This is a genomic window from Oxalicibacterium solurbis (assembly GCF_014635845.1).
GTDB lineage: Bacteria > Pseudomonadota > Gammaproteobacteria > Burkholderiales > Burkholderiaceae_D > Oxalicibacterium > Oxalicibacterium solurbis.
Genome location: NZ_BMDP01000003.1, coordinates 451,766 through 564,738, shown reverse-complemented (window position 1 = coordinate 564,738; position 112,973 = coordinate 451,766). Strand labels below are relative to the sequence as shown.

Genomic DNA, 112,973 nt, shown 5'->3' with positions numbered 1-112,973 from the left:
CACGGGCGATGCACGCCAAATTGCACCTGAATGGTGCCAAATTTTCACTTTTATAGGTGCCCCAGATGGAAAAATCCACTTTTATCAACGATATGCAGAACAAGATCAACCAAGTGCTGGAAAACTCACCGGCAAAGGACATCGAAAAAAACCTGAAAGCCATGATGAGCCAGGGATTCGCCAAACTGGATCTGGTGACGCGCGAAGAATTCGACGTACAGGCGCAGGTACTGGCAAACACGCGCGCCAAACTGGAAATGCTGGAAGCCCAGGTCGCCGAACTGGAAGCGCGGCTGAAAGGTTGACGGACGTTACCGATCGGCGCCGTCCGCCATCGGTCTCGCTGGAAACCGAACGGCGCACATCAGACGTCCCGACGCCGTGAACGGCATTCGCGGCCACACCTGAACGCGCACCGACCAACGAACCGATCGCGGTCTTCGCAATAAACCGAACGAACCGTAGCGAAAGACGCGCCCCGGCCGCAATGCCACAGTAGCTGCAAAACATCCGGCACCCGCTGCCGATGCCTATAACAAGTAAAAGAGATATCCGCAAAACAAGGGAGAGCAATGAGCCTCGCCGTTCTGACCAGCCGTGCCCTGGCCGGCATGCAAGCGCCTGAAGTTCTTGTCGAAGTGCATCTGGCCAACGGCCTGCCCAGCTTCACCATCGTCGGCCTGCCGGAAACCGAGGTCAAGGAATCCAAGGATCGCGTGCGCGCGGCGCTGCAGAACGCCGGCTTCGAATTTCCTGCAAGAAGGATCACCGTCAACCTGGCGCCCGCCGATCTGCCCAAGGAGTCCGGCCGCTTCGACCTGCCGATTGCGCTCGGTATTCTGGCAGCTTCCGGGCAAATGCCGGCCGACTCGCTGGACCAATATGAATTCGCCGGCGAGCTGTCGCTGTCCGGCGAACTGCGGCCGATTCGCGGCGCGCTGGCGATGACCTTCGCCATGCATCGCGACGGCGGCCACAGCGGCAAACATCGCGCGTTCATCCTGCCGCGCGCCAATGCGGATGAAGCCGCACTGGTCAACGATGTGGCCATCCTGCCCGCCGACTCATTGTTACAAGTTTGTACCCACTTCGCCGCAAGCGACAGCACGACAAAATTGGCACGTCATCAAGCCACGCCGGCGGCGACGCCACCCGCCTATCCCGATCTGGCAGATGTAAAAGGTCAGGCGCAAGCCAAGCGCGCACTGGAAGTGGCCGCCGCCGGTTCGCACAGTCTGTTGATGATCGGCCCACCGGGAACCGGAAAATCGATGCTGGCGGCACGTTTCGCCGGCATCCTGCCGCCGATGACCGACGACGAAGCGCTGGAATCGGCCGCCGTGCAATCGCTGACCAGCGGCTTTACGACGGCGCGCTGGAAAATACGACCCTATAGGGCACCTCACCACACAGCATCCGGTGTAGCGCTGGTCGGCGGCGGCAGCGCGCCGCGGCCCGGCGAAATTTCGCTGGCCCATCGCGGCGTACTGTTCCTCGATGAATTGCCTGAATTCAACCGTGCCGTGCTGGAGGTTCTGCGTGAACCGCTGGAATCCGGCCGCATCACGATTTCGCGCGCGGCACGACAGGCGGACTTCCCCGCGCACTTCCAGTTGATTGCCGCAATGAATCCGTGCCCATGCGGTTTCCTGGGCCACGCATCCAACAAATGCCGCTGCACGCCGGACAGCATCGCGCGTTACCAAGGAAGGATTTCCGGGCCGCTACTGGATCGCATCGACATGCAGATCCAGGTCGGCGCACTAGCGCATGGCGATTTGGCCGGACAGGCCGAGGGGGAATCGTCACATGCGGTTGCACAACGCGTATTACACGCCTCTTCGCGGCAACATGCTCGTCAGGGCAAACATAACAATCTGCTGACCGTCAGCGAGATCGACACGCATTGCCGCCCGGATGCCAGCGGCGAACAGCTGTTGCGCACGGCGATGACGCGCTTGAACTGGTCGGCCCGCGCCTACCACCGCGTACTGAAGGTTGCGCGCACCATCGCCGATCTGGCCGACGCACCGTCGATTGCGCAGACTCACGTGGCCGAAGCCATTCAATATCGCCGCGCGATGCGCGAGCAATGATCTAGCGCTTGCGAGTACTTTCCGCTACTTCCGGCGAGCCGTCCGGATATGGATGCAGACAGTAGGCACTGCTGACCTGGCCGTTGCCCTGCGGCTGGATGCCCTTGATCCGATAGACGATCGCGTTGTTGAACACCACCGGCCCATCGACGATGCGTGCATCCTTCAACACGCTTTTTTTCAGACAGGCTTGCGCCGTCTGGTTGTACAAGGCCTGCCAGGCTTCCGGCGAGGAAGCCCAGACGCCGCCGACTGCCATAGCCAGTACACCCGTCAAAAGAATGCGTCGCATGATGTTTTCCTTTCGCGAAGTGGATCGATGCGGTGATGCGGTGATGCGGTGATGCGGTGATGCGGTGATGCGGTGATGCGGTGATGCGGTGATGCGGTGATGCGGTGATGCGGAATGGACCTTCTACGATGGTCGAGGTTCCGCATGGCCTCGATACGGCATGCCGCACGTCAACGCAGATTGTCGATATCGAATGCCAGCATGTTCCAGCTGACGCCGATGCGCACATCGGTTTTCAGCGCCACCAGACGGCGTGAGATCGCGAGATTCTCGCTGCCCTGCCGTAACCGTTCTCCAAGCGCATCTTTCAGGATGCCAGCCCCGGACATGATGCGATCGATGTCGCCGTAGTTCTGCAGCAATTTCGCCGCCGTCTTCACGCCGACCTTCTGCACGCCGGGAATGCCGTCCGCCGCATCGCCGGTCAATGCCAGAAGATCCGGCAACAGCGCAGGCGATACGCCGAATTTTGTCTCCACCCATTTCGCATCGTGCCACTCGCCGCGAAAGTGGTCCCACAGCAACGCACCATCGGCGATCAGCCCGTGCAGATCTTTATCAGTGGAAGCAACGATCGCCTCGCCGCGCGCCTCCTGCAGCCAGCGCAGCACGGCTGTGGCAATGACATCATCTGCCTCCACACCCTGCACCGAAACGGACGTCAAGCCCCATTCGCCGAGTTGCGCGCAAAAGCCGGGCATACCTGCCTGCAAATCAGCCGGAACCGCTTCGCGATGTTCGCGATAGCCGGCATATACATCGTGGCGCCACGTTCGCCCACCGGCATCGAAGACGGGCAGCACATGCGTCGGCGCATGCGTCGCCAGCAGTTTGCGAAACGAAGACAATGCATGCCGCAACGCAAGCTCGGCCTTGGCTGCCGGCTCCGTTTCATCGTTGGCTTCATAGACGCGGCGCACGATATTCATGCCGTCGATCGCAAGCAGTTTTCCCATCAGCGTTCCGTCATTCCTCGTTCGACATTCGTGGCAATGTCAGAGCAGTTATATGGCAATTACCGGATGATTCTACGCGTCTGGCGGCATGGAAGAAACGGCAGCGCACGATGCAGGCGATGTAACATGAGCCATTCCGATGACGGCTACCGTTCCCCATCACATGAAACCTTTTCTTCTTCGCCTTCCCCTGATTGCGGTGCTGGCATTGACAGCCGCCTGCTCGCCGAAGTTCGACTGGCGCGAAATCCGCAGCGACAATGCCGCCTATATCATCGCCATGCCGGCCAAGCCGGCCGTGTTCACCCGACCCATCGATCTGAATGGCATAGCGACGGCAATGACGATGACGGCAACGGAAGTCGACGGCATCACCTTTGCCATCGGTAGCGCCGAACTACCCGAAGCGACGCAAGCGCAAACTTCGCTGGTGGCAATGAAGACGGCAATGGTCAACAACATCCGCGGCACGGTCCGGCACGAAAAAACGGCGACGATGCCGCAATCACAAAATGCTGGCACGGGCATGCTGGCCTACACGGAGATCCTGGCATCCGGTGCAGCCGATGCTGCGACGAACGGTCAACCTCGCGTGCTGTTCGCCCGTTTCTTCGCCAAGGACAGGCACGTTTATCAGCTCGTCGTCACCGGCAGGGAAGACGCCGTGCAACGCGATGCGGTCGACACTTATTTTTCGTCGTTCCGGTTCAACTGATACCTTGGCATTTCGACATACATCATGGCGATGATAGATGCGCCGGATATACGCAGGAAAGACGTTTTACCTTGCTAGAACACGCGCCGAAATCGTGCTATCGTTAGTTCGCATTTACTAGAAGAAGGAGGCTGCTCATGTTAATCAAGTTCAAATCCAAAGCTGCCGCCGACGTACTGATGTACGAGGAACATGCAAGCCGGATTCTCGATCTGCTGCACAAGGATCACAAACTGGGCGTCATCACCGCTGCGGAAACCGGCAACGCGATCAAGCTGCTGGAAGGCGAGATCACGATAAGCAAGGCGCACATTCCTTCCGACACGATCCAGCGCGACGTGCTGGCGCATCACGGCGAAGACGGCGACGATAACGAACATGAGCATCCGGAAGTCGTCAGCTTCTCTTCCCGTGCCTATCCGTTGCTGGAAATGCTGCGTGCGGCACATGCGGAAAACGAGGATGTGTTGTGGGGCGTCTGACCCACGCGCATCGTTTCGCTGATCTCTCCCGTTCCTGACGACACTGCTGCATCCGCTCCGCGCGGATGCGGTTTGCCGACTGACTCGCCTCTCCACCCGTTACAATCACGTTCCCGAACCATTTGCGCGCGGCACTTCCGCTGCGCCGCATAACGTGACACGACTCACCCTCAAACCGGATTCCCTTTCCTTCAGCCTGCATGGCGCTGCCACAGCGGTAGCCGCCGTCGGCCGCGGCACGGCCCTGCCACAGGCGCTGGCCCAGGTATTCGCTAAAACCGATGCCGCGCCGCAGGCACGCGGAGCGATCCAGGATATTGCCTATTGCTGCCTGCGCCATCTGGGCTGCGCTGAAGCGCTGCTCTCCGCGATGACGCCACGGCACGTCGAACCGCCCACCCTGCATGCGCTGCTGTGCTGCGCACTGGCGCTGCTGATCGATGTCGACGATAGCGACAACCCGCGTTACAACGCTTTCACCGTCGTCGATCAGGCCGTGACCGCTGCCGCCTCCGACAACAGCATGGCCCGCGCCAAAGGCATGGCCAATGCCGTCCTGCGCCGCTTCCTGCGCGAACGCGACACACTGTTACAGCAGGTCGCACGCGATCCGGTGGCGCAATGGAATTATCCGGCGTGGTGGATCAGGAATGCACAGTCGGCTTATCCGAACGACTGGCAAACCATCCTGCGCGCAGGCAATGCAGCGCCACCGCTGACGCTGCGCGTGAACCGGCGCAAAACCACCGTCGACGATTACCTGGCCCTGCTGGCCGACGCCGGCATCGCCGCTACACGGATCGGCATCGGCGCCGACGCGATCCGGCTGACGCAGCCGATCCCCGTGCATCGCATTCCCGGTTTCGACGACGGCATGGCTTCGGTACAGGACGCCGCCGCACAACTGGCCACCCCCTTGCTCGACTTGCGTGACGGCATGCGTGTACTGGACGCCTGCGCCGCCCCCGGCGGCAAGAGCGGCCACATACTGGAAGCCGCCGACGTGGATCTATGGGCGCTCGACAGCGACGCGCGCCGCCTGCAGCGCATCACCGAAAACCTGCAGCGCCTGCAATTGCGCGCGACATTGCTGGCCGGCGACGCCAGCCAGCGCGACTGGTGGGATGGCCAGCCGTTCGATCGCATCCTGGCCGACGTGCCCTGCACTGCTTCGGGCATCGTGCGGCGGCATCCGGACATCCGCTGGCTGCGCCGCAAGGAAGATGCAACACAACTGTCATCGATTTCAACCAAAATCCTGGACAACCTTTGGCAGATGTTGAAGCCGGATGGTAAATTGCTGTTTGTGACCTGTTCGCTGTGGCCGCAGGAATCGGAACGACAGGCGGCCGCCTTCGCGCAACGCAACAACGCAACGAGGCTGCCTGCACCGGGCCAGTTGTTGCCGGTGAGCGATGGACAGCAGGATCACGACGGACTGTTCTACGCGCTGTTCCAGAGGACCGCCTGATCCCGTCGATCGAACAACCTACTTTGCCGGCGGCTCTGCCGCGACATGCGTGAAAAGAAAAGCCTTCTTTCCATTCCACTGGCTGTGTGCCATCTTCCTGCTTGCGTTCTCGCTGCAACACGGGACCGCGCATGCCGACGGCATCGACGTCCAGGAAGCGCACCTGGAAAGCAGCGAAGAAGGCTATCGTCTTTCCGCCATTTACAATTTCGATCTGAATCGCGGCCTGGAAGATGCGCTGTCGCGCGGCATTCCGCTTTACTTCACCACCGAGATCGAGATCACCAAACCGCGCTGGTACTGGTTCGATGCGAAGGAAGTCGTCAATTCCCAGACCGTCCGCATTTCGTACAACGTGCTGACGCGGCAGTATTACGCCGCCATCGGCAATCGCCTGCACCAAAGTTTCGATTCGCTGGACGATGCTCTGTCGCTGGTACGGCGCCCCAGCCGCTGGGTAGTTGCCGACAACGGCACGCTCAAACCCGGCACCACCTATGAAGTCGCGGTCCGCATGCAGCTGGACGTCGCGCAGCTTCCCAAACCCTTCCAGATCCACGCACTCAACAGCAGCGACTGGCGATTGTCCTCGGACTGGGAACGCTTCGATTACACGGCAGACTGATCCGTGACGCGTCTGCTCCGGTATCTCCTCATCGTCGGCGGCGCCGTCGTCAGCATCCTGCTGTTCCTGCTGGCTTCGGCCTCCGAGAATTCCAATTCCTTCGAGCGCAACTATCCATGGCTGCTGATCCTCAATGCCGTGGTTGCCGCCGCATTGCTCGGTCTGGTCGTGTTGCTGCTGGTGCGACTGTACAAGCGCTACCGACGCGGCAAGTTCGGCTCGCGCCTGATGGCGCGGCTGGTGCTGCTGTTCGCCGTAATCGGCATCCTGCCAGGTGCAGTCATTTACACGGTATCAGTGCAATTCGTGTCGCGCTCGATCGAATCGTGGTTCGACGTGCGCGTCGAATCGGCACTGGAAGCCGGCCTCAATCTCGGCCGCGCCGCGCTCGATTCCTCGCTCAGCGAATTGCGCGTCAAGGCATCCAACATGGCGCTGGAATTGTCCGACATGTCGGACGCCACGCAAATCACGCAGCTGTCACGCATGCGCGACCAGAACCTGCAGCAGGATGCGCTGATCGTCACCGGCAGCGGCCAGATGGTCGCCAGTGCCGGCACGCAACTCAATGCACTGCTGCCCGATTTTCCGAGCGCCGAAATGCTGCGCCAGGCACGCCAGACGCGGGGCTACGCAGCCATCGAAGGCAATGCCGATTTCCAGGACAGCAGCAGCCCTGCCGCCGAGACGAATACCATCACCTCGCCATCGCCGAATCCGGCCGGCCTGAGATTGCGCGTCGTCGTCGAAATCCCGACCTCCGTCCGCGCCATGGCGCTGCAGAACGAGCCGCGCTATCTGCAGCTGATGCAGCCGGTGTCCACGCAACTGGCAGTGAATGCGGAAGCGCTGCGCGTGGCTTACAGCGAATATCAGGAACGCTATCTGGCACGTACCGGCCTGCGCAAAATTTATATCGTCACGCTGACGCTGACGCTGCTGCTGGCCATCTTCGGCGCCATTGCCGCCGCCTTCCTGATCGCCAGCGATCTTGCCAAGCCATTGCTGCTGCTGGCTGAAGGCACGAAGGCGGTGGCCGAAGGCAACCTGTCGCCGCGCCCCATCATCGCCACCTCGGATGAACTGGGCACGCTGACGAAGTCGTTCAACACGATGACGCGCCAACTGGCCGACGCGCGTGCCTCGGTCGAGAAGAACCGCTCCGAACTGGAAGCGGCCAAAGCCTATCTGGAATCGGTGCTGGCCAACATGTCGGCCGGCGTCATGGTATTGGACCGCAATTTCCGGCTCGTCACCTGCAACGAATCGGTGGAACGCATCCTGCAGCGCGATTTCGCGCAGCACGCCGGCAAGCCGCTGGAAGAGATCGACGGCCTCGGCATGTTTGCGCAGATCATCACGCAATCGTTCTCCGCGCAAAGCGCACAATCAGTCGCCGTCGGACACGATGCGGAAAACCTGCACTGGCAACGCCAGATCGATATCCCGCGCGATGCCGATGTCGAAGGCGAAAACGATATCTCGCTGCTGGCGCGCGGCTCACGCCTGCCAGCGGTGCGCGATGGCGGTTACGTCGTCGTGTTCGACGATATTTCCGACGTGATCTCGGCGCAGCGCTCGATCGCCTGGGGCGAAGTCGCGCGCCGTCTGGCCCATGAAATCAAGAACCCGCTGACACCGATCCAGCTATCAGCCGAACGGCTGCAGATGAAACTGGGCGGCAAGCTCGGCGAGACCGATGCGCAGGTATTGGAACGCAGCACCGCCACCATCGTCAACCAGGTCGCCGCGATGAAACGCATGGTCGACGATTTCCGCGACTACGCGAAGACGCCGCCCGCCGTACTGTCGCCGCTGGACTTGAATGCACTGATCGAGGAAGTGCTGCATCTTTATCTTGCCGGCGACGACCGCGACATCATCCACGCCACGCTGGCCGAAGGATTACCGCAGATCATGGGCGACCAGACGCAATTGCGGCAGGTCATTCACAACCTGCTGCAGAATGCGCAGGATGCCGTCACCGAGAAAGCGGCCGGCGCCGACGAGCCGCCACGGATTGATATCATTACCGAGGAAATCCACTATCGCAGCTCCGACGGCGCCGTCAGCAACGCGGTGCAATTGACGATCAGCGACAACGGCCCCGGCTTCTCGCCCAAGATTCTGGCGAACGCATTCGAACCCTATATCACGTCGAAACCGCGCGGCACCGGACTGGGCCTGCCGATGGTCAAGAAGATCGTCGAAGAGCACGGTGGACGCATCGACATCCGCAATCGCGCAAGTGTCAGCGGTGCCAAGGTAGCGATTTTGCTGTTAAAGTTAGCTCCTTGATCAAGGCTGCTGCGAGACGACAGGGCGGAAAAAGAACAAAAGTGGCAATCAAGTTGAGAGAGGTGAGCACATGGCCAATATTCTAGTTGTCGACGACGAGATGGGAATCCGTGAATTGCTTTCTGAAATTCTCGGAGACGAAGGGCATGTCGTGACGGCTGCAGAAAATGCCCGTCAGGCACGCGAAATGCGCGCCGTCGAAAAGCCGGACCTGGTGCTGCTCGATATCTGGATGCCGGATACCGATGGCGTCACACTGCTGAAAGAATGGCAGCGCGATGGCTTGCTGACGATGCCCGTCATCATGATGTCCGGTCACGCGACGATCGACACCGCCGTCGAAGCCACGCGTATCGGTGCGCTCAATTTCCTCGAGAAGCCGATTTCCCTTCAGAAACTGCTGAAAGCCGTGCAACAAGGACTGACGCGCGGACAGGAAGTTTCGCGTCCTGCCGCAATGCCGGTGCGCGCACCGATCGCGCAGGATGCGCATCATCACGCGGCCACGCTCGACAAACCGCTGACCGCGCAACCGGCTGCCGGCCCGATGTATTCGGCTGCAGCGCCTGCCGCCCTGATGCCGGCCGAAACGCCCTTCTTCACCGCGTCGTTCGAACTGCCGCTGCGTGAAGCGCGTGACGCTTTCGAGCGTGCCTACTTCGAACATCATCTCGGCCAGGAAGGCGGCAGCATGACGCGCGTCGCCGAAAAGACCGGACTGGAACGCACGCACCTGTATCGCAAGCTGAAGCAATTGGGCGTCGAGCCCGGCAAGATCGCCAAACGGGGCGCATAACGGGACGCATGACCGTCACATCGCTGGTCACCGGCACACGCGCCACACAACGCGAAGCTGCCATCGCCGCACTGCTCGATCCGGATCAATCCACGGCCGTCATTCTCGAAGGCCTTTCCGACGGCAACGACATCCTCGCTTCCATTTCTTCTCCGCGCCTGAACGTCATCCGCATTGCACCCGGCTGCATGCATTGCATCGGCAATCTGGTCATGCGCGTCACATTGAATCGCATACTGCGCGAACGGCCGCAACGCCTGTTCATCAGCATCGCCAATGACGAACACATCGAGCAATTACGCGCATTCCTTGTCGCGCCACCGTACGAGGCCTTGCTGGAACTGACCGACAACATCGTACCTGCCTCTTCCTGAAAGTTCGCACCATCGCATGCGATGCGGTTGTGCATTTCACCCGCCGCTCGGTTCAAATCCCCCTGTAGATTGCAATGCAATCGGTTTCGCACAAATTGCCTGCATAAACAACCATACAAATTTGCATAACAGGCATGCCACATTGGCAATGCGCTCCACATTCAACCTTTTTGCCATCCGGCCGTTAATCAAGACAAGGGCTGCGCATTTGCGACGCGCATCTTGAAATCGCCCGGCCTGGCGCCATGTTCCTATCAGTGCAATGCAATTGATTGCGGTTGCCACAGGAGAAACGAATGAACCTGATCTACAACAGCGACCAGTACAGCGTAGTGGAATTCGGTGTGGATGAAGAACTCGACGCCCTGCGTTTCGGCGGCTATGAAATTCTCGACAAACCCGCACAACGCGAAATCTTCATCGCCGGCACGATGGCGGAATCCTTCCGCCAGAACGTGCGCGAACTGATCGCCACCGAGCCGAGCGAAGAGGAAATCGACGATTTCCTCGGCAGCTACGATCTGATGATGAGCCAGCCGATGACTTTTCACTAAGCCTGCGCTCGCATACAATCGACAGGAACCTGCGCCTGTGCCGATCGGCAGCGATCGGGCAGGCGCTTTTCTTTTGCCGGCCACCTGGCCGGATTTTTCGTCGCCGCGATGCACGCCAACTCCTCTTCCATCGTCAGCCGTCAGACCGAAGCGCATGCGCAGTTGCAGGCGGTCGTCGCGCGCCATATCGCACATCCCTTTCGCAAACCCGTCACTGCCTACAATCGCGCCGCCTTCGAACAGGGACTGGCCGCCTGGCAGGCATCGGGCAATAAGCCGTTGATCCTCGACGCAGGCTGCGGCGTGGGACTCTCGACGCTGCATCTGGCGACGCAGTTTCCCGACCATTTCGTCATCGGCGTCGATCAATCCGCCGATCGCATCGCACGCAACACACAGTGGTCCGGTGAAATGCCGGACAACTTCACCTGGGTCCGCGCCGACCTGGTCGATTACTGGCGCCTGCTGCTGCAGGAAAAAATCCATCCGGTGCGCCATTACATTCTTTATCCGAATCCGTGGCCCAAGATCGGCCATCTGGCACGGCGCTGGCATGGTCACGCCGTATTCCCCGCCATCGTCGCGCTCGGCGGCGTGCTGGAATGCCGCAGCAACTGGCAGATCTACATAGATGAATTTGCTGCGGCACTGACGCAGGTCAGCGGCATTCCGACGCATTGCGAATCGTTCGTCGCCGAACAACCGATCACGCCGTTCGAACGCAAGTATCGCGATTCCGGGCACGCACTGTGGCGCTGCCGTATCCGGTTGCCGCAAACGGATGCGGCATTCGCCGCTGCCTTTCGTGCTACCGTGTAGTCCACCGTCTCCCATCATTCTTTACCCGCATCAGATATGTGTCAGCTTCTCGGAATGAATTGCAATGTGCCGACCGATATCGTGTTCAGCTTCACCGGCTTTGCCACGCGCGGCGGCGGCACCGATCATCATGCGGACGGCTGGGGCATTGCCTTCTTCGAAGGTGCGGGCGTGCGGCATTTCGTCGACTATCAGGCCGCCATCGAATCGCCGATCGCCGATCTGATTCGCCGCGTGCCGATCAAGTCGAAGAACGTGATCGCCCATATCCGCAAGGCGACGCAGGGACGCGTGGCGCTGGAAAACTGCCATCCCTTCGTGCGCGAACTGTGGGGCCGCTATTTTGTGTTCGCGCACAACGGCGATCTGAAGAATTTCATGCCGGAGCTGGACAGCCCTTATCAGCCGGTCGGCACCACCGACAGCGAACGCGCGTTCTGCTACATCCTGCAACAGCTGCGTCGCCGCTTCGGCGATGCACCGCCATTGCTGAACGACCTGACGGCGGCCATACAGAAATTGACCAGCGAAATCGCCGGCTACGGCACGTTCAATATGATGCTGTCCGACGGTTCTGCACTGTTTGCGCACTGCTCCACCAGCCTGCATTACATCGTGCGCCAGTATCCGTTCTCCGAAGCCGTGCTGAGCGACCAGGACATGAAGGTGGATTTCTCGGAAGTGACGACGGCCAACGACCGTGTCGCCGTCATCGTGACGGAGCCGCTGACGACAAACGAGACATGGACGCCGTTTACTGTCGGTGAACTGAAGGTATTCATCGACGGCCAACCCGTGACGTGAACACCGTTTGAACATCATTACAAGGCGATAAAAAAAGCCGGGCAATGCCCGGCTTTCTATTTGCGCGATCAGAAAAAGACCAGAAGAGAATCAGGACAGATTCGGCGCCAGCCAGCGCTCGACGTCTTCCTTCGGCACACCGCGCCGCGCCGCCATGTCTGCAACCTGATCGTCGCCGATCTTGCCGACGACGAAATACTTTGCTTCCGGATGTGCGAAGTAGAAACCGGAAACCGACGCGCCGGGGAACATCGCATACGATTCCGTCAGCTGCATGCCGATGTCCTCCGCCTGCAGCACGCGGAACACATCCTTCTTCACCGTATGCTCCGGGCAGGCCGGGTAACCCGGTGCCGGACGGATGCCGCGATACGCTTCCTTGATCAGTTCGGCATTGCTGAGATGCTCGTCCGCCACATAGCCCCACAAGTCGGTGCGGACGCGCTCGTGCAGATACTCGGCAAATGCTTCGGCCAGACGATCGGCCAGCGATTTCAGCATGATCGACGAATAGTCGTCATTCGCATCTTCAAAGCGCTTTTCATGCTTCTCGATGCCCAGCCCTCCCGTTACCGCAAACATGCCGATGTAATCGGCGATGCCGGACGATTTCGGCGCGATGAAATCGGACAAACACTGATTGGGACGCGGCACGCCGTCGATCACCGGCTTCTCGGTCTGCTGGCGCGCACCGTAATAGGTGAGCGCGACCTGCGTGCGCGATTCGTCCGTATAGATTTCGATGTCGTCATCGTTGACCGTGTTCGCCGGCAGCAGCGCGATTACGCCGTTTGCCGTCAGCCAGCGGCCGTCGATGATTTTCTTCAGCAGCGCCTGGCCTTCCTCGAAGACCTTGCTGGCCGCCTCGCCGACCACTTCGTCGGTCAGGATCGCCGGATACGGGCCGGCCAGATCCCAGGTCTGGAAGAACGGCCCCCAGTCGATATAGCGTGCGATCGTCGCCAGATCGACATTCTTGAATTCGCGGCGGCCGATGAACTTCGGCTTGACCGGCGCTTCCTTGCCGACGAAAGAGAGCTTCATCTTGTTGGCGCGCGCCTGCTCCAGCGTCAGCATCGGCACGGCCTTCTTGTTTGCATGCTGTTCGCGAATGCGATCATAGTCGGCGGCAATGTCGGCGACATATTGTTCGCGCTGTTCCGGCGTCAGCAGCGATTGCGCGACCGACACCGAACGCGAGGCATCCGGCACGTAGACGACCGGACCTTCGTAGTTCGGCGCGATCTTCACCGCCGTGTGCGCACGACTGGTCGTCGCACCGCCGATCAGCAGCGGCATCTTCAGTCCACGGAAATATTCATCGCGCTGCATTTCCTTGGCGACGTAGGCCATTTCTTCCAGCGACGGCGTGATCAGGCCGGACAGGCCGACGATATCGGCATTCTCTTCCTTCGCCTTCGCAAGAATCTCCGAACACGGCACCATCACGCCCATGTTGACGACTTCGAAGTTGTTGCATTGCAGGACAACCGACACGATGTTCTTGCCGATGTCGTGCACGTCGCCCTTCACGGTCGCAATGACGATCTTGCCCTTCGGCTTGCTGACGATGCCGGTCTGTTCTTCCAGCAGGCGTTTTTCTTCCTCGATGAACGGAATCAGGTGCGCGACTGCCTGCTTCATCACACGCGCCGATTTCACCACCTGCGGCAGGAACATTTTTCCCTGGCCGAACAGGTCGCCGACCACGTTCATGCCGTCCATCAGCGGACCTTCGATCACGTGGATCGGGCGGCCGCCATCATTCATAACCTGCTGCCGCGCTTCTTCAGTGTCTTCGACGATCCATTGCGTGATGCCGTGCACCAGCGCATGCGACAACCGCTTCTGCACGGTACCGCTGCGCCATTCCAGTGTCGCTTCTTCCTTCTTGTCGCCGGCCTTCAGCGTGGCGGCGAACTCGATCATGCGTTCGGTCGCATCCTCGCGTCGATTCAGCACCACATCCTCGACACGCTCACGCAACTCGGCCGGCAAATCGTCGTAGACGCCGACCATGCCAGCGTTGACGATACCCATCGTCATGCCGGCCTTGATCGCGTGATAGAGGAATACCGTGTGGATTGCTTCGCGTGCCGGATCGTTGCCGCGGAAGGAGAACGACACATTGGACACGCCGCCGCTGATCTTCGCATGCGGCAGGTTTTCCTTGATCCAGCGCACCGAGTTGATGAAATCGACCGCGTAGTTGTTGTGTTCCTCGATGCCGGTCGCGATCGCGAAGATGTTCGGATCGAAGATGATGTCTTCCGGCGGGAAGCCGACCTTGTCGACCAGCAGACGATAGGCGCGTTCGCAGATCTCGATCTTGCGCTCGAAGGTATCGGCCTGGCCTTTCTCGTCGAAGGCCATCACGATGACAGCCGCGCCGTAGCGACGGCACAGCTTCGCTTCGTGCAGAAATTTTTCCTCGCCCTCTTTCATCGAGATCGAGTTGACGATGGACTTGCCCTGCACGCATTTCAAACCGGCTTCGATCACCGACCATTTCGACGAGTCGATCATGATCGGCACACGCGCGATGTCGGGTTCCGATGCGACCAGATTCAGGAAGCGCGTCATCGCCGCCTGCGAATCGAGCATCGCCTCGTCCATGTTGATGTCGATGACCTGCGCACCGTTCTCGACCTGCTGACGCGCAACCGACAAGGCTTCGTCGTACTGCTCGTTGATGATCATGCGCGCGAATGCCTTGGAGCCGGTGACATTGGTACGTTCGCCGACGTTGACGAACAGCGATTGATCGTCAATCACGAAAGGTTCCAGACCGGACAATTTCAACGTCGGCTGGACGGTCGGCACGGTGCGCGGCGGAATGCTGGCAACGATATCGGCAATCGCCCTGATGTGATCCGGTGTCGTGCCGCAGCAACCGCCAGCAACGTTGACGAAACCGCTCTCGGCGAAATCCTTCAGCAGCGACGATGTGACGTCCGGTGTCTCGTCGAAACCGGTGTCGCTCATCGGATTCGGCAAACCCGCATTCGGATAGATGCAGACGTAAGTGTCGGCGATCTTCGACAGTTCTTCCGCATACGGACGCATCAATGCCGCGCCGAGCGCGCAGTTCAGGCCGACCGTCAGTGGTTTCGCATGGCGCACCGAATGCCAGAAGGCCGGCACCGTCTGGCCGGACAGGATGCGGCCGGAGGCATCGGTCACCGTGCCGGAAATCATGATCGGCAGACGCTTGCCGGTCTCTTCGAAGAAGGTGTCGATCGCGAACAGTGCGGCCTTGCAGTTCAGCGTGTCGAAAATCGTTTCGACCAGCAGCACGTCGGAACCGCCTTCGACAAGGCCGCGCGTCTGCTCCAGATACGCCGCGACCAGTTGATCGAACGTGACGTTGCGTGCGGCAGGATCATTGACGTCCGGCGAGATCGACGCGGTCTTCGGCGTCGGGCCGAGCGCGCCGGCGACGAAGCGCGGCTTGTCCGGTGTCGAATATTTATCGCAGGCAGCGCGCGCCAGCTTGGCGGACGCGACGTTCATCTCGTAGGCAAGATGCGCCATGTGATAGTCGTCCTGCGCCACCGTTGTCGCACCGAAGGTGTTGGTTTCGATCAGATCGGCGCCGGCCGCGAGATATTGCTCATGGATTTCGCTGATGACGTCAGGCCGCGTCAGCGACAGCAGTTCGTTGTTGCCTTTGACGAACAGTTCCTTGCCCGGCACCGCGAAGTCCGCAAAACGCTGGCCGCGGTAATCTTCCTCCGTCAACTTGTAGCGCTGGATCATCGTACCCATCGCGCCATCCAGGATCAGGATGCGTTGCGCCATCAGGTCGCGCAACAGGGCTTCGGTATCGGGGAGAGTGTCGCGTTTCATCGTATGTTCTTATGATTTCGTCATGAAGGCGGCGTCATAAATGCAAAAACCCGGTCTGCAACGGGACCGGGTTCTCACCAACGCGCCGCTTTAGCAGTATTTATATGGAGCCATGCTCCGCGCCCGCAAGCTGGTTTGATCTTTCAAAATCAAATCGGCGCAGGGAAATTATACGTGCAATCGACCATCGCGGTCATTCGAGCCTTGGCCGGCAACCCTGCGTCTAGCGGAAACTGCCGCCTTCCAGCGGAAACCCTTTGAGGAATTCGGCCGCCGGCAGCCGCTTGCCGCCCGGCTTCTGCAATTCGCGCACGCGCAACGCGCCTTCGCCGCAGGCAACCAGCACGCCATCCTGCGGATTGGCCGCGATCACCTGCCCCGGCTGCCATGCGCCGCAATCCACCGGCTCGGCGCACCAGAACTTGACGGCCGTGCCGTCGAATTGCGCTGCCGCTCCGGGGAAAGGATTGAATGCGCGAATCTTGCGCGCCAGTTGTGCCGCCGGCTGGTTGAAATCGAGCGCGGCCTCGTCCTTGGCGATCTTGGCCGCGTAGTTGGCGCCGTCCGCCGGTTGCGGTGTTGCCGGCAACGCGCCCTGCTGCTCCATGCGGCGCAGCGTTTCGACGATCATGCGGCCGCCCAGCGTCGCCAACTTGTCGTGCAGCGTGGCAGTCGTGTCATCGGCCGCGATCGGCAGGCGCTCCATTGCCAGCATCGGACCGGTATCGAGGTCGAGTTCCATCTGCATGATGGTGACGCCGGTTTCCGCATCGCCGGCCTCGATCGCGCGATGGATGGGCGCGGCACCCCGCCAGCGCGGCAGCAGCGAGGCATGAATGTTGATACAGCCCAGCGGTGGAATGTCGAGTACCGATTGCGGCAGGATCAGTCCATAGGCTGCGACCACCATCACATCGTGCGGCGTGGCCTGCAGCAGCGCATGCGCTTCGCGCGCGACGTCCGGATGCTTGCCGTCCAGCCGCAGCGAAACCGGTTGCGCAACCGGAATCCCATGCACCTGCGCGAACTGCTTGACGGCCGATGCATGCAGTTGCATCCCGCGTCCGGCCGGACGATCGGGTTGCGTCAGTACGAGCGGGATCTCGAAACCTGCATCGTGGATCGCAGCCAGCGCGACCGCGGCGAATTCCGGCGTGCCGGCGAAGATGATTTTCATGCGGGAATTGTAGTACGTCGTCCGTCGAAAACGAACCTGAATGCCGCACAGCAATCCGCCTGCGGCATGACAGGTACGAGAAATGCGAATTAACGGACGGCGGCGGTACGCGTCTGGCTACGCGCCAGTTCGCGTTCTTCCTTCAGCAGCTTGGTCTTGATGCGGTTGCGCTTCAGCGGCGACAGGTATTCGACGAAGACCTTGCCCTTCAGGTGATCCATCTCGTGCTGGATGCAGACCGCCAGCAGGCCGTCGGCTTCCAGCTCGAATGGCTTGCCGTCGGCATCGAAGGCGCGCACCTTGACGCGTGCCGGCCGCTCGACGCCGTCGTAGATGCCGGGCACCGACAGGCAGCCTTCGTCGTAGACCTGCTTTTCGTCGCTGGCCCAGAGGATTTCCGGATTGATGAAGGCGCGCAGGTCGCTGCGGTTTTCCGACGTATCGATGACGATGACCTGTTCATGCACGTCGACCTGGGTGGCTGCCAGCCCGATGCCCGGCGCGTCGTACATGGTCTCGGCCATGTCGGCGACCAGCTTCTTGAGGCGCTCGTCGAATTGGGTCACCGGCTTGGCAGTTTTGTGCAAGCGCGGGTCGGGATAACGCAGGATGTTCAATATGGACATACGGGCTTTTGTGCAACAGGATGACTACAGATGATGCAGTCTTCTTGCTGTTTCAAGGATTTATGTGCAGAATTTGATTCAATTTGGCAAGTTTTTTCACGAAGCAATTGTTTCGTAGGCAACCTGCTGCTGCACAGTAATGGCGTCACAATTGGTCAAGCTCAACCGGACAAACCATGAAAAATTCTAGCACAGCTGCACTTTTCCTCGCTCTCGCCACGACCGTTTTTCCCGCCCTCGCCTCCGCCCAGACCACGCCGTCCGCCGTCACCCCCAGCGCGCGCTGCGCGTTCCGGGCAAACGCGCCGGATCAGCATGTCGTGGTGAAGGGCGACACCTTGTGGGATATTTCCGGAACCTTCCTGCAGCATCCATGGTGCTGGCCGAAAGTGTGGGACATGAACCGCGAAGACATCCGCAATCCGCACTGGATCTATCCGGGCCAGATCGTCTACTTCGACCGCGTCGCCGGCCGCCTGCGTCTGGGCAAACCGGTAGGCGATGGCAGCGGCACACCAACCGTGCGCCTGTCGCCGCAGGTGCGCAGCAACGAATTGCCGGCCGATGCCATTCCGTCCATTCCGATGGGCGCCATCGAGCCTTTCCTGTCCAAGCCGCTGGTCATCGAGGAAACCGAGCTGAACAATGCACCGCGCATCGTCGCCACGCAGGAAGGCAGCGTGTATATTTCGGTCGGCGCGAAAGCCTATGTACGCGGCAACCTGAAAGGCGCGACCACCTTCGACGTCTTCCATCCGGGCAAACCGCTGAAGGATCCGTCCACCGACCAGATTCTCGGCTATGAAGCCGTCTACCTCGGCACGCTGCGCCTCGTGCGCGCCAGTACCTCGGAAAGCGAGCCGCACACCTTCGTCGTCGTCAACAGCAAGGAAGAAATGGGCGTGGGCGACCGCATGGTGCCGCAGGAACCGACGCCGATCGTCAATTACGTGCCGCATCCGCCGGAGCAGCCGGTCGTCGGCCAGATCATGTCGGTCTACGGCGGCGTCACGCAAGCCGGTCAGAACCAGATCATCACCATCAATCGCGGCGCCAAGGATGGCCTGGACCGTGGCAGCGTGCTGGAACTGTATCGCCTCGGCATGATGATGAAGGACACCACCGATCCGGAAAAAGCCGTCATGAAACTGCCGGACGAACAGTACGGCGACCTCTTCATCTTCCGCGTCTTCAACCATGTTTCCTATGGCCTGATCATGGAAGTGCGCGATACCGCGCAGGTAGGCGACATCGTCCGTTCGCCGGAATAATCATCGTCTTCTTTCAATGACGGCGCGCAATGAGCGCGCCGTCATTTTTTCATTCACTGCTTCTTTCCACATCCATTCCCGTACGGCCATGTCGTCATCCGAGGAACTGTCCCACTGGCTGCGCCTGATGCAGACGTCCGGCGTCGGCCCTGAAACGGCACGCCGCCTGCTGGGCGCGTTCGGCCTGCCGGCAAACATCTTCGCCGCATCGTTGCCGGCCTTGCGCCAGCTCGTGCCGGAACGCATCGCGCAAGCACTGATCGCCGCGCCGTCGGCAGAAGCTGTGGCGCATATCGAACGCACGCTGGACTGGGCGTCGCAATCCGGCAATCGCGTGCTGACGCTGGCGGATGACGACTATCCGGCAAACCTGCTGGAAATCGCCGATCCACCCACCCTGCTTTATGTAAAAGGCCGCGCCGAACTGTTGTCGCGCGCTGCGATCGCCGTCGTCGGCAGCCGCAATGCGACGGCACAAGGCATCGCCAACGCGGAACGCTTTTCCGAAACGCTGGCACAAGCCGGTCTGACCGTGATTTCCGGCATGGCTTCGGGCATTGACGCGGCCGCGCATCAAGGCGGTCTGCTAGCGACGCAAGGCAACGGCGGCTCGACAGTCGCCGTCATCGGCACTGGCGCCGACATCGTCTATCCGGCGCGCAATCGTGCGCTGGCGCATCGCCTTGCCGAAGAAGGCTGCATCGTCAGCGAGTATCCGCTCGGCATGCCGGCAATCGCCGCCAACTTCCCGCGCCGCAATCGCATCATCAGCGGACTCGCGCGCGGCGTGCTGGTGATCGAGGCAGCGCTGCAATCCGGCTCGCTGATCACGGCGCGCATGGCGGCCGAACAGGGGCGCGACGTGTTTGCGATTCCCGGCTCCATCCATTCGCCGCTTTCCAAGGGCTGCCATCAACTGATCAAGCAGGGCGCGAAGCTGGTGGAATCCGCCCAGGATGTGCTGGAAGAATTGCGCCACCTGCCTGCCGCATCGTACGTTTCGGATGCCCCAACCGCGTCGCAAATCGCGACGACAGATAACACCTTCTTATCCACGTTCGACGATGCCTGCACGCAGCTATTGCACACAATGGGCTTCGATCCTGTCGATGCCGATACGCTGGCTGTACGCTGCGGTCTCGACATCGCCGCCATCCAGTCACACCTGCTGTCGCTGGAACTGGCCGGCGCAGCAGAAATGCTGCCGGGAGGCATGTACCGCCGCGTCGCATGAATATTTTTTCTGATTCCGTTCAGAATTTTCGTTTCTCTTTCGCTTCTCTTGCCGCACAGGCATCGTTCGATGCCATGCCGCCATCTTTCCTTGATTGCACGGCAACGACCTTTCCATTCGGACATCGCGCGACTGCAACAAAATATTTCCGTCGCTGTCGACATCCAGGAATTTCAGGTATCCTAGATTCCAGTAAGCGCTGTCTTTGATCTGCCGCTGTCGTACCACCCTCTTTGTATCTGTTCGTTGAAGAGCGTGATTCAAACGCATCCGATCCCGATGGCATCCCAGGGTGCCGTCTCAACCCTAGCGCTACGGTGACGCCATGTTCGACGTTCTAGTCTATCTGTACGAAACCTATTACCGCCCCGACGCCTGCCCTGATTCCGAAGCGCTGACGAAGAAATTGTCCGCCATCGGCTTCGAGGAAGAAGAAATTGCCAAGGCACTCGGCTGGCTGACGGATCTGGCGGAATCAAACCACGAGTTCTTCGATGCCACGCCGCACCAGACGGCCTTTTCGTTCGGCTTCCGCATCTATGCAGACCGCGAAATGGACATCATCGGCACGCCGGCCATCGGCTTCATCCAGTTCCTCGAATCGGCCAAGCTGATCGACGCCGTCCAGCGCGAGATCGTCATCGAACGCGCGCTGGCCGTCGGCGAATCGCCGATTTCGCTGGACAAGCTGAAAGTCATTGTGCTGATGGTGCTGTGGAGCCAGGGCAAGGAGCCCGACAGCCTGATCTTCGACGAACTTTTCATCGACGAAGACGAGGCCGAACCGCGCCTGCTGCACTGAAGCCCTCTTGCATCCCCTTTCCCGCATGTCCGGTCGACCGGCCGGACATGCCTCTTCGGCAACATCTTGCCGGCATCTGCACCGACACCCTTGCTCCCGCTTGCGATTTTCGTCGCAACCCGCTTATCATTGGCTCGCTTGACAGCCGGGCAACTATATATATTAGGCAGTGCTGTGCTTGAAAAAGCGCCGCGCTGCCTGCAAGTTCGCAGGCCGTCCGCCGCCGGGGCGCTAGCCGGCACTTCTTTCGAGACCATTTCAACATGACAAAATCCCTCATCATTGCCGAGAAGCCATCCGTCGCGAACGACATCGCGAAGACGCTCGGCGGCTTCACCAAGCACGATGAGTACTTCGAATCCGACGAATACGTGCTGTCGTCGGCAGTCGGTCATCTGGTCGAAATCGCGGTGCCGGAGGAATACGACGTCAAGCGCGGCAAATGGACCTTCACGCACCTGCCGATGATTCCGCCGCACTTCGCGCTGAATCCGATCGCCAAGACCGAATCGCGCCTGAAGGTGCTGAACAAGCTGATCAAGCGCAAGGATGTGACGACGCTGATCAACGCATGCGACGCGGGCCGCGAAGGTGAACTGATCTTCCGCCTGATCGCGCAATACGCGAAGGCCAAGCAGCCGGTCAAGCGGCTGTGGCTGCAATCGATGACGCCAGGCGCGATCCGCGAAGCCTTCAAGAACCTGCGCGACGACCAGGAAATGCTGCCGCTGGCCGACGCCGCACGCAGCCGCAGCGAAGCCGACTGGCTGATCGGCATCAACGGCACCCGCGCGATGACTGCCTTCAACTCCAAGGAAGGCGGCTTCTACCTGACCACCGTCGGTCGCGTGCAGACGCCGACATTGTCGATCGTGGTCGAGCGCGAAGAGAAGATCAAGAAATTCGTGCCGCGCGACTATTGGGAAGTGCGCGCCGAATTCGTCTGCGCCGCCGGCATCTACCAGGGCCGCTGGCTGGACACCAAGTTCAAGAAGGACGAAACCGATCCGGAAAAACGCGCCGAACGCCTGTGGAGCAAGGCGGCGGCCGAATCCATCGTCGCCGCCTGCCGCGGCAAGATCGGCATCGTCACCGAGGAATCGAAACCGACCACCTCGATGGCGCCGGCGCTGTTCGACCTCACCAGCCTGCAGCGCGAAGCGAATGCACGCTTCGGCTTCTCGGCCAAAAATACGCTCGGCCTGGCGCAGGCGCTGTACGAAAAGCACAAGGTGCTGACCTATCCGCGTACCGATTCGCGCCACCTGCCGGAAGACTATCTGCCGACCGTGCTGGAAACGCTGGACGTACTGGCCGAAAACAACAACTACCACCAGTTCGCCAAACAGATCACGAACAGCAAGTGGGTCAAGCCGAACAAGCGCATCTTCGACAACACGAAGATCAGCGACCACTTTGCCATCATTCCGACCACGCAGGCGCCGAAGAACCTGTCCGAGCCGGAACAGAAACTGTACGACCTCGTCACGCGCCGCTTCATGGCGATCTTCTTCCCAGCTGCGGAATTCCAGGTGACGACGCGTTTCACCGAAGTCTCGGGCCACAAGTTCAAGACCGAAGGCAAGGTGCTGACCAACCCGGGCTGGCTGGCCGTCTACGGCAAGGAAGTCGACGAAGAGAAAGATGGCGAAAACAGCGGCAATCTGGTGCCGGTCGCCAAGGATGAAAAAGTGCAGACCGAATCGGTGGTCGCCAACGGTCTCGTCACGAAACCGCCGGCGCGCTATTCGGAGGCGACACTGCTGTCGGCGATGGAAGGCGCCGGCAAACTGGTCGACGACGAAGAACTGCGCGACGCCATGGCCGGCAAGGGCCTCGGCACACCGGCCACGCGCGCAGCCATCATCGAAGGCCTGCTGACGGAAAAATACTTGCTGCGCGAAGGCCGCGAACTGATTCCGACGGCCAAGGCATTCCAGTTGATGACGCTGCTGCACGGTCTCGGTGTCGACGAACTGACCGAGCCGGAACTGACCGGCGAATGGGAATACAAGCTGGCGCAGATCGAACGCGGCAACATCAGCCGCGAGGAATTCATGCGCGAGATCGCGCAGATGACGCAGATCATCGTCAAGCGCGCGAAGGAATACGACAACGACACCATCCCCGGCGACTATGCAACGCTGACGACGCCATGCCCGAACTGCGGCGGCGTGGTCAAGGAAAACTATCGCCGTTTCGCCTGCACCAAGTGCGAATTCTCGATGAGCAAGACGCCGGGCAGTCGCCAGTTCGAAGTCGCCGAAGTCGAAGAATTGCTGACAAACCGCACCATCGGCCCCTTGCAAGGCTTCCGCTCGAAAATGGGCCGTCCGTTCGCCGCCGTGCTGAAGATCGTGCGCGACGAAGAAATCAAGAACTACAAGCTGGAATTCGATTTCGGCCAGAGCAATGACGACGAAAACGCCGAACCGGTGGATTTCAGCGGACAGACGCCGGTCGGCCCGTGCCCGAAATGCAGCGGCAATGTCTATGAACAGCCGCTGTCCTACATCTGCGAAAACTCGGTCGCCAAACCCAAGACCTGTGACTTCCGCAGCGGGCGCATCATCCTGCAGCAGGAAATCCTGCCGGAACAGATGCGCAAGCTGCTGAACGACGGCCGCACCGATCTGTTGCCGGGCTTCGTCTCGCAGCGCACGCGCCGCGCGTTCAAGGCCTATCTGGTCAAGGGCAAGGACGGCAAGGTCAGCTTCGAGTTCGAACCGCGCAAGGAAAAGGCGCCGGCGAAAGGAAAAGCTGCAGCGGAAACAAACAACGAGGCAGCTGATTCAGCCGATGCCGCACCGGCCAAGAAAGCTGCAGCGAAAAAAGCCGCAAAGAAAGCTGTAAAAAAAGCGCCTGCCAAGAAAGCAGCCGCCAAGAAGACTTCCAAGGCAGCATAGATGACGTAAACGGCGTGCGGCCATGCCGGTCGCGCGCCTTCCATCCACATCGTTCCGGCTGACCGCGCATGCACTTCTTCATGGAAAAACTGTTCCGCACACCGCAAGGCATCGTCCTGCTGCTGGCGATCGTTGTCTATCTGGGCTGTGCGCTGCTGTTCGGCGCATTCGGCATGACGCCGCCATTCGGCTGGCAAACCGGCAAGGCCATCGGCATTTTCATCGCGTGGCCGGTTTTGCTTCTCATCCTGTTCATCCGGCTCAATCGCCCTGCGTTCGCCGCCTCCTGGCCGGCAGCCGGACGACTGGCGTTTTACGCCGTCGGCCCCTTCCTGTTCATGCTGCTCGGCACGCTGGCCGAAGCCTGAACATTCACGGCAGAAGCATGCCTTCCAACGCCAGCAGGAAGCGCTTGCGCTCCAGCCCACCCGCATAACCCGTCACCGCGCCGGAAGAACCGAGCACGCGGTGGCACGGCACGATGATCGATACCGGATTGCGGCCGATTGCAGCGCCTACCGCGCGCAAGGCCTTGGGCTTGCCAAGCTTCTGCGCGTGCTGCGCATAACTGATGCTGCGACCGAAAGGAATGTCGGCCAACGCCTGCCAGACGTCGCGCTGGAATGCCGTGCCAGCCATATCGAGCGGCACATCGAATGTCGTGCGTTTCCCCGCGAAATATTCGCCGAGCTGCATCGCTGCCTGCGCCAGATGGCCGGCCGCAGGCGAACCTGCCTGCGACCGCATCCAGCCGTCCTTGCCCTTGAAGTGCTTGTGCTCTTCGAAATAGATGCCGCAGATGCCGGCATCGGTCGCCGCAATCAGCAAGTTGCCGACCGGGCTCGCCTGTTCGATGTATGAAATCATGATGGCTCCATGCCGTCCGACGACGGCGCAATGAGGTTGATCAACCCGACGCATGCCACAACAGCATTGCCGCATAACTTCTCCAAGGCGACCAGTGCGCGGCGCGCGCCAGCAACTGCTTTTCCGTCAGACGCCGAGCGCCGGCTTCCGCCGCGGTCTTCTGCAAACACAGATCGCCAGCCGGAAAGGCGTCGGAAAAACGCAGGGCACGCATCGCGATGTACTGCGCCGTCCATTCGCCTATGCCCGGCACCGTCTTCAGCTGCGCGATCGCCTCGTTCAACGGCATTCCCGGCTTCAGTTGCAGGCCACCTTGCACGGCAAATTGCGCGAAGTGGCGAATGGCTTGCGCGCGCGCCAGCGGCATGCCGATGGCGGCGATATCCTGTGCTTCCGCATGCGCCAGCCGATGCGACGACGGGAAATGATGCGTCACGCCGTCGAATGGCGTCGCCGCCGGTTCGCCGAAACGCTGCACCAATCGTCCCGACAACGTGGTTGCGCCGCTCACGCTGACCTGCTGTCCCAGCACGGCGCGTATCGCCAGCTCGAAGGCATCGAACGCGCCAGGCACGCGCAAACCCGGCGCGGTCACCAGCCGCTTTGCCAGCAATGGATCCGGCGACAGGTGCGCGGCGATGATTGCGGGATTCGCATCCAGATCGAACTGGGCACGCAGGCGTGCCATCAACGGCATCAGCACATGCGCCAGCGAAACCGCGAGCGACATTTCGAGCTGCCGCTTCGCCGGCACATGACGCACGCTCAGCCAGCCGTCCGCATCGCCCAACCGGATGCTGCGCAGATAACGGCGTTCGCCCGCCACCGTTTCCACCTTCTCGACGCCGGGAACGGCCCTGCCGGCCAGATAGGCCGTCATTTCCTCCCATGCGAACGGCGGACGATAGGCAAGCCGCAAGGTCATCGCATCCTGGCCGTTCACGTGCGGCGTTTCCGCGGCACGCCTGATTTCCGTTGGCGCCATGCCGTAACGCGACAGGAACAAGGCATTGAAGCGACGGATGCTGCCGAATCCTGCCGCATAGGCGACGTCGCTCATCGGCAGATGCGTTTCCTGCAGCAATTTCTTTGCGAACAGCAGCCGCTGCGTCTGTGCCAGTTCGACCGGCGTCACGCCGAAATGCTGCAGCAGCACGCGGCGCAGTTGCCGCGACGACAGGCCGACTTCGTCCGCCAGTCTTTCCGTATCGCCATCGTTCAATGCGCCGGCAGCGATGCGTTGCCACACCGCATGCGCCAGATTCTGCTGCAGCGCATACGGCGCCAGTTCGGGACGGCAGCGCAGGCAGGGGCGAAACCCTGCCGCTTCCGCCGCCGCGGCCGTGCTGAAAAAGGTGCAGGACGATGCGCGCGGCGTCTTCACGCCGCAGACCGGGCGGCAATAGATGCCGGTGGTCTTGACGCCGGTAAAGAACACGCCGTCGAAACGCGCATCCTTGGCCGCCAGCGCACGATAGCAGCTGGCCGGCGTCAGCGCCGTTCCGGTTTCGTGATCGATGATGATGCCCGTGTCCATGCAACCGTTATACGCATGGCGCGGGGAGACGTCTAGCCGTTTTCGGACACGAGTGCATAGCGAGAAACACACCCGATATTCGACAATTCAACGACTCAGAAGGGGAAGAAGAACCAACGGCGACGTGCGGACAGATCCCGGTGCCGCCGCCCGATCGCCTGCCACACGGTGCACCGGCTTGCGTCGTCGAAGACGCCCCATTGCGCAATCTCGTCGCGCGTGCGCAGACAGCCTTCACACAGCGCCGTGCGCGCATCGATGCGGCAGACGCCGATGCATGGCGACGGCAGCGGCGAATCATGCAGATCGACGCGCGCTAGCAGCGCCGCCAGTTCCGCCTTCTGTTCTTTCCGGGACGCCGATTTCTTTCTCATGACGGAAATGCATGTGGGCAAGTTGAATCGAGCGCCCATCTTACATGCGTCGTACGGGAAGCCGCACCGATATTCCGGCGCGATCATCATGCGCAGTACACGTGCACGATGACGCACCGCATGCGATACGCATGACTCGGTACCGCGCCGATCGCGACGACCTGCGCACCGTCGACGAAGAGGCATTCCCGCCTCTCCGCCACGACAATCGAAGTCGATCAGGCCGCCAGCGTGCGTTCTTCCGAACGATGCAGCAACACCGGCACCGATTTCGAGGTCGGCGTGTTGCAGACGTCGCCGGTGCTGTTAAGCGGAATCAGCGGATTGGTTTCCGGATAGTAGGCGCCGATGCAGCCGCGCGGGATATCGTAATCGACCAGCAGAAAGCGGTCGGCGCGGCGTTGGATGCCGTCGTTCCATACCGTCGCCATGTCGACCCATTCGCCGGCCTCGAAGCCCAGCATCGCGCGATCTTCCGGATGGATGAACACCACGCGGCGCTGCCCGAACACGCCGCGATAGCGGTCGTCCAGCGCATAGATGGTCGTGTTGTACTGGTCGTGCGAACGCGTCGTCATCAGCGTCATCAGCTTCTCGCCATACAAGGCCTTGGCGCGGCGGATCGGCGTGTCTTTCTGGATCGCATGCGCGATGAAGTTGGCCTTGCCGGTCGAGGTCTGCCATTCGCGTTCGCGCGAAGCGACGCGCAAGTGGAAGCCGCCCGGTTTGGCGATGCGCTCGTTGTAGTTCTCGAATCCTTCGAGCACCTGCTCCATCGCATCGCGCACCAGCGCGTAATCGCCGGCGTAGGCCAGCCAGTCGACCTTGCCGGAACCCAGCGTGGCGTGCGCGATGTTGGCGACGATCGCCGTTTCGGACATCAGGCTCTTCGACGCCGGGCGATTCATGCCGTAGGAGATGTGCACCATGCTCATCGAATCCTCGACGGTGACGCCTTGCGGCACGCCGTTCTGCACGTCAATTTCGGTGCGGCCCAAGGTCGGCAGGATCAGCGCATCGCGGCCATGCACCAGATGGCTGCGGTTCAGCTTGGTGGTGACGTGCACGGTCAGCGCGCAACTGCGCATCGCGTCGAAGGTGCGCGGCGTATCGGGCGTGGCCATCACGAAGTTGCCACCGAGGCCGATAAAGACTTTTACCTTGCCATGCAGCATTTCCTCGATCGTCTCGACGACGTCGAAACCATGTTCGCGCGGCGGTTCGAAGTTGTAGACCTTGCCGAGACGGTCGAGGAATTCCTGCGACGGCTTTTCCTCGATGCCGACGGTGCGGTTGCCCTGCACGTTCGAATGGCCGCGCACCGGGCACAGGCCGGCACCGTCGCGGCCGATGTTCCCGCGCATCATCATCAGGTTGGACAGCATCTGCACCGTCTGCAGCGAATGCTTGTGCTGCGTGATGCCCATGCCCCAGGTCGCGATCACGCGCTTGCCGGCTACGTAAATGCGCGCCAGCTTTTCGATGTCGTCGCGCGAGACGCCGGATTCGTCGACCAGTTCCTGCCAGTCCTGCATGCGCAGATCTGCGGCAAAGGCAGCGAAACCGGCCGTGTGTTCGTCGATGAATGCGACGTCCAGCACGCGCTCGGTGCCCTGCTCGATGGCGTCGTCGTCCAGTTCCAGCGTGCGCTTGGCGACACCCTTGATCAGCGCAAAATCGCCGCCCAGCTTCGGCTGGATGAAGGTGGATGCGATCTTCGTGCTGCCCATCGTCACCATCTCGATCACGCTCTGCGGATCGGTGAAGCGCTCCAGGCCGCGCTCGCGCAGCGGATTGATCGAGACGATGGTGGCACCGCGCTTCGACGCTTCGCGCAGTTCGCCCATCATGCGCGGATGGTTGGTGGCCGGGTTCTGGCCGAAGATCAGCAGCGTATCGGCATGTTCGAAATCGTCGAGCAAGACAGTGCCCTTGCCGATGCCGACCGTTGCCGGCAGGCCGCGGCTGGTCGCTTCGTGGCACATGTTCGAGCAGTCCGGGAAGTTGTTGGTACCGAACATGCGCACGAACAATTGGTAGACGAAGGCAGCTTCGTTGCCGGCGCGGCCGGACGTGTAGAACGCCGCCTGGTGCGGATTGTCGAGACGATGCAGATGCTGCGCGATCAGCGCATAGGCATCGCTCCATGCGATCGGCACGTATTTGTCGCTGGTCGCGTCGTACACCATCGGATCGGTCAGGCGGCCGTGCTGTTCCAGTTCGTAATCAGATTGCTGCAGCAGTTCCGCCACCGTGTGCTGTGCGAAGAAATCCGGCGTCACGCGCTTGGTGGTCGCTTCGGCAGCCACCGCCTTCACGCCGTTCTCGCAGAATTCGAAGGTGGACGCATGCTGGCGGTCCGGCCATGCGCAGCCGGGGCAATCGAAGCCTTCCGGCTGGTTCTGCTTGAACAGCGTGCGGTAATTGCCGCCGGCAACCTTTTCCTTGATCAGGTTGATCGCCACGTACTTGACCGCCCCCCAGCCGCCCGCCGGATGATCGTAGGGTTCGATGGAGCCTTGCTGTTTCGTCTTTTGCATGTCCGTTCCTTGGTTCGGCGGCATCGCTTCGCAGAAACCACCGCAATCGATGGGAATGCAATGCCGCCGACGCAAAGATAAGACCTCCATCCGCTTTTCTGAACGCACACCTTGCACGAATAAAAAAGAGTACAGTTCGACTGTAAAAACAATCTGTATTTTTAATGATGATAAAAAAGACAGAAGTAAGAAGAAGTTGGCAGCAAATTGCCTGCATCATTTATCTGTTGAATATGAGTCATAAGCCCGTCTGTAAACTGGAGCAACGATGAAACGCTACGAAAAGCTGGCTCAGGACATCGAATCGACGATCCGCCGCGGTGTTTTTCGTCCCGGCGAACGCATTCCGTCGATCCGCCAGACGGCGCAAAACCACCACCTGAGCATCACCACCGTGGTACGCGCCTACGTGCTGCTGGAAAGCCGCGGCCTGATCGAAAGCCGGCCGCAATCCGGCTATTTCGTCCGCGTCCACCCGATCGAGACGACCAGCAAAGAGATCCCGGAACTGGTGCCGTCGAAGCCGATCGCCACCTCGGCGCATGTGGACGTCAGCCGGCTGGTGCTGTCGACGCTGCGTTCGATCGGCGTCGACGAGGCGATTCCGCTCGGTTCGCCCTATCCCGATCCCAAGCTGTTTCCCTTCGAACGCATCAACCGCTACGCCTACGCGATCGCGCGCCGCAAGACGCAATGGGGCGTGACCGATGAACTGCCGCCCGGCAATCCGGAACTGATCCGGCAGATCGCGCGCCGCTACTTGGAAAACGGCATTCCCATCGATCCGAACGAAGTCGTCGTCACCGTCGGCGCCACCGAAGCGATCAACCTGTGCCTGCAGGCAGTCGGCAAACCCGGCGATACGGTCGCGGTGGAATCGCCGACCTTCTACGCGATGCTGCACGCGATCGAACGCATGGGCATGAAGGCGATCGAGATCGCCACGCATCCGCGCGACGGCATCGACATCGATGCGCTGGCGCTGGTGCTGAACCGCCGCCGCGTTGCTGCCTGCATGGTGATGCCCAACTTCCAGAATCCGCTTGGCTTCCAGATGTCCGACGACAACAAGCGCGCACTGGTGCGGCTGGCCGAGCGGCACGACCTGCCCATCATCGAGAACGACGTCTACAACGAACTGTATTTCGGCGATGCACATCCGACTGCGCTGAAGTCTTACGACACCAAGGGACTGGTGCTGCACTGCGCGTCGTTTTCCAAGAGCCTCACCTCCGCCTATCACATCGGCTGGGCGCTGCCGGGCCGCTATCGCGACCAGGTCGAGAAACTCAAATTTCTGAACACGCTGACCACGCCGTCCATCCCGCAACTGGCGATCGCCGAATACCTGGAACACGACGGCTACGAACATCACCTGCGCCATGTGCGCAAGCTGTATGCGCAGCAGGCAAACCTGATGCGCGCCACCGTGATGCGCTTCTTTCCGGAGGGCACGCGTACCTCGCAGCCGACCGGCGGCTACGTACTGTGGGTGGAACTGCCGCCGCAGATCGATTCGATGCAGCTTTATCAGCTGGCATTGCAAAAGCGCATCACGATCGGCCCCGGCACGATGTTTTCGGCGGCCAACAGCTACCGCAACTTCATCCGCCTCAACTACAGCTATGCATGGACGCCGGAAATCGAAAAGGCGCTGATCACGATCGGCAAACTGGCTTCCTCGCTGATGTAATCAGGGCAATGCCGATACGCGCAATTCCGCACGGCATTGCGCGCCGGACAGACGTACCCTGAAAACCGGCGACGCATCGTTTGCCGCAGCCGCCGGCGATACCTATAATGACAAAAGGGATTTACGGCCTCGATGCCGCAACCTGGATGCTTCATAGAGAGCACGTAGTGGAGATGCAATCATCGGCAGGACACGCCGAAGATTGCCGATGCAAAGGAACGACGATGATGCATGCGAACCATGCAATGAACAGCGCGGCGCATTACGAGGAGCACGACGTGGACCCGACCAAGGCGACCATTCTGCGACACCTGTGGGAAGCATCCCGGGAAACCGGCCCGTGGTCGCTCGCCAAGCTGAGCAAGCGCACCAATGTGCCGATGAGCACGCTGCTGCGCACGCTGGCCGAATTCGAAGCGGCCGGTATCGTCGACATGTCGACCGAAGCGGACGGCCGCAGCTTCGCGTCGCTGAACGCGATCGGCGTCGAAATCTATCCGTCGCTGTTCAATACCCAGTAAGCCATCCGGCAGCGATCAGGCGTGACGCGGCGCGAACGCAATGATCGCCATGCCGGCCAGCGTAACCGCCACGCCAAGCACATCCCACACCGACGGCCGCACGCCATCCACCAGCCATAGCCAGACCAGCGCGACGCTGACGTAGATGCCGCCGTAGGCTGCATACACCCGCCCGCTTGCATCCGGATGCAAGGTCAGCAGCCACGAGAACAACGCAAGGCTGCATGCCGCCGGCACCAGCAGCCAGACAGAAGCACCGTGGCGCAACCACAGATACGGCAGATAGCAGCCGACGATTTCCGCGATTGCTGTGATGATGAACAGTCCGATGGTTTTTATTTCAGGCATGGCGGCGATCGTCCAAAGAGTTTGTGCGTTATGCACGCGATACGTCACATGCGGCGGTCAGGCAGCAGGTCAGGCGGCGGGCTTGCATTCCCACAGCCAGACGACACCGTCCTCCTCGATCCGCTCGCCGATGAACTGGAAGCCGAACTTGCGCAGAATGGCATTCGACGCATTTTCTTCATTCGCCGTCTGCGCGATGACGGTCAGGTTCGCATTGGTGCTCTGCACGATATGCAGAAGTTCGCGCACCATCTCGGTGGCGATGCCGCGATTCTCGAAATTCGGAAAGGTCAGATAGCCGATCTCCACGCGCTCGACACCGTCCTCGCCCTTGCCCGGCGGCGACTTGAACGCGCAGGCGCCAACCAGTTGGCGATCGTGCGTAGCGAGATAACCGATCCACGGCTCGACGAAACCCGCGCTGCGATACAGCTCGGCCGTCGCCTTGCAGACCTGCTTGGTTACGACATCGAGACGGCCGGCCACTTCCTGCGGCTTGCCCTGCCGGTCGATGGCGATCAGATGGACGTGCATGCGGAATCTGCCTTTTTTGCCGCCAGCGCATTGCCGGCGCGTCCCGCCGACTTGCGACCGAGATGATGAGAAATGAATTGTCCGGCATCCACCACCGCATCCAGTTCGATGCCGGTTTCGATGCCCAGCCCCTTCATCATGTACAGCACGTCTTCGGTGGCGACATTGCCGGTCGCGCCCTTCGCGTACGGGCAGCCGCCGAGGCCGGCAACCGATGCGTGATAAATCGTGATGCCGACTTCGAGACTAGCGTAGATATTGGCCAATGCCTGGCCGTAGGTATCGTGAAAATGTCCCGACAATTGCGCGATCGGGAATTCCTGCGCGGCACGTTGCATGACGGCCTGCACATGGCGCGGCGTGGCGACGCCGATGGTATCGGCTATATCGATTTCGTCGCAGCCCAGATCGCGCAAGCGTTGCACCACATCGGCCACGCTGTCCGCGCTCACAGCGCCCTGATACGGACAGCCGAAAGCACAGCTCAACGCGCCGCGCAGACGCAAGTTGTTGCGCTTCGCCTCGGCAGCAACATCGCGAAAACGTGCGATCGATTCGGCGATCGAGCAATTGATGTTTTTCTGCGAGAAAGCTTCGGAAGCGGCAGCGAAGATGACGATCTCGTCGACGCCGGCCGCCAACGCAGCTTCGAAACCCTTCATATTGGGAACCAGCGCCGAGTAAATCGTGCCGGGGCGGCGCGCAATGCCGGCCATCACGTCTGCCGATGTCGCCATCTGCGGCACCCATTTCGGCGAGACGAAGGAAGCGGCTTCGACGTTCGGGAAACCGGCTGCGGACAGCCGGTTCACCAGTTCGATTTTCACGTCAGCCGAAATCGTCTGCGCTTCGTTCTGGAGTCCGTCGCGCGGACCGACCTCGACGATCTTGACCGATTTCGGCAACGATGCGGAAGACAGCATGAAATCAGAATCTGACAGCAAAATTCAAGGGCAAGCCGACGTCGATTACGACGACGTCACTTCGCAACGCGCATCGATCGCATTGTTGCGCGAATGCATGCCAAGCTTTTTCAGCAGAACCTGATCGGCATCGGCTTCCGGATTACCGGTCGTCAGCAGCTTGTCGCCGTAGAAGATCGAGTTCGCGCCGGCCAGGAAGCACAGCGCCTGAATTGCCTCGCCCATTTCGCGGCGGCCGGCCGACAGACGCACGCGCGCCTTCGGCATCGTGATGCGCGCGACCGCGACGGTACGCACGAATTCCAGCGGATCGATCGGTTCGGTGCCGTGCAGCGGCGTACCTTCGACCTGCACCAGATTGTTGACCGGCACCGATTCCGGATACGGATCCATATTGCACAGCTGCGCCATCAGGCCGGCGCGCTGCAGGCGCGACTCACCCATGCCGACGATGCCGCCGCAGCAGACCTTGATGCCGACGCCACGCACGCGCTCCAGCGTATCCAGACGGTTCTGGTAATCGCGCGTCGAGATGATGTTCGAATAGAACTCGGGAGCGGTATCGAGATTGTGGTTGTAGTAATCGAGGCCGGCGTCCTTCAGTTTTTCCGCCTGGCCTTCGCCCAGCATGCCGAGCGTGGCGCAGGTCTCAAGACCGAGCGCCTTCACTTCGCGCACCATTTCTTCGACTTTTTCCAGATCGCGATCCTTCGGTTCGCGCCACGCCGCGCCCATGCAGAAACGCGTCGCGCCGTGCGACTTCGCTTCGCGTGCGGCGGCCAGCACTTCGTCCAGCGGCAGAATCTTCTGCGCGGTCACGCCGGTGTCGTAGCGCGCAGCCTGCGGACAGTAGCCGCAGTCTTCCGGGCAGCCGCCGGTCTTGATCGACAGCAGCGTCGCCAGTTCGACTTCGTTCGCATCGAAGTTTTCGCGATGCACGAGTTGCGCGCGATAAAGCAGGTCGTTGAACGGCAGATTGAACAGCGCGAGCACGTCCTCGACCGGCCACTTGGTCGGAACGATGGGTGCGACCGGCGCGGCAGGCGCCTGGAACGTGATGGGTTGCGACGACATAAAAACTCCTGACTAAAAATTCCACTCAACGCTTGCCGGGCCATCCCGGCAGGCTTGAAAAATCCAGATAATCGGCGGCGGCCGACGGCAACGGCGCCGCCAGTCGCGGCACACAGCCGAGCAACGGTGCCGGCAAACGTCGCACCAATGCCTCGACATTGTCTTCCGCATACGTCATGCCGGCATCGACGGTATTGGCGACCCAGCCGGCCAGCGTCAAGCCACGCGCAGCGATCGCTTCGGCCGTCAGCAATGCATGGTTGATGCAGCCCAGCCGCAGGCCGACCACCATTATGACCGGCAAACCGAGTTGCCGGGCCAGATCTGCGGTATCGGCGTCATCGTTCAGCGGCACGCAAAAGCCGCCGACGCCTTCGACCACGATGGCATCGGCCTGCGCCGCGACTTTCTCGTAGGTACGCACGATGTGCGCCAGATCGATGGTCACGCCTTCCTGCTTCGCCACGATATGCGGCGCAGCTGGCGCGCGCAGCAGGTAAGGCACCGTCGATTCCATTGGCAAATCGACATTGGATGCCTGCCGCAGCTGATCGGCGTCGTCATTGTGCCAGACCTCGACGCCGGATTCCTTGACCGGCGTCGCCCCGGCCGCTACCGGCTTCATCGCGGCGGTACGCGCGCCGGTCTGCACCAGCGCATGGATCAGCGCGGAGGAAATCAGCGTCTTGCCGATTTCCGTATCGGTGCCGGTGACGAAACAGCGGAAGGCAGCGCTCATGCATTCTCCAGTGACAAGATGGCGGCAGACAAGTGGGAAACATCTTCCTTGCGATGCGCGGCAGACAACGTCACGCGCAAGCGCGCCGTGCCGGCCGGCACCGTCGGCGGACGAATCGCCGGCACCCAGTAGCCGGCATCGTACAGCGCGGCGGCGGCACGCAAGGCTTCATCGTTGCCGCCGATCACGACCGGCTGGATTGCCGTGGCGGACGGCAGCAATTGCCAATTCCGCAAGACCGTTTCCTTGCAGAACTGTTCGATCAGCATGCGCAACTTTGCGCGCCGGGCATTGCCTTCGTCGCCGGCGACGATATCGATGGCAGTCAGCAAGGCATGCGCGACAGCCGGCGACGATGCCGTCGTGTAGATATAAGGGCGCGCGCGCTGCACCAGCCATTCGATCACGCTGGCATGCGCGGCCACGAAAGCACCGGCCACACCGGCCGCCTTGCCCAGCGTGCCCATATAAACGATGTTCGGCGATTTCAACTGCAGGTGTTCGAGCACGCCGCGGCCATGTTCGCCGAGCACGCCGAAGCCGTGCGCATCGTCGACGATCAGCCACGCGCCATGCTGCTCGCACAAGGCAGTCAATTCATTCAGTGGCGCCAGATTGCCATCCATGCTGAATACGCTGTCAGTGACGACCAGTTTGGTCTCGGCCTTGCTTGCCTGCAGCAGCGCCGCCAGTTGGGCGACATCGCCGTGCGGATAAACCTGCACCTTGGCACGCGACAGCCGTGCGCCATCGATCAGCGACGCGTGGTTCAGGCTTTCGGAAAACAGTTCGGCATCGGTGCCGCCGAGCGCGCCCAGCATCGCCAGGTTCGCCATGTAGCCGGTGCAGAAATACAAGGCGCGCGCATTGTCGATCTGCGGCGAGACGAATTCGGCCAGGCGCTCTTCCAGCACCGCATGCGCGCGCGAATGTCCGCTGATCAGGTGCGATGCGCCGCTGCCGGCGCCGTAGCGCAACGCGCCTTCGCGCAAGGCCTCGACGATGTGCGGATGCGCCGCCAGGCCCAGGTAATCGTTGCTGCAAAAGGCCAGCATGTCACGGCCGTCGACGCGTATCTGCGCATCGCACGGCGAATCTGTCACGCGCAGTTTGCGCCGCAGCGCCTGCGCGTCGAGTTCGCGCAGCTGCTGTTCCAGTCCGGCGATCAGGTCGCGGCTCATGTGCGCATCACCTTGTCGAACACGGTCTGCACTGACGATGCCAGACGCGCGATCTCATCGTCGTTCAGGATGTACGGCGGCATCAGGTAGACGGTCTTGCCGATCGGTCGCAGCAGCAGTTCATGTTCAAGCGCGGCAGAGAAGAAGCGACGCGAGAATGTTGCAGCCTGTTGTGCATCGTCGATCACCGCATCAAATGCGAAGATCATGCCGCAACGGCGGAAATGCGCCACACGCACATCGTCGCGCAACGGCTGCAATGCTTTTTCGATGCGATCGCCGCGCTTGCGGTTTTCTGCAATGACATTGTCGTCGTCGAAAATCTGCAGCGTCGCCAGTGCGGCGCGGCAGGCCAGAGGATTGCCGGTGTACGAATGCGAATGCAGGAAACCGCGCGTGACGTCGGCATCATAGAAGGCGCGATAGATATCGTCGCGCGTCATCACCAGCGACAACGGCAGATAGCCGCCGCTGATGCCTTTCGACAGGCACAGGAAATCCGGCCAGATTCCTGCTTGTTCGCAGGCGAAGAAAGTACCGGTGCGGCCGCAGCCGACCGCGATCTCGTCGGCGATCAGGTGCACGCCATGGCGATCGCACAGCGCGCGCGCTTCTTTCAAATAAAGCGGATCGTACATCGCCATGCCGGTCGCACATTGCACCAGCGGTTCGACGATGACGGCGGCGATCTTGTCGGCGCGTTGTTCGAACAGCGCTTCCAGTTCCTTCGCGGCTCGCCGGGCGACGTCGGCCGCGCTTTCGCCATCCTGCGCATCGCGCGCATCGGGATTGGCGATCACATGCGCGCGCTGTAGCATTGGGCCGTAAGCTTCACGGAACAGCGAGACGTCGGTGACGGCCAGCGCGCCGACCGTCTCGCCGTGGTAGCTGCCTTTCAGGCAGACGAATTCCTGCTTGTCGGTCTGGCCCAGATTGCGCCATGCGTGGAAGCTCATCTTCAGCGCGATCTCGACCGCCGATGCGCCGTCCGACGCATAGGAGCAATGGCCGAGCACACCGCCGGTCAGCGCGGACAGTCGCTCCGACAGTTCGACCACCGGCTCGTGCGTGAAGCCGGCCAGCATCGCATGCTCCAGCTTGTCCAGCTGATCCTTCAGCGCCGCGTTGATGCGCGGATTCGCATGGCCGAACAGGTTGACCCACCACGAACTGATCGCATCCAGATAACGCCTGCCCTGCGTATCGATCAGCCACGCGCCTTCGCCGCGCGCGACCGGAATCAGCGGCACCGTCTCGTGATGCTGCATCTGCGTGCACGGATGCCAGACGCTGCGCAGACTGCGCGCGATCAAATCGTCATGAGGGGAAATTTCGCTCTTTGCGTTCACTGCCTTTGCTCCTGCCGCTGCGCCCCGCGCAACAGCTTATTCGGGAAAAACGCCGTCGACGTAAAACCAGCGGCCATCCTCGCGCACGAAGCGGCTGACTTCATGCAGGCGATGCGCGCGGCCACCAACCTTGGAACGTGCAACGAATTCCACCGTTGCCTCGTCACCATTCGCGGCACACTTCTTCACATCCAGGCCCAGCCACTTGATCGCGGCATCGTGCGTCAATTCATCCGGCGACGGACGCGTGCTCGCATGCCAGGTCGCCTGCACATAATCGGTCAGCCCCAGCACGTAGGCGCTGTACCGCGAACGCATCAGCTTCTCTGCCGTCGGCGCGGCCACACCATCGTGAAACGGCTGGCAGCATTGCGCGTAATCGGCGCTGCCACATGGGCAATTTGTCGCCGGCTGTTTCTTCGTCATCCGCTTTCCATTCATCGGCACCGCCACTGCCTCGTTCCTCGCAAAGGCGCGGCGGACAAGCGTTTACAATGGCGGCGTATTCCGGCGGCTATTGTATCGCGCGACGGAATACGCGTCCTTCCGTCAGCCGAGAAAACCCCCGATGAATCCGCTCGAATCCCAGCTCGATTACCCGTTCGGCGATGCCCTGCCCGAAACCGGCACCGTCCTCGATGTCGCACCCGGCATCAAATGGCTGCGCATGGGCCTGCCGTTTGCACTCAACCACATCAACCTGTGGCTGCTGGAAGACGAACGCGAAACCGATGCCGGCATGCAGCGTGGCTGGGCAGCCATCGATTGCGGCGTCGCCAACGACGCCACGCGCGCGGCATGGGAACAAATCTTCGCCACGCAACTGAACGGCCTGCCGATCCTGCGCGTCATCGCCACGCACTGCCACCCCGATCACGTCGGCCTCGCCGACTGGATCTGCCAGCGCTGGCATGCGCCGCTGTGGATGACGACCGGCGAATACGGATTCGCCCGCATGATGTCCGCCGGCTTGCCGGGCGCGGACGGTACGTCGAATTTTCCGTTCTTCAGGCAGCACGGCCTCGTCGATCCCGCGATGGTCGCGGAACTGGAAGGCCGCCGCAGTTACTACCCGACGATGGTGCCGAGCATGCCGACGTCCTATGTGCGGATTCACGACGAACAGGTGTTCCGCATCGGCAAACACGACTGGCGCATCATCACCGGCTTCGGCCATTCACCGGAACATGCGGCGCTTTATTGCGAAGAATTAAACGTGCTGATTTCCGGCGACATGGTGCTGCCGCGCATCTCGACCAATGTGTCGGTGTTTGCCATCGAACCGGAATCGAATCCGGTGCAGCAGTTTCTGGATTCGCTGACCAAGTTCAAGGACTTACCGGTCGATACCTTGACGTTGCCATCGCACGGCAAACCGTTTCGCGGTTTGCATACCCGCATCACGCAACTACGCGATCATCATGCTGCGCGACTGGAAGAAGTGCTGGAAGCGTGTGCAACGCCGAAGTCAGCGGCGGATATTGTGCCGATCATGTTCAAGCGGCAGCTGGATGCACATCAGTTGACGTTTGCGATGGGCGAGGCGCTGGCGCATTTGAACAAACTGTGGATTGACGAAATGTTAGAGCGAATTAATTACAACGATAAAGTAGTTAGGTTCAAAACCATCAATTGAATATTTATCACTAGGCCATGAATACCGAAGTTAATCTAGAAGCAATCGAAACTTCAAAGAATTCTCCCCTGAATTTTGGTGAATCTTTGATTAAATTCACAAGCATGATCGCTGGAATATCCGCGGCATGTCTTTATCTTGGTTGGGCTTTCAGTCGCAGCTATTTCAGTTATTTTGGAGCCGCGTGGATTACTCGTCTTTTAAGCCCCATTGATTTGATTAAAGATGGTTCGCCTATAATTATTGCGTTCATATGCGCGTCTTTTATTTGCTGGCAAATGATGGTGAGCCCGAAAAAAACGACCTTCTATCAAACAGCATCTTTAGCTTCTTTGGTGGCTTCGCAAGCCCTGTACTGGCTACCGTCATTCGTACATTTAAGCGACAAATTAGCAAAAATTTTTCTTCATTTCTCAAACCTTTTTATGGCTATTGCCGTAATGTTTACTGTATGCGAGTTAATTATTGCGCGACAAAATAATAATGCGAAATGGGGATTCAACGAAATTGCGATTTCCACATCTATTTTTGCATTTGGAATAATTAATACGCCAGCTGCATTTGGTTCTGCAAGTGCAAAAGGTGACCGAAACTTAGAAGATTTCCCGATAGTCAGAATTCAAGAATCAACATTCTCTACACAATGGCGACTATTCACCATAACAGACAAAGGTGCAGTGCTTATTAATTTAGATCCACTGACCGACAGATATTTTTTCAAGGTTGTCGAGACAACTCAATTATCACAAGTAAGTGCTACTAAAGAAATTAGAGATTGAGCCTAATCAGCATGCATGAATCTTTTTCTTCCAATGCCCTACCTTATTTCTAATTTCATGTGCATCAATCGTCTTCAATATGCGATCTTCAAACAAACATTTCCCATCCACCCAAACATGCGTCACTCGATGCCCCACCGACGCATACACCAGATGTGACTCCGGTTTATAAACCGGTTGCAAATCGAGATCGCCAAGCGACACCGCCGCAATGTCGGCACGCTTGCCGACTTCCAAACTCCCCACCAGCTTGTCGATGCCGAGCGCCTTTGCGCCGTTCAGCGTTGCCATGCGCAGTGCGGCGTGTGCGTCGAGCGCAGCGGCGTTGCCGCTGACTGTCTTTGCCAGCAGCGCCGCCATTTTCATTTCGCCGAACATGTCGAGATCGTTGTTGCTGGCCGCACCATCCGTGCCGAGCGCGACGTTGATGCCGGCCTGTTGCAGGCGATCGACCGGGCAGAAACCGCTGGCGAGTTTGAGGTTGGATTCCGGGCAGTGAATGACGTGCGCGCCGCTTTGCTGCAGCAGGGCGATGTCGCTGTCGTCGATTTGCGTCATGTGCACGCATTGCGTGTGCGACGTCAGCAGGCCGAGGTTCTTCACGCGCTGGATCGGGCGCATGCCGTGCTGGCGCATCGACTCTTCGACTTCGCTTGCGGTTTCATGCAGATGAATCTGCATCGTCATGTTCCGTTGCTGCGCCAGCATCGCGACTTTCTCAAGCCAGCGATCCGATACGGTGTACGGCGCGTGCGGGCCGAAGCCGACGCTGACGAGCGGATGCGAACGCATCTTTTCTTCCAGCGCCAAACCCTTGGCGAGATAGTCTTCCGGCCCGCTGCCCCATGCGGTCAGAAAATCGAGAATCGGAAACGACACCTGGCAACGCATCTGCGCCGCTTCCGCCGCTTGCGCGATTTCTTCGGAGAAGAAATACATGTCGGAGAAACAGGTGGTTCCGCTGCGGATCATCTCGGCAATCGCCAGCTCGGTGCCGTCGCGCACGAAATCGGCACTGACCCATTTCTTCTCGGCCGGCCAGATGTGGTTGTTGAGCCAGTCGTCCAGCGGCTTGTCGTCGGCGTAGCCGCGCAACAGCGTCATCGCGGCATGACCATGCGCGTTGACGAGGCCGGGCAACAGCACATGTTCGTCCAGGCGCACCGTGCAATTGGCACGATAGCGTTCATCCGCTTCCTGTTGCGGCAGCAACGCGACAATCGCGCCCTGATCGACGGCGAGAGCGTAATGCTCATACACCTGTCCTGCCGGGACAATCGGGATGATCCAGCGTGCATGGATAAGAAGATCGACGGTGGTCATGATTGGCCGATAAAAGTTCTAATGAGGATCGCGCGTCTTGCGCGGCGCGTTGACGAATGCGCGGTCGTACAGCCAGTTGGGCAGCATACGCAGCAGTTTCGCCACGATGCCCATCTGCCACGGAATCACGCGATAGCTGGCACCATCGGCAATCGCCGCAACCGCCTGCTCCGCGAATTTTTCCGGGGGCATCAGGAACGGCATCGCGTAATCGTTCACCTGCGTCATCGGCGTATCGATGTAGCCCGGCGCGATCGTGACGACCTTGATGCCGCTCTTCTTCAGCTCCACACGCAGCGATTCGCAATAGCTGATGACGGCGGCCTTCGATGCACTGTACGCACCGCCACCCGGCAGGCCGCGAATACCGGCGACGCTGGCGATGCCAACCAGCCGCATGCCGGATTGCCCAGCCTGCGCCTGCCGCTGCATCGTTGCGATAAAAGGAGAAAAGGTCGCAACCGTCGCCATGACGTTGATATCGAACACCCTGCGCAGCACGGCGATATCTTCTGCATATTCGGTCAGCATGCCGCGCGAGACGCCAGCGCTGGCAACGACGATATCGATTCCTTGCGCGGCAGCGATGAAATCGGCGGCAGCCGCCGCGAGCGCATCGCTGTCGGTGACGTCCACCGCATAGGTGCGATGCCGCTCCGGATTCGGCAGTGAGGCGATCAGTTCCTGCAGCAGCTCGCCGCGACGTGCGAGCAGGCCCAGCATCGCGCCCTGTTGTGCATAGCGCTGCGCCAGCGCCATGCCGAGGCCGCTGGATGCGCCGGTGATGAAAACACGCTGCATGCCGGTATTCATGAATGCTCCAAAAGAAAAGTCCGCACTCTTGCGAGATGCGGACTCGTCATCATGCTGCCGGAACAGGCGACAGCAATGATCTTATTTCTTGCCTGCAGCCGATTTGGTGACGAGGAAATCCAGTACCTGCGTCGTGGCATCGAACAATACCGACTCCGGACGGTTGCCCAGGCCGGCGCCGACGATCGATGGCGAGGTCAGGTAACGGCCGTCGACCGCGATCGTCGGCACGCCATCGATCTGATAATCGTTCTGCAACTGTGCCGCCTGGCGCACCTTGGCCTGCACACCGAAGGAGTTGTAGGTGTCGTTGAAGTTCTTCATGTCCACGCCTTGCTTGGCGATGAAATCGGCGATCTGCTTGTCGGTGTCCAGATGCTGACGTTCGGTGTGGATCGCGCGGAACACCTTCGCATGCAGCGAGTCGACCAGGCCCATCGCTTCCAGTGTGTAGTACAACTTCTGCTGCGGGATGAAGGACTCGCGGAAAATCACCGGCACGCGCTTGAAATTGATCTTGTCGGCATTCTTCTTCACCCAGGCTTCCAGCGTCGGCTCCAGCGCATTGCAGTGCGGGCATGAATACCAGAAGAATTCGGTGACATCGACCTTCTTGCCGGCGGAAGTGGCCTGCGCCTTTTCCAGCGTGCGGTAATCGGTGCCGTTGACCGGGGACGACGGCGATGCGCCTGCCGCGGCGGCGAACAGGCTGAGACTTGCGATGGCCAGCAGTTTTTGAAGCAGACGCATGATTTCCCTTTCAGTGATTTGCGTTACTTGTTGCCTTATTCTTCACTTCACTTGCCGATGCGCACCACCGCGACATCGACGCCGTTATCGGACAGCTTGCCGCGCACGCGGTTCATCGTTTCCATCTGGTTGAACGGACCGATCCGCACGCGATACAGCGTGCCGTTGTCGGCCTGACGTTCGGAAACACTGGCCTCGAATCCGAGCAGCGCCAGCTTGGCTTTCATGCTTTCCGCATCGGGCTTGCCGCGGAAAGCGCCGGCCTGCAGGTAGTACACCCATTTGTTGTCGTCGTCGACTGCCGGTGCGCTGCTGCTCCGGGACGGTGCAGGCTTGATCGTGTTTTCGATGACGGTCGGCGCCGGTGCGGTCTGGGCAGGTGCCGGCTGCGGCTGGGCCTGATCCGGCACGGCAGCTTTTTTGCCGTACAGCGGCTTGTTCGGATCGGCGACCTCGCCGGCCGGCTGCGTGATGCGTTCGGAATGGCCGAACTTGTTGGTGAACGGCAGCGGCGTCTTGGAAATCATCATCGCCACCCCGACCGCAATGCCGAGACCGATGATCAGGCCGATGATGAGACCGGCCAGCGTACCGCCACCCTGTTTTTTTCGTTTCGTCATGAATATTTCCTGTTACATGCGGACCGGCGATGACACGCCGATCAGGGCCAGACCGTTGCGCAGCACCTGGCGCGTGGCGACCAGCAGTGCAATGCGCGCCATCTTCAATGCTTCATCGTCGACCAGCACGCGTTCCGCATTGTAGTAGCTGTGCAGTTCGCCTGCCAGATCGCGCAGATAGAACGCCACATGGTGCGGGCCGAGCTCCTCCAGCGCCTTTTGCAGCATCTCCGGATATTCGGCCAGCTTGGCCAGCAATGCGGCTTCGCGCGGCGACGTCAGCAACGACAGATCGAGATTGGACAACGCAGTTTCATCGATGTTCATCTGTGCCTGATTCAGCACCGAGCAGATGCGTGCATGCGCGTACTGTACGTAGTACACCGGATTTTCATCGGATTGCGCCAGCGCCAGATCGACGTCGAATACGAACTGGGTATCGGCCTTGCGCGAAATCAGGAAAAAACGCACCGCGTCGCGGCCACGCGTCACATCGCGTTCTTGCCCTTCCGGGGTTTCACCGGTCGACCATTCGATCAGATCGCGCAACGTCACATAGGAGCCGGCGCGCTTGGAAATCTTCACTTCCTCGCCGTTCTTCATCACGGTGACCATCTTGTGCAGCACGTAATCCGGATAGCCTTCCGGGATGCCGATGTTCAGCGCCTGCAGACCGGCGCGCACGCGCGCGATGGTGCCGTGATGGTCGCTGCCCTGCACGTTGATCGCTTTCTTGAAGCCGCGCTGCCACTTGACCGTGTGATAGGCAACGTCCGGCACAAAGTAAGTGAACGTGCCGTCCGACTTCTTCATCACGCGATCCTTGTCGTCGCGATAGTCGGTGGTGCGCAGCCACAGCGCGCCTTCCTGTTCGTAGGTCTTGCCGGCCTTGACCAGCGCATCGACGGTGGAAAGCACCTTGCCGTCCTTGTACAGCGACGATTCGAGGAAGTAATTGTCGAATTTGACGCCGAAGGCTTGCAGGTCCAGATCCTGTTCGCGGCGCAGGTAGGCGACGGCGAAAGCGCGGATCGATTCGATATCGTCGACGTTGCCGCTGCCGGTGACCGGTTCGCCGTCGCTGGCGGCAACGGTCTTCCTGGCGAGGAAATCGTCGGCGATATCCTGGATGTAGTCGCCGTTGTAGGCCGATTCGGGCCAGCCGTCCACGCCCGGCTTCAGGCCGCGTGCGCGCGCCTGCACCGATGTCGCCAGCGTGGCGATCTGCACGCCGGCGTCGTTGTAATAGAACTCGCGCGTGACCGCGTAGCCCTGCGACTGGTATAGCGACGACAATGCGTCGCCCAGCGCGCCCTGGCGGCCGTGGCCGACGTGCAGCGGACCGGTCGGATTGGCCGACACGAATTCGATGATGACCGGCTCGTTGCCGCCGGCGTCGCTTTGGCCGTAGGCCGCGCCCTGCTCCAGCACCGTCTTCACGACGGCCTGGCGCGATGCGTCGGTCAGGCGCAGGTTGATGAAGCCGGGGCCGGCGATCTCGGCCGAAGCAACCAGTTCCTTCGCTGCCGGATTCGCCAGCAGCGCATCGACCAGCGCCTGCGCAACTTCGCGCGGATTTTTCTTCAGCGGCTTGGCGATCTGCATCGCCAGGTTGCAGGCGACATCGCCATGCGACGGATCGCGCGGACGTTCCAGCACGATATTCGGAGAAAGTTCGGTGCCGGCCACCAGGGGGGCGACGGCTGCCTGAAAGAATTCGGTGATGCGTTGTCTTTGCGCTGCAAGCATGGGATGTGCGCGCCGCAACGGCGCGGATCAAAAGGAGTGAAATCGGTAGCCGGCATTATACCGTTGAGGGGGCGTTGAGAGGGCATCGACAGCATGAGCGCCAGCGCATCTGCCCTATTCTCGTCGTCGGTCTTAACAGAAATCAAACGCGGCATTGGCGCAATCGGTTTAAGCTGCTAATGTTCATTTACCATGCCGCCTCATGCATGGCCGCCGTCGGTTTTAACCACTACAACATCGCGAGTCCGACGCTGCGCCGATGAACGCCTCGTCCTCATCGCGAATACAACGGAGACTGCCATGCTCGAACTCTTGACCGACCCGCATGCCTGGATGGCGCTGATCACCCTGACCGCCCTGGAACTGGTGCTCGGCATCGACAACATCATTTTCATTTCCATCCTGGTGGACAAGCTGCCTGAGGAGCGGCGCGAATTTGCGCGCAAGCTGGGCCTGTTCATCGCAATGTTCATGCGCATCGGCTTGCTGATGGTATTGGCGTGGCTGGTCGGACTGGTCGAGCCGCTGTTCACCATTCTCGGCCAGGACTTTTCCGGACGCGACCTGATCCTGATCGCCGGCGGCCTGTTCCTGATCTGGAAGAGCACGGCCGAAATCCATCAGTCGCTGGAAGGCGAGGAAGGCCATACGTCGAGCGCGGTGAAAGCGACTTTCACCGCCGTGATCCTGCAGATCATGGTGATCGACATGGTGTTTTCGCTGGATTCCATCATCACCGCAGTCGGCATGGTCGATCACATCGAAATCATGGTGGCGGCCGTCATCCTGTCGGTCGGCATGATGATGATGTTTGCCAACCCGATCGGCCGCTTCGTCTCCAACCATCCGACGATCAAGATCCTGGCGCTGGCCTTCCTGGTCGCAATCGGCGTAGTACTGATCGCCGACGGCTTCGGTCATCACATTCCGAAAGGCTATATCTACACAGCGATGGGCTTCGCGCTGGTGGTGGAACTGATCAATATCCGCATGCGTGCGAAGACGGCGCGGCCGGTGCATTTGCACACGCCATACGCCGATACAAAACACGAGAAAAAGTAAGGTAGAACGGGGAAGGAACGAAGGCCGGGCATTGCCCGGCCTTCGTTTTATTTAGACGTCAGGCAGGCGTTTCGCCTGTGCCCCCGCAATGGGCTGCGATGAAATGCGTCATGCGGAAATGCTGCCGCTCCCACGCTTCGCCGGACAGGCGATGACCTGCCAAAAACAGATAAGTGTCGGCAGCCACCATCTGCATGTCGGCTGCCGTTCGTACCATCACGCTTTCGCGCCGGTATTCACTGCCTTCGAAATCATCCAGCACCGCAAGCTCGGCCTCGCTTACGTCCAGATACAACACGCCTTCCACCGATGCGCCCGGACGATGCACCACACCGGGATAGAGCTCACCGCGCACCGCATGGCGTGCATACCCTTCGAGCACGGCCGGCAGCGCACGATGGCTGCCGCGCACGACACGCCGCCAGACCGCCGGGAACATCAGCGAACCGTAAGTAAAAACGTGCATGTCAATGCGTTGCCCGGCGCTGCTGGCGTTTGCGCCAGCGCAAGCGCGCCTGAAGGTGCCAGATGACGTTGACCAGCACATATCCGGCAAGTGCCGCGGCCACTGCGATCACGGCGAGGCCGGCCATCAGTTGCGGGCCGACGCTTTGCACCCAGTCGATCATGTTGGAAAACCAGCTGCCGACCTCGGCCTGCTGATTGGCGACCTTGTCGATCATGCCGGGGTTCAGCGCCCCCGGCTGTTCGTCATCGTCGCCGATCATCATGTGACCGAGCCGATAGGCGGCGTAATACAGCGGCGGCACCGTGAACGGATTGGTGGCGAAGGTCGCAAATGCGGCAACCGGCAGATTGACGCGCACCAGCAGCGCGCCGATTGCGCCGAACAGGATTTGCGCAAACGGAATCAGGATGCCGACGAACAGCCCGACGGCCAGGCCGCCCGCTACGCCGCGGCGATTGAACTGCCAGAGAAAATGGTGATGCAGATAGCCGCTGAACGGTTTCAGGAAGCGGTTTTCCTGGATGCTCTGCGACGTCGGCATATGCTTGAAAAACCGGCTGCGACGCATGGAAACTCGGCTCCTGATTGCAGAATGCTACGACGACAAAAACATGCCGGATGGCATGCCCGAAAAATTATGACATGCAAACCGCGCATGAATTCACGACTATTCGCGGACGACGCGCGATTGTGTGCGATTGTTTCAAATGCTAACGATCTTTTCCGTGCAGTTGCCTTCTTGCTACCGCCACGATGATCCACGTCAATGCGAAAGAGGCAATCGTTCCGGTCACCAACATGGCGGCGCCGGTCTGGTAACGCACCGCCATCACGGCGTTGAACAGCAACGCAATCAGATAAGGCGCGGCCTTGCCGGCAAATACCGCAGCCGTCAGACGCTTGCCGACTGCCGGCTTTGCGACCTGATGCGCTGCAATCAATACGGCGATGCCGTAGACCGCCAGCCACATGATGGCGCCGACGATAACCAATCCGACAAGCATTTTTCTTCCCCTTCCCGTTTGCCTTCTTTACTTCTTTATTCTTCCCGGCAACATATCGTCACCGGTTTTACCCTGCCAGTCGCGCCGCGTACAATGGCCCGATGGATATTACGCTGCCCGAACTCGAAGACGCGATCAATTACTGGCGCACCGCACGCCCGTCCACCGGCGAAGAACGCGCGCTGTCGCCGGAAGTCGACAATCTGGCCGAACTGTATGCGCTGATGATTTTCCACGGCAGCAAGGCGGTGCCGCTGGAATCCGCGCCATCGACCTGCCGTCAGCTGATCGAGGCATGGCGCCGGCAAGCCGCCTGATTACATCACATCCATATTTCCCAATACACCCGCCTGCTCGTGGCCGGCTACGCCGCCATGTGCCGCGCCTGCCGCTGCGGCAATGCTTGCTTCTGTACCGGCGCCTTCTTCAGGTTCGCCTGCCCCGCATAATCGCTGCGAACGACCGCGGCAGCAGCTTCCGCATCCATTCCCTCTTCTGCCAGCCACTGCGCCACCAGCGCGGCCAATTTCTCCAGCGCGATGCGATGCGTGGCGTCGGTACGCGCGAACAGCCATTGCGACAGGCGCATGAAACGGGCGAACGGCGTCGCGCCGAGAATCAGCGGCAGCGTATGCGCAAAGCGACCTGAGTTGGCGACCAGATCCCAATAGCGCGCGAAACGCACCAGTTCCTGCATCTCGGCAAAGGTGATGCGGTCGGTCGACAGGATCGCATACGGCGGATGCGGATCGAACACCAGGCCGTACGCTTCGGTATGGCGGATGATCGGGGTGCCGCGCAGCCGCTTCAGGATGCCGAACTGGATTTCATGCGGCCCCAGTTCCACCAGCCGGTCGAAACCGCGCGCAAAGCTTGCAATGTCCTCGCCCGGCAGACCGGCAATCAAATCGACGTGCAGATGCGCATGCGAATGTTCATGCAGCCAGCGGATGTTGTCCGCGGCCTTGTCGTTGTTCTGCTTGCGGCTGACCAGCGCCTGCACGTCGGGATTGAAGCTCTGGATGCCGATCTCGAATTGCAGCGTACCGGGCGGAAATTGTTTGATGCTGTCCTTCAGCGCATCGGGCAGATGATCGGGCACCACTTCGAAGTGCGCATAGACCGGATCGTCTGGATGCGCGGCCAGCTTGTCGAGAAAGAACTGCATGATCTTCAGGCTGGTCTTCACGTTCAGGTTGAACGTACGGTCGACGAACTTGAACAGCCGCGCACCGCGCGCATGCAGCGTTTCCAGTTCGCCCAGAAAACGGTCGAGATCGAATGGCCATGCCGTCTTGTCCAGCGACGACAAACAGAATTCGCATTTGAATGGGCAGCCGCGCGACGCTTCGACGTACAGCGTGCGATGCGCGATGTCTTCGTCGCTGTACAGCGCGTACGGCAAGGCGATGTCTTCCAGCGGAGGCTGCACGCCGGCGTGTATCTTCATCAGCGGCTTCGGCCCGTGCAGGATATTCCGGCACAACTGCGGAAACGTCACATCGCCCCAGCCGGTGACCGTGTAATCGGCCAGGCGCACGATTTCCTGGCCTTCGGTTTCGTACGACACTTCCGGCCCGCCCAGCACGATCGTCACATTCGGCGCAACACGCTTGAGCAGGGCAACGACCTTGACCGTTTCCTCGACGTTCCAGATATAGACGCCGAAACCGACGATGCGCGGCTGATGTTCCAGCACACGCTCGACGATGTCGACCGCACGCGTGCCGATGACGAATTCGTGGATTTTCGTCTGCGCCTGCAATTCGCCCATGTTCGCCAGCAGATAACGCAAACCGAGCGAGGCGTGCGTGTAGCGGGCATTCAGCGTGGACAGCAGGATGGTCATCGGGTGAAACCGGCAGGATGTGAAACCGCCATTCTACGCTGCACCGCTCGCGCGCCAGGATTGATATGGTGTATGGTGCTGCGGCAATATCATCACGTTCTCCAGCCACGCAAGAAGGCATGTCCATGTTCCTGCTCCGATTTACGCCCCGATTCCTTTTGCTGCTTTTCTGCCTGTCGACCACTCTGCCGGCAACGGCCGGCGATGCAACCACCGCAAGCATTGCCCAACCCGATGCGGCAAGCTGTACGGCAATGCGGGCCGCCGGCGTGCTGCGCGCGCATTCGCCGGCACCCTGCGAACGGTTGCGTCGTGTGCATTTTTCCTATGTGGATTTCGACGGCCGCCGACACAATGACGGCGAAATCATCGTGCTGGATGCAGCCGCGCCGCATGTCCGGGCGATCTTCGACGCCTTGCTGCAGCGGCGCTTTCCGCTGGCGCATGCACGCGCGATGATGCATTACCGCGGCGATGACGAAGCGGCGATGCGCGACAACAATACGTCCGCCTTCAACGATCGCGCCATTACCGGCGGCAGCGCGCCTTCGCTGCATGCCTACGGCCTGGCGATCGACATCAACCCGGTGCAGAACCCCTATGTCGAGATAGCCGGCGACGGCAATGCGCGCTTCCATCCGGCAGCCGGTGGCCGTTACGCCAATCGCGCTGCTACGCGGCCGGGCAAACCCGCGCGCGCCGGCATGGCGGAAGAAGTCGTCGAACTTTTCGCGCAGCATGGTTTCACAACATGGGGAGGCGACTGGGATGCGCCTATCGACTACCAGCATTTTCAGGTCAGCCGCACGCTCGCGCAAAAACTGGCGGCATTGCCGCCCGAGCAGGCGCGCGCCGCCTTCGATGCGCACGTAACCGCTTACCGGCATTGCCGGAAAGGCGGCGGCACGCGTGCAGCATGCGCCAAGTGAAGGAGCGACAGCCATGAAAGTCAAACGCATCGTCCATAACATCGCCGCGACGCATATCGAACCGGCGCGGCGTTTTTATCAAGACGCGCTGGGCATGGATCTGCTGATGGATCACGGCTGGATTGCCACCTACGGCAGCGATGAACCTGCTCCGCTGCAGGTCAGCATCGCCACCGAAGGCGGCAACGGCACACCGGTGCCCGCGCTGTCCATCGAAGTCGACGATCTGGACGCAGCGCTCGCGCGCATGCAGAATGCCGGCTTCGCCATCGAATACGGGCCGGCCGACGAAACGTGGGGCGTACGGCGCTTCTATGTTCGCGATCCTTTTGGTACGCTGGTCAACATCCTTGCGCATACCTGACGCCGCACTATTACAACATCATCGGCCGGAGAACATCCTATGCTCATCAACTGCGTCGCCTATCAGGAAGGCAGAAAACTGGCCGATATCACGGTCGACCAGATCAGCGACTACCTGCTGCATCCGAAATGCTTCGTCTGGGTTGCACTGATGGATGCCGATCCGGCCGAACTGGCTCAGATGCAGAAGGAATTCAATCTGCACGACCTGGCCGTCGAGGATGCGCGCAACGGCCACCAGCGGCCGAAGATCGAGGAATACGGCGATTCGCTGTTTGCCGTCGTCAAGACGGCCGAGATGACGGACGAAGGCCTGCACATCGGCGAACTGGACATCTTCGTCGGCAAGAACTACGTGCTGTCGGTACGTAACCGCAGCCGCCACAGCTTTCTCGGCGTGCGCGCGCGCTGCGAGCAGGAGCCGCATCAATTGCGCAAGGGTTCCGCTTTCGTCCTCTACGCGCTGATGGATGCCGTGGTGGATCGCTATTTCCCCATCGTCGAAACGCTGGAAACCGAACTGGAAACCATCGAGGGCAAGATCTTCGAACAGGGTTCGCAGCGCGCCAACATCGAGCGGCTGTACGAACTGAAGCGCGAGGTAGTGATGATGAAGCACGTCGTCGCACCGTTGATGGATGCGGTGGGCCGGCTGTACGGCGGGCGCGTGCCGACCATCTGCGAAGACACGCGCGACTATTTCCGCGACATCGGCGATCACCTGTACCGCATCAACACGCTGATCGATGCGATCCGCGACACGATCACCACGGCAATCCAGGTCAACCTGTCGATGGTCGCGATCGAAGAGAGCGAAGTGAACAAGCGGCTGGCCGCCTGGGCCGCCATCTTCGCGGTGGCTACCGCTTTCTTCGGACTGTGGGGCATGAACTTCAAGTTCATGCCGGAACTGGACTGGAAGTACGGCTATCCGGCCGCCATCGTGCTGGTGGGCGGCGTCTGCAGCTATCTGTATTACCGCTTCAAGCGATCCGGCTGGTTGTAGTTGCCTGTAATTTTTCTTGGCCGGCCGGCGCTTCTTTTCAGGTTGCGCCGCGCTTGCCTGTTTCCAGCATGCTGAGCGCCACGGCTTCCGCCACCCGAATGCCATCGATCGCCGCCGACATGATGCCGCCCGCATAACCGGCGCCTTCGCCGGCCGGATACAGTCCCTGCGTGTTGATGCTCTGCAGCGTCCTGTCGTCGCGCTTGATGCGGATCGGCGACGAGGTGCGCGTTTCGATGCCGGTCAGCACCGCATCGTGCATCGAGAAACCCTTGATCTGCCTGTCGAACGCCGTCAACGCTTCGCGGATCGCATCGATCGCGTACGACGGCAATGACGGATTCAGGTCGCCCAGCGTCACGCCCGGCTTGTACGACGGCTGCACGGTGCCGAATTGCGTGGACGGTTTGTTCGCGATGAAATCGCCGACCAGCTGGCCCGGCGCATTGTAGTTACCGCCGCCGAGCTCGAAAGCCTTCGCTTCCCACTGCTGCTGGAATTCCATGCCAGCCAATGGATGGCCGGGATAATCGTCCGGCGTGATGCCGACGACGATGCCGGCATTCGCATTGCGCTCGTTGCGCGAATACTGGCTCATGCCGTTGGTGACGACGCGCCCCGGCTCCGAGGTCGCCGCCACCACGGTACCGCCCGGACACATGCAGAAGCTGTAGACGCCGCGGCCGTTGCTGGCGTGATGCACCAGCTTGTAGTCGGCCGCACCGAGAATCGGGTGGCCGGCACTGGAGCCGAAGCGGCAGGCGTCGATCAGCGATTGCGGATGCTCGATACGGAAACCCATCGAGAACGGTTTCGCCTCGACGTAGATGCCACGCGCGTGCAGCATGCGGAAGGTGTCGCGCGCGCTGTGGCCGATCGCCAGCACGACATGATCGGTGACGAGTTCGCTGCCGTCGGCCAGCTTCAACCCGGCCACGCAGCCGTCGTCGAGCACGATATCGTCGACCTTGCTTTCGAAACGGAATTCGCCGCCCAGACGTTCGATCTCGGCACGCATCAGCTCCACCATCTTCACCAGGCGGAAGGTGCCGATGTGCGGCTTGCTGACGTACATGATCTCCGGCGGCGCATCGGCCTTGACGAATTCGGTCAGCACCTTGCGGCCGTAGAATTTCGGGTCCTTGACCTGCGTCCACAGCTTGCCGTCGGAGAAGGTACCGGCGCCGCCTTCGCCGAACTGCACGTTCGATTCGGGATTCAGTTCACGCTTGCGCCACAGGCCCCAGGTATCTTTCGTGCGTTCGCGCACAACCTTGCCGCGCTCAAGGATGATCGGGCGAAAACCCATCTGCGCCAGGATCAGCGCAGCGAAGATGCCGCAGGGGCCGAAACCGACGACCACCGGCCGCGACGCCAATTCGGCCGGTGCCTGCGCGACGAACTTGTAATCGGTATCGGGAGCAACGGAAACCTGGCGATCGCCCTTCGCGCTTTTCAGCACGCGCGCTTCGTCGCGCACTTCCACATCCAGCGTATAGACCAGCGAGATCGCGCTCTTCTTGCGGGCATCGTAGCCGCGGCGGAAGATCGTGTGCGCGATCAGATCGCCACGCGCGATGCCGAGACGTGCAACGATAGCCGCGACGAGTGCGTCTTCGGTGTGATCGAGAGGGAGTTGAACATCGGTCAATCGCAGCATGCTTGTTTTCCAGCCGACCCCATCAACACGCTTCTGCCGCCAGGGTCGTATCGGTCGACAGGGGCGCCATTTTACTCCAGCGCACTCCACGCATTCCGTGTCCTGCATGACGCGGAAGCGCCGCATGGTGCGGAATGCGTACACGAATCGCAACACATCTGCTGCGCATGTATTGATTTATACGATTTAACAGTGTTTTGCGTTTGCGTATCCACGTGAGGATTGCGTGAAGAATGTTCGCTTCTCCCTATGAAACCGTCACGCGCGTGTAGCAATGCGTCGCGATCTTGCTTGATTGTCATCGATTGACGATGCACAGCGATTTGATTAAGGTGAAATCGAGTCTTCTGCAGCATCTCGCCTCCATGACGATTTGCCTGCACCCCTCACGTTTGCATCTGATAAAAAAGCCGCGTTCAACGCAACGCCGAAAGAGACGAAACAGGGAAGGAATGCAGATGAACACCGCCACAGACACCGCATCGCCGCTGGAAGTATTGTCCTTCCGGCTGGGCAATGAAGAATACGGACTGTCCATCCAGAAGGTACAGGAACTGCGCGGCTACGACACCGTTACGCATATCGCCAACGCGCCGGATTTCATCAAGGGTGTCGTCAACCTGCGCGGCACCATCGTCCCCATTGTCGACATGCGCATCCGCTTCAATCTCGGTGCGCCAACCTACGATCAGTTCACTGTCGTCGTGATCCTCAATATCGGCGGCCGCGTGATCGGCATGGTGGTCGACAGCGTTTCGGACGTCATCACGCTGGCGCCGGAACAGATTCGTCCCGCGCCGGACATGCAGGGCGCGATGGAGTCCGCCTGCATCGTCGGCATCGGCACCATCGATTCGCGCATGCTGATCCTGATCGACATCGACAAACTGATGGCCAGCCCGGAAATGGGACTGGTCGCAGAAGAGGCGTTCTAACGCCCGCACGCCCGCGAAAGCGCCGATGGCGCATTCGCTTCCGGAAGAAAGCCGAGAGCTGGAAACCAGCATGACAATCGGCGAAATAAGAGTCAGCGACAAGACTCCATATATAGAAGAGACAATCATGTTCAAGAACATCACCATCAAATCCCTGCTGCTGTTCGTGATGGGTCTGCTTTCCGCACTGCTGGTGGCAACCGGCGTGCTCGGGCTGACCTCGCTCGACACCACCAACAAGGCGCTGAAAAGCGTCTACGAAGATCGCACCGTTCCGATCGGCGAACTGAACACCGTCATCGCCGGCGTGATGCTCAACCAGATCGACCTGTCCGCTTCGATCTACGGCAATCCGGATCTGGTCATCCCCAAAATGGATGCGATCGAAAAACGCTCGAAGGAAGTCGATGCGGCCTTCACAGCCTACATGGCAACCGATGCGACACCGGAGGAAAAAATCGTCGCCACCAAGTTCGCCAACGACCGGAAAATCTTCAAGGAAAAGGCATTGCTTCCTGCCGTCGAAGCATCCCGCACCGGTAACGTGCTGCGCGTGACGGAAATCGTCAACGGCCCGATGGAGGAACTGTTCGCGCCGGTGCGCACCGGCGTCGGCGAACTGATCCAGATCCAGTTGCGCGAAGCGAAGAAGATGTACCAGCATTCGCAGGAACGCTTTGCGCTGGTGCGCAACATCTCGATTGCCGCCATCATCTTCGGCGTGATCGTTGCTGCCTGCATGGCCTTCCTGCTGATCCGCATGATCGCGCGGCCGCTGCATGATGCCGTGCGCGTTGCCCGCAGCGTCGCTGCCGGCGATCTCACGCAAAAGATCGATGTGCGAACGAAAAACGAGACCGGCCAGCTGCTGCAGGCGCTGAAGGACATGAACGAAAGCCTGGCGCGCACCGTCAGCGCGGTACGGCACGGCACCGAAACGATCAACGTCGCCTCGGCCGAAATCGCCACCGGCAATGCGGACCTGTCCAGCCGCACCGAATCGCAGGCCGGTTCGCTGGAAGAAACCGCCAGTTCGATGGAAGAACTGACGTCCACCGTCAAGCAGAACGCCGACAATGCACGCCAGGCCAACCAGCTTGTGCTCACGGCATCCGAAGTCGCCGTGCGCGGCGGCGATGTCGTCGGCCAGGTCGTCGATACGATGGGTTCGATCAACGCGTCGTCGAAGAAGATCGTCGACATCATTTCCGTCATCGACGGCATCGCCTTCCAGACCAACATCCTGGCGCTGAATGCAGCCGTCGAAGCCGCGCGTGCCGGCGAACAGGGACGCGGCTTCGCCGTGGTCGCCGGCGAGGTTCGCAGCCTGGCGCAGCGCAGCGCCGGCGCGGCGAAGGAAATCAAGGAACTGATCGGCGATTCTGTCGCCAAGGTCGATGCCGGCAGCAAGCTGGTCGATCAGGCCGGCACGACGATGGAAGAAATCGTCAGCTCGGTGCGCCGCGTGGCCGACATCATGAACGAGATCACCGCTGCCAGCGAAGAGCAGAGTTCCGGCATCGAGCAGATCAACCAGGCCATCACGCAGATGGACGAGATCACGCAGCAGAATGCCGCACTGGTCGAAGAAGCCGCTGCCGCCGCGCAGAGCCTGCAGGATCAGGCTGGCGAACTGTCGCACGCCGTCAGCATCTTCCGGCTCGACGAACATGTCGCTGTCGTTCCGGTCGCCGAGACAAGGCACGCGGCCCTGCCATTGCAGCAGACGCTGCCAAAACAGCAAGCGCCGAAGCAGGCAGCCCCCGCAAAGATTGCCGCACCGGCACCCAGAGCAGCGAACGAGCCTGCCCTCAAACCTGCGACGCCGGCACGCAAGCCTGCATTGGCCGACGGCGGCGAAGACTGGGAAGAATTCTGATCCTTCATCCTGTCCTGTCCGTGCCGCCTTCGGGCGGCATTTTTTTGTCCTCTGCACGCGCTCCGCATGATTTGCATTTTGCTTGGCACCTGGCGCCTTCATGACAATTGCATGACATATGCGGGAACGCGCGTTACAGAGCCGCGCATATTGATACAATGACGCGCCCGGGCAATCGGCCCGGCTTCATTCTCTGCTGCCGACCGAACCTCATGACCAAACCGAGCAAGAGCACCACCGCATCCGGCAAACTGCCGTTCATCGTACGCAACTCTCCTATCCATGGCCGCGGCGTATTTGCCGTGCGCGGCATCGCGGCCGACACCTTCCTGATCGAATACGAAGGCGAACGCATCAACGACAAGGAAGCAGATCGTCGTCACGGCCAGGATCCGGAGAATCCTTATCACACCTTCTTCTTCAGCCTGGAAAACGGCAAGATGATCGACGGTGGCGTCGACGGCAGCGATGCGCGCTGGATCAATCATGCGTGCGATCCCAACTGCGAGGCACGCGAGGAAAAGGGACGCGTCTACATCTACGCCTTGCGCGACATCAAGCGCGGCGAAGAACTGAATTACGACTACGGCCTGATCGTCGACGAGCGCCAGACCAAGGCATTGAAGAAAGCCTACGAATGCCGTTGCGGCTCGCCGGAGTGCCGCGGCACGATGCTGGCGCCACCGCCCAAGAAGAAGAAAAAGAAGGCGAAGGACAAAAAAGACAAGAAGGATAAAAAGAACAAGAAGAAGGACTGATCGGCATTCTGTCGGCACAAGGACTTCCTTTTGAAACACGCCAAACCGTCGTATTCCCTCGGCTTCTTTTTGCCGCATGCGCTGCGCTGGCTGGTTACCGGCTCGCTGCTGGTAGCGCTCGGCATCGCCGTCTACATCGGCATCCGCTTCTATCACATCGATAACCAGCTTTACCTCTGGTGGCGCGACATGCGCCCGAGCCAGACTGCCACCTCACCGCAGGCCGGCAGCCTGCCGCTGCAGACATACCGGATGGAAATCGACGGCCGCGCGATCGACGGCATCGACCGCAATCTTTCCGGCCTGGCCTTCAACCATGAAGCCAAACAGCTGATCGCCGTCATCAACCGCCCTGCCACGCTGCTGACGATGGATCTCGAAGGCCATGTGCTGCGCCGCCATCGCCTGCGCCATGCCTCCGATGTCGAAGGCGTCGCCTATCTGGGCAATAACCGCATCGCCTTGAGCGAGGAAGGCGACAACCGCATCCTCATCACCGCGCTGCCGGCCAAGGCCGATGCTGAACTGGATCTGCGCAATGCCACTTCGTTCACGCTCGACATGGGTAGCGACCGCGACAACGCCGGTTTCGAAGGACTGGGCTACGACCACCGCCATGACTGGCTGTATGTCGGCAAGGAACATTCGCCGCGCGGCTTGTACCGCATCAGTGGGTTGGGAGAAAACCTGCGAACCGGCCGCGTGGCGATACGCGTGGAAAATCTGGAACATTGGCTGAATGACAAGCGTATCGGCACCGATCTCGCCTCCGTCGACGTCAACGAGGCCAACGGCCATCTGCTGCTGTTGAGCGAAGAATCGCAGCGCATCGTCGAGCTGGATACCGCCGGCCGGGTCGCCAACCAACTGGAATTGCGCGACTTGGCAGACGAAGGCATGCCGCAACCGGAAGGCGTGGCGCTGGCGCCGGACGGCACGCTCTACCTGATCAGCGAACCAAACCTGTTTTACCGCCTCAAACCACCGCAATGAGACAGGCCTGAGCCGGGTCTCGGGCAGTGTTTTCGGGTAACATTTTGGCAATATTCAAGGATCGCCGTCATATTCATGAAACAAATGTCAGATATTGGAAAAGGAAATTGGTGCGGTGAAGCATAAATCTCTATACTTGCATCTGTCTCCTCTATGTCTCCTCCTTTGATATAGATTTAGCCCGCCATCTGCGCGGGCTTTTTTTTTGCCCCGCGCCGGATTTGCAGCGCGTCATCGGGACTTCGCACCGGTTTTGTTAAGCCGCGGGATTCACATTTTTGATATTCATATTTCTAATAACGGATATCAGAAAAGGAAATTGGCCTGAAACCCGCGCCCTCCCTATACTTGCATCTGTCTCCTCTATGTCTCCTCCTTTGATATAGACTTTGCCCGCCCTGCGCGGGCTTTTTTTTGCCTTTTCATCCTGCCAGCCGGTACTTTTTCGACTATCTCCCGTCTTTTGCCTCTATTTCCCGGCCTTTTTCCGACATTATTCTGGCTGTGTGCTTGCGGGTCGATGGCAAAAACAATCCGCCGCATGGTCGTTCACCATGCCGATCGCCTGCATGTAGGCGTAGACAATGGTCGAACCGACGAACTTGAAGCCGCGCTTGCCCAGATCTTTCGACAGGCGATCTGACAGCGGTGTCGTCGCCGGCGTTTCCGCGATGCTTTTGCGGTTATTCAGGATGGGCTTGCCATCCACATAAGCCCATAGAAACGGGGCGAGGCCGCCCACTTCGTCGCGCAAGCGCAAATAGGCCTGCGCATTGGTGATCGCCGCCGCCACCTTCAGGCGATTGCGCACAATGCCGGGATTGGCCAGCAACTCAGCCACCTTGCCCGCATCGTAGCGGGCGATCTTTTCCGCATCCCAGCCGTCGAAGGCTTCGCGATAGGATTCGCGCTTGTTCAGGATGGTCGACCAGCTGAGACCGGCTTGCGCGCCTTCGAGATTCAGCATTTCGAACAGCCGCGTTTCGTCGTGGCAGGGCACGCCCCATTCTTCGTCGTGATATTTCAGGTAGCGCGGATTGGCTGGATCGGCCCAGCGGCAGCGCGGGAGATCTGTTTTCATCGGATAGCGGTCGCAAAAGGAAAACGGCGGAAAGGAAGAATGATTATCGCCGACGCCAGCGACACCCGCTGTCAGCAGCGTGCCACGGCATCGCCGCGTTCCATGCACAGCGGCATTGATAGAATGGCGCCTTCGTCCGTTTCCTTTCCCGATCGCATGTCTTCGCCTCGCCCCACCGCTTCCACGGTCGCCGTCATCGGCGGCGGCCCCGCAGGATTGATGGCGGCGGAACAACTGGCCGTCCATGGCGTGCGCGTCGACCTGTACGACGCGATGCCGTCGGTCGGCCGCAAATTCCTGCTGGCCGGCAAGGGTGGCATGAACCTCACGCACAGCGAACCTTCCGAAGCCTTCGTCGCGCGCTACGGCAAACGTGCCGACCGGCTGGCACCCATGCTGCAGGCCTTCGACGCTGGCGCACTGCGCAAATGGGCGCACGAACTCGGCATCGAGACCTTCGTAGGCAGTTCCGGTCGGGTCTTCCCGACCGACATGAAAGCCGCACCCTTGCTGCGCGCATGGCTGAAACGTCTGCGCGACAACGGCGTGCACTTTCACATGCGCCACCGCTGGCTGGGCTGGGATGAATCGATGCAACTGCGCTTCGCCACGCCGGACGGCGAGGTGCATGTCGCGCCCGATGCCACCGTGCTGGCGCTGGGCGGCGGCAGTTGGGCAAGGCTGGGTTCGGATGGCACGTGGCTGCCGTTATTGGCTGCGCACGGCGTCGCCACCGCTGCCTTGCAGCCGGCGAATTGCGGCTTCGATGCCGACTGGAGCGAACATTTCCGCACCCGTTTCGCCGGTGAACCGCTCAAGGGTGTGACGGCAAGTTGCATCGACACGGATGGCACGCTGCGCAGCCGGCACGGCGAATTCGTCATCACAGAAGGTGGCATCGAAGGCAGCCTCATTTATGCGCTGTCGTCTTTCCTGCGCGACTGCATAGCTGCCGATGGCAGTGCGACACTGACGCTGGATCTCGCCCCCGGCAAATCCGCCGAACGAGTGAGGGAAGAGGTAACACATCCACGCGGCGCACGGTCGCTGTCCAGCCACCTGCAAAGCCGCGTCGGCATCGCCGGTGTCAAGGCAGGATTGCTGCGTGAAGCATTGAACAAGGAAGCATTTGCCGATATGGAATTGCTGGCGCAAGCCATCAAGGCGCTGCCGATCCGTCTAACCGCCCCGCGCCCCATCGACGAAGCCATCAGCAGCGCAGGCGGTGTCTGCTTCGAAGCGCTGGACAATGACCTGATGCTCAATGCGATGCCCGGCGTTTTCTGCGCCGGGGAGATGCTCGACTGGGAAGCGCCGACCGGCGGCTATCTGCTCACCGCCTGCTTCGCCAGCGGACGGCAAGCCGGCCTGGGCGCGCTGCGCCATCTGCAATCGGCTGCAGGATAAACACTTCAGACCAGCCCGCGGGCGGACAATTCCTGCTTCAGATAGGCATAGAAGACCGGCGCCGCGATCACGCCGGGAATGCCGAACAACGATTCCATTGCCAGCATCGCCACCAGCAATTCCCACGTATGCGCATTGATGTGCTGGCCGATGATGCGTGCATTGAGAAAATATTCGAGCTTGTGGATTCCCATCAGGAACAGCAACGAGGCGAACGCAATACCCAATGAATGTGACAGCCCGATCACGACCAGGATCGTGTTGGAAATCAGGTTGCCGACCACCGGCAGCAGGCCGACCACGAAGGTGATGATGACCATCGTCTTGCGCAACGGCAGTTCGACGCCGGCCAGCGGCAGGATCAGCAGCAGATATACCGCCGTCAGCACCGCATTGATCGCCGCGATACGTACCTGCGCAAACACGACATTGCGAAATGCCTGATGCAGGACCACGACACGCGCATGCAGGGCCGCCGCCAGCGGACGGTAGGACGGCGTGACCGTCGTGTCGTACAGCGCCGCCATGGCACCGATGATCATGCCGATCAGGATGTGCGCCAGCACGCGCCCCGCGATGCTGCCCATCGTGCGCGCCTCGATCGCATGCTGATGCAGCCAGCCGACCAGCATGTCGTGCAGCGCAGCCGCATCGACCGGCACATAGGCCGCCAGCCAGGCGGGAATCTGGCTGCGCGACGCTTCCAGGATATCCGCCAGCTTCTTCATCAGCACCGGAATGCTGCCGGCATCGCTGCGGAAGAATGCGATCGCACCCCAGATCGCCGCGATCAGTGCTGCGACGATCACCACGCTGAGCAAGGCCACCACAACTATCTGCGCGCGCCGCGCCACCAGCCGGCGGCCGAACATCGGCGCCAGCAATTGCACCAGCGAATAAACGAGCAAGCCGGAGAACAAGGCCGCCAGCAAACCCTGCTGCATGACCAGCCACAAGGCAATGGCAGCCATGATGCAGGACACGGCATCGAGAGACAGCAGTCGGGAATGTCCGGAGTCAGTCTGCATGATGGCGAGGAAAATGGCTATGAAGAAAGAAGAGAAGCAGCATCACTTGCGCAGCGGAATCGGCATGCCGTCCGGCACCGGCACGGTCGCGATGCTGTTCTGCGGACTGCCGTCGATCAGCTTGTCGGAATACGTCAGGTAAACCAGCGTATTGCGCGCCGGATCGACGATGCGCACGATATGCAGGCGCTTGAAGAGGATGGACTGTCGCTCCGAAAACACATCTTCCTGCAACGGCAGGCGATCGTTGAACTGCAAGGTATCGGCAACCTGACGGCAGGCGATCGATGCTTCCGCGCGATCTTCGGCCAGGCCCACCGTGCCGGTGATACCGCCGGTACGGGCGCGCGAAACATAACAGGTCACGCCGGCCACCTTGGGATCGTCATAAGCTTCGACGACGATGCGGTCGTTCTTGCCGACGAAGCGGAAAACGGTACTGACTTCGCCGATCTGCTCAGCCGCCGCCGGTTGTGACAGCGCTGCCGACAACAGGGCAAACGTCGACAGTACGAAGGCAAGGGATGCACGCATGCTTTCTCCATTTACCGGATGCCACCGCAGATCGGTGCGCACCGCATATTCTTCAAGAGCCTGCCACAGATTGCACAGGATTGCGCGAACCATATACACGAACCAACGATGCGGCCCGCTGCGAGCCGTGCGCCGGCATGCAATAATCGCGCATCGTTCATTTCTACAGGAATTCCACATGATTCTCGAACTCGTCGACATCCGCATCCAGCCCGGCAAGCAGGCCGAATTCGATGCCGCCGTGCAGCGCGGCCTGGAACAGGTGATCGCCAAGGCCAAGGGCAACAAAGGCTATGTCATCAACAAATGCATCGAAACGCCGGAACGCTACGTGATCCAGATCTACTGGGAAACGCTGGAAAACCACATCGTCGATTTCCGCGAATCGCCGGCCTTCACCGAATGGCGCGGCATCGTCGGACCGTTCTTCGCTGCACCGCCGGTCGTCGAGCATTTCACGCAACTGGCGAAATCGGCGTGAGTCGTCGGCACTACCTTATACCGACATCCATCAATAAAATGTCGGTATAAAATCTCTCGCAAAATAAACACTTTTTGCAGCCGCATTTTGGCGAATAACTAAACGTGATTAACGCACCCGTTGTTAACGCGTAAAAATTTCAAAATTCACCTTGACATTTGGGAAGCGCCTTCATAATGAATAAAGCCGCAAGCCGCAAGCCGCAAGCCGCAAGCCGCAAGCCGCAAGCCGCAAGCCGCAAGCCGCAAGCCGCAAGCCGCAAGCCGCAATTCAGCGTCTGGGAATCTAGCACTCTCGAACGCCAAGAAAGCCAAGCAAGATGAGTTTTATACGCAGTACATCGATATTCAAAAAGAGGTAGAGGCTTACCTCGAATACGACGCCGACGCCTTCCGCGACAAGATCATCTATTGCAACTGCGACGATCCTTTTGAAAGCAACTTCTTCAAGTATTTCGCCGCCAACTTCAACAAGCTTGGCCTGAAGAAGCTAATCACCACCAGCTACGACGGCTCCCCCATTGCCGGACAAGGAGAACTGTTTCCGGAATACAACGAAGGGGGCGGCAAGCGTCGAAAACCCAAGGCCATCGCCGTGACACTCGACCATGTGAAAGACGAGGACGGTGACGGCGCAGCCAACATTGATGATGTCAAGCTCTTCCTGAAACGCAATAAAGCTGCCCGGAAAGCCTTAAAAGCGGATGACACCTACACCGGTGGTGATTTTCGCAGCGCCGAGTGCGTCGCATTACTCAAAGAAGCCGACATCGTCGTCACCAATCCGCCCTTTTCTCTCTTTCGGGAATACGTCGCACAACTCGTGAAGCACCAGAAGAAGTTCCTAATCATCGGCAACGTGCAAGCAATCACGTATGTTGAGATATTCCCGCTCATCAAAGCCGACAAACTATGGATGGGTGTCACCATCCATAGTGGCGACCGTGAGTTCCGTGTTCCAGACCACTATCCATTGAACGCAGCTGGTTGGCGAATCGACGAAAACGGACTCAAATACATTCGAGTCAAAGGCGTTCGCTGGTGGACAAACATCGATCATGGCCGCCGCCATGAGAAATTTCCTCTCATGACGATGGCCGACAACTTGAAGTTCAGCAAGCACAAGGAAATCAAAGGCAAAGCTCAGTACGACAGGTATTTCAACTACGACGCAATCGAAGTACCGTTCAGCGATTCAATCCCCAGCGACTATGACGGCGCAATGGGCGTTCCGATCACTTTCCTCGATAAATACAGCCCCGACCAGTTCGAGATTCTTGGATCAAGCATGAATCTCGGCGTTCCTATATCACAGGTCGCAGAGAAGGGAAGTTACTTGCAGGGTGGGCCACGTTTCTATATCGACAATGGCGATGGAACTTATCGCCGGATGTACGACAGAATCGTCATCCGCCATCACCAAGCCAAGACCACACAAGGAAAGAAAAAGTGAACACGGCCCTCCTCACCAACATCACCGTGGCCGACATTTGCAACGGATTTGTTTACAACCAACTGGAGGGCAAAGGTTTATTCGGTCTTGGCGGGAAACTCACCATCCAGCCTGAATACCAGCGCAACTTCATTTATTCAGACGGCGACGGCAAACGCGAAGCGGCAGTCATCGAATCACTGCTCAAGGGTTATCCGTTGGGGCTGCTCTACTTCAACAAGGTCGGTACGGACGAATTCGAGGTGCTCGACGGCCAACAACGCATCACCAGCATCGGGCGCTTCGTCACCAACAAATTCGCCATAATGGACGGCGGCAACCCCAAGAACTTCGACAGTCTTCCCGCCGACCAGCAAGACAGGATTCGCAAGTCAAAGCTGTTGATTTATGAATGCGAGGGGACCGAGACCGAAATCAAGCAGTGGTTCGAGACGATCAACATCGCAGGCGTGCCGCTCAACGATCAAGAGCTTTTGAACGCGATCTACTCCGGACCGTTCGTCACCAAGGCCAAGGCTGAGTTCAGTAACAGTCAGAACGCGAACATCCAGAAGTGGGGCGCGTACATCAAAGGCAGTGCGAATCGGCAGGACTTCCTGGAACGGGCGCTGGACTGGGTGGGTAAAGGAGATATTGGCTCTTATATGAGCGCACATCGTAACGACACCAACATTAATGAGCTGACAACCTACTTCAACAGCGTGATCGACTGGGTTTCAACGGTGTTTACGGAGATTTTGCCGGACATGAAAGGCTTGGAATGGGGCAGGCTGTACGAACAGTACCATGGCAAGAGCTACGATCCGAAGAAGATGTCAGATGAGGTGAAAAAACTCATCGTTGATGATGAGGTGACAAGCCATAAAGGAATCTTTGAGTATCTTTTAGGCGGCTCGACGGAAACGAGGCTACTGGCGGTTCGAGTATTCGATGAGAAGGTGAAGAAGGCGACCTACGCGAAGCAGACACAAGCGGCAGCAGCAAAAAGCGAATCCAACTGCCCGCTATGTGCAATCGGGCACGATGCGAACAAGGGCAAAATCTACAAATTGACCGAAATGGATGCTGATCACGTTTCCGCATGGAGCAAAGGTGGCGATAGCTCGGTTGCAAACTGCCAAATGCTCTGCGCCACGCACAACCGGGCCAAGGGAAACCGTTAGTCGTTCAGACGGAAAAGTTTCTTTTTTGAGACTTTCCAACGCCATGGAGGCGTTGGCCTGCTATTTCTTTTCCGGATGGTAGCTACGGAAGTTGTCCGCATATTCACGGAAATTACTGCGCAACATCTTTTCGTATTCGGTACGGAAATACTGGACCGCGCCATCCAGCTGTTTCTTGAACGTCTCTTCGGTCGGCGCATCGACCGACGCGGTAAAGGCGCCGAAGCGTGCACTGGCGTACATCATCGATGCGCACACCTGACCCAAGGTCGCATTCTTGCAGTTTTCGTTGGCCACCTGGATAAAGCTGTCCGCCATGTCCCAGAACTTGTCGTTCTCGTCAGGCTCCTTCGGCGGTTTGCGGGTTACTTCCTTTGCTTTGAAATCTTCGTCGCTCATATCAAATAACTATCTCTTTTCGTGATTGCCTGTCGCCCGACGCCTGGTTTGCCACCTGTCGTGCGCGCGCTGGCAGCACTATAGCGCAAAACGGCCCCCGCTCAGTCCGTCGCACCGGCCAGCGCAACGAATTCGCCGTGCAGCCTTCCGACCGGCTGACCGGCGTATTCCAGCACTGCCTCGACACCGATGCGCGCCTTGCCGCGCCGTTCCAGCATACGAACGAAACGCGCCCAATCCTCCGCCTCGGCAAGATGGGCACGCGCAATGAACTCGCCGGCGATTGGCAGATCGTAATGCATGGTGTTGCTCTGTATGACCAGCCGGCTGGCGATGCCCGTGCGATGCAGGCGCGTATGCAGCAGCGACCATGCGGCCAGGATGGCAATCGCCGATGCGCTGCCGCCGAAGACGGTCTCGCGATGATTGATGTTGGGCGCCAACGGCGCAGCGACGACGACCTCTTCCTCACGCACCTGCAGCACATGCAATTGCATCGCACGCGACAGCGGAATGTGGTCGTACAGATACTGCTGCAATGCCTGTTCGTTCATGGAAACTCCATCCGGCGGAAATGCGGAAGTGCGCAGGATAACCTGCCGGCCGTCACCACGGATCGTAGGTGCCGAAACTCCACAGATGCCCTTCGCAATCGCGGCAGCTGAATCCGCGTCCGCCGTAATCTTCGAACTTGATGTCGATGATAATTTCAGCGCCGGCTTCTTTCGCGCGCTGATAAATGACGTCCGCATCGGCAACGATGACATAGGCTGCCTGCGTCTCCGCACCGCCGATCTCGTCCGGCTGACGGATATGCCGGCCCCATTCGCTTTCCGCACCGGCCGAACCGATCATGATCATGCCGTTGCCGAACGTCAGCTGCGCATGCGCAACGCTGCCGTCGGAATTGGCGTAAACCGCCTGCTGTTCGAAACCGAACACATCGCACAGCCATGCGATGGCGGCAGGCGCGTCGCGATAGCGCAGGCAAGGGATAACGGACGAACGGGTGCTCTTTGCAAGACTCATGCGATTCTCCTTTGATTATCCTTTGCAGGGGAGACGATCCGCTGCAATGCTTACGTCTGCTGTCATGACAGGCCGCGAAGCTTTTCAACGGTTCCTCCGCTCACATGACGCATGGCCCTGATCTGCCGGTCGTGCCAGCGGGCGAGCAGCAGCATCGCCACCGTTGCGCCGATGAAGGCCATGAACATATCCGACTGCGTATCCCACTGATCGCCCTGCGTGCCGAGAAACTCGTCCGCACCCTGCCCCATGATCAGCGCCGCCCACCATTCGATCAGCTCGTACCAGGCGCTGATCGCCATTGCGATGCAGATCGACAGGAACGCCAGCATCTTGCGCTGCCAGGCACCGCCGTCCGGTGCCGCAACGTAGCCGCCGCGCCACAGTATTTCCTTCGCCAGCAGGGCCGGCACCAGGCCTTGGGCAAAATGTCCCAGCTTGTCGTATGGATTTCGCGCCAGCGAAAAGATATCCTGTACCCAGAATCCGATCGGCACGTGCGCATATGTATAAGCGCCACCGACGATCAGGATCAGCGCATGCAGGAAGATCAGGCCGTACAGCAGCCCGGTCAGCGGAAAACGACGATAGGTGCCCGCCAGCAGCGGCAAGGCAATCAGCACCGGCAGCACCTCCATCAGCCATGTCGCTCTTTCGTGCGGATGGATGCCGGATACGACCAGCGCGCCGATCAATGCAATGGCGGCGATGCCGAGCAGGAGCCGCTGGCGATCGTTCGCAACGGAAGTGTTGTCGTTCATGGAATCTCTTGTTGTTGTCGGCAGAAAATGACTTGCCTGTTTTTTAACAGAGCATGCCTATAATACGCCGCGATACGTTACGCAAGTACCGCGATTCCATCCCGAAGAAGGATACGTTCATCACAATGAACATGACGAAATCGATGCACCGGATGACTGCCTGGATCGCCTTCTGTGCGATCCTGCTGGCGTCGCTCGCGCCGTCGATTTCGCATGCTGTCGCTGCCGCCAAAGGCACGCCAAACGGCTGGATGGAAATCTGTACCGTCGAAGGTGCAAAGCTGGTGCAGGTTGACGGCGGCAAGCCATCCGCACCGTCCTCCGGCCACAAAAGCCTGCACTTCGAACACTGCCCGTTCTGCCTGAACCATGCCGTCGCGGCCGGCATGCCGCCTGCCGATTTCGTGCTGCCTGTCGTTGCCGGCACCTCTGTCGTTCCTCTTCTCTTCTATCAGGCTTCGCATCCGCTGTTCGCATGGACAGCAGCGCAGCCCCGCGCACCGCCCGTTCTTTCCTGAGCAATGCCGGTGTTTCCGGTCGCGCCTGCGCGCGTCCCGGTTCGACGCCATGCATTGCTTCCCCACGGTCATCGCCGGCGCATCGCGCCATCCTCTCCACCGTCAGGAAGAACAATGAATACGCGTTTCCCTCATACCGTCCACCTCATCAGGACAACCTCAAGCTGCGCCTCCGGCGTGCTCCTTGCCGCATTGGCCGCCCAGCCTGCAATCGCCGACGACGACACGCCGGTATTGCCGGCCATTTCCGTCACCTCCAGCAGCGGCAGCCTGAAAGCGCCCGTCTCGACCGGCTCGAATCTGGATATGACGATGTTGCAGACACCCGCCAGCGTCGAGATCATCGATCGATCCCAGCTTGACGAACGCGGCGATGCCAACCTCGTCGACGCCATCACGCGCGCTGCCGGCTTCAGCGGCATGGCGCATCCCGGCAATGGCAACAGTTCGATTTCTTCACGCGGCTTCACCGATGCGAATTCGATCACGCGGCTGTATGACGGCACGCGACAATTCGGCGGCGTCGGCATCACTTTTCCATTCGACACATGGTCAGTCGAACGGATTGAGGCATTGCGTGGACCGGCTTCCGTCATCTACGGCAACGGCGCCATTGGCGGCGTAGTCAACGTGATTCCGAAAAAGCCAACGCGCGGACCGATACAAAATGAAGTTTCCGCCACCATCGGCAGCGAGAACACGCAACGTCTCGGCTTCGGCAGCGGCGGCGCCATCAACGACAAACTCTCCTATCGCTTCGACATCGGCGGCAACCGCAGCGACGGCTGGATCGATCGCGGCGATTCGCGCGATCTGACTTTTTCCGGTGCAATCCGTCTGGACGTCTCGCCGGAATTCAGCCTGCAACTGAGCCATGCGGAAGGCCGCCAGCATCCGATGCGCTATTTCGGCACGCCATTGATCGACGGCAGGCAGCTCTCGTCGTTGCGCGACAAGAACTACAACGTCGAGGACAGCCGCATCGACTTCACCGACCGCCGCACGGAACTCGCCGCGCAGTGGATGCCGAACGCCGATGTAACGGTGCGCAGCAAGCTGTACCAGATCGACAGCCATCGTTACTGGCGCAATGCGGAGTACTACGATTTCGATCCCGCAAGCGGACTGATTGATCGCAGCGGCGATACCAACATTCGGCATGACCAGTCCGAGGTCGGCAACACGACGGATGCGACTTTCCGCGGCAAGCTGTTCGGCATGAAGAATCAGGTTTCCGTCGGATTCAACGTGAGCGCCAGCACTTTCAAGCACACGAACAACGGCTATGAAGGCACGCCCGATCCCGTATCAGTCGATCCGCTCAATCCGATTCCCGGCTCTTTCGTCAGCGACAATCCTTTCGCCCCGGCCTACCGCAACAACGCGCAATCGTATGCCGTCTTCGGTGAAGATCGGCTCGAATTGAACGATCAATGGTCGGTCGTCGCCGGACTGCGCTACGACCATGCGAACGTCACCCGCCGCAACCTGCAAACCGACGTCGAGGAATTCGATCAGAACTATTCCAATGTCAGCTGGCGGCTCGGCACCGTCTTTGCACCGCGTCCGGACCTGTCGTTCTATGCGCAGTATTCGGAAGCGGCCGATTCCGTCGGCGGCTTGCTGATGATCAGCCAGGCGAACAGCCGCTTCGATCTGTCCACCGGCAAGCAGCTGGAAGTCGGTGTGAAAAATGCGTTTGCACAAGGCAAGGGCGAATGGACGCTGGCACTGTACGGTATCCGCAAGAACAACCTGCTGGCAGCCGATCCGGACAGCCCGAATCAAAAGATACAGGTCGGCCAGCAATCGTCGCGCGGCATCGAAGGCACGCTGTCGCTGGCATTCGCGCGTAACTGGCAACTCGACGCCAATGCATCGATCCTGCATGCGCAATTCGACGATTTCACGGAATCGGTTGGCGGCGTGGCGACGTCACGTGACGGCAATGTCCCCACCAACGTACCCGAACGTCTGGCCAACGTCTGGCTGAGCTGGAAATTCCAGCCGCAATGGACCGCCAGCGCCGGCCTGCGTTACGTCGGCAAGCGCTATGCCGATAATGCCAATACATTGAAACTGCCGTCGTACACGACCGCGGACATGGCCTTGCGCTGGGATATGGCATCCAACACCACGCTCACGCTGCACGGCTTCAACGTGTTCGACAAACGCTACTACACCACTGCGTACTACAACAGCACGCAATGGCTGGTCGGTGCCGACCGGCGTTTCGAACTGACACTGCAGCACCGCTTCTGAGCATGTCCGCCGCAAGCCGCGCACGCCGTCTGCTCTATCTGGTTCATCGCTGGATGGGCGTGGCGGCCTGCGTGCTGATGGCGCTTTGGTTCGTCAGCGGCATCGTGATGCTGTTCGTCGGCTATCCGAAAATGACGCCGTGGGAAAGACTGCGTGTGCTGCCGGCATTGCAGGCGGAAAACTGCTGCGTCCCTCTGCAGCAGGCATTGGCTGCGGCCAAATCGCCGGTGAAGGAAGCTACGCTGACCACCGTCGGCAAGCACATCATCTATCGGCTGCAACTGCGCGACGGACGCATCGTCGCCATCGATGCGCGCACGGGCATCAAAATCGACATCGACACGCCGCAAGTGCTGGCGTCGGCGCAGGCCTTTCTGTCGCACACGCCAGGGCATGAGATCGGTACCGTTGATGAGGATCGCTGGACGCACAGCCGCGCACTCGATGCACACCGGCCGCTGCACATCGTGCAAATGGAAGATCCCGATCGCACGCGCCTGTATCTGTCGTCAGCCACCGGCGAAGTGGTGCTGGATGCGCCGCTGGCGCAGCGTGCGTGGAATTACGTCGGCGCCTGGCTGCACTGGCTCTATTATTTCCGCGACCGCCCCGTCGATCCGGGATGGAGCTGGATCGTCATCGTGCTGTCGGCCCTCGGTACCATCACGGCAATCAGCGGTACGATCGTCGGCATCTGGCGCTGGCGTTTCAGCAACCGCTACAAATCCGGCAGTCATTCGCCCTATCGCGAATCCTGGCTGCACTGGCACCATCTGCTCGGATTGCTGTTCGCGGCAATCATCTTCACCTGGATTTTCAGCGGGCTGATGTCGATGAACCCGCTCGGCATATTCGATGCACGCGGACAGAAACCCGATCTCGCAGCATGGCGCAACGGCGATGCCATTGCAGAACGACTGCCGCTGGAACCCACGCAAGCCATCACGCTGTTGCAGCGTACCGGCTTCCAGCCAGTGGAGATCAGCTGGCGCATCCTCGACGGCCAGCCCTATATGCTCGCGCGCAATGCCGCCGCCGATACCCGATTGATCATGCACGACGGCGACGGCTTTGCCGTTCGTAACCAGTGGAGCGGCGATACCTTGCTGCATGCAGCCACGCGGCTGCTATCCGCACCAATACGATCGCATCGCGAACTGACACATCATGACGATTATTACTATGCACGCCAGCCGGAAGCCATGATGGGTGCTGTCGAGCGGCGATTGCCGGTATGGCGCGTGCGCTTCGACGATCCGCATGCGACCGTCGTTTATCTCGATCCATCGACCGGCGATGTTGCGCTGAGCCTGGATCGTGCGCAACGCACAGGGCGATGGCTGTTCAACTTCCTGCACAGCTGGGATCTGCCGCCGATGCTGCACGCAAAACCATGGCGCGACATCGTGCTGATCCTCCTCAGTCTCGGCGGCCTGGCGATGTGCGTCACAGGCACTGTCATCGGCTGGCGCCGATTGTGCATCTGGTACGCCGGGAAAGGAAAAGGGAGAGCGAAACGCATCTCCTGAGCCGCGCGACACGATTCCTGCGCACAGGCAATGTTACTATCGTGAAACTGCGCCATCCGGAATTGTCATGACGATCGTTACCGTGTTCAACCAGAAAGGCGGCGTCGGCAAGACGACGACCGCATTGAACATTGCCGCCGCACTGGCACGCCGCGGTTGCCGGCCGGTCGGCATCGATCTCGATCCGCAAGCGCATCTGAGCGCCATCGCCGGCGTGCCGGCCAATGCCGGCGACGACACCATCCTGAGCCTGTTTCAGCGCAATCGCCCGTTGCGCGAACTGGTTCGCACATCGCCGACCAACGGCATCGATATCATCCCCGCCCATCTCGAACTGTCGAAGATCGATACGCTATTCGGCAAGGGTTATGACGTCGTCAACAAACTCAATGCAACACTGCGCGCGGAAAAATTCGGCGAGGCAAACAGCCCCGTGATGATCGATTGCTGCCCGCTGGTCGGCGTGCTGTCGCTCAATGCGATCTTCGCGTGCGACTGCCTGATCGTGCCGGTTTCCGCCGATCATCTATCGGCCAAGGGCGCGATGCAGATCGAGAAAACCCTGAATGCGCTGGAGCCTGTATTGAAACGCCGCGTCAATCGACGCTATCTGCTGACGCGTTTCGACGGCCGCCGCGGCATGGCGTGGGAAGTATTGAAGGTGCTGGAAGAAAAATTCGGCGCGGATGTGTGTCGCTCGCGCATCGCGGAAAACGTCAGCCTGGCGGAGAGCCCGGCGTTCAACAAGACGATCTTCGAACATGCACCCAGCAGCCGGGGCGCGCAGGATTACGACACACTACTGGACGAATTGCTGGCGGATGGTTTCATCCGTTCCGCGACGTCAGCGCGAAATCAGTGACAGGATATCGTCGACCGAATGAGCCAGGCCGGGACGCTGCACGCTTCCCTTGATATCGCATCGCAGCACTTCGCAGTGACGATACATCTGTCGCAACTTGCGTTCGGCTTCCTCGCGATCGCGACCGCCAATCACAATGCTCTCAAGGCGCTGGCCTTCGCGCGTCTTGACCGAAAAATCATATTTCAACATGACATTCCTCCCCTTAATCGGAGCCTTCGGCTTGCACCCGCCCGGTGCAACGAAGGGCCAGAGTACCATGTTCATGGCAATTTGCTTGCCAAAATACAACCTTCTGCCACACAAAATCGGGCATTTTGTTGGAAAAAAGCCGCTTCTTTCGGCAAAACCGGAAGTTTCACCTGGCGAAATGGCTTTGACGGCCGTTTCTCCCATACGCGAACGGTTCGCGACAAGATCGGCCTTTGGCAACTCTTCAGCAAACTTTATTTAGCAACCTTTACACGGCAGCGCGGTCACAAAATTTCCTCCACATCTTTTGCGAAGGGATCGCCATGCGCGTCGATATCTACAGAAGGGCAGAACACGCCGGACATTTTTCCTACCTCGCCGTCCCCGAAGGAAAAATGATTCCCGGGGAAGTCATCAATACGGACTGGGAGTTGATCGATCGCGGCATGGATGTGAATGACGACGCAAAACATCTGGACGGCTACCCAATCGACGCGCCGTTCGAACAGATTGCCGCCAAAGGTTACGCGATTACCAGCGTCAAACAGATCGACAAGGCGTGAACGCCGCATAACTGCAAATTAATTACACAGCATTTCCTTTTCTGGATTTTCGGGGGTACGGTTCTGCCACCATTGCGACAGAACCGTACCCCCAATTGCATCTGCGCATGCCATGACCGCGCTGCTCGCATACAATGACGTCGCATGTGGCGTGCATCCTGCCGTCGCTTCCATCACGACCCTGCCATGCAATTCAGACACTACAAGGGCGGCATCTACAATTTCGTCTGCGCCGCCAAGCTCGAATCCGATCCGGAGACGGTAATGATCGTCTACACGGCCGCCGACGGTTCGTTCTGGACACGCCCCGAAAAGGTCTTCTTCGAAAAGATCTCGCACGAAGGACGCATCGTGCAACGCTTCACGCCCATCGAATAACGCTCGCCACTTCGCGGAACCACCGTGTACGTCCTCATCATCGAAGACAATCCCGATATCGTCGCCAACCTGTACGGCTTTCTGGAACCGCTCGGCTATACGCTGGATGTGGCGACCACCGGCACCTCGGCGGTCGAGCTCGCCTCCGCTTCGCCTTACGACATCATCGTGCTCGATCTCGAATTGCCCGGGCTGGATGGTGTCGAAGTCTGCCGCAAGCTGCGCCGCGAGCGCCGTATCGCCACACCGATCCTGATGCTGACGGCACGCGATACCGTCAAGGACAAGCTCGTCGGTTTCGAAGTCGGCGCCGACGACTATCTGGTCAAGCCGTTTTCGCTGGTCGAACTGGAAGCGCGCCTGAAGGCGCTGGTACGGCGCGCGCGCAACGAAAATGTCGAACACATCCTCGAATTCGGCGAACTGCGTTACGACCTCAGCTGCGGCGAAGTCACGCGTGCCGGCCGCAAGCTGACATTGACGCCGACCGGCTACAAACTGCTGGAAGCCCTGATGCGCCGCGCCCCCGCGATCATGCCGCGCGATGTACTGTTGCGTGAAATCTGGGGCGACAATCCGCCTGACAGCGATGCGCTGCGCACACACATTCACGCGCTGCGCCAGGCGCTGGATCGCCCCTTCGTCACACCCATGCTGCGCACCTTGCCCGGCAGCGGCTACCGGCTGGTGGACAGCGAGGACCAGCAGCCATGAAAAAACGTCATCATTCGGTAGGCCGCCGTCTGATCGGCGCATTTGTGCTGTTCACCTTCCTGCTGTGCGTGTTCTTTTCGATCACCGGCCGCATGGCGATCGAGGTTTCCGAGAAACAGCTGGTCGACGAACGGCTGGAAAAGGTCACCACCCAACTGATCGACCAGTATCACCGGCATGAACTGCTGTCGACGGTCGAAGACAATTTCTACGTCAACGACGAGATCCCCGAGCGCTTTCGCCATCTGCGTCCCGGCGTGCATGAAAAACACATCGGCAACCGCGAATACACGGTCTGCATCCGCAAGATCGGCGACGATACCTTTGCCGTGATCGACGACACCAGCGATTTCGCCATCACCGAGAAAGTCATTTTCACGGCGCTGGGCATCGGCTTCATCGCCAGTCTCGCACTTGCGCTTGCGCTCGGCCTCTTCATCGCGCATCGCATCGTCTCGCCGCTGACCGCACTCGCAAAAGCCGTCGAGCGCGACGATCCGCCATCCAGGCTGCCGGCACTGGAACTGCGCAACGAGATCGGCACGCTGGCACGCGCCTTTGCCTCGCGCACCGAAGAATTGCAACGATTCCTCGCCGATGAAAAACTGTTTACCGGCGACGTCAGCCATGAACTGCGCACGCCGCTGACCATCATGCTGGGCGCAGCCGAGTTGCTGGAAGTGCGCCTCGCGCAATCGCCGGAAAACCGCGACGTGGCCGAACGCATACGGCGCGTCGCGGAAGAAGCCTCCGAACGCGTCGGGGCACTGCTGCTGATGTCGCAATCCTCGTCCGTACTTGGCAGCGCACCGGTTTCTCTGACGCATCTGGTCGAACGCGAGATCGAACGCTATCGCCAGTTGTTCAGCGACAAACCGCTGCAATTGAACCTGCGCGGCAGCGCCGACGAAGTCTGGGTACAGACCCGCGCGGAACTGGCCGGCATTGCCATCGGCAATCTGATACGCAATGCATGCCAATACACGGAAGAGGGAACCGTCAATATCCACCTGACGTCACATCAGCTGACCGTCGAGGATAACGGCCCCGGCCTGCCGGAAAATGTACGTGCCCGCTTGTTCGAACGTTTCGTGCGCGGGCACGACGCGCAATATGTCGGCTCCGGCCTCGGCCTGGCCATCGTCAAGCGCGTGGTCGATCATCTCGGCTGGCAGATCAGGCATGAAGTGCCGGAAGCCGGCGGCAGCCGCTTCATACTGACCTTTCCGCCTCTGGTCTGATTCTTCTTCGGCATTCTTGCCTGCCCGGCAACGCGAAAAAGCGTAACCCCGCCAACCCCATAATCACCTTAACAGCCGCTTAACGGCGCGCTCGATAGCGTACCGGCTTCCCATCACAAAGCCGGTACTCGCCTTGAAAACTACTCCTGCCGTCGGCTCTGCCGACACCGCGCTCGGCAGCCGCACCATTGCCCGCCTGCTCGATCGCCGGCCTTTGCTCGGCATCGAACAATTGGCGCTGCTCGTCAGCCTGTTTTTTTCGCTGGCGTCGAACAGCCTGTTCTTTTCCGCTGCCACCGCACACCGACACTGGAACCAGCCGGGCAGCTGGCTGTTTGCCGCTGCGATCTTCATCGCCATCACCGCCTTCCAGAGCGCTGCCCTGATGGCCGTCATGAATCGCTGGAGCGCCAAACCCGTGTTGATCGTGCTGCTGATGACGACCGCAGCCGCCACCTACTACATGAACAAGTACACGGTCTTCTTCAACAGCGACATGGTGAGGAACGTGCTGCGTACCGACGTCAAGGAAGCGGGCGAACTGCTTTCGCTGAATTTCTGCCTGCACATGCTGGTATTCGGCGTACTGCCGTCGATACTGGTCTGGCGCCTGCAGTTACGCCGCACGCCGTGGCGACGCGCATTGACGATACGGCTGCTGTCCATTGCCGGCGCCTTGCTGCTGGCGGTCGGCGCCATTCTGCTGGTTTTCCAGGATTTTTCGTCATTGATGCGCAACCAGAAGGAAATGCGCTACCTGATCACGCCAAGCAATTACCTGGTGTCGCTGGCGCGCGTGGTGACGGCCGATACAGAAACGGCCGGCCCGAAAATCCCGATCAGCGAAGATGCCAAACTGGGAGCCGGATGGGCGTCACGCAGCCGGCCGATGCTGTTCGTTCTCGTAGTCGGCGAAACCACGCGCGGCGACAACTGGGGCATGAACGGCTATGCGCGCCAGACGACGCCGGAACTGAGCAATCTCGGTGTATTGAATTTCCCGCATGTCACGTCGTGCGGCACCAATACCGAAGTCTCGGTGCCCTGCATGTTCTCGACCTATGGCCGCCGCAACTACGATGAAAAGGCAATCCGCCGTCACGAATCGCTGCTGCACATCATCAATCACGTCGGCATCAATACCGTCTGGCGCGACAACCAGTCCGGCTGCAAGGGCGTCTGCGACGGCCTCGGCCAGCAGTTCTTCGACAGTCACAAGGATCCGGCGCTATGCGACGGCGAACGCTGCCTCGACGAAATCATGCTGGAAGGAATGGATGACGAAATCCACAAGACCAAGGAAGGCAATCTGTTCGTCGTGCTGCACCAGCTCGGCAATCACGGCCCCGCCTACTATCGCCGCTATCCGTCCGCGATGCGCGTCTTCACGCCGACCTGCGATACGGCAGACCTCAGCAAATGCTCGCAGCAACAGATCGTCAACACCTACGACAACGGCGTGCTGTATACGGATCACTTCCTGGCAAAGACGATTGCCTATCTGAAGAAGCAGACGAATTACGATACGGCGATGCTGTATCTGTCCGACCATGGCGAATCGCTGGGAGAACACGGCATCTTCCTGCACGGCATGCCGTATTCGATCGCGCCGAAGGAACAGACACATGTGCCGATGATGATGTGGATGTCGCAAGGTTTCGCCCATAGCTTCGGCGTCAGCCAGAATTGTCTGGAAAAGCATGCCGGCGATGCGATCAGCCAGGACAATCTGTTCCACACCTTGCTGGGCATGTTGCAGATCAAGTCGAAGTACTACGAAAAATCGCTGGACCTGACTGCTGTCTGCCGTGCCGGCAGCGCAGCCTGACAGATCGATTTGAGGCACGGCCTGATCGTGCGTTATTCCAGATCGGCAGGGCTGTCGATATCCTGGTGAATGCCGGCATCGTCGACTTCGACCGCCGTCCACGGATGCGCATGCAACAGCGCACGCGCGCCCTGGTCGCCTTCGACCTGCAGTAACTCAGGCAGCAACCTGCGGCCGAAGCCGACCGGATTGCCGCGCCGGCCGCTGCGCACCGGCACCGCGACGTCCGAACCTTGCATCAATGCATCGCGCAACGCCGCCACAGTATCCGGCTGCACGTAAGGCATGTCACCCAGCGCGATCACCCATCCCGATGCATCGGTGGCATGCTGCAATGCGCACGCCAGCGACACGCCCATGCCGCGATCGGCTTCATCGCAAACCGCCACCGTACAGCCGAGCGCACGCAACGATGCGGCAACCACATCCTCTTTACGCACGACTGCGACTACTTCCGAAAAAACGGTCAGCATCGTCTTGGCTGACGCCACCACCACTTTTTCGCCTCCGGGCGTGTATTGCAGCAGCTTGTTTTTGGTTTCTTCCGGATCGAAGCGAAGGCCCCGGCCGGCGGCGAGAAGGATGCCGACGATATGTTGCGAATGCGGTGAATTCAAAACGCGATCTTGTAAGGATTATGGAAATTGGGAAGGCTTAGACAGCGCATTCCTTTTCGTTCTAGGCAATGACAATACTACCGTTAGATCACCCATGTTACCGCAACCGAAATACAGCAGTACCCACGTTACAGACGCGCGACCAGCCGCGCGAATTCCTCATCCAGCGTATTACCCGGCAACGTGCTGTTGCCGCGGCTGTACCAGTAGCGCGCATTGCCGAGATCGCCTTCTACGCGGTGCAGATAACCGTGGATCTGGCAGGACAATTCGTCGCCATGTACCTGCACCATCTTGTGCGCTTCTTCCCAATCGCCGGCTTTCGCCAGTTCCAGTACTTTCCTGTGGTCGCAAACCATGCAATTCTCTTTCTTCTTCAACCGAACTTTTCCAGTTCGAAAATTTCCGCATATGGCGTCTGATGCGGCATCTGCAGTGCAGTGCCATCCTTGCGGTTCAGGTCCAGTACCCGTTCGTCGAATCCCTTGCCGCGCGTATTCAGGTTGCGCTGATGCTGCGAACCATGCAGCCGCAGCAGTTCCGCCTTCCACGCTGCCGCTTCGCCGTCGAACGGCATGCAGAGGTCGGTGCGCATCGTAACCGTTTTTGCGTCTTTGTTCAGGAAGGCCCACGCCGACCACTTCTCGGCCAGCATCGCGGCGCGGAACAATGCATAGGTACGCTGATGCGTGACGTTGCTGTCGTTGCCATGCGGCATGAAGACCAGATCGGGACGGCGCGCGGCGAGATAATCGCGTATTCGCGCCTGATTGCCCTCGTCCAGCCGCGGATTTCCCTTGTCGTCCGGCGGCAGGCGCAGGAAGGTCAGCCGGTCCAATGGCAGGCCGAAAAAAGCGCAACTGGCGGTCTGTTCGCCTTCACGTAGTGCCGCTTTCTGCTCATCCGTCGTCGCGCCGGCATAACCGTCCTCGACGCCGCTGGCACCGGTCGTCAACACGGCAAGGTGGATCGTGTCGCCGCGCAGATGAAAATGCCGCAGCGTGACAGCGACTGCATCGAAATCGTCGGGATGCGGCGCCAGCACCGTAATCGTCAACGGCCCTGGCAACGACAATATCCGCAGATCCAACGGCCGCGCAACATCGGGAAAATCCAGCGGCATATCCATCGTCACTCCTGACGCAATGGAATGCGGCCGTCGGCGACCGCCGCCACGGTTTCCGCATAGCCGCCGATCAGCACACCATCGACAAACACCTGCGGAAAAGTCGGCCAGCCGCTCCACATCTTGATCGCCAGGCGCGGCTTCCACATCGACAGATAGCTGCCGTATTCCAGATAACGAAAATCCGCGCCCGCCTTTTCCAGCGCATGACGCGCCTTCTTCACGAAGGGATTCTGCGCCATGCCGACGACGACGATGCGGTGCGCCGCGATGGCGGCAGCGACTTCCTCTATCGTCTGACGATGGTAAGCGGCCATGGATTCAAGAAGCGATGGACTGATTTTTTCGGGCGACAGCAAGGGACGGTTCATGCGTTTTTTCCTTGTTCAGCTTTCCTGCATTCGGTTTCTTCGCTCAGATTTCTTCCGGCTTTGCGGCAGGCAGCAAACCGGCCGGCGGCTGTTGGCTGTCTTCTTCGACATTCTGACCGCGCATCCGGCGCAGCGTCTTCTTCAGCCATTGTTCCAGATCGTCGATATAGGTGAACACGGCCGGCACCACCAGCAAGCTCAACAGTGTCGATGTAATCAGCCCGCCGATCACCGTGATCGCCATCGGCGAACGGAAGCTCGGATCGGCACCCAGGCCCAATGCCAGCGGCAGCATGCCGGCGCCCATCGCGATCGTCGTCATGATGATAGGCCGGCTGCGCTTGTGGCAGGCATCGACCAGCGCATCGAAACGGTTCATGCCGCGCTCGCGCGCGAGGATTGCGTAATCGACCAGCAGGATCGAGTTCTTCGTCACGATACCCATCAGCATGATCAGGCCGATCATCGACGGCATCGACAAGGCGCTATGCGTAATCAGCAGCGCGACGAACGCGCCGCCGATCGACAGCGGCAATGCCGCCAGAATCGTGATCGGCTGCATGAAATCCTTGAACAGCAGCACCAGCACGCTGTAGATGCACAGCACACCGATCAGCATCGCCAGTCCGAAACTCTGGAACAGCAGCAGCATTTCCTGCGCATCGCCCAGTTCGGCAATCTTCACCGACGGCGGCAGATTACGCATGGACGGCAACGCACGCGCTTCCGCATTCAGTTCGCCCAGCGAACGCGATCCCAGTTCGACGTCCAGCGTCACGTTGCGGCTGCGGTTCAGGCGATCGATCTGTGCCGGGCCGCTTTCCATCGTCACCGATGCGACCGTGCCCAGCATCACCGGACCGTTGCGCCCCGGCACCGTCAGTCGTTCGATGGCCGACAGGTCGGCGCGCACGCCGTCCGGCAGTTTGACCAGGATCGGCACCTGGCGTTCGGACAGGTTCAGCTTCGGCAGGTTCTGTTCGTAATCGCCGGACGTCGCCACACGCACCGTCTCGCCGATGCTGGCCGCCGTCACGCCCAGATCGGCGGCGCGTGCCGCATCCGGCCGCACCACGATTTCCGGGCGCACCAGCGATGCGCTGGAAGTGACGTTGCCGATGCCGCGCAAGGTACGCAGTTCGCGCTCGACTTTCTTTGCCGCATCCGACAGCGCCACCGGATCGTCGCTGCGCAGAACCAGCTGCATCTTGACACCGGTATCCGGCGGGCCGACCGTGAAACGCGCACCGGGAATGTTGGCGATATTGGCGCGGATGCGATTGTCGATATCCGACATCGTTTCATGACGATCGCCGCGATGCGTGGTCGTGATCGTCATCACCGCGCGCCGCACCTCGGCTGCTGCGCCCGGCGAAAAAGCATCGCCGCTGGAGCCGCCGCCGATCGAGCTGAAGACGCTGGTGATGTTCTTGTCGGCCGCGATCGCCTGGCGCACACGCTCGGTCAGTGCCGAAGTTTCCGCCAGCGTGCTGCCCGGCGGCAGTTCGATCGTGATCTGCGTTTGCGCGCGATCGGCGGGCGGCACGAAGCCGGTCGGCAGCAAACCCGTCAGCAGGATCGAACAGATGAAGAACACGCCGGCCGCGATCGCCGTCGTCAGGCGGTGACGCACGCACCAGCGCATCGTTTCCAGATACTTGCACATCAGCCAGCCGTCTTCGGTCTCGTGCTTCGTGCTCGGCTTCAGCAGATAGGCGGCCATCATCGGCGTCAGCAGCCGCGCAACGACCAGCGATGCGAGGATCGCCAGCACCGCCGCCCAGCCGAACTGCTTGAAGAACAGGCCCGGAATGCCGGCCATGAAGGCCGTCGGCAGGAACACCGACACCAGCGCGAAGGTAGTGGCGATCACCGCCATGCCGATCTCGTCGGCCGCTTCCAGTGCGGCCTGCATCGGCGTCTTGCCCATGCCGAGATGGCGTTCGATGTTTTCGATCTCGACGATGGCGTCATCCACCAGCACGCCGACCACCAGTGCCAGCGACAGCAGCGTCACCGTATTGAGCGTGTAGCCGAACCAGTACAGGCCGAGGAAAGTCGGAATCACCGACAGCGGCAAGGCGGCAGCGGCGACGATGGTGGCGCGCCAGTTGCGCAGGAACCACCAGACCACCAGCACCGCGAGAATTGCGCCTTCGTAAAGCAGCTCCATCGAACCGTCGAAGTTTTCCTCGACCGGTTGCGCATTGTCGATCGCCTGCTTGAAGACGATATTTGCGTGCGCCGTCTGCAACTCGTTCACCGCCTCGCGCGCGCCTTCGGCAACCGTCACTTCGCTGGCGCCCTTGGTACGGAAAATCTCGAAGCCGACGACCGTCCGGCCATCCTGCGTGGCTGTCGCGCGGCGTTCGGCAATAGTGTCGGAAACGGTGGCAACCTGATCCAGCCGCACATGGCGTCCATCGGTCAGCGGAATATCCATGCGTGCCAGATCGGCTGCCGTCTGCACGGTGGCGATCGTGCGCACCGCCTGTTCGGCGCCGCTGACGTCGCCGCGCCCGCCCGGCGCCTCCTGCTGTACCAGCCGCAACTGTCGCGACACATCAAGCGCGGAAACGCCCAGTGCCGTCATCCGCGCATTGTCCAGTTCGATGCGCACTTCGCGATCGACGCCGCCAACTCGCTTGACCGAACCGACACCCGGCACGCTGAGTAGACGCTTGGCGACGACGTTGTCGACGAACCAGCTCAATTCCTGCTCATCGAGATGGCTGCCCGGCGCGGCGGATGCGGTAAACGTCATCACGACACGCCCCGCTGTGGAGATTTTCGTCACGGCCGGATCGCGCAGATCGGCCGGCAGGTCGGCACGCACCAGCGAGACGGCATCACGCGTTTCGTTGACGGCATCCGACAGATTCTTTTCGAGCACGAATTCGATCGTGATCGTCACCACGCCGTCGAGCACGCGCGTGTACATGTTCTTGATGCCCTGCAGCGTGGCAATCGAATCTTCCAGCTTGCGCGCGACCTCGGTTTCCAGCTGCGCCGGCGCAGTGCCGGGCAGACTGGCCGTCACCGTGACGACCGGCAGTTCGATATCGGGAAAATCCTGCACGGCATTCATCTTGAATGCCATCAGCCCGGCCAGGCTGATCAGGAAGAACAGCACGATGGCCGGAATCGGATTCCGGATCGATAGCGCGGAGAAATTCACTTGCGCTCCTGTGCCGGTGCGGCCGAAACAGTTGCAGAAGCAGTTGCCACTGCAGATGCAGGCGCATCCTGCACGACGTTGACGAAATCGCCGTCATTCAGGAAGCCTGCGCCGCTGGCAACCAGCAACGCATCCGGCGCAATGCCGCTGACGACCTCGATGCGGTCGCCGAGACGACGGCCCGGCTGAATCTTCAGCTGCGTGACGCGATGATCGGCATTCAAGGCGAACACATAGCTGAAGCCGTCACGCACCACCACGCATTGCTGCGGCACCGTGATGGCGTTCGACGTACCGAGCGCGAAATAGCCGCTGGCGAACATGCCGGCGCGCACTGGTGGTGCCGCCTTCGTTTCCGGCTGCAGCAGATCGACGTAGACCAGTGCCACGCGGTTCTGCGTATCGACGGTTGGCGCAATCATGCGCACCTTGCCCGTCGTTTCGGTGCCGTTGGCGGCGGTGATCGTCGCCATCGCGCCGGGCGCCAGCTTACCGAGTTCCTCGGACGTCACTTCGGCGCGCCATTCGAGCCGTCCCTGACGAATCATGCGGAACAGTTCGGTGCCGGCACCGACGACCGCGCCAACGGTGGCGCTGCGCGCGGAGATCACGCCGTCATCCGGTGCCAGCACGCGCGTTTGCGCCAGTCGCACTTCCTGCGCCTGCAAGATCGCTTTCGCTGCTTCTGCTTTTGCTTTCGCCGTCTGATCGGTTGTCAGATATTGATTGATCTGTTGCGTACTCAGCGCACCGGTGCTCTGCAACGTACGCGCACGTTCGGCATTGTTGCGCGCGTCGGCGGCATTCGCCTCGGCTTCCAGCAAGGCTGCGCGCGCCTGCAGCACATCGGCCTGCGTGGTCGCGGTGGAGAAAGTCGCCAGCACTTGGCCGCGGCGCACCTTGTCGCCGACGTTGACGCGCACCTCGGTCAACTGCAGACCGTTCGATTCGCTGCCGATGATCGCTTCCTGCCAGGCGAACACGGTGCCGTTGGCATGCAGGCGGATCGGCAGGCTTTCCTGCGTCGGCATGGCAGTCGTGACGGTCAATGCCGGCCGCGGCGCTTCTTCCTGCTTGTCGTGTCCGGCAGACCTGAACAGCAAGGTCAGCGCGACGGCCAGGATGAGCAACGCGCCGATGCCGATGATGGCGGTTTTCTTGTTCACACGTTTCATGAAAGGATTCATTCGGAATCGGATGAGGTTGGTCGAATAGCCGTGGCGGAAGCGGTACGCCCGGCGTCTGGATTGCGCCAGCCACCACCGGCAGCGCGATACAGTGAAATCCATGCGGACATGCGTTCGCGCTCCAGCGTCACGGCATTCAGTTCGGAAGCGAGCCGCAAGCGACGCGAATCCTCCAGATCGAGCAGATTGGCCATGCCGTTGCGATACAGGCTTTCCGCACCTTCGTAGGCGGCGCGATAACCTTCGACGGCGGCACGCGCATCTTTACTGCGCGACGACGTGCTCTGCAAATTGACCAGTGCCTCCTCCACTTCGCGCACCGCCTGACGCACCGTGCCGCGATAGGCGCTGACGGCCGAGTCGTAACGCGCTTCGCTGGCATCGACATTGGCGGCGCGCGCACCGCCATCGAACAAGGGCAGCGACAGCGTGATCGGTCCGATCGACCACGTCTGCAGATCGGTCGTGACGCCGGCGGAGTGATAACGCGCTGCACCTATCGAACCGCTCAATGTCAGCCGAGGATAGCGTGCCGCCTGCGCATTACCGACTTCGGCACTGGCTGCCGCCACTTCCTGTTCCGCAATGAACACGTCAGGGCGCTGCAGCAGCACACGCGCCGGCAGACTGTCAATCACAATCGGCTGCGTCGGCGGTGGCGTCGATGCGGCCATCTTGTTGCGCAAGGTCGCCTCATCCATCGCCGTCAACTGCACCAGCGCCTTCACGTCCAGATCACAAGAGGCGTACTGTTGCGTCAAGCGGCCGCGGGCTTCCGCAGCGCTTGCACGCGCCAGTGCTGCCGTAGCCGGCGCCTGGAATCCCGCTTTCGCGCTCAGATCGGACAGGCGCGCGGTTTCCTCGCGCGAATCGGCATCTTCCTGTGTAACCGTCACCAGCTTGTTGCAGGTGCGCAGGCTGTAATAACGATTCGCCACTTCGGCCGCCACCGAAACGCGCGCATCGTGCCAGTTGGCCTGCGCGCCGCGCAGGCGCGCCAGCGCGGCGCGGCTGGTATCACGATTGCCGCCGAACAGATCGGCTTCCCATGACGGCTGCAGTTCCGCCTGCGTGATCGTCGACAGCGGCAACGGCGGTTGCATATTGGTACGGCTGGACGTGATCGTGCCGTCGAGTTTGGGCAGCAGCGCCGCATCGGCCGACACGCTGTTTGCGCGCGACTGTTCGATACGGGAAACGGCATCGGCCACCGTCGGACTGGCAGCCTGGGCGGCATCGATCAATTCCACCAGCAAGGGATCGTTCTGCTGCTGCCACCATTGCGACAGGTCGGTCAATGTGCCGTGATGCGGCAGCGATGCGGCGTTCGCCGTTTCGGCCGCGCCCGGCGTCGGTGCCTGCCATTGCGACGGCGTGACGGCTTCGACGCCGGACGGTGGCGGCGTCAATGCGCATGCCGACAACAATAATGGCAGGCCGATACCGCACGCAAGGCGAAGGGGCTTCATGATTTCGTCCTCGCTGCGGTTTTTCTGCGGCGTGCCTCGGCCTGCACCATTGCTTCCGCATAGTCGATCAACCGCTCTATCCACAGGTCGACCGCGGCATGCGAGCCGATCAGCGACGGGCGAATCGCATCGATGATGTCGCGCGCGATGAACATCTGCAGCACCATGCCGACGATGGAAAATGCCAGGCGGTGAATATCGTCATCCGGCTTCTTCAAACCCATCTGATGCGCGAGCACGCCTGCCAGCGCTGCATGCGAAGGCTTGATATCCCTGTCGATTTCTTCCTGCCACAGGCCGGTCGGTTCCAGCATTTCCCGGTAATGCAGGCGAATGCACAGTTGCAGCAGTTCGTCTTGCTTCAGTGGCGCCACGAAATCGCCGAGGAAAATCGTCAGCGCCTCGCGCAGCGGCAGATCGGCGCGCATCGTCGGCGCCTGCGGCTGGCACAGCCCGCTGACGGGTTCGGTATAGACGGCGCGGTACAGGCCGGCCTTGTCGCCGAAGTAGTACTTGATCGCGGCGAGATTGACGCCGGCAGCCTGCGCGATATCGCGCGTGGATGTCTTGCTGAAGCCTTTTTCCGCAAACAGATGGAGAGCCGCATGCAGCAGACGGCTGCGCGCCTCGGCGCCGTCGGCGCGATGGCGGACGCTGCCGGATACGCTATCGGATTCGGCAGCGGACAGTGAACGAGGAACGGGAGTTTTTCTGGCGGAGCACATGGTCGCCATTAGAACACATAAATCAAACGATTGATTGAATTAAATCGCTTGTTTAAATGAATGCATTGCCCGAAAGAAAACAGTCAAATGGATATTGGAGGTCATTGCGGCAACACGCCGCACGACGATCAGGACGCGGCGGCCTGATCCAGCAATGCCGCGTATTCATCGATGCCGAACGGCTTCATCAGCCAGCCGACATCAGGCGGCACATCGTCATCGCGCGCATAACCGCTGGCGACGGTGACTTCCAGCGACTGCAGTTCGCGCACGCGACGCGCCAGCTCCAGCCCGGAAATTCCCGGCAGGCCGATATCGGTGATCATCAGATCGAACGACCGAGTCTGCAGCATCGCCAGGGCATTTTCGGCAGACGTGCAACCATGCGCTTCGTGTCCTAGAAAGCCCGTCATCTCGACCAGCCCTTCTAGCGCATCGACGTTGTCCTCTACCAGCAGCACCTGCAAGCGCCGACCTTTCCTGTCTGTTTCATTATTCTGCATATTTTTTCGAAACGGCCATCATCTCCCTGGCCGGGATAGGTGTATTCATGGTGATTACGCTTCAAGCAGGCTCATCTGGCGCCACCGGCAGGAAAGTCATCATGAAGATGGCCAGCGACAAGATACCAAGAAACACAGCAGCAAAATCCGGCACCATCGCAAACCAGACAATTCCACCCAGCACGCCCAACAGGGAAATCAGCTTGAAGATGTACGTCATCATGTGCTCCAGATCAGCCGTGCTGTGTGGTGACGAAACGTAGCCACACTGCACGTTCGTTAATTTTTGTTAAAACGACTTGCAGGCTGGTAATGTAACGAAACGCCAGAGCACACCCTATAGGATTTCCACGCGACCATTTGTAGGAAAATTCCCACCGCACTTATTTCGTTGTCCACACAGTTGTTCTTGTCGCCACACTTGTTTCGTTTCGTCGGCAATCGCGGCCGAGAATCGGTGGATCGCATATCAGAACGTACTTATCGGATCGGCAACACGACGCCCTCTGCATCGTTATATTGGAATATCAGCGGGCTTGTGAGAGATACTGGCTCACCTGCTGTACGCGCTGCGCGACGTCGCCTTCGACTAGCAGATAGGGAATGCCGGCCTCCTGCAATGCAGCTATCAGTAGCCGATGCACGGTTTGTCGCACCGTATCGCCATCGCGCATCAACCCGTCACCAACCCATGGATTGGTGGGTGCGGCAACCAGTGTGAAGTTGTAGCAGCGGCTGGCGGCGAGTGCAGCCAGTTCCGCGTCTGGAGCGGTGAAGTAGTGATAGCTGTAGACGGCTGTCATCAACGGTGTAGTGTCGCAGAACAACAGACCATCCTGCAGTTGCGCCCGCGCGGCCTCCTCTCGTGCCACCTGCGTGGCAGCGATATGAAACTGTTCGTCCGCACGCGGTGTGCGTCCGTAGGTTTCGACAAACTCGCGCAGATATTCCGGCACCCATATCGTGCCGTAGTGCGCCGCCAATGCTTCGGCCAGCGTCGACTTGCCGGTGGATTCGGCGCCGAGGATGGCGACGCGGCGGACGTTCGTCATGCCGTGACGGCTTCTTCCGCAGGTTGTCCGGCCATCGCCTTTTTCCACGCGAACAGGCCGAAGGTCGCCATGATGACGAACAGCGCATACAGCAGCGCCGTCAGATACAGATGCTTGTGAATGTAGAGGCCGATGAAGATCGTGTCGATGACGATCCACATGTGCCAGTTTTCCAGCTTCTTGCGCGACAGCAGGAACTGCCCGACCAGGCTGCCGCCCGTCAGGAAGGCATCGATGCGCGGCACATCGCTATCGGTGAAGCGCGACAGCAGCAGGTAAATCACCAGCCAGGCTGTCAGCCAGGCCGCCAGCGTCCATGCGATACCCGCGCGCGAAAGCGTCGACACGGCAATGCCGTGATGCGCGCGGCCGCCGAACAGCCACTGGTACCAGCCCCACAGCGAAACCGCGATGAAGAAGAACGACAGGCACATGTCGCCATACAGCTTGGCTTCGAAGAAAACGACCGAATACAGCGCGGACGCCGAAATCGAAAACAGCCACGCCCACGGCGACTGGCGAATGTTCAGCAGCACCATCGTGATCGCGAGGCCGAACGAGACGATCTCGAAATACGAGGTGTGGATGAAGCCGAAGAGGACGAGCGGGCTGTTCATGGCATCGATGCAATCAGGTGAATCGGAAATCGAATCAGAAATCGAACTGCGCCGTCAGCTTGAACGTGCGTGGTGCGCCGGGGAACAGGTAACCACCCAATCCCTGCGTTACATCACGCCAGTAGAATTTGTCGAATACGTTGTATACGGTGAAATTGAAACGGACCGGCGTATTGCCAATGCGTGTCGCGTAACGCGCACCGGCATCGACAACACTGTAGCCGCCGACGATGGTTTCATTCTGTGTATCGAATGCCTTGCTACCAGCATAGGTCAGCGTCGTGTTCAGGTTCAGGCCCGGCACGTCGGCAACAGCGTAATCGAGGAAAGCCACCGTTTTCAGTTTCGGCACATTGACGTTACGCTTGTCGTCCAATGCTGGATCGCCAGTATTCTTCTGTTTTGCATCCAGTGCTGTCAGGCTCACACCTGCCAGCAACTGCCGCGTGACGCGACCGGTCAGGCCAAGTTCAATGCCACGGTGGACTGCATCACCGTTCTGGACAAATTCACCCGTAGGGGAATTACGATAATCAACATACTCCAGCGGCGCTTTGATCTGGAACAACGAAGCAGTAAAACTCAGGGTATTGCTCAAGTCCTGCTTGAAACCGATTTCTACTTGATGCGACTTGTTCGGGTTCAGCATTTGGTCCTCGTTGCTCGTTCCCTCCGGCGCAATACCGCCATGCTGCAATCCTTGCGAATAGGCTCCGTAAATCGACATGCCCGGTTGTGGTGTTACCACCAATGCGATATTCGGCAACAGATAGCTGCGATCGTAATCGGAAGTCTGCGTACCAGCTGCATCGAATTGCTCACGCTTCAATTCCGTATAACGCAAACCCGCATGCAGCTTGACTCGTTGAGAAAGCGTCAGGATGTCCTGCACAAAGAACGACTGCTCGTCATCCTTGCGACGCAAGGATACCGGTCCACTTTCTCTAGGGCTGCGAGAAGGAATCAATCGAGGGTCGTAAATGTTATTGGTGCCAACGAAGTCATATACTTCCTCGCCAAACGAATCACGACGACGCATCGTGTCGGCACCAAAAGTCAGATCATGTGCAATTGTGCCGGTCTGTGCCTTACCTTGTAGCAAAACCTGCGTGCTGACAATTCGATAGCGTTGATCGTCGCTGCGATAGTCATACACATCGTAATCGCCATTCGAACAATAGCCAGGATCCCATCCCAATTGCGCAGCGCAACCGTACGGGAACGCCGAATGATCATCCCGCTTCAGTTCATAACGATTAGCACCCAACGTCACATGCCAGTTGTTGTCGATGTTGTACTTGAAACGCAGTCCGATGTTGCTGGTGTCGTCCGTCACCGGCGTCACCCACGGCGCATCGCCAAGCAGCCGCTTAGGATCGACATGCGACGGCACATCCGTCCCGCCTAACAACTGATACCCCGGTGCCGTAATCTGCGACTTGTGCTGGTAATCCATATCCAGTTGCAGCAATGCGCGATCCGTCAGATGCCAGTCGAACGCGCCGGAAACGAAATTGCGATTACCGTCCGCGCCCTTCACATACGAATTGATCGTCTCGGTCGCTGCGTTAATGCGATAGCCGAAACGCTTGTCTTCCGACATGCCGCCGAGATCGATCGCGCCATAGGCCGTGCCACGTTCGCTGAATTCTGTCGTCAGCGTGCGCACCGGCGTTTCGGTCGGGCGCTTGGTCACGTAGTTGATGATGCCGCCCGGCGTCGCCACACCGGCCTGCAGGCCGGACAGGCCCTTCAGGATTTCGATGCGCTCCTTGTTTTCCAGCGGCACCGACGAAGCGCCGGAGAACGACAGGCCGTCCTTGCGGAAACTGGTTTCGTTTTCCAGCGTGAAACCGCGAATCGAGAACTGTTCGGCATAGCCAACCGCGTTATATGCATCGTTGACGCTGGCGTCGGTTTCGACGGCAGCCGTCGTCGAGCGGATGTTGCGATCCTGCATCTGCTGCTGTGTGATGACGCTGACCGAAGCCGGCGTTTCCAGCAACGGCGTTTCGCCGAAGCCGCCGACGCTGGCCGTCGCTGCCTTGCCGCCGTCGTCAGGTGCGGCAATCACGGTGACGGCAGGCAGCACGTTCTCCGGCGCGTCATCGTTCTGCACGGTCTGGGCGAATGCCGGCGCGAGGGCGCAGGCCTGGGCGATCGCAGCGGCGATCAGGGAAGTATTGAAGCGGGACATATCGGTCAATCTCATCGCGTTGCGGAAAACGCGCGCAGGAAGGACAAAGGACGACCGAAAGAATAAAGACGAAGACTTTGCGCTTTCCTACGCTGGCATTATCCAGGTCAGGTTCAAGGGTTTCATCTCACCCGAAGATTGCTCTTCAGGACCCCTAGCGTGGCGCGAATACTATCATGAAAAAACGGCGGAAATGTCAATTTCCGCCGCAAATTCAATAACTTGGAAGAGAGTAGGGATTTTCTGCAACAGCCTCGGTCTCAACGGCGATGGTGGTGCGCATGCCGTGTCGTCTGCTGCGCTGCCTTTTCGGATTCCTCGACTTCGTTGCTGTTCTGGTGATCGTCATGCGCATTGGCCGTCTCGGGGGCATGCTCGATGCGGGTGATGCTGGTTTCGACCGAGATCGGATCGCTGGCGGGAAAACTCATCTCAAGCGCCGTATCGAGCAGGCTTTCCTGCGCCTGCTCCTCGGGCGGTGCGGCGGCTTCCTCCGGCACTTCCGCAACCGGGTCGCTGGCGGGGAAAGTGTCGTCCAGCGCCTTGTCGAGCAGATGTTCTTCGTGCGAGGCAGCTGCCGGTGTGACCGGCGCAGCACGTTCGGTATCGTCGGGCCGGCTCTTTCTGGAGCGATCGTGCGTCATCGCAGCCTCCTGTGCATTATCAGCGTGCCAGCATCGCACCGCAGCCGTCATGCGTCGGTGCGCTGGCCCACATAACGAGGATACGCCTGCCGATAAAAAACCGCCGCACAATGCACGCATTGGCGGCGGTTTGCAAAGCAGGCGGCAGCGATTGCCGGACCGTCAATTCACTCCTTTTCCGACCACAGCACGCCGCCGGTGGCCCAGTCCTCGCGCTTGAGTTCGGTGATCAGGATATCGACCGATTCCGCCGAAGAACCCAGCGTGGCGACCGTCGCCTCGGTGACAGCTTTGACGAATGCGCGTTTCTGCTCCAGCGTACGGCCTTCGAACAATTGAACGTTGATGGTTGGCATGATTTTCCCTTTCGGTTGATGATGATTCGGTACGGGGTGCGAACAATCGCCGGTCAGTCTCGATACGACGGCGAAATCGCATCCAGCTTGTGCAGCAGTGCCGGCCATTCCAGTACGCCTTCCGGCGAGCCATCGCCCAGCAGTTCCTTGTACGTCTTCGCGCAGACTTCCGGCGATGGGATGTTCAACGGACCGCCGCCCGATTGTGCCTTCAGCTGGAACGAGCAGGCCTTGTCCAGCGTATCCATCAGCACATAGGCTTCCGCAACGGTACGGCCGGAAACCAGCGTGCCGTGATTGCGCAACAGCATCGCCGGATAGTCGCCCAGGCGTTCGATCAGCCGTGTCTGTTCGGCAGCCGACAGCGCCAGCCCTTCGTAATCGTGATAACCCATCTGCTCATAGAAACGCAGCGCATGCTGCGACAGCGGCAGCAGGCCGCCCTTTTGCATGCCGATGGCGACACCGTTTTCGTTATGCAGATGCATCACGCACATCGCATCCTTGCGCGCCGCATGCACTGCGCCGTGAATCGCAAAACCTGTCACGTTCACACGCGCGCTCTGGTCGCCGATGATGTTGCCGTGGATGTCGATCTTCACCAGGCTGGAAGCGGTGATCTCGTCGAAACGCCAGCCGAACGGGTTGATCAGGAAACGACCTTCCTCGCCCGGCACCGTGGCCGAGATATGCGTGTAAATCAGGTCGTCCCAATTCTTCAGTGCGCAAAGACGGTAGCAGGCGGCCAGATCGACGCGCACCTGCCATTCGGCAGGGCTGATGCCGGCTGGCGGGGAAGCGGGAAGGGAATTATTCATGACAACAGCTTGATTGAAATGCAAAAAGAGAAACCGCACGCATGCGGTTCGCTACGGGAAGCTTGCCATTATAAGGGCATCGTCCAGGCTCGTTCACGTAGGCCGATGGCCGGAGAACCGCGCGGAACAGTCCGGCAGCGTTGAAGTCTCATCGAAGCTACGTTGAAACCGCATGGGCGCAGCAGGAAGCCGTCACGGCAATGTCTTCAAAAGGCTGCATAATAGTCAATTCGTTACTGGCTACTGCTTCGCCTTTACCATAGCGAAAACAAATTGGTTTTCTAAAATAAATCAATTATGCAAATGAGTCGAATTTGTCTAACATTCGAACTCATGCTTTTTTAACCCACTTTTCAACCCAACCCAAAAGGAAAAGCGACATGTCTCTTATCAATACCCAAGTCCAACCCTTCAAGACCCAGGCTTTCCACAATGGCAAGTTCATCGAAGTCACGGAACAGTCGCTGAAGGGCAAATGGTCTGTCCTGATCTTCATGCCGGCAGCCTTCACGTTCAACTGCCCGACTGAAGTCGAAGACGCGGCCGACAGCTATGCCGAATTCCAGAAACTGGGCACCGAAGTCTACATCGTCACCACCGACACGCACTTCTCGCACAAGGTCTGGCATGAAACCTCGCCGGCCGTCGGCAAGGCGAAATTCCCGCTGGTCGGCGATCCGACGCACCAGCTGACCAACGCTTTCGGCGTGCACATTCCGGAAGAAGGCCTGGCGCTGCGCGGTACGTTCATCATCAATCCGGACGGTGTCATCAAGACCCTGGAAATCCACTCGAATGAAATCGCTCGCGACGTTTCCGAAACCCTGCGCAAGCTGAAAGCTGCACAGTACACGGCTGCCCACCCGAACGAAGTGTGCCCGGCCAAGTGGAAAGAAGGCGAAAAGACCCTGGCTCCGTCGCTGGACCTGGTCGGCAAGATCTAATCAGGCAGTAACAGGCAAGTCCGCTGCATCGCCGAACCCGTGCCGGGTTCGGCAGCAGCAAAATCTAACGAAAGAAAGTAGGGACCATCATGCTGGATGCAAATCTCAGAGACCAATTGAAAGGCTATTTGGAGCGCATCGTGCAGCCGATCGAGATCGTTGCATCGCTCGATGGCGGCGAAAAATCGCGCGAACTGCAGGAACTGCTGCAGGAAATCGTCGTATTGAGCGACAAGATCACTTTGGTCGAACGCACCGACGATGACGAGCGCAAGCCTTCCTTTGTCATCAAGCGCCCGGACGCACACGCAGGCATTCAGTTCGCCGCGATTCCGATGGGCCACGAATTCACGTCGCTGGTGCTCGCACTGCTGCAGACCGGCGGCCACCCGTTGAAACTCGAAGAATCCGTCATCGAGCAGATCCGCAATCTGGATGGCGATTACACCTTCGAAACCTATATGTCGTTGTCGTGCCATAACTGCCCGGAAGTCGTGCAAGCCTTCAACGTGATGGCATTGCTCAATCCGCGCATCAAGGCAATCACGATCGACGGCGGCCTGTTCCAAGACGAAGTCAAGGATCGCGAAATCATGGCGGTGCCGACCACCTTCATGAACGGACAACCGTTTGAATCCGGCCGCGTCAGCATCGAACAGATTCTGGCCAAGCTCGACACCGGCGGCAACAAGCGCAAACAGGAAGAACTGAGCGCGAAAGAACCGTACGACGTGCTGATCGTCGGCGGCGGCCCTGCAGGTGCCGCGGCAGCCATCTATGCAGCGCGTAAGGGCATTCGCACCGGTGTCGTCGCCGAACGTTTCGGCGGCCAAGTGCTGGATACGCTGGCGATCGAGAACTTCGTGTCGGTGCAAGCCACCGAAGGCCCGAAATTCGCCGTTGCGCTGGAGCAGCACGTGCGCGAATACGACGTCGACATCATGAACGTGCAACAGGCCGCCGAACTGGTGCCGGGCAAACTGATCGAGATCAAGCTGAAAGACGGCGGTTCGCTGAAAGGCAAAACCGTGATCCTGTCGACCGGCGCACGCTGGAAAACCATCAACGTGCCGGGTGAAGCGGAGTATCGCAATCACGGCGTAGCCTACTGCCCGCACTGCGATGGCCCGTTGTTCAAGGGCAAGCGCGTGGCCGTGATCGGCGGCGGCAACTCGGGCGTCGAAGCTGCGATCGATCTGGCCGGCATCGTCGGTCATGTGACGCTGCTCGAATTCGCACCGGAACTGCGTGCCGATGCCGTGCTGCAGAAGAAGCTGCACAGCCTGCCGAATGTCACTGTAATCACGTCGGCACAAACCAGCGAAATCACTGGCGATGGCAAACGCGTAAATGGTCTGCTCTACAAGGATCGCAATACTGAAGAGACCAAGACTGTCGAACTGGAAGGCGTATTCATCCAGATCGGTCTGGTGCCGAACACCGAATGGCTGAAGGGCACGGTGGCACTGTCGCGTCACGGTGAAATCGAAGTCGATGCGCATGGCCGTACATCGATCCCCGGCGTGTTCGCTGCCGGCGACGTAACGACGGTGCCGTACAAGCAGATCGTAATCGCAGTCGGCGAGGGCGCGAAGGCATCGCTGTCGGCCTTCGATTACCTGATCCGCAGTTCGGTGGACGAGGAAATCGTCGCAGTCAAAAACGGCGAGGCTGTCACCGCCTGAGCTGACGCTGCACAGTAAAAAAGCCGCATACCCGGCAAGGTATGCGGCTTTTTATTTTATGGAAGACGCTTTTATTTTCTGGCGTCGATGAAATCGCGCGCCACGGCGATACCGCCCTGGATGCAATGCTGCGGCGTCGCATAGACAGCATCGACCGGCACCTTCAATTCACGGAATCCGATCGACAGCGGTTCGATCGCGACGATGTTGGGAATATAGCGAGACACGCATTGATTGCCCTCGCCGACGAAGGAATCGCCCGCAACCTCCACACGTATCTGCCAGCCGCGATAGCTTTCACTGTGCGGCTGCATGATCACGCGATCGAGAAAAGCGAGAAATTGTCGTGTTGTATCCATGGCTCTTTTCGGCAAGCGAAACGGGCAGGACATCGCCTGCAAACGCTTCTCGTTCGCAGCACTATACGCTTTTCCGACCGGACCGTCGATTCTTGCTCCCTGGTATCCGCCAGGCAAGCTTGCTCCAAATAATTGAATTAAAAATAACGCTGGCGCGTTGCAGGCCGCCTGATTACACTGAAACGGCAGCACTTCAAACCACAGGGAGCGACGTCAAAACCAGATAGGGGACGACGATGAAAAAACCGTTCAGTGTGTTGTTGCCGCAAGCTGCCGCCATTTTCCTTTTGGCGGCATTTTCTTCACCCGCCGCCGCACAAAGCGCGGGCAGCAATATCGTTCAACTGGGCTGGTTCCATCTGTACACCGACGATTCCAGCGATCCGCTGACGCTGGTGCAGCCGCCGGCAGGCAGGCTGTCGGGAACAGGCGCCAAGGTGGATAGCGCGGATACCCTCGGCATCGCCTACACGCATTTCTTTACCGACAATTTTGCCCTGACGCTGGATGCCGGCGCCCCGCCGAAATTCCATCTGGATGGCGATGGTTCGCTATCCCAACTGGGCAGACTGGGCAGCGCCAAGCAATGGAGCCCGGCCGTCGTCGCAAAGTGGTTCTTCGGCGATGCCAACGACAAGTGGCGGCCCTTTGTGGGGATAGGTGCCACCCATGTCTGGTACACCAGCGTGGAACTGACACCGGCACTGCAAAGCTTCATTGCACCGGTACCAGGCGGTTCAGCCAGTGCCAAACTCAGCTCCTCGTGGGCGCCGGTTGCCAATATCGGCATCAATTACAACCTCGACAAGAACTGGTCGGTGGGCTTTTCGCTGTCCTACATCCCGCTGGATACCGATGCCGATCTCACCGGAAGGGATGCCAGCGGCAATATAATCAGCCGGGCCAGAACCAACCTCACACTGGATCCCTACGTTACCTTTTTGTCCATCGGCTACAAGTTTTAATTCTCCGTCCGGCGGTAATCGCCGTCGGTTTCTCGTTTTCATTCCCCTGCAAATTCAAGGACTTGCCGCATACGTTTAATGCGGCAAGTCGCCTGTCTATCGTTTTTCGAAAACCGGCCGATATACAAGATATAACTCAAGACATATCGCGTGACGCACCGATGCTGATAGATGACTGTTTTGCATGATCTCGTCGACCTTGCAAACAGACGCGCGGCCATCGCGAATACGTTTATCATGTTTCCGTAAGGAATGACCCTGTTGCACGCTTGTTTGTGAATGGATGTACGGTATGAATCGCATCACCCGCTCTCTCTCCAGGCTTGGCATAGGCACCAGGCTGTCCACCATTTCTTTCGTCCTGATCGCGCTGGTGTTCGGCGTCTTCGTCTGGGCCAATGGTCACGCCACTACTGACCTGCTAGAACGCACGGCTGCGGAAGAAGTCGGCACGAAAAGCCAGCTCGTCATCGGCATGACGCGCGATCCCGCGCTGATTCGCGACCGGCTGCTGTCGCTGAAAGTCGGCAAGAGCGGCGGTTACCATGTGCTCGACGCCGCGCCGGGTGCCGATTACGGCAAGCTGCTCATCGCCGCCACGCGCGAAGGCCAGAATGTACTGGCCGATCAGGCTGCCGACGGCCGCGCCATCGTCAAGGAAATACTGGAACGCAAGAATGGCGTGATCCGCTATCGACCGGCCGGCAACGGCGCCGAGCGTATGGCGATCTTCAGCTACTTCCCGGATCGCAACTGGGTCGTCGTCGGCGAAACCGACGCGAGCGAGTTCTCACACGAAGCGACGACCTTGCGCAACTGGTCGGCACTGGCTGCGCTGGCCGCACTGGTGGTTCTTGCCGTGCTGTTGTACGCCGTCATTCGCAAGATGCTGACACGCCCGCTGGAGCAGGCAACAGAGGTCGCGCGCCAACTCGCGTCGGGCGATCTGACCACGCGTCTGGACACCGCGCGCCGTGATGAAATCGGCCAGCTGATCGCCGCGATCAACAGCATCGGCCAGGGACTGGCGAACGTCGTCTGGCACATCCGCCGCGGCACCGAAATGCTGTCCACCGCCACGCAGGAAATCGCCGACGGCAATCTCGACCTGTCGTCGCGCACCGAACAGCAAGCCAGCGCGCTGGAAGAAACCGCCTCGGCGATGGAAGAGATGACATCGACCGTCAAGGAAAATGCCGCCAATGCCGACGAAGCCAATCAGCTGGCGCGCACCGCATCGGACGTTGCCGTGCGCGGCGGCGAAGTCGTCGGCGAAGTCGTCGACACGATGGATGCGATCAACCAATCGTCGAAACGCATCGTCGACATCATCAGCGTGATCGACGGCATCGCCTTCCAGACCAACATCCTCGCATTGAACGCGGCCGTCGAAGCAGCACGTGCCGGCGAACAGGGCAGGGGATTCGCCGTCGTCGCCGGCGAGGTGCGCAGTCTGGCACAGCGCAGCTCGACCGCCGCGCGCGAAATCAAGGGGCTGATCGAAGATTCCGCCGGCAAGGTGCAGGACGGCAGCAAGCTGGTGACGCAAGCCGGCACAACGATGAAGGAAGTCGTCGCCAGCATCAAGCGCGTCAACGACATCATGGGCGAAATCAGCAACGCCAGCCGCGAACAGAGCAGCGGCATCGAACAGATCAATCAGGCCATCGTGCAGATGGATCAGGTCACGCAGCAGAACGCGGCACTGGTCGAACAGGCTGCAGCAGCAGCCGATGCACTGCAAAGCCAGACCGCCGAATTGAACAACGTGGTCGGCGTCTTCACCATCAAGACCGGCAGCCACGGCTCGATGGAAGAAGCAGCGGACATGGTCGGCAAAGCCATCGAAGCCATGCAGGAACACGGCCGCGACAAGGCCTTCGCCGACATCAGCAACAAGCTGGGACCGTTCTGCGACCGCGACCTGTATGTGGTCGTCTATGACATGCACGGCCGCAATCTGGCGCACGGAGCCAATCCGGGCAACATCGGCAAGGACATGATCGACGCGAAAGATGGCGCGGGCAAACCATATGTGCGCGAGCGCATCGCCATCATCGCCGACAAGGGGCGTGGCTGGCAGGACTACATGTTCCTCAATCCGATTTCCAAACAGGTCGAAGCAAAATCCATGTACCTGGATCGCTATGAAGATCTGATTGTCGGTTGCGGCGTCTACAAAGCCTGAAGCGGCATGCGGTCGCACGCCGCTCGCACTGCATCCCGTTCGTTACGCAAAACGCACAGCGTGTTAAGCTGAAGCCATCGTCGTTCACAAGGAGCTTGCCATGGCCGGAAAGAAGCTGAGCACGCAGGAATTTCTCGATGAACTCAATCGCAGCCTGAAGGAGCATCCAGGCTATGAAGACTGGATGCAGTTTGTGCCGCCGCCGGAAGGTGTCGAGCCCGACACGGTAGAAGGTTTCGAACGCGCCGGTCCGCAACCGCGCCATTCGCTGTACGATCTCGTCGCACTGAAGGTTGGCGAAGCCTTCGACATGTTCCCGAAATAAGATGTAACGTCAGACCAGCATGCCGCGTGCGTAGGCCCAGTTAGCCTGCGGATGCGGTCGTTCTTCGCCATCTTCCAGAAGATAGACTTCCGTGATTTCCCGCGGGAAGTATTCGAGGTGTACCCAGAAGTTCTTCGTCTCACCGTGATAGCCGGCAGATGCCGTCTCACCCGAAATCGAGTCCTGGTACCAGACAATGCGCACTTGATCCAAGCCTACTTTTTTCATCTTCGCCTCTACAGATCTGCATCCATTGTACGTCGCACACTATCGATGCGGAATGATGATTCCGGGATGTATCCGGTACGCAAGTCAATCACGCAATATCACTGCGCAAGTTTGTCGATGATGTTGGATGTGCTGCGCCCCGGCACGACGTCGACCAGCGCTACACGACCGCCCCACGACTTCACTTCGCGGCCGCCGACGACCTGGTCTTCCGTGTAATCGCTGCCCTTGACCAGCACATCCGGCTTGATCGCATTGATCAGCTTCAATGGCGTGTCTTCGCCGAACAGGATGACGGCATCGATCGCCTCCAGCCCTGCCAGCACACGTGCGCGATCGGCTTCGTGAATCACAGGTCGCGTCGGCCCTTTCAGCGCACGCACCGACGCATCGGTATTCAAGCCCAGCACCAGGCGATCGCCCATCTTGCGCGCCGCTTCCAGATACGTGACGTGACCCGCGTGCAGCAAATCGAAACAGCCGTTGGTGAAGACGACCTTGCGGCCGGCTGCCTTCCAGACTTCCACCTGCGCCTTCAAGCTTGCAAGATCGTGGATCTTGTTGACCTGCGCCGTCGATTCCTGCGTCACCAGTTCCTGCAGCAATTCGTCGCGCGTGATCGGCACCGTGCCGACCTTGCCGACGACGATGCCGGCCGCGATGTTCGCCAGCTGCAGCGCTTCGCCATGCGGCAAGCCACCGATCAGGCCGGCGGCCAGCGTGGCGATCACGGTATCGCCGGCACCGGAAACGTCGAACACTTGCTTGGCGGTCGCCGAGATATGTTGCGTATGCTGCGCATCGATGATGGAAATACCTTCCTCGCCGCGCGTCATCGCCAGGAATTCGAGATCCAGCGATTGCCGCAATGCAGTCGCTGCCGCCAGCAACGCATCGTTGTCTTTCGCATCGACCTTGCAGGCATCGGCCGTCTCGCGCTTGTTCGGCGTCAGTGCGGTTGCACCATGATATTTGGTGTAATCCAATCCCTTCGGATCGACCAGCACCTTGATACCGCCCTGCCGGCAGCGCGCGATCACCTGCTCGCACAGCGCCTTGCTGAGTACGCCCTTTGCGTAATCGGAAAGAATGACGACGGCCGGCTTCTCGTCGATCTGCTGCAATACCAGTTGCAGCAGTTGCTGCGTCTCGTCATTGCCGAGCGGCGCGCGGCTTTCCTGGTCCAGCCGCATCATCTGCTGATGGCCGCCGAGGATGCGCGTCTTGGTCGTCGTCGGCCGCTGCGGCGATTGCAGCACTGCCGATGGTGCAATGCCGATTTCCGTCATCATGGCGATCAGCCGTCGCGCTTCGTCATCGTTACCAGCGCAACCCGCAATACGCGTCGGCACGCCGAGTTTTGCCAGATTGGCGGCGACGTTGGCCGCACCGCCAACGCGGTCGTATTGATGCTTCAGCAGCACGACCGGCACCGGCGCTTCCGGTGAAATGCGTTCGACTTCGCCGATCAGGTAACGGTCCAGCATCAGGTCGCCGACGACCAGCGCCCAGGCCGCATTGTTTTCCGCACCGAGGCGATGGCGGACGACGTCGATCAGATGCGCCTGCATGCTTACTCCAGATCCATGATTTCGCAGACGCTGTGCGCGATGAACAGATGCGCTTCCTGGATGCGCGCCGTTTCCTTGGCCGGCACGATCAGGCTATAGTCGCACATGCCGGCCAGCTTGCCGCCGGTATTGCCGGAGAACAGCACGGTGATGGCGCCGCGTTCCTTCGCTACTTCGATCGCCTTGACTACATTGCCGCTGTTACCCGACGTCGAGATGCCGACGACTACATCCTGTTCATCGCACAAGGCTTCCACCTGACGCGAGAACACCTGATCGAAACCGTAGTCATTGCCAACAGCGGTGAGAATCGACGAGTCTGTCGTCAGCGCAATCGCCGGCAGACCGCGCCGTTCACGCTTGTAGCGGCCGACGATTTCGGCAGCGATATGCTGCGAATCGGCGGCGCTGCCGCCATTGCCCATCAGCAGGATCTTGTTACCGCGCTGCAGGCAGGTGCGCATGACCTGGCCCACTTCGTCGATTTTCGGCAGCAGTGCTTCCAGCTGCTGCATCGTCTGCTGGTGGGCGCTCAAGGCGCCGCGCAAGAGTTCGAGATTGTTCATCGTAATCAAATCGAAAATGTTGTTGCCGCTCGGGCTGTCTTGTCCTGCTTTCCTGTCGGGATGATACCCGTTCCGGCAGTCGGGCTCGCGTGAAAGTTATCGACTTTGCTATCGGCCACGCTTCGCCAGTACCTGACGATAGACGGCCAGATTGCCTTCCACCATCGCGTCGATCGAGAATTCGGCCAGAATGCGCGCACGGCCTGCTTCCCCCATCTGCCGGCGCAATCCGGCATCGTCCAGCAGGCGGCGCAGCGACTGCGTCAATGCCGCCACATCACCCGGCGGAATCAGCAGGCCGCTGACGTTGTCGGCCACCGCTTCCGGCAATCCGCCGGCGCGGCTGGTGATGATGGGCACGCCGGCGGCAGACGCCTGCAGCAGCGATACGCCCAGCCCTTCCATGTCAGCCGGATGCGCAAGGATGTCCAGCCCGCCCAGCCATTGCGGCAGATCGTTGCGAAAACCGGCAAGACGAATGACATCTGCCAGCCCGGCCTGCGCGATTTCGTTCTCAAGCTCGGATTGCAACGGCCCGCGACCGAAAAACAGCACGCGCAGATCGGGATAATGTTCGCGCAATACCGCGACTGCCTCGATCAGATAGCGATGCCCCTTACGTGGAATCAACTGCGCCACCATGCCGACGACGATCGCCTGTGGCGGCAAGCCGAATTCATGCATGAATGCAGCGCGGTCCACTGCATGCAGATAGGGTTGCGCATCGACGGCGCTGCGCACGCAAGTCACCTTCTGCGGCGCCAATCCCTCATCGAGCAATACGCGACGTATGCCTTCGGAAATCGTGATGACGTAATCGTAAAGCCGATACTTGAGCGCGACTTGCCAGCGCGCCTCCGGGTTGTCGACACGGCGCGACAGCACACATGGCGTGCCGGTCCAGCGTGCGGCCAGCCCGCCCCAGGTATCCGCGCCACGCCGGCTGTGCAGATGAACGATGTCCGGCTGTTCGGCTCGAATCAGCTGCGCCAGCCGCCATGCCATGCCGACGTCGGCATCGCCGCCCATCCGCAATTCACACACCTTGGCCGCATTGCCGACGGCAGAAGCGATATCGGCATCGATCGGACAAGCCAGCACATTCTGCACGCCGCGCGCAGCCAAACCTTCGATGATGTACGCGACCTGGCGCGCTCCCCCGTAATAGAACTTACCGGCCTCGACGTGCAGGATCTTCATGCCGGCTCCATCGCCATTTGCAGTTCCAGCATCACGCGCTCGGCGCTGATGTCGCGCAGGCAAGTCCACGCGCCGCCGCAGGTGGGCTTGCGCCGGCAGGGAGAGCAGGGCAGGCCGAGCCAGATCACGCGCGCGTTATCGCGGCCGGTATTTGTATAAGGGCAGGTCGAACCGAAGATCGCCACCGTCGGCCGTGCGAATGCGATACCCATGTGCGTCAGACCGGTATCAACACCGATCACGGCACCGGCATGACGGATCAAGACCGCCGCTTCCGGCAGATTGGTCTGACCGACCAGATTGACGATATCCGGTGCACCGCTCGCCAGTTCCGCCGCCGCTTCGCGATCGGCCGGGCCGCCAAGCAGGATCGGTATCAGTCCGGCCTGCCGTTTCACCATCGGTGCGAGCTGTTGCCACGCATCGACGAACCAGTGTTTCTGCGGGCGCGTCGTAAAGGCGGCGAAGACGGCATATTTCCCCGGTGCCAAACCGTGCGCTGCAAGACGTTCCAGTGCGCGCGCTTCGATATTCGGATCAAGATGCAGACGCGGCATGAAATCGCCGACATCCAATCCAAGCTGCTCTGCCAGATAAAGATATTCGGAACTGATCCGCGCCGAATCGCCGCCACGCGGCACGACTTCCGTCATCAGCCATTGGCTTCCTTCGCGCGAACCGAGGCCGACACGCCGCGGTGCGCCGGTCAGCCACGTCAGCACACCGCTTTTCAGCAAACCCTGCAGATCGAGCGCAACATCGAAATCCTGCTCGCGCAGCATCGTGCGGAATGCACGCAAACGGCGGAATACCTCCATCCGCTTTCCATCGCGCCACAATTCCTGCCATTCGGCTTTCGGCCACAGAATCCGTTCATCGATGTGCGGATCGGGACGTAGCAATGCATCGATTCCAGGTTCGACCAGCCATGCGATATGCGCTTGCGGATAGGTGCGCTTGATTGCTTCAGCGATCGGCGAGGCGAAGACGACGTCGCCGATGGCGGAGGTGCGGACGATGAGGACGCGATGCATCAGTTCAATCCTGCTGGCATTCCATCGTTCTGCATATCCAAAGCGGCTACGGGAATGGAAAACGAGGCAAGACGGTCCAGCACCATCTGCATCGAAATATTCTCCATATCGGGTGCTGAAATTCCATGCAGCAAAGGATCATGCTGCAAAGGCAATGTCGGGCCGAATAAACCGAGCGATGGCACATTAACGGCTACAGCGACATTCAGCATGCCCGTATCGTTGCCGACGCAAAAATCGCAAACCTGCAGTGCAGCTGCAGACCGGAGTACCGAAGGTTGACACATGACACGCGTCGTTCCGGCAGCCAGAAGAATCGGATCGCACGCATACACCGCTTCCGCCGCTTCACGTTCAGCCGGCCCACCTAGAATTAACACACCATTCCCGGCTGCGACCAATGTTCTGGCCAAGGCCAGAAATTTCTCGCCTCCCCAATTCTTGCGAGGATGTGAAGCACCGATTGCCAACACGATCCGCGGATGAGGCAAGGATGCCAGTTCGGCTTCCACTTCTACCGCCAGTGCAGCCGGCACTGCCAGCTTGGGAACGACCGCCGATTCGACAAAACCATGCGCCACCGCAAAATCCGTGGCTTCCGGATAGACCCAGCTCCCTTGACCTGCAAAGCGCGCTATATAGGGAGGTTTGTTCAGAAACAAGCGCTGCCATGCGGCAAAACCGAATCCAAGCCGCTGCGGAATTCCGGCGAGCAACGCCAGAAACCCATACCGTGTACGTCCGGAAAAAATGACGATGCGATCGAATTTTTTCCCACGCAACATGCGCAGGAATTGCCATTGTCCGCGAAATCCCTCATGACGCCCCATCCCTCCACCACGGGGCCGGCGATCGTATTCGATGACTTCTTCCACACAGGATTCCCCGGCCAGCAGGTCTCTCGCACGGCATGAAGGACGCGCCAGTACCGTAACCTTGCCGTTGGCGCTGTCGCGAGCAATCGCACGGATGTAAGGCACATGCCATACAAGATCGCCGATACCGTTGCGGTGATGGACTATCAGGGTTTTTTGCATCATTCTCAGGTAGCCGAAGCCTGCGTCTGCGACACGGCAAATGGATGCTGCCGCGATGCCCAGGCATAACGCACAGCACCTGCAGGAATCGCGAGCAATAACATTATCGCTTTCGTCCCGGCGCTTGTTCCAAACAAGGATTCCGTCATGGAAAAAAGGCCCGTTCCGACGATGGTCAACAAACCGCATAGCGCGTAATAGTGCTGTTCGCCAATATTCTGGCGATCCATTTTCGTCGCGAAGAATCGCCAGGCCATGAACCAGAAAAGAAATACCGCCATCGCCGCAGGCAAGCCGCCCAATGCCAGACGCGTTATCACCTCATTATGCAGATTGGCAAAGCGGATAAAACTGGTTGGCATTTCTGCATCCAGGACAGCGTCTTCCCGCTGATCTTCGTAAGAAGAATAGCCGATCCCGGTAAAAGGATGCTCCTTGAATCGCTCTATCCCCCAATGCCACATGGACAATCGCAATCCGGTAGACGTATTGCGTGCAGCCGGATCGGTTGGGTTCGCCAGATATGCATGAACCTGCTCGGTTGCCTGCTCGATACGGCCGGCAATACGATCCGACAACGCCATCACGCTAACAATTGCGGCGAGCAGCACGATCAGCATCATGCCGCGCATACGTTTGCTTAAATGATTGTTGAACCAAATGCATAGCAGAACGAGGAAGGGAATCGCCAGCCATCCTCCCCTCGTTCCCGACAGCACAGATGCGGCCAACCCGCAGCCGAATCCGGCGAGGCCAAGAACAACTCGAGGCCAGGGACTTGAATCGTCGTGCGAGACAATCGATGCGCCCGCCAGACAGAAAAAAGCCAACAGCAAGGAGAAATTACCGAACGGAACCGCATTCCATCGATGCGCCAAGCCAAACACGCGCGGATTTCCAAGATATACGACTTCATACAGTGCAATGCAAAATGCAATCAGCGTCGCCGCACATGCCCCCCAGAACAGGACATTACGGCGCAGTCCATATCTTCCGATCACCAAATAGATGAAAAAGCCTGCAACCAAATGGTTGGGCCGCGCCAAGGCTTTCAAATCCCATCCCATAAATGGCATGTTGAACAGTATGGATAAGGGAAGAATCAGACAAATCGCCAGGAAAAACCGGTCTGCCGGCAGAAATATTTTGTACTTGATCGCGATGTAGACGCCCCAGATGATGATTGGCGCACTGATCCAGCCGGTTGTACGCGGAAACACGACCAGGATCGCCAAGATTGTCAGCGCCCATATATTAAGCAACGCCTGCTCTCGGCTGCACGATTGGCAAGAGAAACTGCGATTCATCTCAGTTCCACCCCGCACGCGAGAAATGTCTTCGTCATATCGTCTTTTTCTTTTGGGGATTTGAAACGGATACGCGCCCATCCGAATCCGATCACCTTGGTCGATGCGGGATAAATCTGGCGCGCAAACAGCAGCGTGGTTGAGCGAACTCCCAGAACCAGATCATAGGGCGTCGAAGCCAGATAGGATTCGAGCGCTCCCGATGGTTCAATCAGACGATAGTCCGGATGCCTCAGACCGAAGCCATCGTCTTTGGGGTGTGCCTTGTAATCCACGTCCGTTATGCCTTGCTCCACCAGATAATCGTGGATTTCCATCGTCGTCCTGGCTGCATCGGCCTCATTCATGTGCCCCTTGTCGACGAGCGGCTGACCGACAACCAAGGCGCGTCTGGCGCGCGCATCCCGGGAAACCAGGACATCATCCGAAACATCGCGTATATCAACCAGCGGCGGCAAGACAACCGTCTTGCTCGCCGGGTATTCATTCGGCAAACCTGGCAGAACATATATGCGATCGACAAAATCGGCATCCGAACCGATGCGATCGCCCTTGAACCGGCTGTAAACCAGCTCGGGGGCTGCAAGCCGACGCAAGCCGCGCACGCGTTGCGCAATGCGCTTATGCAGATTGAGCTGATAGCGTCGCGTGCTGATCAGCCCGTCTGGCAAAATACGCGCATGCATGGATCGCGCACCAGACATGGCGGGCAACGCACGCAGGAAGTAATTGATCGATTCGGTATCGAAGACAGCGCTATGCAGAATCAGATTGTCGCAGCGGCCGACAAGAGCCGCGACCATGCGGATATTGGCACGCAGCTGGCGCAGCCGGCCGAACGGGCCAGGCATCGGCTCCCAACGCGGCCACGGCATGTACGTACAGGCATCCCATTCATCCGGAACGATGACAGATTTCAGGCCGGGCTTGTACCAGACCAGAACCTGCCGCGCTCCCTTTTCAATCTGCCGGGCGATGCAGCGTGCCGCCAGATATTGCAGTGGCGATGCGACAAAATAAACGCAGACAGTGCCGGAATCGGGCATAGAAAGCACAGGAAGAGGTGGAAACGCGAGATGTCGTACGGACTGTGGCGTACTACTCCAGAACGCGCTGGATCGAATAATCGGTCAGCATGCGTTCTCTGTGCCACTCATCCGCCATGGGTACGGTGGCAAATTCATGGAAGCAAGGCGTGCCTAACGTGTAATGCAGCAGCTTGGCATCCTCATTGGCACCGAACTCATCCGGCAACCAGTTCCACTCGATCGGCAGAGAACCGATCAATTCATCGTCGAGCCAGGTAAAGCGATGCAATTGCGCCCCCGTTGCGCCCTGGACGAAATCTGCCGTCAATGCCTGGTTGGCCGGATGTTCGCAATTCCATAGCACCACGCTCGACCAATTCTTGCGCGGATAATTTTCGTTCTTCGAACCTAGGTATTTTTCCGTCATGCGTGTTTTGTAATCATGCTTGACGACCATTACCGCCTTCGACGGATCACGCAATGCCCACAATTTGGAAATATCGTCACGAAGCAGCATGTCGCCATCCATGAAAATGGCCCAGCCACGATAATTCGTCAGGTACGGCACCAGAAAACGGCTATAGATGAAATGATTGCTGCCGTCGGTATGCTTTTCCACATAGAAGCCGAGATTGCGCAAGGCCAGCGGATGAATGGCGACTGGCTGCGATGCACGTCGAATGATGCTGTTGGTGCATACATGATATGCAACGGCTTCTCGGGGGTCGTATCCAATAAATATTGGAATCATTCCATGTCCTTATTCTAGAAATCTTCTACAGCAGCATCCTCGTGCGCTGCGTGCTTGCTACGCACACTGGCGAAAGCGCAATACCGTACAGCGCCTTGAATTTCAAAACCGGCGATGTCCATCTTCGTGTTCCTCAGCACCCTGCCATGTCGAAATATCAATATCGTATTTGGCAATGAAGCGCCATACAGAAATCGAACCTGCGATTTTAAACGGTTTTTCCCTCAAACAAGCGCCTGGCCCTGCCATGAAAAAACCCGCGCAACTCGCGCTGCGCGGGCAAAACCCATTCGCATGGGACAGGGGAGGAAACAAAAACCCGGATCAATATCCCGGCGGATAGCCGTAGCCCGGCCCCGGCGGAGGCGGGTAGGACGGCGTGTACTGCGGATTTTGATATTGCGGATTCTGATAAGACGGCGACGCGAAACGTCCTTGCACCGGAATATGGTTACCCTTCGCATACATGCATTGCTGGTAGGCATAGTCATAGTGCCGCTGCGTCGCGTAGCCGGAAGCGCCTGCCGCGTTGGCGCCGGCGGCACTGCCGGTCAGCAGACCGACGCCGGCACCGACACCTGCGCCGCGGCTGCCGCCGATGGCAGCGCCGGCCAATGCGCCGACAGCCGTGCCGACCGCTGCGCTGCGCACGCCGGAATCGACGGAATTAGACGATGCGGTTTCACCGCCCATCTGATATTGCGCGTACTGGCGGCAGTCGACATCGTCGGCGCGGAATTGATCGAAGCTCTTGCCGGTGCCGGGCAGTACCAGCACGCTGGGGCCGGTCGGCACCGTGGTGCAGGCGGACAGCGCCAGCAGGCTGGTGAGGGCAACGACGGTCGTTTTCAACATGGGAGACATGGGTTTCTTTCAAAGACAAATCAACGTTCCGACGGCGGACGCGGCGCAACGCGCTGCCAGCCGCCCGGACATTCCTTGACGTACGGGTAATAGCCGTCCGGCTTGCGGCAATAGAACCAGTCGTTGGTCGGCTGCGATTGCGGTGGCGGCGCCGGCTGGGCCTGCTCGATGTAGACCGGCGGGGCGGCAGGCGCGACGACGACCGGTGCCGGCGCATACGGATAGGGATACGGCGGGTAGTAGTACGGCGACGGATAGCCCCAATAGCCCGGACCGCCGATCACCACGCCGACACCGACGTGGCTGTGGTAACGGCCCGCCCAGGCGGTACTGCCGCTCAGCGCCACAGCCAGCAAGCCCAGCGCAAGTATCGGTTTGACAAGTTTCACGGATAATCCTCCTCGCAACAGGAACGCGGCAGAACGATCTGCGTTGACCGCTATATCGTTTGATTACGGCCGGGCCTGATCGTGCAGCAGCATGTCGTCATGCGGTGGCGGCGGACGATGGTCTTCGCGTCCATCATGTCCATCGGGTGCATGGCGCGGACCGGGACGATGTGCATGGGCAATCATGCGGTTGAATTTCTTCTGTTGCTCCGGCGTCAATACGTCCTGCAGCCGCGCGGTCGCATTGGCAATATTCATCATCCTGGCTGCATGGGCGGCGGCGAAATCGGCGCGCAGACGCGCGATGCCGGCAGCATCGGTCGGCCTGTCGGCTGGCTTGCCGGCATCGCCGTTGCCGATCGGGCTTTCAACGGCATTCACATAGCCTTGCCACGCTTCCTGCTGCGAAGGCTGGATGCCGAGATGTTCGGCCGCCTTTTCCAGCCGTTTCTTCATCCATTCCTGGCGATGGCGCGCCCAGTCGTGTTCCATCTTGTGGGCATCGTGCGGCGGGGCCGGCGGTGCGGTATCGGCGGCATTTGCCGTCGCCTGCATGCCGAAGGCCAGTACGATGCCGGCGGCAACGGTGGCAAGCGGGCAGAACGATTTGCGCTGTTGCATTGTTTTCATGGTGCATCCTGTGGGTCGTCGATGTGTGTCATTAGACCGGCAGGATGTAAATGAAGTATGACGACGACCGTCTTTTTTGTTAATGCAACGTAAAAATTGGCGAGAATCCATGTCGCCGCTCCCCGTCGCATCCGCCCGGACGCTATCCTTCCGTCTGGAACAAAATGTCATGGAAAGCGCCAAGAGCCTCCGATGGAGAAGAAGATACTGGTGGTCGACGACGACCCCGAACTGCGCCAGCTGCTGGACGAATACCTGAGCGGCTGGGGTTACAGCGTGCTGCTGGCCAGCGATGGCGCACAGATGCGCGAGCGGCTCGCCAGCCAGACGGTCGACCTGGTGATCCTGGATCTGATGCTGCCCGGCGAAGATGGCCTGTCGCTGTGCCGCAGCCTGCGCGTGCAGTCGGAACTGCCGATCCTGATGCTGACGGCCAGCGGCGACGAGGTGAACCGCATTCTCGGCCTTGAAATGGGCGCCGACGATTACATCCACAAGCCGTTCATCCCGCGCGAACTGCTGGCGCGCGTCAAGAACATCCTGCGCCGCGCCGGCGAATCGGGCGGCCATGCGGCACCGGCGCGCACGCTGCATTTCGCCGGCTGGACGCTGGACCTGAACGCGCATCACCTGATCGATGCAAACAGCGTCGTCGTCTCGCTGTCGTCCGGCGAATTCCGCCTGCTGAAGGCGCTGGCAGACCATCCCGGCCACGTGCTGTCGCGCGACCAATTGCTGGAGGTGTTCTCCAACCGCGAAGCCGCGCCGTTCGACCGCACCATCGACGTGATGATCAGCCGCCTGCGCCGCCGCCTCACCGACGACGGCGAAGAACCGCTGATCAAGACCGTGCGCAACGAAGGCTATATGTTCAACGTGCTGGTCGAGCGCCGCACATGAGGCTGCTGCCGCGCACGCTGTTCGGCCAGATCCTGCTGGCGCTGGTGGTCGGCCTGATTGCCGTGCAGGTTGCCGGCTTCTGGCTGATCCTGGACGATCGCGTGCGCCTCGGCGAACGCCTGCGCGGCGCCTATACCGCACAGCGCGTGGCCGGCTTCATCTCGATTCTCGATCACGCGCCGCCCGAAGAACGCGTGCGCCTGCTGCGCGTACTGAACATCCCGCCCACCTCGCTGACGCTGAATGAACCGTGGCATACATCCGGCATCGTCGCATCCGACGATGCGCAGATATTCATCGCGCATGTCGAAAACGAACTCGACGACGATCTGCCGCTGCAGGTGCTGGCCATCCATCATCACAACCGTCCGCCGGAACGCATGATCTTCGCGCCGCACGATCTGCCGCCTCCGCCGCCGTCCGGCGACAGCGATGGCTTCTTCGATCTGCATGACGGCTTCGAAGGGCCGCCCATCGTTTTCCTGATCGGCCAGGCCAAGCTGTCGGACGGCACCGTCCTCACCTTCCGCCACATCCTGCCGCACACCAGCATGGACTGGCCGCTGCGTCTGAGCGGATTGCTGCTGGTACTGGTCGCCTCCGTTTCATTGCTGGCCGGCTGGGCGGTGCGGCGGCTGACGCGCCCCCTCGCGTCTCTTGCCGACGCCGCCTCGGGCCTCGCACGCGACCTCGAACAGCCGCCGCTGCCGGAAGCCGGCCCGCAGGAAGTGGCACGCGCCGCCAGCGCTTTCAATGCGATGCAGCGCGACCTGAAGCGCCTGATCGACACGCGTTCGCAGGCACTGGCCGCCGTCTCGCACGACCTGCGCCTGCCCATCACACGGCTGCGGCTGCGCATGGAAAAACTGGACGACGGCGAACTGAAATCGAAGATGGAACACGATCTGGCGGAAATGGATGCGATGATCGGCAATACGCTGGAATTCCTGCGCGCCGGCTCCACGCAGGAAAAAACCGTGCGCCTCGATCTGAACGCGCTGCTGGAAAGCGCGGTCGAAGACATGCGCGCAGTGGGCGCGCATGTCCGGCTGCACGGCCGTGCCGAAGCGCCGGTACCGGCGCGGCCGCAGGCGCTGCGCCGCTGTCTGGACAATCTGCTGGAAAATGCACGTCGCTACGGTGGTTATGCCAACGACGGCAGCGAAAATGGCAACAAGGAAATCGACCTGACCGTCACCGATGCCAGCACCAATATCGGCACCATGCTGGAAATCCGCATCGAGGATCGCGGCGCCGGCATGCCGGCCGATGAGATGGAACGCGTGTTCGAACCGTACGTACGGCTGGAATCGTCGCGCGCGCGCCATACCGGCGGCAGCGGCCTCGGCCTGGCGATCGCCCGTGCGATTGCGCGTGCGCACGGCGGCGATCTCGTGCTGGCAGCGCGCGATGGCGGCGGCCTGTCCGCGATCCTGACGCTGCCAAAGTAATGGCGGGACAGGGCAGCGACAAATAACGACCAGTGACAACCAGTAACAACGAACAGCCGCGAATACAACGAATGGCGACAAGGCAGCAGCCAGGCAGCGATATACATAAATACACATAACTACATCAAGGCGTCACACGTCTTGCCCATAGTTTTCCGATCGATCCAGCACCAATAAAAACCGATGAACGACCTGACCGTGCCCGACAACAAACCCGAACCCGATAACGGCAAACCGCGCCGCCGCTGGCTGCCCTGGCTGATCTGCCTCATCGTCCTGATCGCCGTCGTGCTCGGCATCCGCCACTTCGTCGCGCAGCGCAAGGCCGAAGCCGACAGCGCCGCCGGCGTGCAGTCGATGCGGCGCGGCGGAGCCGGCATGGCAAACCGCGCGATGCCGGTGGTCGCCGCCACCGCCCGCAGCGGCGACATCAACGTCTACCTGAACGGGCTCGGCTCGGCCGTGCCGCTGAATGCCGTCACCGTCAAGCCGCAGGTCGGCGGGCAGTTGATGAAAGTGCTGTTCCGTGAAGGCCAGCTCGTGAAGAAGGGCGATCTGCTGGCCCAGATCGATCCGCGCGCCTATCAGGTCGAATTGACGCAGGCCGAAGGCCAGATGGCACGCGACCAGGCGCTGTTGAAGAATGCGCAGATCGATCTGGAACGCTACCGCACGTTGTTCAAGCAGGATTCGATCGCGCGCCAGCAGCTCGATACGCAGGAATCGCTGGTGCGCCAGTACCAGGGCGCGATCAAGGTCGACCAGGGCCAGATCGATGCCGCCAAACTGCAGTTGACCTACGCCAGCATTACCGCGCCGATCGGCGGTCGCGTAGGCCTGCGCCAGGTCGATCCGGGCAATATCG

At 59.9% G+C, this 112,973-nt stretch carries 115 protein-coding genes and 1 riboswitch (1 of these 116 cut by a window edge); of the genes, 51 read left to right on the top strand and 64 right to left on the bottom strand.

Annotated elements, in window-relative coordinates; all coding sequences use genetic code 11:
• Positions 1–65 precede the first annotated feature (65 nt).
• Positions 66–305: an accessory factor UbiK family protein gene (locus IEV40_RS12620; protein ID WP_188422213.1), complete on the top strand. Its 240-nt coding sequence runs from the start codon at positions 66–68 to the stop codon at positions 303–305.
• Between the two features lie 267 nt (positions 306–572).
• Complete coding sequence (locus tag IEV40_RS12615) at positions 573–2,096, top strand: YifB family Mg chelatase-like AAA ATPase (RefSeq protein WP_188422211.1); 1,524 nt, start codon at positions 573–575, stop codon at positions 2,094–2,096.
• A 1-nt stretch (position 2,097) separates the two neighbouring features.
• Here the strand turns inward: IEV40_RS12615 and IEV40_RS12610 are convergent, their stop codons facing one another.
• Both IEV40_RS12610 and IEV40_RS12605 read right to left on the bottom strand, forming a co-directional pair.
• On the bottom strand, positions 2,098–2,388 hold the full coding sequence (locus IEV40_RS12610) for a hypothetical protein (RefSeq protein WP_188422209.1): 291 nt from the start codon (positions 2,386–2,388) through the stop codon (positions 2,098–2,100).
• A gap of 170 nt (positions 2,389–2,558) precedes the next feature.
• Positions 2,559–3,344: a 5'-3' exonuclease gene (locus tag IEV40_RS12605; RefSeq protein ID WP_188422207.1), complete on the bottom strand. Its 786-nt coding sequence runs from the start codon at positions 3,342–3,344 to the stop codon at positions 2,559–2,561.
• 163 nt (positions 3,345–3,507) lie between these two features.
• Between IEV40_RS12605 and IEV40_RS12600 the strand changes: the two genes are divergently transcribed.
• The 10 genes from IEV40_RS12600 (at position 3,508) to IEV40_RS12555 (ending at position 12,282) form a co-directional block, all read left to right on the top strand.
• Positions 3,508–4,059, top strand: a complete 552-nt coding sequence (locus IEV40_RS12600; protein WP_188422205.1) for a hypothetical protein — start codon at positions 3,508–3,510, stop codon at positions 4,057–4,059.
• 137 nt (positions 4,060–4,196) lie between these two features.
• The gene (locus IEV40_RS12595) at positions 4,197–4,541 is read left to right on the top strand and encodes a DUF1840 domain-containing protein (protein ID WP_188422203.1); all 345 of its coding nucleotides are present in this window, start codon (positions 4,197–4,199) and stop codon (positions 4,539–4,541) included.
• A gap of 154 nt (positions 4,542–4,695) precedes the next feature.
• Positions 4,696–6,012, top strand: a complete 1,317-nt coding sequence (gene rsmB / locus IEV40_RS12590; protein WP_188422197.1) for a 16S rRNA (cytosine(967)-C(5))-methyltransferase RsmB — start codon at positions 4,696–4,698, stop codon at positions 6,010–6,012.
• 49 nt (positions 6,013–6,061) lie between these two features.
• Complete coding sequence (locus IEV40_RS12585) at positions 6,062–6,637, top strand: DUF4390 domain-containing protein (RefSeq protein WP_371870058.1); 576 nt, start codon at positions 6,062–6,064, stop codon at positions 6,635–6,637.
• Positions 6,638–6,640: 3 nt separating this feature from the next.
• Positions 6,641–8,935, top strand: coding sequence for a sensor histidine kinase (locus IEV40_RS12580; protein WP_188422193.1), 2,295 nt, complete (start codon positions 6,641–6,643; stop codon positions 8,933–8,935).
• Between the two features lie 70 nt (positions 8,936–9,005).
• A complete protein-coding gene (locus tag IEV40_RS12575) occupies positions 9,006–9,731 on the top strand; it encodes a response regulator (protein WP_188422192.1) in 726 nt (241 codons plus the stop codon).
• Between the two features lie 8 nt (positions 9,732–9,739).
• On the top strand, positions 9,740–10,105 hold the full coding sequence (locus IEV40_RS12570; protein ID WP_188422190.1) for a GTPase: 366 nt from the start codon (positions 9,740–9,742) through the stop codon (positions 10,103–10,105).
• 296 nt (positions 10,106–10,401) lie between these two features.
• Entirely contained in the window at positions 10,402–10,659 is a 258-nt protein-coding gene (locus IEV40_RS12565; protein WP_188422188.1) for a BTH_I0359 family protein, read from the top strand.
• Positions 10,660–10,767: 108 nt separating this feature from the next.
• Positions 10,768–11,478 (top strand): tRNA (guanine(46)-N(7))-methyltransferase TrmB, encoded by a 711-nt coding sequence (gene trmB, locus IEV40_RS12560; protein WP_188422186.1) that lies wholly within the window; start codon positions 10,768–10,770, stop codon positions 11,476–11,478.
• A gap of 36 nt (positions 11,479–11,514) precedes the next feature.
• Positions 11,515–12,282, top strand: a complete 768-nt coding sequence (locus IEV40_RS12555) for a class II glutamine amidotransferase (protein ID WP_188422184.1) — start codon at positions 11,515–11,517, stop codon at positions 12,280–12,282.
• Between the two features lie 90 nt (positions 12,283–12,372).
• On the opposite strand, the gene metH is transcribed toward IEV40_RS12555, so the two are convergent.
• The 3 genes from metH to def form a co-directional block, all read right to left on the bottom strand.
• Positions 12,373–16,131: a methionine synthase gene (gene metH / locus IEV40_RS12550; RefSeq protein ID WP_188422182.1), complete on the bottom strand. Its 3,759-nt coding sequence runs from the start codon at positions 16,129–16,131 to the stop codon at positions 12,373–12,375.
• Positions 16,132–16,354: 223 nt separating this feature from the next.
• Positions 16,355–17,308, bottom strand: a complete 954-nt coding sequence (gene fmt / locus IEV40_RS12545; protein WP_188422180.1) for a methionyl-tRNA formyltransferase — start codon at positions 17,306–17,308, stop codon at positions 16,355–16,357.
• Positions 17,309–17,397: 89 nt separating this feature from the next.
• On the bottom strand, positions 17,398–17,934 hold the full coding sequence (gene def / locus IEV40_RS12540; RefSeq protein WP_188422178.1) for a peptide deformylase: 537 nt from the start codon (positions 17,932–17,934) through the stop codon (positions 17,398–17,400).
• A gap of 176 nt (positions 17,935–18,110) precedes the next feature.
• Between def and IEV40_RS12535 the strand changes: the two genes are divergently transcribed.
• The 5 genes from IEV40_RS12535 to IEV40_RS12515 all read left to right on the top strand — a co-directional run bounded on the left by IEV40_RS12535 (position 18,111) and on the right by IEV40_RS12515 (position 24,515).
• Positions 18,111–19,205 (top strand): LysM peptidoglycan-binding domain-containing protein, encoded by a 1,095-nt coding sequence (locus IEV40_RS12535; RefSeq protein ID WP_188422176.1) that lies wholly within the window; start codon positions 18,111–18,113, stop codon positions 19,203–19,205.
• Positions 19,206–19,293: 88 nt separating this feature from the next.
• Complete coding sequence (gene dprA, locus IEV40_RS12530) at positions 19,294–20,439, top strand: DNA-processing protein DprA (protein ID WP_188422174.1); 1,146 nt, start codon at positions 19,294–19,296, stop codon at positions 20,437–20,439.
• 325 nt (positions 20,440–20,764) lie between these two features.
• The gene (locus IEV40_RS12525; RefSeq protein ID WP_188422172.1) at positions 20,765–21,241 is read left to right on the top strand and encodes a Smg family protein; all 477 of its coding nucleotides are present in this window, start codon (positions 20,765–20,767) and stop codon (positions 21,239–21,241) included.
• 263 nt (positions 21,242–21,504) lie between these two features.
• Positions 21,505–24,147, top strand: coding sequence for a DNA topoisomerase III (locus tag IEV40_RS12520; RefSeq protein ID WP_188422170.1), 2,643 nt, complete (start codon positions 21,505–21,507; stop codon positions 24,145–24,147).
• Between the two features lie 80 nt (positions 24,148–24,227).
• Positions 24,228–24,515 (top strand): hypothetical protein, encoded by a 288-nt coding sequence (locus IEV40_RS12515; protein WP_188422167.1) that lies wholly within the window; start codon positions 24,228–24,230, stop codon positions 24,513–24,515.
• A 4-nt stretch (positions 24,516–24,519) separates the two neighbouring features.
• Here IEV40_RS12515 and IEV40_RS12510 read toward each other — a convergent pair whose 3' ends face one another.
• The 4 genes from IEV40_RS12510 to IEV40_RS12495 all read right to left on the bottom strand — a co-directional run bounded on the left by IEV40_RS12510 (position 24,520) and on the right by IEV40_RS12495 (position 29,465).
• On the bottom strand, positions 24,520–25,014 hold the full coding sequence (locus IEV40_RS12510; RefSeq protein WP_188422165.1) for a methylated-DNA--[protein]-cysteine S-methyltransferase: 495 nt from the start codon (positions 25,012–25,014) through the stop codon (positions 24,520–24,522).
• Positions 25,015–25,054: 40 nt separating this feature from the next.
• Positions 25,055–26,551 (bottom strand): DNA-3-methyladenine glycosylase 2, encoded by a 1,497-nt coding sequence (locus tag IEV40_RS12505; RefSeq protein ID WP_188422163.1) that lies wholly within the window; start codon positions 26,549–26,551, stop codon positions 25,055–25,057.
• A 95-nt stretch (positions 26,552–26,646) separates the two neighbouring features.
• Entirely contained in the window at positions 26,647–27,015 is a 369-nt protein-coding gene (locus tag IEV40_RS12500; RefSeq protein WP_371870057.1) for a DUF1289 domain-containing protein, read from the bottom strand.
• Between the two features lie 128 nt (positions 27,016–27,143).
• Positions 27,144–29,465 carry an FdhF/YdeP family oxidoreductase gene (locus IEV40_RS12495; RefSeq protein ID WP_188422161.1) on the bottom strand — a complete coding sequence of 774 codons (2,322 nt, stop codon included), beginning with the start codon at positions 29,463–29,465 and terminating at the stop codon, positions 27,144–27,146.
• Positions 29,466–29,733: 268 nt separating this feature from the next.
• Between IEV40_RS12495 and IEV40_RS12490 the strand changes: the two genes are divergently transcribed.
• Together IEV40_RS12490 and IEV40_RS12485 are read left to right on the top strand one after the other, a co-directional pair.
• Positions 29,734–31,158, top strand: coding sequence for an aminotransferase-like domain-containing protein (locus IEV40_RS12490; protein ID WP_188422159.1), 1,425 nt, complete (start codon positions 29,734–29,736; stop codon positions 31,156–31,158).
• Positions 31,159–31,382: 224 nt separating this feature from the next.
• On the top strand, positions 31,383–31,679 hold the full coding sequence (locus IEV40_RS12485) for a helix-turn-helix domain-containing protein (protein WP_229724098.1): 297 nt from the start codon (positions 31,383–31,385) through the stop codon (positions 31,677–31,679).
• 15 nt (positions 31,680–31,694) lie between these two features.
• Here IEV40_RS12485 and IEV40_RS12480 read toward each other — a convergent pair whose 3' ends face one another.
• From IEV40_RS12480 to IEV40_RS12445, 8 genes are all read right to left on the bottom strand, one after another.
• Positions 31,695–32,027 carry a YnfA family protein gene (locus IEV40_RS12480; RefSeq protein WP_188422156.1) on the bottom strand — a complete coding sequence of 111 codons (333 nt, stop codon included), beginning with the start codon at positions 32,025–32,027 and terminating at the stop codon, positions 31,695–31,697.
• A gap of 69 nt (positions 32,028–32,096) precedes the next feature.
• Complete coding sequence (locus IEV40_RS12475; RefSeq protein WP_188422153.1) at positions 32,097–32,561, bottom strand: GNAT family N-acetyltransferase; 465 nt, start codon at positions 32,559–32,561, stop codon at positions 32,097–32,099.
• Positions 32,546–33,484 carry a hydroxymethylglutaryl-CoA lyase gene (locus tag IEV40_RS12470; protein WP_188422151.1) on the bottom strand — a complete coding sequence of 313 codons (939 nt, stop codon included), beginning with the start codon at positions 33,482–33,484 and terminating at the stop codon, positions 32,546–32,548. The genes IEV40_RS12475 and IEV40_RS12470 overlap by 16 nt, the downstream gene beginning before the upstream one ends.
• Before the next feature lie 45 nt (positions 33,485–33,529).
• The gene (gene bioB / locus IEV40_RS12465) at positions 33,530–34,558 is read right to left on the bottom strand and encodes a biotin synthase BioB (RefSeq protein WP_188422149.1); all 1,029 of its coding nucleotides are present in this window, start codon (positions 34,556–34,558) and stop codon (positions 33,530–33,532) included.
• Positions 34,559–34,583: 25 nt separating this feature from the next.
• Entirely contained in the window at positions 34,584–35,297 is a 714-nt protein-coding gene (bioD, locus tag IEV40_RS12460; RefSeq protein WP_188422147.1) for a dethiobiotin synthase, read from the bottom strand.
• Positions 35,294–36,478: an 8-amino-7-oxononanoate synthase gene (gene bioF, locus IEV40_RS12455; protein ID WP_188422146.1), complete on the bottom strand. Its 1,185-nt coding sequence runs from the start codon at positions 36,476–36,478 to the stop codon at positions 35,294–35,296. The genes bioD and bioF overlap by 4 nt, the downstream gene beginning before the upstream one ends.
• On the bottom strand, positions 36,475–37,827 hold the full coding sequence (gene bioA, locus IEV40_RS12450) for an adenosylmethionine--8-amino-7-oxononanoate transaminase (RefSeq protein ID WP_188422144.1): 1,353 nt from the start codon (positions 37,825–37,827) through the stop codon (positions 36,475–36,477). Before bioA ends, bioF begins: the two co-directional genes overlap by 4 nt.
• Positions 37,828–37,863: 36 nt before the next feature.
• Positions 37,864–38,253, bottom strand: coding sequence for a YchJ family protein (locus tag IEV40_RS12445; protein WP_188422142.1), 390 nt, complete (start codon positions 38,251–38,253; stop codon positions 37,864–37,866).
• Between the two features lie 142 nt (positions 38,254–38,395).
• Between IEV40_RS12445 and IEV40_RS12440 the strand changes: the two genes are divergently transcribed.
• Together IEV40_RS12440 and IEV40_RS12435 are read left to right on the top strand one after the other, a co-directional pair.
• The gene (locus IEV40_RS12440) at positions 38,396–39,463 is read left to right on the top strand and encodes an MBL fold metallo-hydrolase (RefSeq protein ID WP_188422140.1); all 1,068 of its coding nucleotides are present in this window, start codon (positions 38,396–38,398) and stop codon (positions 39,461–39,463) included.
• Between the two features lie 17 nt (positions 39,464–39,480).
• Positions 39,481–40,242 (top strand): hypothetical protein, encoded by a 762-nt coding sequence (locus tag IEV40_RS12435; RefSeq protein ID WP_188422138.1) that lies wholly within the window; start codon positions 39,481–39,483, stop codon positions 40,240–40,242.
• Positions 40,243–40,248: 6 nt separating this feature from the next.
• Here the strand turns inward: IEV40_RS12435 and IEV40_RS12430 are convergent, their stop codons facing one another.
• The 5 genes from IEV40_RS12430 to argS all read right to left on the bottom strand — a co-directional run bounded on the left by IEV40_RS12430 (position 40,249) and on the right by argS (position 45,497).
• A complete protein-coding gene (locus tag IEV40_RS12430) occupies positions 40,249–41,565 on the bottom strand; it encodes a TRZ/ATZ family hydrolase (RefSeq protein WP_188422135.1) in 1,317 nt (438 codons plus the stop codon).
• 18 nt (positions 41,566–41,583) lie between these two features.
• Positions 41,584–42,378, bottom strand: coding sequence for an SDR family oxidoreductase (locus tag IEV40_RS12425; RefSeq protein WP_229724097.1), 795 nt, complete (start codon positions 42,376–42,378; stop codon positions 41,584–41,586).
• Between the two features lie 81 nt (positions 42,379–42,459).
• Entirely contained in the window at positions 42,460–43,128 is a 669-nt protein-coding gene (locus IEV40_RS12420) for a thiol:disulfide interchange protein DsbA/DsbL (RefSeq protein ID WP_188422133.1), read from the bottom strand.
• 47 nt (positions 43,129–43,175) lie between these two features.
• Complete coding sequence (locus IEV40_RS12415; protein ID WP_188422131.1) at positions 43,176–43,748, bottom strand: SPOR domain-containing protein; 573 nt, start codon at positions 43,746–43,748, stop codon at positions 43,176–43,178.
• A gap of 12 nt (positions 43,749–43,760) precedes the next feature.
• The gene (gene argS, locus IEV40_RS12410; protein WP_188422129.1) at positions 43,761–45,497 is read right to left on the bottom strand and encodes an arginine--tRNA ligase; all 1,737 of its coding nucleotides are present in this window, start codon (positions 45,495–45,497) and stop codon (positions 43,761–43,763) included.
• Positions 45,498–45,797: 300 nt separating this feature from the next.
• Between argS and IEV40_RS12405 the strand changes: the two genes are divergently transcribed.
• Positions 45,798–46,559 carry a TerC family protein gene (locus IEV40_RS12405; RefSeq protein ID WP_188422127.1) on the top strand — a complete coding sequence of 254 codons (762 nt, stop codon included), beginning with the start codon at positions 45,798–45,800 and terminating at the stop codon, positions 46,557–46,559.
• Between the two features lie 58 nt (positions 46,560–46,617).
• Here IEV40_RS12405 and IEV40_RS12400 read toward each other — a convergent pair whose 3' ends face one another.
• The 3 genes from IEV40_RS12400 to IEV40_RS12390 all read right to left on the bottom strand — a co-directional run bounded on the left by IEV40_RS12400 (position 46,618) and on the right by IEV40_RS12390 (position 48,032).
• A complete protein-coding gene (locus IEV40_RS12400; RefSeq protein WP_188422126.1) occupies positions 46,618–47,025 on the bottom strand; it encodes a gamma-glutamylcyclotransferase family protein in 408 nt (135 codons plus the stop codon).
• A gap of 1 nt (position 47,026) precedes the next feature.
• A complete protein-coding gene (locus IEV40_RS12395; protein WP_188422123.1) occupies positions 47,027–47,596 on the bottom strand; it encodes a DUF2062 domain-containing protein in 570 nt (189 codons plus the stop codon).
• Positions 47,597–47,738: 142 nt separating this feature from the next.
• Positions 47,739–48,032: a hypothetical protein gene (locus IEV40_RS12390; RefSeq protein WP_188422121.1), complete on the bottom strand. Its 294-nt coding sequence runs from the start codon at positions 48,030–48,032 to the stop codon at positions 47,739–47,741.
• Between the two features lie 101 nt (positions 48,033–48,133).
• Between IEV40_RS12390 and IEV40_RS12385 the strand changes: the two genes are divergently transcribed.
• Positions 48,134–48,349, top strand: coding sequence for a DUF3717 domain-containing protein (locus IEV40_RS12385; RefSeq protein ID WP_188422119.1), 216 nt, complete (start codon positions 48,134–48,136; stop codon positions 48,347–48,349).
• Between the two features lie 47 nt (positions 48,350–48,396).
• Here IEV40_RS12385 and IEV40_RS12380 read toward each other — a convergent pair whose 3' ends face one another.
• Entirely contained in the window at positions 48,397–49,881 is a 1,485-nt protein-coding gene (locus tag IEV40_RS12380; RefSeq protein WP_188422117.1) for a B12-binding domain-containing radical SAM protein, read from the bottom strand.
• A gap of 158 nt (positions 49,882–50,039) precedes the next feature.
• Here IEV40_RS12380 and IEV40_RS12375 point away from each other — a divergent pair, with 158 nt between their 5' ends.
• From IEV40_RS12375 to corA, 3 genes are read left to right on the top strand one after another with little or no spacing between them, the layout of a single operon-like run.
• Positions 50,040–50,810 (top strand): M15 family metallopeptidase, encoded by a 771-nt coding sequence (locus tag IEV40_RS12375; protein WP_229724096.1) that lies wholly within the window; start codon positions 50,040–50,042, stop codon positions 50,808–50,810.
• A gap of 13 nt (positions 50,811–50,823) precedes the next feature.
• Positions 50,824–51,174: a VOC family protein gene (locus IEV40_RS12370; protein ID WP_188422115.1), complete on the top strand. Its 351-nt coding sequence runs from the start codon at positions 50,824–50,826 to the stop codon at positions 51,172–51,174.
• A gap of 39 nt (positions 51,175–51,213) precedes the next feature.
• Positions 51,214–52,179: a magnesium/cobalt transporter CorA gene (corA, locus tag IEV40_RS12365; protein ID WP_188422113.1), complete on the top strand. Its 966-nt coding sequence runs from the start codon at positions 51,214–51,216 to the stop codon at positions 52,177–52,179.
• 37 nt (positions 52,180–52,216) lie between these two features.
• Here corA and IEV40_RS12360 read toward each other — a convergent pair whose 3' ends face one another.
• Complete coding sequence (locus IEV40_RS12360; protein WP_188422111.1) at positions 52,217–53,839, bottom strand: NAD(P)/FAD-dependent oxidoreductase; 1,623 nt, start codon at positions 53,837–53,839, stop codon at positions 52,217–52,219.
• Positions 53,840–54,297: 458 nt separating this feature from the next.
• Here IEV40_RS12360 and IEV40_RS12355 point away from each other — a divergent pair, with 458 nt between their 5' ends.
• The 4 genes from IEV40_RS12355 to IEV40_RS12340 all read left to right on the top strand — a co-directional run bounded on the left by IEV40_RS12355 (position 54,298) and on the right by IEV40_RS12340 (position 58,404).
• Entirely contained in the window at positions 54,298–54,774 is a 477-nt protein-coding gene (locus IEV40_RS12355; RefSeq protein WP_229724095.1) for a chemotaxis protein CheW, read from the top strand.
• A 127-nt stretch (positions 54,775–54,901) separates the two neighbouring features.
• The gene (locus IEV40_RS12350; RefSeq protein WP_188422107.1) at positions 54,902–56,653 is read left to right on the top strand and encodes a methyl-accepting chemotaxis protein; all 1,752 of its coding nucleotides are present in this window, start codon (positions 54,902–54,904) and stop codon (positions 56,651–56,653) included.
• A 212-nt stretch (positions 56,654–56,865) separates the two neighbouring features.
• The gene (locus IEV40_RS12345; RefSeq protein ID WP_188422105.1) at positions 56,866–57,411 is read left to right on the top strand and encodes an SET domain-containing protein; all 546 of its coding nucleotides are present in this window, start codon (positions 56,866–56,868) and stop codon (positions 57,409–57,411) included.
• A 30-nt stretch (positions 57,412–57,441) separates the two neighbouring features.
• Positions 57,442–58,404, top strand: coding sequence for an SdiA-regulated domain-containing protein (locus IEV40_RS12340; RefSeq protein ID WP_188422103.1), 963 nt, complete (start codon positions 57,442–57,444; stop codon positions 58,402–58,404).
• A gap of 493 nt (positions 58,405–58,897) precedes the next feature.
• On the opposite strand, the gene IEV40_RS12335 is transcribed toward IEV40_RS12340, so the two are convergent.
• Positions 58,898–59,485 carry a DNA-3-methyladenine glycosylase I gene (locus IEV40_RS12335; protein ID WP_188422101.1) on the bottom strand — a complete coding sequence of 196 codons (588 nt, stop codon included), beginning with the start codon at positions 59,483–59,485 and terminating at the stop codon, positions 58,898–58,900.
• A 156-nt stretch (positions 59,486–59,641) separates the two neighbouring features.
• On the opposite strand from IEV40_RS12335, the gene IEV40_RS12330 reads away from it, so the two are divergent.
• Positions 59,642–60,892, top strand: coding sequence for a TIGR03862 family flavoprotein (locus IEV40_RS12330; protein WP_188422099.1), 1,251 nt, complete (start codon positions 59,642–59,644; stop codon positions 60,890–60,892).
• Between the two features lie 5 nt (positions 60,893–60,897).
• Here the strand turns inward: IEV40_RS12330 and IEV40_RS12325 are convergent, their stop codons facing one another.
• On the bottom strand, positions 60,898–61,920 hold the full coding sequence (locus IEV40_RS12325; protein WP_188422097.1) for an AI-2E family transporter: 1,023 nt from the start codon (positions 61,918–61,920) through the stop codon (positions 60,898–60,900).
• Positions 61,921–61,962: 42 nt separating this feature from the next.
• Entirely contained in the window at positions 61,963–62,454 is a 492-nt protein-coding gene (locus tag IEV40_RS12320; protein ID WP_188422095.1) for a CreA family protein, read from the bottom strand.
• 178 nt (positions 62,455–62,632) lie between these two features.
• On the opposite strand from IEV40_RS12320, the gene IEV40_RS12315 reads away from it, so the two are divergent.
• The 3 genes from IEV40_RS12315 to IEV40_RS12305 all read left to right on the top strand — a co-directional run bounded on the left by IEV40_RS12315 (position 62,633) and on the right by IEV40_RS12305 (position 65,550).
• Positions 62,633–62,935, top strand: coding sequence for an antibiotic biosynthesis monooxygenase family protein (locus IEV40_RS12315; RefSeq protein WP_188422093.1), 303 nt, complete (start codon positions 62,633–62,635; stop codon positions 62,933–62,935).
• A gap of 180 nt (positions 62,936–63,115) precedes the next feature.
• Complete coding sequence (locus IEV40_RS12310; protein ID WP_188422429.1) at positions 63,116–64,387, top strand: adenine-specific methyltransferase EcoRI family protein; 1,272 nt, start codon at positions 63,116–63,118, stop codon at positions 64,385–64,387.
• The gene (locus IEV40_RS12305) at positions 64,384–65,550 is read left to right on the top strand and encodes an HNH endonuclease family protein (protein ID WP_188422091.1); all 1,167 of its coding nucleotides are present in this window, start codon (positions 64,384–64,386) and stop codon (positions 65,548–65,550) included. The genes IEV40_RS12310 and IEV40_RS12305 overlap by 4 nt, the downstream gene beginning before the upstream one ends.
• A gap of 60 nt (positions 65,551–65,610) precedes the next feature.
• Here the strand turns inward: IEV40_RS12305 and IEV40_RS12300 are convergent, their stop codons facing one another.
• From IEV40_RS12300 to IEV40_RS12285, 4 genes are all read right to left on the bottom strand, one after another.
• Positions 65,611–65,949 carry a DUF3144 domain-containing protein gene (locus tag IEV40_RS12300; RefSeq protein WP_188422089.1) on the bottom strand — a complete coding sequence of 113 codons (339 nt, stop codon included), beginning with the start codon at positions 65,947–65,949 and terminating at the stop codon, positions 65,611–65,613.
• Positions 65,950–66,050: 101 nt separating this feature from the next.
• Positions 66,051–66,503, bottom strand: a complete 453-nt coding sequence (locus IEV40_RS12295; RefSeq protein ID WP_188422087.1) for a YiiD C-terminal domain-containing protein — start codon at positions 66,501–66,503, stop codon at positions 66,051–66,053.
• Between the two features lie 52 nt (positions 66,504–66,555).
• Complete coding sequence (locus IEV40_RS12290) at positions 66,556–66,978, bottom strand: VOC family protein (RefSeq protein ID WP_188422085.1); 423 nt, start codon at positions 66,976–66,978, stop codon at positions 66,556–66,558.
• Between the two features lie 62 nt (positions 66,979–67,040).
• Positions 67,041–67,739, bottom strand: a complete 699-nt coding sequence (locus tag IEV40_RS12285; protein ID WP_188422083.1) for a DUF2238 domain-containing protein — start codon at positions 67,737–67,739, stop codon at positions 67,041–67,043.
• A gap of 53 nt (positions 67,740–67,792) precedes the next feature.
• Between IEV40_RS12285 and IEV40_RS12280 the strand changes: the two genes are divergently transcribed.
• From IEV40_RS12280 to IEV40_RS12265, 4 genes are all read left to right on the top strand, one after another.
• The gene (locus IEV40_RS12280; protein WP_229724094.1) at positions 67,793–68,257 is read left to right on the top strand and encodes a DUF2946 domain-containing protein; all 465 of its coding nucleotides are present in this window, start codon (positions 67,793–67,795) and stop codon (positions 68,255–68,257) included.
• Positions 68,258–68,371: 114 nt separating this feature from the next.
• Positions 68,372–70,519 carry a TonB-dependent receptor gene (locus IEV40_RS12275; protein ID WP_188422081.1) on the top strand — a complete coding sequence of 716 codons (2,148 nt, stop codon included), beginning with the start codon at positions 68,372–68,374 and terminating at the stop codon, positions 70,517–70,519.
• 2 nt (positions 70,520–70,521) lie between these two features.
• Positions 70,522–72,048: a PepSY domain-containing protein gene (locus IEV40_RS12270; RefSeq protein WP_188422078.1), complete on the top strand. Its 1,527-nt coding sequence runs from the start codon at positions 70,522–70,524 to the stop codon at positions 72,046–72,048.
• A gap of 67 nt (positions 72,049–72,115) precedes the next feature.
• A complete protein-coding gene (locus IEV40_RS12265) occupies positions 72,116–72,910 on the top strand; it encodes a ParA family protein (protein WP_188422076.1) in 795 nt (264 codons plus the stop codon).
• Here the strand turns inward: IEV40_RS12265 and IEV40_RS14680 are convergent.
• On the bottom strand, positions 72,893–73,342 hold the full coding sequence (locus tag IEV40_RS14680) for a hypothetical protein (RefSeq protein ID WP_229724093.1): 450 nt from the start codon (positions 73,340–73,342) through the stop codon (positions 72,893–72,895). The two genes, IEV40_RS12265 and IEV40_RS14680, sit on opposite strands and share 18 nt — an antisense overlap.
• Positions 73,343–73,425: 83 nt before the next feature.
• On the opposite strand from IEV40_RS14680, the gene IEV40_RS12255 reads away from it, so the two are divergent.
• The 5 genes from IEV40_RS12255 to IEV40_RS12235 all read left to right on the top strand — a co-directional run bounded on the left by IEV40_RS12255 (position 73,426) and on the right by IEV40_RS12235 (position 77,826).
• A complete protein-coding gene (locus tag IEV40_RS12255; RefSeq protein WP_188422074.1) occupies positions 73,426–73,665 on the top strand; it encodes a DUF6139 family protein in 240 nt (79 codons plus the stop codon).
• Positions 73,666–73,851: 186 nt separating this feature from the next.
• Positions 73,852–74,043: a DUF1653 domain-containing protein gene (locus tag IEV40_RS12250; protein ID WP_188422072.1), complete on the top strand. Its 192-nt coding sequence runs from the start codon at positions 73,852–73,854 to the stop codon at positions 74,041–74,043.
• Between the two features lie 24 nt (positions 74,044–74,067).
• Complete coding sequence (locus tag IEV40_RS12245; RefSeq protein WP_188422070.1) at positions 74,068–74,757, top strand: response regulator transcription factor; 690 nt, start codon at positions 74,068–74,070, stop codon at positions 74,755–74,757.
• Positions 74,754–75,998, top strand: a complete 1,245-nt coding sequence (locus tag IEV40_RS12240; protein ID WP_188422068.1) for a sensor histidine kinase — start codon at positions 74,754–74,756, stop codon at positions 75,996–75,998. The genes IEV40_RS12245 and IEV40_RS12240 overlap by 4 nt, the downstream gene beginning before the upstream one ends.
• Before the next feature lie 133 nt (positions 75,999–76,131).
• Positions 76,132–77,826 carry a phosphoethanolamine transferase gene (locus IEV40_RS12235; protein WP_229724092.1) on the top strand — a complete coding sequence of 565 codons (1,695 nt, stop codon included), beginning with the start codon at positions 76,132–76,134 and terminating at the stop codon, positions 77,824–77,826.
• Positions 77,827–77,858: 32 nt separating this feature from the next.
• Here IEV40_RS12235 and IEV40_RS12230 read toward each other — a convergent pair whose 3' ends face one another.
• The 16 genes from IEV40_RS12230 to IEV40_RS12155 all read right to left on the bottom strand — a co-directional run bounded on the left by IEV40_RS12230 (position 77,859) and on the right by IEV40_RS12155 (position 92,686).
• Positions 77,859–78,443 carry a nucleotidyltransferase family protein gene (locus tag IEV40_RS12230; RefSeq protein ID WP_188422067.1) on the bottom strand — a complete coding sequence of 195 codons (585 nt, stop codon included), beginning with the start codon at positions 78,441–78,443 and terminating at the stop codon, positions 77,859–77,861.
• A 128-nt stretch (positions 78,444–78,571) separates the two neighbouring features.
• Positions 78,572–78,802, bottom strand: coding sequence for a hypothetical protein (locus tag IEV40_RS12225; protein WP_188422065.1), 231 nt, complete (start codon positions 78,800–78,802; stop codon positions 78,572–78,574).
• 17 nt (positions 78,803–78,819) lie between these two features.
• Positions 78,820–79,572 (bottom strand): PIG-L deacetylase family protein, encoded by a 753-nt coding sequence (locus IEV40_RS12220; protein ID WP_229724091.1) that lies wholly within the window; start codon positions 79,570–79,572, stop codon positions 78,820–78,822.
• 2 nt (positions 79,573–79,574) lie between these two features.
• The gene (locus IEV40_RS12215) at positions 79,575–79,940 is read right to left on the bottom strand and encodes a glutaredoxin domain-containing protein (RefSeq protein WP_188422063.1); all 366 of its coding nucleotides are present in this window, start codon (positions 79,938–79,940) and stop codon (positions 79,575–79,577) included.
• Positions 79,941–79,983: 43 nt separating this feature from the next.
• Positions 79,984–83,118: an efflux RND transporter permease subunit gene (locus tag IEV40_RS12210; RefSeq protein ID WP_188422061.1), complete on the bottom strand. Its 3,135-nt coding sequence runs from the start codon at positions 83,116–83,118 to the stop codon at positions 79,984–79,986.
• The gene (locus tag IEV40_RS12205) at positions 83,115–84,293 is read right to left on the bottom strand and encodes an efflux RND transporter periplasmic adaptor subunit (protein ID WP_188422059.1); all 1,179 of its coding nucleotides are present in this window, start codon (positions 84,291–84,293) and stop codon (positions 83,115–83,117) included. The genes IEV40_RS12210 and IEV40_RS12205 overlap by 4 nt, the downstream gene beginning before the upstream one ends.
• Before the next feature lie 8 nt (positions 84,294–84,301).
• The gene (locus IEV40_RS12200) at positions 84,302–85,774 is read right to left on the bottom strand and encodes an efflux transporter outer membrane subunit (RefSeq protein WP_188422057.1); all 1,473 of its coding nucleotides are present in this window, start codon (positions 85,772–85,774) and stop codon (positions 84,302–84,304) included.
• Complete coding sequence (locus tag IEV40_RS12195; RefSeq protein WP_188422055.1) at positions 85,771–86,508, bottom strand: DUF1956 domain-containing protein; 738 nt, start codon at positions 86,506–86,508, stop codon at positions 85,771–85,773. Before IEV40_RS12195 ends, IEV40_RS12200 begins: the two co-directional genes overlap by 4 nt.
• 119 nt (positions 86,509–86,627) lie before the next feature.
• Entirely contained in the window at positions 86,628–87,002 is a 375-nt protein-coding gene (locus IEV40_RS12190; protein WP_188422053.1) for a response regulator, read from the bottom strand.
• Positions 87,003–87,063: 61 nt separating this feature from the next.
• A complete protein-coding gene (locus tag IEV40_RS12185) occupies positions 87,064–87,225 on the bottom strand; it encodes a hypothetical protein (protein WP_188422051.1) in 162 nt (53 codons plus the stop codon).
• 304 nt (positions 87,226–87,529) lie between these two features.
• Complete coding sequence (locus tag IEV40_RS12180; protein WP_188422049.1) at positions 87,530–88,054, bottom strand: AAA family ATPase; 525 nt, start codon at positions 88,052–88,054, stop codon at positions 87,530–87,532.
• Positions 88,051–88,671 carry a nicotinamide riboside transporter PnuC gene (gene pnuC / locus IEV40_RS12175; RefSeq protein ID WP_188422047.1) on the bottom strand — a complete coding sequence of 207 codons (621 nt, stop codon included), beginning with the start codon at positions 88,669–88,671 and terminating at the stop codon, positions 88,051–88,053. The genes IEV40_RS12180 and pnuC overlap by 4 nt, the downstream gene beginning before the upstream one ends.
• Positions 88,672–88,705: 34 nt before the next feature.
• Positions 88,706–90,883: a TonB-dependent siderophore receptor gene (locus tag IEV40_RS12170; RefSeq protein ID WP_371870056.1), complete on the bottom strand. Its 2,178-nt coding sequence runs from the start codon at positions 90,881–90,883 to the stop codon at positions 88,706–88,708.
• 52 nt (positions 90,884–90,935) lie between these two features.
• Positions 90,936–91,034: riboswitch (TPP riboswitch) on the bottom strand.
• 94 nt (positions 91,035–91,128) lie between these two features.
• A complete protein-coding gene (locus IEV40_RS12165) occupies positions 91,129–91,512 on the bottom strand; it encodes a hypothetical protein (RefSeq protein WP_188422044.1) in 384 nt (127 codons plus the stop codon).
• 167 nt (positions 91,513–91,679) lie between these two features.
• Entirely contained in the window at positions 91,680–91,868 is a 189-nt protein-coding gene (locus tag IEV40_RS12160) for a 4-oxalocrotonate tautomerase (protein ID WP_188422042.1), read from the bottom strand.
• 53 nt (positions 91,869–91,921) lie between these two features.
• On the bottom strand, positions 91,922–92,686 hold the full coding sequence (locus IEV40_RS12155) for a class II aldolase/adducin family protein (RefSeq protein WP_188422040.1): 765 nt from the start codon (positions 92,684–92,686) through the stop codon (positions 91,922–91,924).
• 380 nt (positions 92,687–93,066) lie between these two features.
• On the opposite strand from IEV40_RS12155, the gene ahpC reads away from it, so the two are divergent.
• Together ahpC and ahpF are read left to right on the top strand one after the other, a co-directional pair.
• Positions 93,067–93,630, top strand: coding sequence for an alkyl hydroperoxide reductase subunit C (ahpC, locus tag IEV40_RS12150; RefSeq protein WP_188422038.1), 564 nt, complete (start codon positions 93,067–93,069; stop codon positions 93,628–93,630).
• A gap of 89 nt (positions 93,631–93,719) precedes the next feature.
• Positions 93,720–95,315, top strand: coding sequence for an alkyl hydroperoxide reductase subunit F (gene ahpF / locus IEV40_RS12145; protein ID WP_188422036.1), 1,596 nt, complete (start codon positions 93,720–93,722; stop codon positions 95,313–95,315).
• Positions 95,316–95,386: 71 nt separating this feature from the next.
• Here the strand turns inward: ahpF and IEV40_RS12140 are convergent, their stop codons facing one another.
• Positions 95,387–95,674: a hypothetical protein gene (locus tag IEV40_RS12140; RefSeq protein ID WP_188422034.1), complete on the bottom strand. Its 288-nt coding sequence runs from the start codon at positions 95,672–95,674 to the stop codon at positions 95,387–95,389.
• A 236-nt stretch (positions 95,675–95,910) separates the two neighbouring features.
• Here IEV40_RS12140 and IEV40_RS12135 point away from each other — a divergent pair, with 236 nt between their 5' ends.
• The 3 genes from IEV40_RS12135 (at position 95,911) to IEV40_RS12125 (ending at position 99,152) form a co-directional block, all read left to right on the top strand.
• Positions 95,911–96,639, top strand: a complete 729-nt coding sequence (locus IEV40_RS12135; RefSeq protein ID WP_188422032.1) for an OmpW/AlkL family protein — start codon at positions 95,911–95,913, stop codon at positions 96,637–96,639.
• 292 nt (positions 96,640–96,931) lie between these two features.
• On the top strand, positions 96,932–98,827 hold the full coding sequence (locus IEV40_RS12130) for a methyl-accepting chemotaxis protein (protein WP_188422030.1): 1,896 nt from the start codon (positions 96,932–96,934) through the stop codon (positions 98,825–98,827).
• 100 nt (positions 98,828–98,927) lie between these two features.
• Positions 98,928–99,152: a hypothetical protein gene (locus tag IEV40_RS12125; RefSeq protein ID WP_188422028.1), complete on the top strand. Its 225-nt coding sequence runs from the start codon at positions 98,928–98,930 to the stop codon at positions 99,150–99,152.
• Positions 99,153–99,161: 9 nt separating this feature from the next.
• Here the strand turns inward: IEV40_RS12125 and IEV40_RS12120 are convergent, their stop codons facing one another.
• From IEV40_RS12120 to IEV40_RS12065, 12 genes are all read right to left on the bottom strand, one after another.
• Positions 99,162–99,380, bottom strand: coding sequence for a hypothetical protein (locus IEV40_RS12120; protein ID WP_188422026.1), 219 nt, complete (start codon positions 99,378–99,380; stop codon positions 99,162–99,164).
• 98 nt (positions 99,381–99,478) lie between these two features.
• Positions 99,479–100,951, bottom strand: coding sequence for a D-glycero-beta-D-manno-heptose-7-phosphate kinase (rfaE1, locus tag IEV40_RS12115; RefSeq protein ID WP_188422024.1), 1,473 nt, complete (start codon positions 100,949–100,951; stop codon positions 99,479–99,481).
• A 2-nt stretch (positions 100,952–100,953) separates the two neighbouring features.
• Entirely contained in the window at positions 100,954–101,517 is a 564-nt protein-coding gene (locus IEV40_RS12110) for a D-sedoheptulose 7-phosphate isomerase (protein ID WP_188422022.1), read from the bottom strand.
• Positions 101,518–101,625: 108 nt separating this feature from the next.
• On the bottom strand, positions 101,626–102,717 hold the full coding sequence (locus tag IEV40_RS12105; RefSeq protein WP_188422019.1) for a glycosyltransferase: 1,092 nt from the start codon (positions 102,715–102,717) through the stop codon (positions 101,626–101,628).
• Positions 102,714–103,751: a glycosyltransferase family 9 protein gene (locus IEV40_RS12100; protein WP_188422018.1), complete on the bottom strand. Its 1,038-nt coding sequence runs from the start codon at positions 103,749–103,751 to the stop codon at positions 102,714–102,716. Before IEV40_RS12100 ends, IEV40_RS12105 begins: the two co-directional genes overlap by 4 nt.
• Positions 103,751–104,791: a glycosyltransferase family 9 protein gene (locus IEV40_RS12095; protein ID WP_229724090.1), complete on the bottom strand. Its 1,041-nt coding sequence runs from the start codon at positions 104,789–104,791 to the stop codon at positions 103,751–103,753. Before IEV40_RS12095 ends, IEV40_RS12100 begins: the two co-directional genes overlap by 1 nt.
• A gap of 2 nt (positions 104,792–104,793) precedes the next feature.
• Complete coding sequence (locus IEV40_RS12090) at positions 104,794–106,095, bottom strand: O-antigen ligase family protein (protein WP_188422016.1); 1,302 nt, start codon at positions 106,093–106,095, stop codon at positions 104,794–104,796.
• Positions 106,092–107,141 (bottom strand): polysialyltransferase family glycosyltransferase, encoded by a 1,050-nt coding sequence (locus tag IEV40_RS12085; protein WP_188422014.1) that lies wholly within the window; start codon positions 107,139–107,141, stop codon positions 106,092–106,094. Before IEV40_RS12085 ends, IEV40_RS12090 begins: the two co-directional genes overlap by 4 nt.
• A 52-nt stretch (positions 107,142–107,193) precedes the next feature.
• Entirely contained in the window at positions 107,194–107,874 is a 681-nt protein-coding gene (locus tag IEV40_RS12080; protein WP_188422012.1) for a glycosyltransferase, read from the bottom strand.
• Positions 107,875–108,198: 324 nt separating this feature from the next.
• Positions 108,199–108,729: a glycine zipper family protein gene (locus IEV40_RS12075; protein ID WP_188422010.1), complete on the bottom strand. Its 531-nt coding sequence runs from the start codon at positions 108,727–108,729 to the stop codon at positions 108,199–108,201.
• 29 nt (positions 108,730–108,758) lie between these two features.
• Positions 108,759–109,127, bottom strand: coding sequence for a hypothetical protein (locus IEV40_RS12070; protein ID WP_188422008.1), 369 nt, complete (start codon positions 109,125–109,127; stop codon positions 108,759–108,761).
• A gap of 63 nt (positions 109,128–109,190) precedes the next feature.
• On the bottom strand, positions 109,191–109,757 hold the full coding sequence (locus tag IEV40_RS12065) for a Spy/CpxP family protein refolding chaperone (RefSeq protein WP_188422005.1): 567 nt from the start codon (positions 109,755–109,757) through the stop codon (positions 109,191–109,193).
• 192 nt (positions 109,758–109,949) lie between these two features.
• Here IEV40_RS12065 and IEV40_RS12060 point away from each other — a divergent pair, with 192 nt between their 5' ends.
• From IEV40_RS12060 to IEV40_RS12050, 3 genes are all read left to right on the top strand, one after another.
• Positions 109,950–110,657: a response regulator gene (locus IEV40_RS12060; RefSeq protein WP_188422003.1), complete on the top strand. Its 708-nt coding sequence runs from the start codon at positions 109,950–109,952 to the stop codon at positions 110,655–110,657.
• Positions 110,654–112,108, top strand: coding sequence for an ATP-binding protein (locus tag IEV40_RS12055; RefSeq protein ID WP_188422001.1), 1,455 nt, complete (start codon positions 110,654–110,656; stop codon positions 112,106–112,108). The genes IEV40_RS12060 and IEV40_RS12055 overlap by 4 nt, the downstream gene beginning before the upstream one ends.
• Positions 112,109–112,291: 183 nt before the next feature.
• A protein-coding gene (locus IEV40_RS12050; protein ID WP_188421999.1) for an MdtA/MuxA family multidrug efflux RND transporter periplasmic adaptor subunit crosses the window boundary here: on the top strand, positions 112,292–112,973 show its 5' portion. It continues 692 nt past the right edge of the window; 682 of the gene's 1,374 nt are visible here — the first part of the coding sequence; its start codon is at positions 112,292–112,294; its stop codon lies beyond the right edge, outside the window.

What these genes read in the sequence shown, in the direction of transcription:
- IEV40_RS12265 (WP_188422076.1), top strand. Translation starts at nt 72,116, where the DNA reads ATGACGATCGTTACCGTGTTCAACCAGAAAGGCGGCGTCGGCAAGACG.
- corA (WP_188422113.1), top strand. Translation starts at nt 51,214, where the DNA reads ATGCTCATCAACTGCGTCGCCTATCAGGAAGGCAGAAAACTGGCCGAT.
- IEV40_RS12295 (WP_188422087.1), bottom strand. Translation starts at nt 66,503, where the DNA reads ATGAACGAACAGGCATTGCAGCAGTATCTGTACGACCACATTCCGCTG.
- IEV40_RS12160 (WP_188422042.1), bottom strand. Translation starts at nt 91,868, where the DNA reads ATGCCAACCATCAACGTTCAATTGTTCGAAGGCCGTACGCTGGAGCAG.
- IEV40_RS12600 (WP_188422205.1), top strand. Translation starts at nt 3,508, where the DNA reads ATGAAACCTTTTCTTCTTCGCCTTCCCCTGATTGCGGTGCTGGCATTG.
- IEV40_RS12500 (WP_371870057.1), bottom strand. Translation starts at nt 27,015, where the DNA reads ATGATGATCGCGCCGGAATATCGGTGCGGCTTCCCGTACGACGCATGT.
- IEV40_RS12425 (WP_229724097.1), bottom strand. Translation starts at nt 42,378, where the DNA reads ATGAATACCGGCATGCAGCGTGTTTTCATCACCGGCGCATCCAGCGGC.
- IEV40_RS12155 (WP_188422040.1), bottom strand. Translation starts at nt 92,686, where the DNA reads ATGAATAATTCCCTTCCCGCTTCCCCGCCAGCCGGCATCAGCCCTGCC.
- ahpF (WP_188422036.1), top strand. Translation starts at nt 93,720, where the DNA reads ATGCTGGATGCAAATCTCAGAGACCAATTGAAAGGCTATTTGGAGCGC.
- IEV40_RS12240 (WP_188422068.1), top strand. Translation starts at nt 74,754, where the DNA reads ATGAAAAAACGTCATCATTCGGTAGGCCGCCGTCTGATCGGCGCATTT.
- IEV40_RS12105 (WP_188422019.1), bottom strand. Translation starts at nt 102,717, where the DNA reads ATGAAGATCCTGCACGTCGAGGCCGGTAAGTTCTATTACGGGGGAGCG.
- IEV40_RS12185 (WP_188422051.1), bottom strand. Translation starts at nt 87,225, where the DNA reads ATGATGACGTACATCTTCAAGCTGATTTCCCTGTTGGGCGTGCTGGGT.
- IEV40_RS12140 (WP_188422034.1), bottom strand. Translation starts at nt 95,674, where the DNA reads ATGGATACAACACGACAATTTCTCGCTTTTCTCGATCGCGTGATCATG.
- IEV40_RS12220 (WP_229724091.1), bottom strand. Translation starts at nt 79,572, where the DNA reads ATGGATATGCCGCTGGATTTTCCCGATGTTGCGCGGCCGTTGGATCTG.
- bioB (WP_188422149.1), bottom strand. Translation starts at nt 34,558, where the DNA reads ATGTCGTCGCAACCCATCACGTTCCAGGCGCCTGCCGCGCCGGTCGCA.
- IEV40_RS12490 (WP_188422159.1), top strand. Translation starts at nt 29,734, where the DNA reads ATGAAACGCTACGAAAAGCTGGCTCAGGACATCGAATCGACGATCCGC.
- IEV40_RS12170 (WP_371870056.1), bottom strand. Translation starts at nt 90,883, where the DNA reads ATGAGATTGACCGATATGTCCCGCTTCAATACTTCCCTGATCGCCGCT.
- IEV40_RS12575 (WP_188422192.1), top strand. Translation starts at nt 9,006, where the DNA reads ATGGCCAATATTCTAGTTGTCGACGACGAGATGGGAATCCGTGAATTG.
- trmB (WP_188422186.1), top strand. Translation starts at nt 10,768, where the DNA reads ATGCACGCCAACTCCTCTTCCATCGTCAGCCGTCAGACCGAAGCGCAT.
- IEV40_RS12065 (WP_188422005.1), bottom strand. Translation starts at nt 109,757, where the DNA reads ATGAAAACAATGCAACAGCGCAAATCGTTCTGCCCGCTTGCCACCGTT.
- IEV40_RS12605 (WP_188422207.1), bottom strand. Translation starts at nt 3,344, where the DNA reads ATGGGAAAACTGCTTGCGATCGACGGCATGAATATCGTGCGCCGCGTC.
- IEV40_RS12225 (WP_188422065.1), bottom strand. Translation starts at nt 78,802, where the DNA reads ATGGTTTGCGACCACAGGAAAGTACTGGAACTGGCGAAAGCCGGCGAT.
- IEV40_RS12615 (WP_188422211.1), top strand. Translation starts at nt 573, where the DNA reads ATGAGCCTCGCCGTTCTGACCAGCCGTGCCCTGGCCGGCATGCAAGCG.
- bioD (WP_188422147.1), bottom strand. Translation starts at nt 35,297, where the DNA reads ATGAGCGCTGCCTTCCGCTGTTTCGTCACCGGCACCGATACGGAAATC.
- IEV40_RS12125 (WP_188422028.1), top strand. Translation starts at nt 98,928, where the DNA reads ATGGCCGGAAAGAAGCTGAGCACGCAGGAATTTCTCGATGAACTCAAT.
- IEV40_RS12620 (WP_188422213.1), top strand. Translation starts at nt 66, where the DNA reads ATGGAAAAATCCACTTTTATCAACGATATGCAGAACAAGATCAACCAA.
- IEV40_RS12300 (WP_188422089.1), bottom strand. Translation starts at nt 65,949, where the DNA reads ATGAGCGACGAAGATTTCAAAGCAAAGGAAGTAACCCGCAAACCGCCG.
- IEV40_RS12315 (WP_188422093.1), top strand. Translation starts at nt 62,633, where the DNA reads ATGATTCTCGAACTCGTCGACATCCGCATCCAGCCCGGCAAGCAGGCC.
- IEV40_RS12470 (WP_188422151.1), bottom strand. Translation starts at nt 33,484, where the DNA reads ATGCTGTCTTCCGCATCGTTGCCGAAATCGGTCAAGATCGTCGAGGTC.
- IEV40_RS12345 (WP_188422105.1), top strand. Translation starts at nt 56,866, where the DNA reads ATGACCAAACCGAGCAAGAGCACCACCGCATCCGGCAAACTGCCGTTC.
- IEV40_RS12515 (WP_188422167.1), top strand. Translation starts at nt 24,228, where the DNA reads ATGGAAAAACTGTTCCGCACACCGCAAGGCATCGTCCTGCTGCTGGCG.
- IEV40_RS12290 (WP_188422085.1), bottom strand. Translation starts at nt 66,978, where the DNA reads ATGAGTCTTGCAAAGAGCACCCGTTCGTCCGTTATCCCTTGCCTGCGC.
- rfaE1 (WP_188422024.1), bottom strand. Translation starts at nt 100,951, where the DNA reads ATGCAGGCGCATCTGATCGACGTCGTCCGCCATCGCCTCGGTGCGGAA.
- IEV40_RS12080 (WP_188422012.1), bottom strand. Translation starts at nt 107,874, where the DNA reads ATGATTCCAATATTTATTGGATACGACCCCCGAGAAGCCGTTGCATAT.
- IEV40_RS12415 (WP_188422131.1), bottom strand. Translation starts at nt 43,748, where the DNA reads ATGACGAAACGAAAAAAACAGGGTGGCGGTACGCTGGCCGGTCTCATC.
- IEV40_RS12400 (WP_188422126.1), bottom strand. Translation starts at nt 47,025, where the DNA reads ATGCACGTTTTTACTTACGGTTCGCTGATGTTCCCGGCGGTCTGGCGG.
- IEV40_RS12255 (WP_188422074.1), top strand. Translation starts at nt 73,426, where the DNA reads ATGCGCGTCGATATCTACAGAAGGGCAGAACACGCCGGACATTTTTCC.
- IEV40_RS12335 (WP_188422101.1), bottom strand. Translation starts at nt 59,485, where the DNA reads ATGAAAACAGATCTCCCGCGCTGCCGCTGGGCCGATCCAGCCAATCCG.
- IEV40_RS12380 (WP_188422117.1), bottom strand. Translation starts at nt 49,881, where the DNA reads ATGACCATCCTGCTGTCCACGCTGAATGCCCGCTACACGCACGCCTCG.
- IEV40_RS12280 (WP_229724094.1), top strand. Translation starts at nt 67,793, where the DNA reads ATGCCTATAATACGCCGCGATACGTTACGCAAGTACCGCGATTCCATC.
- IEV40_RS12565 (WP_188422188.1), top strand. Translation starts at nt 10,402, where the DNA reads ATGAACCTGATCTACAACAGCGACCAGTACAGCGTAGTGGAATTCGGT.
- IEV40_RS12440 (WP_188422140.1), top strand. Translation starts at nt 38,396, where the DNA reads ATGAATCCGCTCGAATCCCAGCTCGATTACCCGTTCGGCGATGCCCTG.
- pnuC (WP_188422047.1), bottom strand. Translation starts at nt 88,671, where the DNA reads ATGAACAGCCCGCTCGTCCTCTTCGGCTTCATCCACACCTCGTATTTC.
- IEV40_RS12320 (WP_188422095.1), bottom strand. Translation starts at nt 62,454, where the DNA reads ATGCGTGCATCCCTTGCCTTCGTACTGTCGACGTTTGCCCTGTTGTCG.
- dprA (WP_188422174.1), top strand. Translation starts at nt 19,294, where the DNA reads ATGTCGTCATCCGAGGAACTGTCCCACTGGCTGCGCCTGATGCAGACG.
- IEV40_RS12275 (WP_188422081.1), top strand. Translation starts at nt 68,372, where the DNA reads ATGAATACGCGTTTCCCTCATACCGTCCACCTCATCAGGACAACCTCA.
- IEV40_RS12100 (WP_188422018.1), bottom strand. Translation starts at nt 103,751, where the DNA reads ATGCATCGCGTCCTCATCGTCCGCACCTCCGCCATCGGCGACGTCGTC.
- IEV40_RS12610 (WP_188422209.1), bottom strand. Translation starts at nt 2,388, where the DNA reads ATGCGACGCATTCTTTTGACGGGTGTACTGGCTATGGCAGTCGGCGGC.
- IEV40_RS12130 (WP_188422030.1), top strand. Translation starts at nt 96,932, where the DNA reads ATGAATCGCATCACCCGCTCTCTCTCCAGGCTTGGCATAGGCACCAGG.
- IEV40_RS12570 (WP_188422190.1), top strand. Translation starts at nt 9,740, where the DNA reads ATGACCGTCACATCGCTGGTCACCGGCACACGCGCCACACAACGCGAA.
- IEV40_RS12360 (WP_188422111.1), bottom strand. Translation starts at nt 53,839, where the DNA reads ATGCTGCGATTGACCGATGTTCAACTCCCTCTCGATCACACCGAAGAC.
- IEV40_RS12350 (WP_188422107.1), top strand. Translation starts at nt 54,902, where the DNA reads ATGTTCAAGAACATCACCATCAAATCCCTGCTGCTGTTCGTGATGGGT.
- IEV40_RS12190 (WP_188422053.1), bottom strand. Translation starts at nt 87,002, where the DNA reads ATGCAGAATAATGAAACAGACAGGAAAGGTCGGCGCTTGCAGGTGCTG.
- IEV40_RS12420 (WP_188422133.1), bottom strand. Translation starts at nt 43,128, where the DNA reads ATGCGTCTGCTTCAAAAACTGCTGGCCATCGCAAGTCTCAGCCTGTTC.
- IEV40_RS12535 (WP_188422176.1), top strand. Translation starts at nt 18,111, where the DNA reads ATGAAAAATTCTAGCACAGCTGCACTTTTCCTCGCTCTCGCCACGACC.
- IEV40_RS12075 (WP_188422010.1), bottom strand. Translation starts at nt 108,729, where the DNA reads ATGTTGAAAACGACCGTCGTTGCCCTCACCAGCCTGCTGGCGCTGTCC.
- IEV40_RS12435 (WP_188422138.1), top strand. Translation starts at nt 39,481, where the DNA reads ATGAATACCGAAGTTAATCTAGAAGCAATCGAAACTTCAAAGAATTCT.
- IEV40_RS12205 (WP_188422059.1), bottom strand. Translation starts at nt 84,293, where the DNA reads ATGAAACGTGTGAACAAGAAAACCGCCATCATCGGCATCGGCGCGTTG.
- IEV40_RS12285 (WP_188422083.1), bottom strand. Translation starts at nt 67,739, where the DNA reads ATGAACGACAACACTTCCGTTGCGAACGATCGCCAGCGGCTCCTGCTC.
- IEV40_RS12325 (WP_188422097.1), bottom strand. Translation starts at nt 61,920, where the DNA reads ATGCAGACTGACTCCGGACATTCCCGACTGCTGTCTCTCGATGCCGTG.
- IEV40_RS12215 (WP_188422063.1), bottom strand. Translation starts at nt 79,940, where the DNA reads ATGAACCGTCCCTTGCTGTCGCCCGAAAAAATCAGTCCATCGCTTCTT.
- IEV40_RS12055 (WP_188422001.1), top strand. Translation starts at nt 110,654, where the DNA reads ATGAGGCTGCTGCCGCGCACGCTGTTCGGCCAGATCCTGCTGGCGCTG.
- IEV40_RS12510 (WP_188422165.1), bottom strand. Translation starts at nt 25,014, where the DNA reads ATGATTTCATACATCGAACAGGCGAGCCCGGTCGGCAACTTGCTGATT.
- IEV40_RS12595 (WP_188422203.1), top strand. Translation starts at nt 4,197, where the DNA reads ATGTTAATCAAGTTCAAATCCAAAGCTGCCGCCGACGTACTGATGTAC.
- IEV40_RS12445 (WP_188422142.1), bottom strand. Translation starts at nt 38,253, where the DNA reads ATGACGAAGAAACAGCCGGCGACAAATTGCCCATGTGGCAGCGCCGAT.
- IEV40_RS12480 (WP_188422156.1), bottom strand. Translation starts at nt 32,027, where the DNA reads ATGCCTGAAATAAAAACCATCGGACTGTTCATCATCACAGCAATCGCG.
- IEV40_RS12555 (WP_188422184.1), top strand. Translation starts at nt 11,515, where the DNA reads ATGTGTCAGCTTCTCGGAATGAATTGCAATGTGCCGACCGATATCGTG.
- IEV40_RS12355 (WP_229724095.1), top strand. Translation starts at nt 54,298, where the DNA reads ATGAACACCGCCACAGACACCGCATCGCCGCTGGAAGTATTGTCCTTC.
- argS (WP_188422129.1), bottom strand. Translation starts at nt 45,497, where the DNA reads ATGCTTGCAGCGCAAAGACAACGCATCACCGAATTCTTTCAGGCAGCC.
- IEV40_RS12520 (WP_188422170.1), top strand. Translation starts at nt 21,505, where the DNA reads ATGACAAAATCCCTCATCATTGCCGAGAAGCCATCCGTCGCGAACGAC.
- IEV40_RS12505 (WP_188422163.1), bottom strand. Translation starts at nt 26,551, where the DNA reads ATGGACACGGGCATCATCATCGATCACGAAACCGGAACGGCGCTGACG.
- IEV40_RS12475 (WP_188422153.1), bottom strand. Translation starts at nt 32,561, where the DNA reads ATGCACGTCCATCTGATCGCCATCGACCGGCAGGGCAAGCCGCAGGAA.
- IEV40_RS12180 (WP_188422049.1), bottom strand. Translation starts at nt 88,054, where the DNA reads ATGACGAACGTCCGCCGCGTCGCCATCCTCGGCGCCGAATCCACCGGC.
- IEV40_RS12385 (WP_188422119.1), top strand. Translation starts at nt 48,134, where the DNA reads ATGGATATTACGCTGCCCGAACTCGAAGACGCGATCAATTACTGGCGC.
- bioF (WP_188422146.1), bottom strand. Translation starts at nt 36,478, where the DNA reads ATGAGCCGCGACCTGATCGCCGGACTGGAACAGCAGCTGCGCGAACTC.
- IEV40_RS12200 (WP_188422057.1), bottom strand. Translation starts at nt 85,774, where the DNA reads ATGAAGCCCCTTCGCCTTGCGTGCGGTATCGGCCTGCCATTATTGTTG.
- IEV40_RS12110 (WP_188422022.1), bottom strand. Translation starts at nt 101,517, where the DNA reads ATGAACAATCTCGAACTCTTGCGCGGCGCCTTGAGCGCCCACCAGCAG.
- IEV40_RS12495 (WP_188422161.1), bottom strand. Translation starts at nt 29,465, where the DNA reads ATGCAAAAGACGAAACAGCAAGGCTCCATCGAACCCTACGATCATCCG.
- IEV40_RS12090 (WP_188422016.1), bottom strand. Translation starts at nt 106,095, where the DNA reads ATGAATCGCAGTTTCTCTTGCCAATCGTGCAGCCGAGAGCAGGCGTTG.
- IEV40_RS12060 (WP_188422003.1), top strand. Translation starts at nt 109,950, where the DNA reads ATGGAGAAGAAGATACTGGTGGTCGACGACGACCCCGAACTGCGCCAG.
- IEV40_RS12405 (WP_188422127.1), top strand. Translation starts at nt 45,798, where the DNA reads ATGCTCGAACTCTTGACCGACCCGCATGCCTGGATGGCGCTGATCACC.
- IEV40_RS12120 (WP_188422026.1), bottom strand. Translation starts at nt 99,380, where the DNA reads ATGAAAAAAGTAGGCTTGGATCAAGTGCGCATTGTCTGGTACCAGGAC.
- IEV40_RS12085 (WP_188422014.1), bottom strand. Translation starts at nt 107,141, where the DNA reads ATGCCCGATTCCGGCACTGTCTGCGTTTATTTTGTCGCATCGCCACTG.
- IEV40_RS12095 (WP_229724090.1), bottom strand. Translation starts at nt 104,791, where the DNA reads ATGATGCAAAAAACCCTGATAGTCCATCACCGCAACGGTATCGGCGAT.
- def (WP_188422178.1), bottom strand. Translation starts at nt 17,934, where the DNA reads ATGTCCATATTGAACATCCTGCGTTATCCCGACCCGCGCTTGCACAAA.
- IEV40_RS12485 (WP_229724098.1), top strand. Translation starts at nt 31,383, where the DNA reads ATGATGCATGCGAACCATGCAATGAACAGCGCGGCGCATTACGAGGAG.
- IEV40_RS12270 (WP_188422078.1), top strand. Translation starts at nt 70,522, where the DNA reads ATGTCCGCCGCAAGCCGCGCACGCCGTCTGCTCTATCTGGTTCATCGC.
- IEV40_RS12370 (WP_188422115.1), top strand. Translation starts at nt 50,824, where the DNA reads ATGAAAGTCAAACGCATCGTCCATAACATCGCCGCGACGCATATCGAA.
- IEV40_RS12165 (WP_188422044.1), bottom strand. Translation starts at nt 91,512, where the DNA reads ATGACGCACGATCGCTCCAGAAAGAGCCGGCCCGACGATACCGAACGT.
- IEV40_RS12135 (WP_188422032.1), top strand. Translation starts at nt 95,911, where the DNA reads ATGAAAAAACCGTTCAGTGTGTTGTTGCCGCAAGCTGCCGCCATTTTC.
- IEV40_RS12250 (WP_188422072.1), top strand. Translation starts at nt 73,852, where the DNA reads ATGCAATTCAGACACTACAAGGGCGGCATCTACAATTTCGTCTGCGCC.
- IEV40_RS12390 (WP_188422121.1), bottom strand. Translation starts at nt 48,032, where the DNA reads ATGCTTGTCGGATTGGTTATCGTCGGCGCCATCATGTGGCTGGCGGTC.
- IEV40_RS12525 (WP_188422172.1), top strand. Translation starts at nt 20,765, where the DNA reads ATGTTCGACGTTCTAGTCTATCTGTACGAAACCTATTACCGCCCCGAC.
- IEV40_RS12430 (WP_188422135.1), bottom strand. Translation starts at nt 41,565, where the DNA reads ATGACCACCGTCGATCTTCTTATCCATGCACGCTGGATCATCCCGATT.
- IEV40_RS12195 (WP_188422055.1), bottom strand. Translation starts at nt 86,508, where the DNA reads ATGGCGACCATGTGCTCCGCCAGAAAAACTCCCGTTCCTCGTTCACTG.
- ahpC (WP_188422038.1), top strand. Translation starts at nt 93,067, where the DNA reads ATGTCTCTTATCAATACCCAAGTCCAACCCTTCAAGACCCAGGCTTTC.
- IEV40_RS12330 (WP_188422099.1), top strand. Translation starts at nt 59,642, where the DNA reads ATGTCTTCGCCTCGCCCCACCGCTTCCACGGTCGCCGTCATCGGCGGC.
- metH (WP_188422182.1), bottom strand. Translation starts at nt 16,131, where the DNA reads ATGAAACGCGACACTCTCCCCGATACCGAAGCCCTGTTGCGCGACCTG.
- fmt (WP_188422180.1), bottom strand. Translation starts at nt 17,308, where the DNA reads ATGAAAATCATCTTCGCCGGCACGCCGGAATTCGCCGCGGTCGCGCTG.
- IEV40_RS12395 (WP_188422123.1), bottom strand. Translation starts at nt 47,596, where the DNA reads ATGCGTCGCAGCCGGTTTTTCAAGCATATGCCGACGTCGCAGAGCATC.